The sequence below is a fragment of the Methylobacterium sp. A54F genome (assembly GCF_053346035.1).
On the sequence record NZ_JBKFBF010000001.1, the window covers coordinates 272,371 to 381,672 of the forward strand.

The following is a 109,302-nucleotide window of genomic DNA, read 5'->3' on the forward strand; positions in this document are numbered from 1 at the left end:
GTGGTCTCGGCCTCCTGGAGGGGGATTTCCTGCACGGCGCGCTTCTCCCGAACGGGGCACCGCGGCAGATATGGAGGTCCGCCGCGGGCAGGTCCAGCACGCGGCCCGTTCAGGCTCGTGGTTCCGGCACCGATGCATCGCCTCCTCCTCGTCCCCCTCGGCCTCCTGTTCGCCATCCCGGCGGGAGCCGGGGTGCTGGGCCTCGCCCTGCTGGTCGATCCGGTGGCGAGCGCCTGGCTGACGGGCGGGGCGCTGGCGGGGCTCGACATGGCCCTGTCCGATCTCTCGGCCGGCCTGCCGCCGGAAGCGCTCGGCCTGCTGGTCGCGGGGCTCGCCCGTGCCCTGTTCGGACTGCTGGTGCTGCCGCCCGTGCTCGTGGCGCTCATCGGCGAGACCCTGCGGCTGCGCGGCGTCGCGTGGTACGGCGGCGCCTGCGGGCTCCTCACCGCGGCGATGCCGTGGCTGGCGCGGGGCGGGCTCCGGCCGGGCACCGAGCGCCTCGCGGCGGAGGGCCATGCCAGCGCGATCCTGTTCCTCGCTGGGGCGGCGGCCGGCCTCGTCTACTGGCTCGTCGCCGGTCGCAGCGCGGATCTGCGACGGAGCCGAATCGCACCCTCGTGACGCGCCGCCGGGGGGAATGCGCGCGGGGCCGCCCTAGCTTGCGAGGCATGACCCGCTCACGCCGCGCCGTCCTCGCCCTGCCGCTGGCCCTCCTCCTCGGGTGCGGAGGGAACGCAGCGGCCCAGGCGCCCGCAGCGGCCCAAGCGCCCGCGGCTGGCCAAGCGCCCGCGGCTGGCCAAGCGCCTGCGGCTCAAGCGCCCGCGGCGGATCCCGACCAGGGGCTCGGCCCCGAGGCGGACGACGGCGCGCGGATCCTGCCGGTGCTCGCCCGCCACGGCATGGTGGCGACGCAGGAGGCGCGGGCGACGCGGATCGGCGTCGACATCCTCAAGCGCGGCGGCAACGCCGTCGACGCCGCCGTCGCGGTGGGCTTCGCGCTGGCCGTGACCCTGCCGAAGGCCGGAAACCTCGGGGGCGGCGGCTTCATGCTGGTGCACCTCGCCCGCACGAACGAGACCGTCGCCATCGACTACCGCGAGACCGCGCCGGGCGCGGCGAGCCCCGACATGTTCCTCGACGCGCAGGGCGAGCCGGATCGTGCGGCCTCGACGCGGGGCGCCAAGGCCGTGGGCGTGCCGGGCAGCGTCCGCGGCCTCGCCGAGGCGCACCGGCGCTACGGCTCCGGCCGGCTCAGCCTCGCGGAGCTGATCGCCCCGGCCGAGCAGCTCGCGCGCGCGGGCATCTCGGTCGACGGCGACCTCGCCGATTCGCTGCCCCGCGCCGCCGGGCTCCTGGGGCGCTGGCCGTCGAGCCGCGCGATCTTCTTCCGCGGCGACCGCCCGCTCCGGCGGGACGAGCGGCTGGTGCAGACGGACCTCGCCGACACGCTCTCGGCCATCGCGGCCGGCGGCCCGGACGCCTTCTACGCGGGGCCGGTGGCGGAGCGGATCGCGCGGGCGGTGCAGGAGGCCGGCGGCATCCTGACGGCGGCGGACCTCGCCGCCTACCGGGTCGAGATCCGCCGGCCGGTGCGGGGCACCTACCGGGGCGCCGAGATCGTCTCGATGCCGCCGCCGAGCTCCGGCGGCGTCCACCTCGTCGAGATCCTCAACGTGCTGGAGGGCTACGACCTCGCCGGACGGGGCGCGCGCAGCGCCGCGTCGCTGCACCTGCTCGCCGAGGCGATGAAGCCGGCCTACGCCGACCGGGCGGCCTGGCTCGGCGACCCGGCCCGGGCGGAGGTGCCGGTCGAGGGTCTGACCGCCAAGCCCTACGCCGAGACCCTGCGGACCCAGATCGACCCCGAGCGCGCGCGGCCCGCCGAGGCGGTCAAGGCCGGCGATCCGCTGCCCTTCGAGCACGAGCAGACCACGCACTTCTCGGTGGTGGATGCCGAGGGCAACGCGGTGGCCAACACCTACACGCTCAACTTCTCCTACGGGATCGGGCTCGTGGCCGAGGGCACCGGCGTGCTCCTCAACAACGAGATGGACGACTTCTCGGCCAAGACCGGCGCCCAGAACGCCTACGGCCTCGTCGGCGGCCGGGCGAACGCGGTGACGCCGGGCGCCCGGCCGCTCTCCTCGATGACGCCGACCCTGGTGTTCCGCGACGGCCGGCTCCTGCTGGTCACGGGCAGCCCCGGCGGCAGCCGCATCATCACGACGGTCCTGCAGGTGATCGTCAACGTCCTCGACTTCCGCATGAACCTCGCCGAGGCGGTGGCGGCCCCGCGCATCCACCACCAGTGGCGTCCGGACGTGCTGGCCGCGGAGACCGGCATCTCGCCCGACTCCGTGGCGCTGCTGCGGGCGAAGGGGCACACGGTGCGGGTCGGCCCGAGCTCCGGCTCGGCGAACTCGGTGATGCGCCTCGGCGATCTCCTCGCGGGTGCGGCCGACCCGCGCCAGCGCGGGACGCTGGCGGAGGGATATTGAGCCGGGACCCCGGCCCGGGGCCGGGCTCCGGCCCCGCTTGCCCCGCGTCGCGCCTTGCGGCACAGGGAGCCCCATAACCCCACCTCACGAGCGAGACTCCCGATGGGAGAGCGTGCCCCGCCGCGCGACGCCGACGCGGATTCCGCGCCGTTCTGGCGCACCAAGTCCCTCGACGCGATGAGCGCGTCCGAGTGGGAGAGCCTGTGCGACGGCTGCGGGCGTTGCTGCCTGATCAAGCTCGAGGACGAGGAGACCGGCGAGGTCCACCACACCGACATCGGCTGCACCCTCCTCGACGGCCTCGGCTGCCGCTGCCGCGACTACGCGCGCCGCCAGAAGCGGGTGCCGGACTGCGTGCGCCTGACGCCGGAGGCGGTGCGCACCATCCCCTGGCTGCCGCCGACCTGTGCCTACCGGCTGATCCGCGACGGCGAGCCCCTCTACGACTGGCATCCCCTGGTCTCGGGCCGGGCCGCGAGCGTGCACGAGGCCGGCATCTCCGTGCGGGGGCGTCTCTCGGGCAACGAGGACGAGTTCGCCGAGGAGGAGTATCCCGACCGCATCGTCGCCTGGCCGGGCCTCAGGCCCGCGGACGGGGCGGCCTGAGCCTCACTCGGCGAGGCTGAAGCGGTCGATCTCCGCGAGCAGGGTCGCGAAGGCGCGGGCGCCGTGGTCGAGGGCCCGCTCGCCGGCCTCCGCGGTGCCGAGGCGGGCGTCGCCGAGGGCGCCCGAGGCGTGCAGGTCCTCGGCCTTCCAGGCGAAGGCGGCGGGCCGCCCGGCCCGCAGGTACGCGTAGTCCCGGGCCATCGCCAGGGTGCGGGGCGGGAAGTCGGCGACGTGCTCCCGCCGCACGAGGTCGGGCCGCAGGGCGAGCATCAGCGCCGTCTCGATGCCGCCCGCGTGGATGCCGTGGCGGATCTCCTCCTCGGGAAACAGACCCTCCGGATAGCCCAGGCGGCTCCACGAGGTCGTCACAGCGACCATGCCGTACCGGCCGCGCAACTCGCCCGCCACGAGGTCGATGAGGGCGCTGTTGCCCCCGTGCGCGGTGACGAGGACGAGCTTGGTGCAGCCTGCCCGATGGAGTCCCGCTCCGATCTCGGTCCAGGCCCGGAGCGCCGTCTCGGGCCCGAGGCTCAGGGTGCCCGGGAAGGTGTCGTGCTCGTCGGACTTGCCGATCGCCTGGATCGGCAGCAGCAGCACGTCGAGCGCCTCCGGCACCAGGGGGCCGAGGCGGGCGAGGTAGCCTTCCATGATGAGGGTGTCGGTGGCGAGCGGCAGGTGCGGCCCGTGCTGCTCCACCGCCGCGACGGGCAGGACCGCGATGGCCCGGCTCATGGTCCGGCCCGCGAAATCCTGCGTGGTGAGGTCTCCCCAGGCGCGGACCGGCATCGGTTCAGGGTCTCCGAGGGATGCCCCCGAGGTCTAGGGGCATCCCCGGCCGCGGCGCAACCCGGGAGCCGCCGCGGGCCTCGCGCCCGCGGCGGTTCGGGGCCTCAGTGGCTGCGGCGGGAGAGCCAGCCGAACGCGAAGGCGGCCACTGCCACCAGGGCGAGGGTCGCGGCCTTGTTCTCCTCCGCCCGCACCGCCACGGCGCGGCCATGGTGACGGGCCCGGTCGCGATAGTGGCGGCCGCGCTCGCCGAGATCGTCCGCGATCGCGTGGCCGCGCTCGCTCGCGGTCTCGATGAAGTCCTCGCCGTCGCGGCGCCATGCGCGGGCGGTCTCGCGCGCCCGGCCGTAGCCGTACTGGGCCGCGCCCGCGGCCTGGTCGATGGCGCCCTCGACCTGGGGCATCGGGCGACCGGCCACCGCGCCGACCGCGGTCTTCGCACGGCCCCGGAGATTGCGGATGCCGCCCTCGATCCGGTCCCTGTTCATGATGACGTCCTTTCGAGAATTGCGTTCGGGGCCCGGCGGCACCGGGCCGCCGGGATGGGCGCGGCACCCCGTGGGGCCGCGCCCGCGTGCTCTAGAGCGGGCCGCTCAGATCTTCTTGACCGCGTCGGCCGCGCCCTGGGCCGCGTTCTTCACGCCGTCCTTGGCGTCGCCGACCGTCTTCTGGGCCTCGCCCTTCAGCTCCTGGGCCTTGCCCTCGGCCTGAAGCTTCTCGTTGCCGGTGGCGCTGCCCACGCCCTGCTTGACGTTGCCGACGGCCTCGTTGGCGAGACCCTTGATCTTGTCGGTGGTGCTGCTCATCGGAACATCCTTCCTGACATGGTTTTGTCGGGCCCCGATCCGCTGCGCCGGATGCGCAAAGCGTGACCGCGACCTCTCGGCAGTCCTGAACGAGGAGAAGCGGTCCGATGTTCCCGCGGAGCCGACCCGCGAAATCGGATCACCGAGCGGTCGACGGCAAATTTTTCCTTCGATCGGGCCAAAAATTTTGCGGACGACTTGGGCGTTGACTTCCGGCAAGCCGGCCTGAATTCAAAATATGGCCTGTGCGTCGTCGGCGGGCTCGCCAAGTTGTGACGGGGGAAGTTCACCGGGGAAGTTCACCAGGGCCGGGCATCTCTCCGGAGAGACTCCGGGGCGGGCATGAGAACGCCGGGGACCGTTGAGGAGACCACCAAAGGCGGATTGCCTCGCCAACCATTCTTGTATGTAGAATACCAGAGAGCGGCCGAAGCGCCGGGCTCCAACCAACGGGACGGACGGCGCGGCGCGGCGTCCGCCGAGCAGCAGGGACGGGAACCATGAGCATCGCGATCGTCGGCGCCGGCGCCATCGGCGGACAACTGGGCGTGAAGCTCGCCCACGCGGGCGAGAAGGTCACCTTCATCGCCCGCGGCGCCAACCTCAAGGCCATCCAGGCGAACGGCATGCGCCTGATCGACGAGGACGGCAGCGAGATCCACGCCCGGGACGTGCGCGCCACCCAGTCGATGGAGGAGGCGGGCCCGCATGACTACGTGCTGCTCACCGTGAAGGCGCACCAGGTCGGCCCGATCGCGGCCGACCTCAAGCACCTGATCGGCCCCAACACCGCGATCGTCACCCTGCAGAACGGCATCCCGTGGTGGTACTTCCTGCACGGCTACGACGGCCCGCACGCGGGCGCGCAGCTCGAGAACTCCGACCCCGGCGGCGAGATCGCCCGCCACATCGATCCCGCCCGGGTGATCGGCTCCGTCGTCTACCCGGCCGCGATCCTCACCGAGCCCGGCGTGGTCAAGGTGGTGGAGGGCAACCGCTACACCCTGGGCGAGCCGGACGGCTCCACGAGCGCCCGCGTCCAGGGCCTCTCGGACCGGCTCGTCGCGGCGGGCTTCAAGTCGCCGGTGATCGGTGACATCCGGGCGGAGATCTGGCTCAAGCTCTGGGGCAACCTCAGCTTCAACCCGATCTCGGCGCTCACCCACGCGACGCTCGTCGACATCTGCCAGTTCCCCGACACGCGGGCGCTGGCGCGCTCCATGATGGAGGAGGCGCAGACGATCGCGAACTCCCTCGGCATCACCTTCCGGGTGGACATCGACCGGCGGATCGCCGGCGCCGAGAAGGTCGGCGCGCACAAGACCTCGATGCTGCAGGACGTGGAGGCCGGCCGCCCCATCGAGCTCGAGGCGCTGGTCGGCTCGGTGATCGAGCTCGGCCGCCTCACCGGCACGGCGACCCCCCACATCGACACGGTCTACGCCCTGATGCGCCTCCTCGCCCAGAGCCTCGGCAAGGCCAACGGCCGGCTCTCGATCCAGGGCGCCTGAGGCGGGGGCCGGAGGATCGGCCCGGTCGGGAGAGGGGCGCCGCCTCAGATCTCGATCTCGGTGCCGACCTCCACGAGCTGGCGGGTCGGGACGCAGAAGAAGGCGCCGGTACGGGCGCCGTTGCGCTGCATGAAGGCGAACAGCTTCTCGCGCCAGTTCGACATCCCGCGGTGGTTGCTCTTCGGGATGATCGTCTCGTGGCCGATGAACACGGTGAGGTCGTCGATGAAGTGGGCGGGCAGCTTGCCGGCGCCCACCGCGCAGGCGAGGCCCTCGGGGATCGAGGCGTCCTGCATGAAGCCGTAGCGCAGGGTGATGCGGTAGATCCCGGCCGCGATCCGCGTCACCTCCGCCCGCTCCGACTGGGGCACCGTCGGGCTCTCCTCGTAGAGGGCGGTGACGATGAGGATGCGCTCGTGCAGGGCGTGGCTGCGCTCCAGGAAGCGGGAGAGGTGGAGCGGCATGCCGTGGGTGGCCGAGGACAGGAAGGCGGCGGCCCCCGGCAGCCGCAGGGGCCGCTCGCGCCGGATCCGCTCCAGGAAGTCCGCCTCGGACTGCCGGTGCGCCGTGCGGGCCTCCTCCACCAGGGCGGTGCCCTTGCGCCAGGTCAGCATCATGGTGGCGACCGCGGCGGCGAGCACCAGCGGGAACCAGCCGCCCTCGACGAGCTTCACGCTGTTCGCCCCGAGGAAGACGAGGTCGATCGCGAAGAAGAAGCCGTTGAGCAGGACGACCGCCACGGGGTTGTAGCCCCACTTGAGGGCGATCAGCGCGGCGAGCAGGGTGGTGATCGCCATCAGGAGCGAGACCGCGATGCCGTAGGCGCCGGCGAGCGCGTCGGACGAGCCGAACACCACGACCGCCGTCAGGGTGGCGATCGCCAGCAGCCAGTTCACGGCGGGCACGTAGATCTGCCCGCGCTCGTCCTTGGCGGTCTGCACGATGTGCATGATCGGCAGGAAGCCGAGCTGGATCGCCTGCTGGGTGAGGGAGAACACGCCCGAGATGATCGCCTGCGAGGCGATGACGGTGGCGAGGGTCGCCAGCCCGATCAGCGGATAGTGCGCCCAGTCCGGCGCGAGGCGGTAGAACGGGTTCTCGATGGCGTCGGGCTCGGCGAGCAGCACCGCGCCCTGGCCGAAGTAGTTGATCACCAGCGCCGGCAGCACCAGGGCGAACCAGGCCGCGCGGATCGGCTTGACGCCGAAATGCCCGAGGTCGGCGTACATGGCCTCGCCCCCCGTCACCGCCAGGAAGGCGGCGCCGAGCATCGCGAAGCTGACGTGGAAGCCCGCGTGGAGCAGGAAGTCCACGGCCCGCAGCGGGTTGGCGGCGGCGAGGATCTCGGGGTGGTGGAGGATGCCGCCGATGCCGAGCAGCGTCAGCACCGCGAACCAGAGCAGCATCACGGGCCCGAAGATGCGGCCGATGAAGGCGACGCCCTTGCTCTGCACGAGGAACAGCCCGACCAGGATCACCAGGGTGATCGGCACCACGAAGCGCCCGAGCGCCGGCGCGTCGACCTTCAGGCCCTCGACCGCCGACAGCACCGAGATCGCGGGCGTGATCGCCCCGTCGCCGTAGAGGAGCGCGGCGCCGACGAGGCCGACCACGAGGAGCAGCGCCTGCGGCGTGTGGGGCTTGGCGTGGCGGGCGCCGAGCAGCGCCAGCATCGCGACGATGCCGCCCTCGCCGCGGTTGTCGGCCCGCAGGATCAGCACCGCGTACTTCAGGGACACGATGAGGATGAGCGCCCACAGGATCAGCGAGACCGCGCCCACCACCGCGATCGGCGCGGCCCCGCCGCCCGGGCTCGCCGCCCGCACCGCCTCCTTGAAGGCGTAGAGCGGGCTCGTGCCGATGTCGCCGTAGACGACGCCGAGCGCCCCGAGGAGCAGGGTCGGCTTGAGGGCGCCCCGCCCGTGCGCGCTCCCCGTCTCCGGGGGTGCCTGCGGGGGGGCTTGCATCGACTGGACCTCGGCCACGGCACGGCTCCCCGCACCGGGACGCGGGCCCGGCTTGGCGGGTAGGTATCGGCGGCCGCGGGGGCGTCCAGGGCGGGCGCATGGAATTCGCGGGGATTTGTTCGGCGCAGGGCCCTCAGACCACCGCGAAGCCTTCCGGCCAGCCGGCGCCCCGGGCGATCACCGCCACCGGCGACCCCGCGTGGCGGCCGATCGCCTCCGCCACCGTCCCGGGCGGGGTCGGCGCGCCGGGGCTCTCGCTCACCACGAGGCCGGCGAGGGCGATGCGGTGGGCCCGCAGGGTCTCGACGGCGGTCAGCGCGTGGCTGATCGCCCCGAGGTAGCTGCCGGAGACGAGGAGGGCCGGCAGGCCGAGGGCCGCGAGCCAGTCGAGGCCGGTAGCCTCGGGGGTGACCGGGCTCATCAGGCCGCCGACGCCCTCGATGAGGAGCGGCGTGCCGGGCCGCGCCGCCGCGGCGTGGGCGGCGCACCAGGCGACGAGCTCGGGCAGCGCGAGGCTCCGGCCCTCGCGGGCGGCGGCGAGATCGGGGGCGAGCGGCGCCGCGAAGCGCCAGGGCGAGCAGGCCGCCACCGTCTCGGGCGTGACCGCGAGCCCCTGGGCGGCGAGGAGGCGGGCGGTGTCGCTCTCCGCGAAGGCGGAGTCGGTGAGCGGCGGCACGCCGCTCGCGAGGGGCTTCAGCACCCGCGGCGGGCGCCCCAGCGCCCGCAGGTGCCGGGCGAGCGCCGCGGTGACGTAGGTCTTGCCGATCTCCGTGCCGGCCCCCGCGACGAAGAGCGCCGGCGCGGGGCTCACTTCTCGACGAAGGCCTTCTCGATGACGAAGTGGCCGGCCTCGCCGTGGTTGCCCTCCTCGTACCCGCCCTCCGTCAGGAGCTCGCGGGTGTCGCGGATCATCTCGGGGCTGCCGCACAGCATGAAGCGGTCGTTCTCGATGGCCATCGGGGGCAGGCCGATATCCTCGAACAGCTTGCCGGAGGTCATCAGGTCGGTGATGCGGCCGCGGTTGCGGAACGGCTCGCGGGTGACCGTCGGGTAGTAGATGAGCTGCTGCGAGATCATCTCGCCGAGGAACTCGTGCTTCGGGAGCGTCTCCGTGATGGTCTCGCCGTAAGCGAGCTCCTGCACCTGCCGGCAGCCGTGCACCAGCACCACCTTCTCGAAGCGGTCGTAGGTCTCAGGGTCCTTGATGATCGACAGGAAGGGCGCGAGCCCGGTGCCGGTGCCGAGGAGGTAGAGGTGGCGGCCGGGCATGAGGTTGTCGAGCACCAGCGTGCCGGTGGGCTTCTTGCCGACGATGATCGGGTCGCCGACCTTGAGGTGCTGCAGCTTGCTCGTGAGGGGGCCGTTCGCCACCTTGATCGAGAAGAACTCCAGCTCCTCCTCGTAGTTGGCAGAGACCACCGAGTAGGCGCGCAGCAGCGGCCGCCCCTCGACCTCGAGGCCGATCATCGTGAATTCGCCGTTGCGGAAACGGAACGAGGGATCGCGGGTCGTGCGGAAGGAGAAGAGCGTGTCGGTCCAGTGGTGCACCGCCAGGACCCGCTCCTCGTTGTACTTGCTCATCGGTTCTTCCGTCCCCGAATGCGTCCGAATCTGTTCCCGCTCGCGCCCGCGTTGTTTCGCACCTGCGGCAGGCGCGTCAAGGCATGGCAGGCATTCGGGGAAAGCGTCGCAGGCAACCTCCCAAACCGACTCCTAAGTCCCGCTGCGTCCCGCCGCCGCGAAGGCGAGGGTGAGGTCGAACGCCTCGGCGATGCTCTCGTGCCACAGGGAGACGGGCGTCGGCCGGTCGAGGTGGAGCGCCCCGTCCGTCTCGGGGCCGGCGGCCATCAGCGTCGCCCCGTGCTTGGCCGCGAGGCCCCGCATCGGCCCGTTGCGGGCGAGGCAGCGCACGTGCAGGTCGCCGACGCCGCGGTTGCGGGCGGCCGCCTCGATGCGGGCGAACAGCGCGGAGCCGAGGCCGCGGCGGCGAAACCCCCGCTCCACCGCAAAGGCCGCCTCCGCCTCCCCGCCGAGGGGCCGGCCGAGGCGCCGCGGGCCACCCGGCCGCAATTCGCCGAGGCCCCGCAGGGTGCCGTCCACGAAGGCGCCGAAGGCGAGGCCCTCGGCGGTCGCGGCCTGCTCCGCGTAGGCGCGCACGCCCCGCTCGCTCACCGCCCCCATGAAGCGGTTGGCGCGCGTCTCGGGGTCGAGGCGCAGGAAGTAGGCGAGGATGGCCGCGCGGTCGCTCGGCCAGAGGCGCCGCACCGTGATCGGGTCGGTCGCGTATCGGGGCATTGCCATGCCGGTCTCCGGTGTGGTGCTGCGAGCCTGCGCATCGCTGCGCGGGGCTCGGGCACGGGATCCGGACGTTTCTTCCCGAGGCCACGGGGGCCGAGGGCCCGACCCGCTAGGTCAAGGTTGGCCCGGCGCTGATGTGCCATCGCGCTTCCGGTTGTGCAATGCAGCAAAACGACCTAGGCAATCTGCGGAACCATCCGGTACCGGGGTGACGCAGCCGGGTCCCGTTCATCCTGGGTTGCGCATGCTCGGAGCCGGCGCGGAGCGCGCGTTCCGTCGCGAACCTGGGAAGAGCCGTGAGCCAGACCTCGAGACCGCTCCCCTCCGCGGAGGCCCGCGCCAGCGCCGTCTCGCCCGGGCCCGTCCACGAGCGCTACGAGGCGCTGATCGGGGCGGGCACCATCGAGCGCGATCCCGCGCAGGTGAAGCTGGTGCGCGCCCTCGACCGGCTGGTCGGCGACCTCGAGCGCCGGCGCCGCGCCCGCAAGGGCAGCGCCCTGGGCTGGCTGTTCGGCCGCCGGGATGCCGAGGCCGGGCCCCCGAAGGGGCTCTACATCTGGGGATCCGTCGGCCGCGGCAAGACCATGCTGATGGACCTGTTCCACGAGGCGGCGCCCGGCCCGAAGCGGCGGGTCCACTTCCACGGCTTCCTGGCCGACGCGCACGAGCGCATCCACGCCCACCGGCAGGCGCTCAAGCGCGGTGAGGCCAAGGGCGACGACCCGATCCCGCCGGTGGCCGACGCGCTGGCCGACGAGGCGACGCTCCTCTGCTTCGACGAGTTCACGGTGACCGACATCGCCGACGCGATGATCCTGGGGCGCCTGTTCGATGCCCTGTTCCGCCGCGGCGTCACGGTGGTGGCGACCTCGAACGTCGAGCCCGACCGGCTCTACGAGGGCGGCCTCAACCGGGCCCTGTTCCTGCCCTTCGTCGCGGAGCTGAAGGAGCGCGTCGAGGTGCTGCGCCTCGATGCGCGCACCGATTTCCGCCTGGAGAAGCTCGGCGGCGCCTCGGTCTACCACGTGCCCGCCGACGCGGCCGCGCGGGCGGCCCTCGACGGCGCGTTCCGGGCCCTCACCGGCCGGGCGACGGGCCGGCCCGCCACGCTCAGCGTGAAGGGCCACGCCGTGGCGGTGCCCGAGGAGGCGGCGGGCGTCGCCCGCTTCGGCTTCGCGGACCTCTGCGCGCAGCCCCTCGGCGCCGCCGACTACATGGCGCTCGCCCGCAGCTTCCACACGCTGATCGTCTCGGACATCCCCGTGATGGGCGAGGCGAACCGCAACGAGGCCAAGCGCTTCATCACCCTCGTCGACACCCTCTACGACGCCCACGTGAAGCTCGTCGCCTCGGCGGCGGCCGAGGCCCAGGACCTCTACACCGCGACGGACGGGCGCGAGGCCTTCGAGTTCGACCGCACCGTGTCCCGCCTCATCGAGATGCGGTCCTCCGAGTACCTCGCCCTGCCGCACGGCCGGGGCGACTCGGAGGCGAGCGGCGCCAGCACGGGCCTGGTGGAGACCTGAGGCGACGGCCGGCCGCACCGGCCGCCGGTGCGCGCGGGCAGGACGGTTGACCCGCCCGCATCGAGCGGGCGTGATCGGGCGGCACATCCCCACGCCGCCGCTCCGGCCTATCTCCCGGGTTGGAGGCGGTCCAGGAGAAGCAGTGACCGCTTCTCCGTCCGGACCGACGACATCATAAGGGCTTAGGGTCCGTCCGCCGGTTCCATAACCGGCGGACAGGCCCCAGGTCACACCCCGCAAGGCCCCGCATGCCCGCCTCCTCCTCCGCCCTGCGCCGCCCGATCGGGCTCGCCGGGCGGCCCTTCGCCGCCCTCACCGGCTCGCCGGCGGCCTTCGGCCTCCTCGCGCTGGCCCTGGTCTCGGGCGGCTGGAACTATGCGGCGGGCGAGGCGGCCCGGGCCGCGATCGAGCGGGGCAACGGCACCGTCGCGGGCGTGGAGCGGCTGCTCTCCGCCGTGAAGGACCTGGAGACCACGGAGCGCGGCTACGTCATCGTCGGCAGCGACACCTACCTGGCCGCCTACGAGGCCGCGGGGGGGACCATCGCGGCGGACCTCGCGGCGCTGGGGCCGGTGGCGCGCACGGCCGAGGGGGGCAGCCCGCTCGCGGACCTCGTGGCCGAGAAGCAGGCCTTCGCGACGCGGGCCGTGGCGCTGCGGCGCGAGCAGGGCTTCGAGGCGGCCACCGCCCTGGTTCGGACCGGCGAGGGCAAGCGCCTGATGGATGCGGTCCGGGCCCGCAGCGCCGCGATCCAGGCCGCCACCACGGCGCGCCTCGCGGCTTTGCGCACGCGCGACCGGACCCGGTCGCTCGCTCTCTCGCTCCTGGCCGGCGCCGCGGCGCTCGCCGCCATCGCGCTCCTCGCCCGCCTCGCCCTGGTGCGCCGGCGGGAATCCCTGCGCATGTCCGCCCTCCTCGACGGGGTGCTGGCCAACGCCCCCGTGGGCCTCGGCTTCCTCGACCGCGAGCTGAAGATCCGCCACATGAACCGGGCGCTCGCCACCATGAGCGAGCGCGGCTTCGGGGCCGACCTCGGGGCGCCGATCTGGGCCATGCTGCCGACCCTGCGAGAGACGCTGGCCCCTAAGCTCGCCGCCGCCCTGGAATCGGGCCTCGTCACCCCGGACGTGCCCGTGGCGGTGCCGGCCCCGAGCGCCCCGGGCGGGGTGCGCCACTTCTCGATGAGCTTCTACCCCCTGCGCGGCGGCGACGCGGACCCGGCGGTGGAGGGCGTCGGCCTCGTCGTGTCGGACGAGACCATCCGGCGCCTCGCCGAGGAGCGGACCTCCCGCAGCGAGGAGCGCTTCCGCTCCCTCATCGAGGCGAGCGCGGCGATCGTCTGGACGGCGTCGGCCGCGGGCGAGCTGCATCCGCGCCAGACCGGCTGGACCCGGTTCACCGGCCAGGACGAGGCGGCCTATGCGGGGCTCGGCTTCCTCGACGCCGTGCTGCCCGAGGACCGGCCCCACACCCAGGCCGCCTGGCGCCACGCCGTCGCGACCCTCAGCCCCTACGAGACCGAGCACCGGCTGCGCCGCAGCGACGGCGTCCTGCGCCACATGGCCGTGCGCGCCGTGCCGATCCTCAACCCGGACGGCTCCTTGCGCGAGTGGGTCGGCACCCACACCGACATCACCGCCCGCAAGGAGGCCGAGGCCGCCACCGCCGCCGCCAAGGAGGCCGCCGAGGAGGCGAACCGCGCCAAGAGCCAGTTCATCGCCAACATGAGCCACGAACTGCGCACGCCGCTCTCCGCCGTCATCGGCTACGCCGAGATGCTGCAGGAGGAACTGGAGGACTTGGGCGAGCCGGCGCTCATCGCCGACATGGGCAAGATCGAGGCGAATGCCCGCCACCTCCTCGGGCTGATCAACGACGTGCTCGACCTCTCGAAGATCGAGGCGGAGCGCGTCGAGATCTTCGCCGAGGACTTCTCGGTCGCCGAGATGGCCGCGGAGGTCGCCTCCACCGTCGAGGGGCTCGTGGCCAAGAAGGGCAACGTCCTCGAACTCACCGTCGCGGCGGATGCGGGCCTTGCCCACACCGACGTGACGAAGCTCCGCCAGTGCCTGATCAACCTCCTGAGCAACGCCGCGAAGTTCACCGAGAACGGCCGCATCGGGCTCGCCGTCGACCGCGCGGGCGAGAGCCTGCGCTTCGCCGTCTCCGACACCGGCATCGGCATGAACCCGGAGCAGGTCGGGCGCCTGTTCGAGCGCTTCATCCAGGCCGACGCCTCGACCACCCGCCGCTTCGGGGGCACCGGCCTCGGCCTCGCCATCACCCGCGCCTTCGCGCACATGCTCGGCGGCGAGGTGACGGTGGAGAGCCGCGAGGGGGCGGGCACCACCTTCACCCTGACCCTGCCGGCCCGCTACGCGCCCCCGCCCGAGGCCGAGGCGCCGGAGGCGGGCGCCCCGGCGGATCCGGCCGCGCCGGCGGACGGGGCCGCCATCCTCGTGATCGACGACGACGCGGCGACCCGCGAGCTCCTCGCGCGCTTCCTCGAGCGCGACGGCTTCCGCGTGGCCACCGCGAGCGACGGCCGCGCCGGGCTGGAGCAGGCGCGGCGCCTGCGGCCGCGGGCGATCCTCCTCGACGTGACCATGCCCCACCTCGACGGCTGGTCGGTGCTGCGGGCGCTGCGCGCCGACCCCGACCTCGCCCAGACGCCCGTCGTGATGGTGACGGTCCTCGACGAGGAGACGCTGGCCTTCTCGCTCGGCGCCACCGACTACCTGCACAAGCCGATCGAGTGGGCCCACCTCAAGGCCGTGATGGACCGCTTCCGGCCCGCCGCGGGCGGCCCCGTGCTGGTGGTGGAGGACGACGCGGACGCCCGCGCCCGCCTCGTCGTCACCCTGGAGCGGGAGGGCGTGCCGGTGCGCGCCGCCGAGCACGGGGCCCGGGCGCTCGAGGCGGTGGAGGCCGAGCGGCCGGGCCTGATCCTCCTCGACCTGATGATGCCCGAGATGGACGGCTTCACCTTCCTGCGCCACCTGCGGATGCAGGCCGCCTGGCGCGACATTCCCGTGGTGGTGCTGACCGCCAAGGACATCACCCCCGAGGACCGCCGCCGCCTCGCCGGCCAGGCCGACCGCGTCATCTCCAAGGGCTCCCTCAGCCTCGCGGACCTGGCGCGGGAGGTGCGGGGCTTGGTGGGGGGCGAGCCGGGGTGAGCGGTCGCTTGCCCGTGCCCCGCGAGCATCCTACCTTCATCGGATGTCGGTCGAAGTCGTCTACCTGCTGCGCAAGGACGTCGCGCGCCCGGATCTGGATGATCTGGACGACGTGCGGCTGACGGCTGCCGCGCGGACCGACGAGGGTGCCGACCTGCCGGCCGGGTCCGAGGGCACGGTCGTCGGCGTCTGGCGCGACGAGGGGCTCTTCATCGTCGAGTTCGCCGAGCCGGTCGCCGGTCTCGCCACGGTGCCGGGCAGCATCCTGACCCGCGTCGGACCGAGCCGCGGCCCAAGCGCCGGGCCTTGACCCTCCCGGGCGCTCCGACGCGGTTCCTGATCGCGGCGGAGAAGCTGACCGCCTACCTCCTCAATCCCGCGCACCCCCGGGGCGGCGCCAAGGCGAGATTCTTCCTGGCCTTCGGCTTCGTGCCCGACGCGCCCGAGGTCCTGGCCCGCAGTCTTCTTGCTCACGCGGATCCGGTGCGCTTCGCCGCCTCCAGCGTCACGCCGCGGGGCCATGTCGCCCTCGTCTTCGAAGGCGTCCTGGTGGTTCCGGACGGACGGGACCCGCGGATCCGCTCCGTCTGGCAGGTCGACGAGGCGGGCATCGCGCGCCTCGTCACGGCCGTGCCGCTGACCTGACGCGCCCTCAGGCCGAGTAGCTGCCGTGGCAGTGCTTGAACTTCTTGCCCGAGCCGCAGGGGCAGGGCTCGTTGCGGCCGACGCGCCCCCAGGTGGTGGTGTCGGTGGGGTCGCGCTCCAGCACCGCGGCGTCGGCCGAGAGGCCCTGCGCGGCGTAGCCGTAGGCGCCGCCCCCGCCGCCGTCGCTGCCGGAGCCCTGCGGGGCCATCTCGTTCTCGCCCGTGACCGGGTCGAGGTGCTGGGCGAACATCGGGGGCAGGGCGGGGGCCGGCTCCGGCTCCTGGTACATGATCTCGATGCGCGAGAGCTGGCCGGTCACCTGCTCGCGCAGGTTCGCCACGAGGCCGTTGAAGAGGTCGAACGCCTCCGACTTGTACTCGTTGAGCGGGTCGCGCTGGGCGAAGCCGCGCCAGCCGATCACCTGGCGCAGGTGGTCGAGGGTGACGAGGTGCTCGCGCCAGAGGTGGTCGAGGGTCTGCAGCAGCACCTGCTTCTCGATGTAGGTCATCACCTCCGGCGAGTTCTTCTCGGTGCGGGTCACGTAGGCCTCGTCGGCGGCCTTGCGCAGGCGCTCGCGCATCTCCTCGTCGGCGATGCCCTCCTCCTTGGCCCAGTCCTCCACGGGCACGTCGAGGTTGAGCACGTGCGTGACCTGCTCGCGCAGGCCCGCCACGTCCCACTGCTCCGCGTAGGCGTTCTCGGGGATGTGGCGCGCCACGAGGTCCTCGATGACGCCGTGGCGCATGTCGTCGACGGTGTCGCGCACGCTCTCCTGGCCCATGAAGTCGCGGCGCTGCTCGAACACGACCTTGCGCTGGTCGTTCATGACGTTGTCGTACTTGAGCACGTTCTTGCGCATGTCGAAGTTGCGCGCCTCGACCTTCTGCTGCGCCTTCTCGATGGCCTTGTTGATCCAGGGGTGGATGATCGCCTCGCCCTGCTCCAGGCCGAGCTTCTGCAGCATGCCGTCCATGCGGTCCGAGCCGAAGATCCGCATGAGATCGTCCTGCAGGGACAGGTAGAACTTCGAGCGGCCGGGATCGCCCTGGCGGCCGGAGCGGCCGCGCAGCTGGTTGTCGATGCGGCGTGATTCGTGGCGCTCGGTGCCGATGATGTAGAGGCCGCCGGGCAGGTCCCGCTTGCGGCCGGCCGCCGGGTCGGCGGGCTCGCCCGAGCCCAGCACCTTGGTGCGGTTCTCCGCGATCTCGGCCTTGATCGCCTCGATCCGCGCCTCGCGCTCGGGACCCTCGGGCACGTCCGCGAGCTCCTTCTCGACGCGCATCTCGATGTTGCCGCCGAGCTTGATGTCGGTGCCGCGCCCGGCCATGTTCGTGGCGATCGTGATGGCGCCCGGCACGCCGGCCTCCGCCACGATGTAGGCCTCCTGCTCGTGGAAGCGGGCGTTCAGCACCGCGAAGCGCTTCGTCACCCGGCCCTCGCGGGCGGCGGCGTAGACGTCCGTCAGCGCGTTCGGGTCGGAATAGTCGAGGAGCTTGTAGCCGGCCTTCTTGAGGAGCTCGGCGAGGTACTCGGACTTCTCGATCGAGCCGGTGCCGACCAGGATCGGCTGGTGGCGGGCATGCGCCTTGTCGATCTCGGCGATGATGCCCTGGTACTTCTCCTCGACGGTGCGGTAGACCTCGTCGTCCTCGTCGACGCGCTCGACTTCCTTGTTGGTCGGGATGTCGACCACCTCGAGCTTGTAGATCTCGGCGAACTCGTCGGCCTCGGTCGAGGCGGTGCCGGTCATGCCGGCGAGCTTCCTGTAGAGGCGGAAGTAGTTCTGGAAGGTGATCGAGGCGAGCGTCTGGTTCTCGGGCTGGATGGTGACCCGCTCCTTGGCTTCCAGCGCCTGGTGGAGGCCCTCCGAGTAGCGCCGGCCCTGCATCATGCGGCCGGTGAACTCGTCGATGATCACCACCTCGTCGTTCTTGACGATGTAGTCCTTGTCGCGCGTGAACAGGGTGTTGGCCCGCAGCGCCTGGTTGACGTGGTGGACGAGGCTGACGTTGTGCGCGTCGTAGAGGTCGCCTTCCTTGAGGAGCCCGGCCTCGCGCAGGGCCTCCTCGATGAACTCGTTGCCCTCCTCGGTCAGCGACACGGTGCGCTGCTTCTCGTCGAGGTCGTAGTGCTCGCGCACGAGCCGGGGCATCAGCGCGTCGACGGAGACGTAGAGCTCCGAGCGGTCGTCCACGGGCCCTGAGATGATCAGCGGCGTGCGCGCCTCGTCGATCAGGATCGAGTCCACCTCGTCGACGATGGCGAAGTTGTGCCCCCGCTGGCTCAGCTGGGACATCTCGTACTTCATGTTGTCGCGCAGGTAGTCGAAGCCGAACTCGTTGTTGGTGCCGTAGGTGATGTCGCAGGCATAGCTCGCCTTGCGCTGCTCGTCGTCGAGCCCGTGCACGATGATGCCGACGCTGAGCCCCAGGAACTTGTAGACCCGGCCCATCCACTCGGCGTCGCGGGAGGCGAGGTAGTCGTTCACGGTGACGACGTGGACGCCCTTGCCCTCCAGCGCGTTGAGGTAGACCGGCAGGGTCGCGACGAGCGTCTTGCCCTCGCCGGTCTTCATCTCGGAGATGCCGCCCTCGTGCAGCACCATGCCGCCGATGAGCTGCACGTCGAAGTGGCGCTGGCCGAGCACGCGCTTGGCGGCCTCGCGCACCGTGGCGAAGGCGGGGACCAGGATGTCGTCGAGGCTCTTGCCGCCCGCGAGGTCCGCCTTCAGGGCGTCGGTGCGGGCGCGCAGCTGGTCGTCGGTGAGCGCCGCGATCTCGGCCTCCAGCGCGTTGATCGCCGCGACGCGGGGACGGTAGCCCTTGACGCGCCGGTCGTTGGACGAGCCGAAAATCTTCTTGGCGAGGGCACCGAGCATCGTGAACCTGCGGACGAGCCGGCCCTCCGGGGCCGACGTGGGAGACGTTTGGGCGGGCTTATAGAGGTAATCCTCGGGGGGCGCATCTAAAAGAGGCCGCCCGTCAAGCCGTCCCGCCCGGGCCGTGATCGGGGCTCGGGCAGGGCCCGCCGGCACCCGCCCCCGCAATCGGAGGATGCGCGCGGCGCGGGCCGTGCCACACTGCGCCCGCGGCTTTGCGGGAGCGTGATCCATGGCCCAGCGCAGGACGAACGAGCGCGTGCCCGACTTCTCGGGCCATCCGGACCTCGTCGTGATCTATCTCGGGATGCGGGTCGGCGCGCTGCGCGGCCTCCGGACGCTCCTGGGCTTCGGCCCGCGCATCGACCGGGCCGGGGCCGGGCGGCCCGAGGGCCTCCTGCACTACGAGAACAACATCATCTTCAGCCTGTTTCCCCTGCACGTCGGCATGCGCTGGTACTGGCGGGACCTCGACAGCCTCACGGCCTGGGCCAAGTCCGAGCCCCACCGGAACTGGTGGCGGGACTACCTGAAGGACAGCGGCGGCACCGAGATCTGGCACGAGACCTATCACATGCGCGGCGGCATGGAGGCGATCTACCTCGACGTGGGCCGGCCGGTCGGCTTCGCGGGATTCCTGCCGATGCAGCCGGCGCGCGGCTCGATGGCGACGCGCCACCGGGCACACGCGACGGCCGATCTCGGCGGCCTCGCCCCCGAGAACCCGCCGGATGCGGGACCCGCGCAGACGCCCGCTCCCTGAACGACGGCCCGCTCACGATGCGGTGGCCGGGATCCCGGCCACGCTTGCGTTCGGGGCACGGGGGCGCCACCTGTGCGGCCGCGCAGGACGAATCGCGCGAGACACGAGACCCCGGCCGCCCGGCCGCAAGGGGCGCAGCCTTTCCCCCAAGGACGGACCCTCCATGCCGATGCCCATCCTCCTCCGGCGCGCCAGCGCCAGTGCCCTGGCTCTCGCCCTCGCGCTTCCGGGCGCGGCGCTCGCGCAAACCCCGGCAGGACAAGCGACAGCCGGACAGGGGCAGTCCGCACCCGCGGCCCAGGCCGCCGCACCCGTCGCGCCCGAGACGGTGATCGCGACCGTGAACGGCACGCCGGTCACGCAAGGAGACCTCGCGGTGGCGGCCGACGATCCGGCCCTGTCCCTCCCGGGGGTGGACGAGGAGCAGAAGAAGAAGCTCCTCGTGGACTACATGATCGACCTGAAGGTCGGCGCCCAGGCGGCCGAGGCCGCCAAGGTCGGCGATACCCCGGACTTCAAGCGCAAGCTCGCCTACTTCCGCGACAAGCTGCTTCTCGACGAGTACCTGGAGCGCGAGGCCAAGAAGGCGGTGACGCCGCAGGCCGCGCAGTCGCTCTACGACCAGACCGTCAAGCTGATGAAGCCCGAGGAGGAGGTGCATGCCCGCCACATCCTCGTCGACAACGAGGCCGAGGCGAAGAAGATCGCCGCCCGCATCAAGGGCGGCGAGGACTTCGCCAAGGTCGCCGCGGAGGCCTCGAAGGATCCGGGCTCGAAGGCGGAGGGCGGCGATCTCGGCTGGTTCACGAAGGAGCGCATGGTGGCGCCCTTCGCGGAGGCCGCCTTCAAGCTCCCCGTGGGCCAGGTCTCCGACCCGGTGAAGACCCAGTTCGGCTGGCACGTCATCAAGGTCGAGGAGAAGCGCACGAAGCCGGTGCCGACCTTCGACGCCCTCAAGGAGCAGATCGACCAGCACCTGGTGCGCACCGCCCAGCAGGACCTGATCCTGAAGCTGCGCGGCGACGCCAAGGTCGAGCGGACCGACGCGGCCCCCGCCGAGGCGGCGCCCGCCGGCGAGACCAAGAAGCCCTGAAAGGGCAGGCCCCGAGGAGCCGTGCTGCGGGCGGGGGGCGCGTCGTGACGTCCCGGCCCTCCTCGCCGCCGCCGGCCGGGATGCTTAGATAGGGGGCTCGACGACAGGGAGCGGACGACCCATGACCGATACCGCAGGCTCGCCGCGTGCGGGCAAGGGCAAGCAGGCCCCCGGCAGCGAGGCGACCGGCAAAGGTGCGCCCAAGGACGCGCCGATCAAGGCTGCGCCGAACAAGGGTACGGCGAAGCCGGCCGCCGGAGCCTCGCCGGAGACGGCTTCCGGCGCTTCTCCCAAGGCCCCTCCGAAGACCTCGCCGCGCGAGGCGGCCGTCGAGGCGCTGATGCGGCTCGCCGCCGAGCAGCCCTGGAACGACATCGAGATCGGCGACATTGCCCGCGAGGCCGACCTCAGCCTCGCGGAGCTGCGCGACCTGTTCCCCTCGAAGGGCGCCGTCCTCGGCGGCCTGTCGCGGATCATCGACCGGAAGGTCCTCGAGGGCGACGGCTCGGACCTCGCCGAGGAGCCGACCCGCGAGCGCCTGTTCGACGTGCTGATGCGCCGCCTCGACGCGATGACGCCCTACAAGCCGGCCCTGCGCCGGATCTCGTTCGCGCTGCGCGGGGACCCGCTCTCGGTCCTGGCGCTCAACGGCGTCGCCCTCAACTCCCACCGCTACATGCTGGCCGCGGCCGGCATCGACACGGAGGGGCCCCTCGGGCGCCTGAAGCTGCAGGGCGTGGTGATCGCCTTCGCGCGGGTGGTGGATACCTGGCTCGAGGACGACGACCCGTCGCTTGCCCGCACCATGGCGCGCCTCGACAAGGAGATCCGCAAGGGCGAGCGCTTCATGGAGCGCGCCGAGGACGCCCGGCGCCTCACCGCCCCGTTCCGGGCGCTGGGCCGCTCCGTCCTGGAGCGCCGCCCCCGCCGCAGCCGCCCGGACAACGAGGACGACGGCAACCCGCTGGGCGGCGACCCGGCCGCGGCGATCTGAGGGGGCCGGGAGGCACGCGCATCCCGGTTACCCGCGCTGGCGCCTGGGCTGCCGACGAGTTCAGGCGACCGGCCCCTCGCCGGAGCCAGCGACCTGGCAGCTCGCAGGTGTCGTCGAGCCGCTGTCAGGCCGACCGCTTGCCGACGCCGGAGCCCTTGGTCGCCCGGGTCGTGCGCTCGCGCGTTGCCCCTTTCGCTGCGCCGCCCGGCGTCCGCGCCGGCTTCTCGGTCAGCTTGCGCCGGATGCGGGCGATCCGATCTTCAAGGACATCCTCGGATGCCTGCACCTCGGTGGCCTGAACCTGCAGGGCCGCCTCTCGCAGGATCCTGTTGATCCGCGTCTGCCATCCTCGCCCGGTCAGTTTGAACACCGAGACCACGTCGGGATCGAGCTGCATCGTGACCGGGGCCGCAGCTTTCGGGCTGGCTGGGCGGTCGCGTCGCGTCAAGGCCTCGAACAGGGAGGGCGGCAGAACCTCGCCTGCCGGCCGTAAGGCCGCCAGTTGGGCATCCGACAGCTCTGCCGCATCGGGATCGTTGGCGATGGCCTCCTGCAGGCGCGCCTCCTCGCTGTCGGACAATGGCTCGATCGCAGCCGGTTCAGATCTGCGCGGCATAGGCCTTCCTCTCGCGGTTGCTGGCTCGGCGCAGGCTGATCGCCAGGATCGTACCGTCGGGATCGACACCGAAGATCAAGGTCACGAGCGTTCCGTCAAGGCGCCCGATCGCCATGAACCGCTTGTCGCCGCGCTTCCCGTCGTAGCTCGACGAGACACGGGACGTGGCCCACTCGAAGCGGTCACGGGCATCGGCGAAATCGAGGCCGTGGCCCTCCGGTTCGGGCTTCAGGTTGCGAGCCCGCTTCGGCTCGTGCCAGCGCATGGTCTTGCGCAAGGGACATCCACATGTTCGGGCATCGCCGTCCTGCCCAGATCCAGGTGCCCGAATCCGAGGGGAACGCGCGTGAAGGGATACCGGGGCTGAGCCGCGCCGGCTTTCAGCGCGACCTAGTCCGGTTTTGCCGGTCGGCAGCCGAGGGCTTCGCGCACCGTGTCGGCGACGGCGCCGTCACGCAGGTCCTGCGGGATGAGGTGCGCGTCGGGCTCCAGGCCGGATGCCGCCCGGGGGTCCTCCGCGGGGTCGCTCGCCAGCACGATGCGCAGGGCCGGGCGGAGGGCGCGAGCCTCGACGGCGAGCTGGGAGCAGCACAGCTCGCCCTGCAGGGAGACGTCGGCCACCAGCACGTCGACCGGCAGGCCGAGGACGAGCACCGCGAGGGCATCCACGCCGCAATCGCAGGCCGTGGCCTGGTAGCCGGCCCGGCGAACCTGCGCGGCCACCTCGTCGCGCCAGCGCTTCTGCCGGCCCGCGACGAGAACCTGCACCCTGTAGGCGCCGCCCTGGTGGGGCACGGATCTCATGAAAGCGGGGGCGACATCAGGGCTGGGCATCCCGGGCTCGAAGGCACGTTCGCTTTGCATCGCAACATGCTAGGCCGGGTTGGACGCATCGCACAAGCCCCCGTCGCAAAACTGCCGCAAAGCGGGCGGCGACGACGGGGGGCAGCGGCGAAAATTGCAGAGCCGGCATACGGTTGACGCGGGTGCGGAGCCCGGGGCAACAGGGCGGCGCCGCGCGCCCGCGGCGCAAGCCGGAGCCGTGGAAACGATGTCCTCGTCCAAGTCGTCGTCCAAGTCGCCCCCCGTCTCGCCGCTCGCACCCGAATCATATCCCGCCCTGCCGCCTGTCCCGGGCGTCGCGCTCGCCACCGCGCAGGCCGGCATCCGCTATTCCGGGCGCACCGACGTGCTCTACGTCGCCCTCGCGGAGGGCACCCGGGCGGCCGGCGTCTTCACCCGCTCGAAGTGCCCCTCGGCGCCCGTCGACTGGTGCCGCGCCGTGCTCGCGCGGGATTCTAATGGCCGGGATTCCGGTGGCTCGGCCCGCGCCCTCGTCGTCAATTCGGGCAACGCCAACGCGTTCACGGGCGCCAGGGGGCGGGACGCGGTGGCGCGCACCGCCGAGATCGCGGGCCGCGCGGCCGGCTGCGATCCGGAGGCGGTCCTCATCGCCTCGACCGGCGTGATCGGCGAGCCCCTCGACGCGGGCAGGTTCGAGGGCGTGCTCGACGCCTGCGCGGCCCGCGCGGGCACCCCCGAGGCGGCGGGTTCGGAGGCCTGGGCGGCGGCCGCGCAGGCGATCATGACCACCGACACCTTCCCGAAGCTCGCCACCCGCCGGGCCGCGATCGACGGCGTGCCGGTGACGCTCAACGGCATCGCCAAGGGCGCCGGCATGATCGCGCCCGACATGGCGACGATGCTGGCCTTCGTGTTCACCGACGCCGCCCTGCCGCAGCCGGTCCTGCAGGCGCTCCTCGGCGCGGGCGCGGACCGGAGCTTCAACTGCGTCACCGTCGACGGCGACACCTCGACCTCCGACACCCTGCTCCTGTTCGCCACGGGGGCGGCGGGCAACGAAGGGGTGAGGGAGGCGGCCGACCCGCGCCTCGCGGGCTTCCGGGCGGCCCTCGACGACCTCCTCGTGGAACTCGCCCAGCTCGTCGCCCGCGACGGCGAGGGCGCGCGCAAGTTCGTGACGGTCGAGGTCGAGGGTGCCGAGAGCGACGCCTCCGCGCGCCGCATCGCGCTGTCGATCGCCAACTCGCCCCTCGTGAAGACCGCGGTGGCGGGGGAGGATGCGAACTGGGGCCGCGTCGTGATGGCGGTCGGCAAGGCCGGCGAGCCCGCCGACCGCGACCGCCTCGCGATCTGGTTCGGCGACGTCCGCGTCGCCGTCGCGGGCGCCCGGGACCCGGATTACAGCGAGGCGGCGGCGAGCGCGATGATGCGCGCGCCGAACGTCACCGTGCGGGTCGACCTCGGCCTCGGGGAGGGCCGGGCCCGCGTCTGGACCTGCGATCTCACCAAGGGGTACATCGAGATCAACGGGGACTACCGGTCGTGAGGGCCGCGCTCGCCGGCCTCCTCCTGCTCGCCGCGGTTCCGGCCGCGGCCGCGGAGGGGGCGCCCACGGACGGCCTGATCCGGGTCGTCGGCCGGGCCCGCGCCGAATCGGCGCCGGACTTCGCCAGCGTCGAGATCGCCGTGGACACCCGCGGGACAACGCCGGCCGCGGCGCTGGACGGCACCAGCGCGGCCGCCGGACGGATCATCGCCCTCGCGTCGGAATTCGGCGCCGGCGCGGCCGATATCGGCACCACGGCGGTGACCCTCCAGCCCGTGACCCGCAGCGTCCGCGCCCCCGACGGCACGGTCACCGAGCGGCCCGACGGCTACCGCGCCGCCAATCAGGTTCGGGTGCGGCTCGCCGACATGGCCCGCCTCGGGGAGCTGATGCGCCGCGCCCTCGATGCCGGCGCGAACCGCATCGACGGCGTCACCTTCGGCCTCACCGACCCGGAGGCGGCCGAATCCGCCGTGCGGGTCGCGGCCATGAAGGATGCGCTGGCCCAGGCCGCCCGCCTCGCGGAGGCCGCCGGGGTGAAGCTCGGCCGCGTCGTCTCGATCCAGTCGCCGCCCCTCGCCGAGCGCGCGCCGCCGATGCCCTTCGCGGCCGCGCCGATGCGGGCCAAGGGCCGCGGCGCCGCCGTGCCCCTCGTGGCCGGGACCCTCGAGGCGAGCGCGGAGGTCGCCGCCGCCTTCGCGATCGCGCCGTGATGCGCCTCCTCCTCGTCGTCGCCGTCGCGCTCGTCGACGCGGACGGGCGCGTGCTCGTCTCCGAGCGCCCGCCCGGCAAGCAGCTCGCCGGCCTGTGGGAATTCCCCGGCGGCAAGATCGAGCCCGGGGAGCGCCCCGAGGAGACGCTGATCCGCGAGCTCGGCGAGGAGCTCGGCATCCGGGTCGAGGAGCCGTGCCTGGCGCCCCTCACCTTCGCGAGCCACGCCTACCCGGACTTCCACCTCCTGATGCCCCTCTACGTCTGCCGCCGCTGGACGGGCACGCCCCACTCCGCCGAGGGGCAGGCGCTGCGCTGGGTGCGCCCGCGCGACCTGCGCGATCTGGCCATGCCGCCGGCCGACGCGCCGCTGATCCCGTATCTGATCGACCTGCTGGGGCCGTGAGCGGCTCGGCGGCCTGAAGACGACCGGCTCGTCGGCCCGAGCGTAGAGGGGGGACGGCACGGACCGGCGAGCCGGAAGGCCGGTGATCAGGAAAGCCGGCGCTCCTCCGTTAGCCCGAGCCGGCGCGATCGACCTCACACGATCGCGTGTAGAGGTGGGAGGTTGCCCGCGGGGATTGTGGCGTCCCGGGTCACTCCGCGGCTTCCATCTGCGGCGCGTTGGGATCGACGTGCGGGAAGGTGCAGGTCACGCAGGTGCCGCGGTTGGGCGCCGTCTGCAGCGTGACGCGGCCCCCGTGCAACTCGACGAACGAGCGCACGATCGACAGCCCGAGGCCGACGCCGCGGTGGCGCGTGCCCAAGGTGTGGCTCTCGAAGCGGTCGAACACCCGCGCGGCGACCTCGGGCGGCATGCCGCGGCCCTCGTCGCGCACGGTGAGCACGAGGTCCGTGGCGGTGCGGCGGGCCTGCACCTCGACGCGCTGGCCCGGCGCCGAGAAGCCGACGGCGTTCGAGAGCAGATTGAACAGGACCTGCCGGACGCGCTTGCCGTCCGCCACCACGCTGCCGACGTCGTCGGGCACGTCCAGGGCGAGGGTGACGCCGGATTCGGCGAGACGATCCTCGATGCCGCGCACCGCTGCCTCGATGGTCAGCTGCACGTCGATGGTCTCGCGCTGCAGCTCGAGCGAGCCCGCGTCGATCGAGGCGAGATCGAGGATGTCGTTGATGATGACGAGGAGCGCGCCCGACGAGCGCATGATGTGATCGGAGTACTCGCGCTGGCGCGCGTTGAGGGCGCCGACCGTCTCGTCCCCGAGGAGCTGCGTGAAGCCGATGATGTTGGTGAGCGGCGAGCGCAGCTCGTAGGAGACGTGGTGCACGAAGGTGTCGCGCAGCTGCGCCGCCTTCTCGAGGGCGTCGTTCTTCTCGGTGAGCGCCCGCTCGACGTTGACGCTCGCGGTGACGTCGATGAGGGTCAGCAGGGTGGCGCCCTCGGGCAGGGGCTGGGCCGCGCAGTCGAGCACGGTGCCGTCCACCACTTCGAGGCGGCAGGCGAGCCCGGCGCGGGACTCGAGCCCGACCACCGCCTCGCGGATGTCCTCCCAGGGTTCCTCGGCGGGGGCGAGAGCGCGGCAGGCGGCGACCACGGCCTCGATGCGGGGGCGCGATTCGAGCGTCTCGGGGCCGAGGCGCCACACGGTCGCGAAGGCGCGGTTGGCGAAGGTGAGGCGCCCGTCCGCCCCGAACACCGCCACCGGCTCCTTCAGGGTGTCGAGGGTCTCGGCCTGCACCCGCATCAGGGCGTTGACCCGGGATTCGAGCTTCATCCGGTCCGAGACGTCGTCGAACAGGTAGGTCAGCCCGCCCTGCGGGTTCGGGTCGGCGACGACCCGCAGCGTCCGGCCGTCCGGCAGGTACCACCAGGTCTCCTGCGCCTCCGCGGCGCGGTAGGCGGCGAGCACGCCCTGCTTCCAGGACCTGAAATCGGCCTGCTCGGGCAGCTTGCGCTGGGCCCGCAGGGATTCGAGGATCTCGCCGTCGAGGGGGCGACCGTCCAGGAAGCCGGGATCGAGGTCCCAGAGCTGCCGGTAGGCGGCGTTGTGGAAGATCAGGCGCTGGCGCGCGTCGAACATCGCCACCGCCGTGGGCAGCTGGTCCAGCGTGCGGACGTTCGCGTCCATCTGGCGCTGCAGGTCGGCCCGCACGCTCTCCAGCTCGGACACGTCCACCGCGATGCCGACCCGGCCGTTCTCCTGTGCGGCCTCGGTGACGTCGAGGATGCGGCGCCCGCCCGCGACCACGGCCGAGAGGCGCAGGGTCGCCCGGCTGCCCGCCGCGCGCGGGCCGTCCTCGCGGGCGATCAGGTCCCGGGCCTGCCGGTCGAGGAGCTCGGTACCGGACTGGAGGGCGACCTCGCGGCTCGGCGCCTCGACGGCGGCGACGTAGGCGGTGTTGACCCAGGCAAGGCCGCCATCCCGGTTGCGCCGCCAGACCGGCTGGGGAATCGCGTCGAGGAGGCTCGACAGGGCGGTGAGCCCGCGGCGCGCCTCCTCCAGGGTCTCGCGAAGCTCCGCGATCTCCTGGCGCTCCTCCGTGGTCTCGCGCAGGCGCAGGAGGGCGCGCCCGGCCACCGCCTGTCCCTGCGCCTCGATGCTGCGGCCGGCCTGGCTGCGCAGCGTCAGGCGGAAGCTCGTGCCCCGCGCCCGCAGCGTCTCCACGGCGGTGTCGAGGGCCGCGGCATCCGCCGCAGCGAGCCACGTCCCGAAGGCGAGGACGCGGCGCGCCGCGCCGGCGACGGGCCGCGAGCCCTCCGCCGCGAGGCTCGGGTCGCCCTCGACCACGGGCTCGGTGCGGCCGTCCCAGGTCACGATGACCTGGCGCTCGGCGGCGAGCAGCATCTCGGCGCGGTCGTGCGCTCCGCGTAGCGCACCGAGGGCCGCGGCCTGCTCGCGCTCGCGGCGCGTCCAGCGGGCGCGCTCGTGCAGGTGCAGCAGCGACAGGATGGTGGCGAAGACCGTCAGGCCGATCAGGATCGCGAGGCCCGCGAGGTTGTGCGTCTGCAGCCCGAGGCCCAATGCCCCGGCATCCCCGACCGGGGCCGCCCAGGCCCCGGATGGCCCGGCCGTAGCGACGACGAGAGCGAAGGCGCTGCCCGAAAGGCGCGCCGTCCGTTCGACCCTCATGATCCGTACCGCCTCCACGAATCGTCGATGAGACCAGCGGCTCCGCGAACGCGCCGCGCCACCTCCGCGTCCGCCCGTTCAGGCAGGCCGCGAAGCACCTCATCTGAGGAATCGCCCTACTCTACCGCGGGCCGGAATCGTGTCGGAAGGGGGTTGAGCTTAACAATGGGCATGCACGCGCACGTGGTCGCGTCGCGACACACGGAAGACACAGTTTCGCCCCGTCTGCGGCTGTCCACATGGCAAAAGGCCCGGCACGGGGCCGGGCCTTCGCGGAGTTCGCCGAGCGCCGGGGGGCGGCTCAGTAGCGGTAGTGGTCCGGCTTGAACGGGCCGGCCTCCGGCACGCCGATGTAGGCGGCCTGGTCCGGGCGGAGCTTGGAGAGCTTGGCGCCGATCTTCTCCAGGTGCAGGGCCGCGACCTTCTCGTCGAGGCTCTTGGGCAGGGTGTAGACCTGCCGCTCGTACTTGCCCGGGTTCGTCCAGAGCTCGATCTGGGCCAGCGTCTGGTTGGTGAACGAGGCCGACATCACGAAGGACGGGTGACCCGTGGCGTTGCCGAGGTTCACGAGCCGCCCCTCCGAGAGGAGGATGATGCGGTGGCCGTCGGCGAACTCGATCTCGTCCACCTGCGGCTTGACGTTGGTCCACTTGAGGTTCTTGAGGCCCGCAACCTGGATCTCGTTGTCGAAGTGGCCGATGTTGCAGACGATCGCCCGGTCCTTCATCGCCCGCATGTGATCGAGGGTGATGATGTCCTTGTTGCCGGTCGCGGTCACGAAGATGTCGGCGCGCGGCGCGGCCTCTTCCATGGTGACGACCTCGTAGCCCTCCATGGCGGCCTGGAGCGCGCAGATCGGATCGATCTCGGAGACGAGCACCCGGCAGCCGGCGTGGCGGAGCGAGGAGGCCGAGCCCTTGCCGACGTCGCCGAAGCCCGCGACCATGGCGACCTTGCCGGCCATCATCACGTCGGTGCCGCGACGGATGCCGTCGACGAGCGATTCGCGGCAGCCGTAGAGGTTGTCGAACTTCGACTTCGTCACCGAGTCGTTCACGTTGATCGCCGGGAAGAGCAGCTTGCCCTCCTTGGCGAGGATGTAGAGGCGGTGCACGCCGGTGGTGGTCTCCTCGGAGACGCCCTTGATGGCCTCGGCGAGGCCCGCGAACCAGCCCTTCGGCTTCTCGGTCAGCTTCTTCTTGAGGAGCGCGAAGAAGATCTCCTCCTCTTCCGATCCCGGCTGGTCGAGGAAGGCGGTGTCGCCCTGCTCGGCGCGGAGGCCGAGGTGCACGAACATCGTGGCGTCGCCGCCGTCGTCGAGGATCATGTTCGGCATGCCGCCATCGTGCCAGTCGAACAGGCGCGAGGTGTAGTCCCAGTACTCTTCGAGGGACTCGCCCTTCACGGCGAAGACCGGGATGCCGGCGGCGGCGATGGCCGCGGCGGCGTGGTCCTGCGTCGAGTAGATGTTGCAGGAGACCCAGCGGATGTCGGCCCCGAGGCTCTTCAGGGTCTCGATCAGCACCGCCGTCTGGATCGTCATGTGCAGCGAGCCGGCGATCTTGGCGCCCTTGAGAGGCTGGCGCGCCGCGTATTCCTCGCGCACGGCCATGAGGCCCGGCATCTCGCTCTCGGCGATCGAGATCTCCTTGCGGCCGTAATCGGCCAGCCCGATGTCCCTGACGATGTAGTCCTTAGCCATAACCCGACGCTCCGTCCGTGGAATCCGGGGGAGCCTATAGCAGGCCGGCGAGCCAGGAGCAATCAAGACATAAAGATGTCTTTATGCGTCTTGCTCAGCCCGTCCCGTCCCGGAGAGCCCGGCGGATGATCTTGCCCGTCGTCGTCATCGGCAGGGCATCGCGGAATTCGAGGGAGCGCGGGTATTCGTGGGCGGAGAGATGCGTGCGCCCGAAGGCCAGGATCTCGTCCCGCAGGGCGTCGGACGCCGCGAAGCCCTGCCGCAGCACCACGAAGGCCTTCACGACCTCGGTGCGGAGCGCGTCGGGCTGGCCGACCGCGGCCGCGAGCGCCACCGCGGGGTGGCGCAGCAGGCAATCCTCGATCTCGGTGGGGCCGATGCGGTAGGCCGCGGAGGTGATGAGGTCGTCCTCGCGCCCGACGAAGTGGATGTAGCCGTCGGCATCCCGCCGGGCCTGGTCGCCCGTGAGCATCCAGGCGCCGCGGAACTTCGCCTCCGTGGCCTCGGGCTGGTTCCAGTAGCGCAGGAACATCACGGGGTCGGGACGGGCGACGCAGATCTCGCCCGCCTCGTCCACCGCCGCCTCGCTCCCGTCCGCGCGCAGGATCGCGACGCGATGGCCGGGCACCGGCCGGCCGGTCGAGCCCGCCCGGGCGATCCCGGCGGCCCGGCAGGCGGCGAGCACCAGGTTGCACTCGGTCTGCCCGTAGGCTTCGCCGATGGTGAGGCCGAGGGCGCCCTCGGCCCAGGCGAAGGTCTCGGGGCCGAGGGCCTCGCCGGCCGAGGCGATGTTGCGCAGGGCTGAGAGGTCGAAGCGGGCGCGCGGATCCTGCACCGCGCGCAGCATGCGCAGCGCGGTCGGCGGCAGGAAGGCGTTGGTGACCCTGAGCCGGGCCATCATCGCGAAGGCGTCCTCGGCCTCGAAGCGGGCGGTGCCGCGGGCCACCACCGGCACGCCGAGGAGGAGGCTCGGCATCACCACGTTGAGGAGCCCTCCGGCCCAGGCCCAGTCCGAGGGCGTCCACATCAGGTCGCCGCCCTTCGGCGGGAAGTCGTGCATCATCAGGAAGCCGGGCATGTGGCCGAGGAGGACCCGGTGCCCGTGCAGGGCTCCCTTGGCCTGCCCGGTGGTGCCCGAGGTGTAGATCATCAGGGCCGGGTCGTCGGGGCCGGTCCGCGCGGCCGCGAAGCCGTCCGGGGCCGCGGCGAGGAGGTCGGCGTAGCCGAGGGCACCGTCCGCCGGTCCGCCCTGCGACACGACGAGGCTCAGGTCCAGCAGCCGCGGCCGCAGGGGCGCGAGCTTGGCAAGGCCCGCCGCGTCCGTGACGATGGCCCGCGCACCCGCGTCGGCGAGGCGGTAGGCCAGGGCCTCGGGGCCGAACAGGCCGGCGAGCGGCAGCGCGATCGCCCCGAGCTTGTAGGCGGCGGCATGCGCGACGACGACGGCCGCCGATTGCGGAAGCAGCACCGCCACCCGGTCACCGGGCCGGATGCCCTGCGCGTGGAGCGCGGCCGCCAGCCGATCCGCTTCGGACCGAAGCCGGCCGAAGGTGATGGTCGTGACCGTCCCGTCCGGCCCTTCCTCGAGGATCGCCGGGCGGTCCGGCTCGCGGGCGGCCCAGGCGTCGCAGACCGCGACGCCCATGTTGAACCGGTCCGGGATCTCCCAGGCGAAGCCGCGCCGCAGCGCGTCGTAGTCGCCGGCGGGCCTCAGCACGGGAGGCTCAGGCCGCACGCGGCGGAAACCCGCCCGCATGGACGAAGTCCGTGAGCGGACGGCGGCCGTTCGGAGCCTCGCGGGTGCGCTGCTCCTCCGTCAGGCTCTCGGGCGGGATCGCGCGGCCGACCGCGTAGGCGGCCTCGACCCGGTGGTCCGGCGGCACGTTGAGGACGCCCACCGCCCGCTCGCGGTCGAAGCCCGTCATGCCGTGGGCGTGCCAGCCCTGGCGGATCGCCTGGAGCTGGAAGGCCAGGGAGGCCGCACCCGCATCGAGGGAGTGGCTCCACGAGGGCTTCAGCTCGTCGCCCGCCTTCATCAGGGCGCTCGACACCAGGATGACGATCGCGCCGGTCTCCTTCACCCATTTCTGGTTGCCGGGCACGATGAGGTCGAAGAAGGCGTCCCAGTGGGCATCGCCCCGGAGCGCGTAGAGGAAGCGCCAGGGCTGCGAGTTGTAGGAGGAGGGCGCCCAGCGCGCCGCCTCGAACATCCGCAGCAGTTCCGCCTCAGGCACCGCCTCCCCCGTGAAGGCGCGGGGCGAGCGGCGCTCCAGGAAGAGCGGGTCGATGTCGTGGTCGGGCCGGCGTGGGGTGGGGGCGGTCATCGGAGCCTCCGCGAAGATGTGCAGGATGCCGTTGGGCAAAGCGTCACTGGAAAGGGCGTCATGCGCAATGCACGAGAAGCGCGGCCATTGGCAATTCGGCCGGCGGGACCCTGCTCGGCGCGTCGCGGCAACGGGGCCGATGACGACGGCCGGCCGTCACCGGGGGATCCGTGCCGGCGGCAGCAGCGCGGCATCGGGATCGCGCGGGGGCATCCTGCGGGCGCGCGGTCGTCGCTCCTCGACGACCACGGGCGGCGGGGCGGAGGGCAGGTTCGACGCGAACGGGTTCGGGGGCGTCTCGCGGGGCACGTAGGTCGACGGCAGGCCGACGCTCGCGCCCGGAAAACCCTGGGCCGCGGCCGAATGGGCCGACAGGGCGAGGCCGGCGAGCGCGGCGGCGAGGAGGCGGAGGCGCATGGATGCCCTTCCTTGACGGGTGCGGTCGCGGAGGCAGATAGGGCGCGGGCCGGGATGCGTTGAGGGCGCGAGATGGAACCCCACACCTTCGAGACCGCGGGCGAGCGCTACCGGGTCACCTTCGCGCGGACGGACGAGGGCTGGGTCGCACGGATCGACCGCGCCAGCGACGGCGCCGTGCATCACCTCGCCTTCCCGGACGGCGTCGGCTACGCGGCCGACGACCCGCGTGGATCCATGATCGCGGGCTGCGAGGCCGCCGCGGCCCGCCTGCCCGCGCCGAACCCGACCCGGCACTGAGGGGCCCCGCTGAGGAACCGCCTCGTCCCCCGCGTGTTCGGGCTGGGCAAGAGATCGACGATTGCCGAGATCGAGACAGCGAGGAACGACCATGGCCGAGGTGACCTACAAGATCGTGGAGCACGACGGCGGCTTCGCCTACAAGGTCGGCGACGTGTTCTCCGAGACCTTCCCGAGCCACGACGAGGCGCTCCAGGCCGCGCAGGCGGCGGCCGCCGAGCAGCAGGTACCGGGATCGACCGAGGGCATCCGCTACCAGGACAAGTCCGGCGCCTGGCACGACGAGACCGCGCGCGGCGACGACCGGCCGACCGCCCGGGTCGAGGACTGACGGCGGCCGCTCGGGTCGTCGCGCGAGCGCGGGAGGCGAGGCGATGGCGAGGCGGGCTCCCAGGGCGTCGAGCGAGCCCGCCGCCGCGAAGCCCGCGTCGCCCCGGTCCGAGCTGCCGAAGGGTGCGCGCCGCACCACGCCCTCGCCCGAGACGCTCCAGGCCCTGGGACCGGACCGGCTGATCGGCCTGATTCTCGGCGAGACGGCGCGCAACCCGGCCTTCAAGAAGCTCGTCAGCGCGGCGCTCGCCGCCCTGCAGGGACCGGACGCGGTCGCGGCGATCGTCGACCGGCGCCTCGCCGCGCTCGAAGGGGCGCGGGGCTTCATCGACTGGCAGAAGCGGCGCGCCTTCGCGGCGGATCTCGACGCCACGGTCTCGGTCATCCTGCGGGAGCTGCGCCCGCTCGATCCGGGCGCGGCCTTGGAGCGCCTCCTGCGCTTCCTGCGCGGCTCCGAGGCGGTCCTTGCCCGCGTGGACGACCCGTCCGGCGCCACGCAGGGCCTCTACGAGCGGGCCGCCGACGCCGCCATCGAGATCGCCGCGGCGCTGCCGCCGGAGGAGGCGGAGCGCTTCGCCCTCGGCCTCGTGGCGCCCTTCGCGGCGGATCCGTTCGGGACCTTCGGCCCGCTCCTGCGCGACCTCGTCGGCCGCCTACCCGTCGCGGCGCTGCCCGCGCTCGCCGACGCTCTGGAGCAGGCGGAGCACGTCGCCCCGAAACCGGGCCGCCGCGGGTCCGGGGACTGGCCGGCCGCGGTGCGGCGCCTCGCCTTCCTGCGCGTGCGCCAGGACGTCGCCCGGCGCCGCGGCGACATCGACGCGGTGATCGCCCTCGAACGCTCCCTCCCGCCCGAGCAGCAGGACCGGGCCGGCATGGCCGAGACGCTTCTGGAGGTGGGCCGCGCGGAGGAGGCCCTGGACTGGCTCCGCATGGACGGTCCGCGCGTGGGCACCCGCGCCGACCTGATCGCCGGCGCCTACGACGCCCGACCGCTGGACGGCGGATGGACGGCGCTGGAGGTTCGCGCCCTCGACGCGCTCGACCGTCGGGACGAGGCGCAGACCCTGCGCTGGACGCGCTTTACCGAGACCCTCGATGCGGAGATGCTGCGGGCCTACCTCGCCAAGCTGCCCGACTTCGAGGACGAGGAGGCCCTGTCGCGCGCCCTCGACCACGCCGCGGCCTTCCCCAACCCCCACCGGGCCCTCGCCTTCCTGATCGCCTGGCCGGATCCGGAACGGGCCGCGCAACTCGTGCGGGCGCAGCCCAAGGTCTGGGACGGCGAGCGCTACGCGATCCTCGCCCCGGCCGCGGAGGCCCTGGAGGCCGACCACCCGGACGCGGCCGCGATTCTCTACCGCCGCCTCATCGACGACGTGCTCGGCAAGGGGCGCAGCCAGGCCTACACGCACGCGGCCCGCTACCTGCTGCAGCTCGAACTGCTGGCGCCCGAGCTTCCCCCGGCGGTCCATGATCAGGCCGCCTACCGGGCCGCCCTCCGCAAGGCGCACGGGCGCAAGTACGGCTTCTGGAGCCTCCTGCCGGACGGCTAATCGGTCGTGATCGCATCCACCCGGTCGGGGTAGAAGGCGAGGTGCCCGGCGATCGCTGCGACGGCCGGATAGGGCTCCGTGTAGCTCCAGACCGCATCCGGCCGGCGGACGTCGCCGACCACGAGGTCGAAGTAGGAGGCCTCGCCCTTGTAGGGGCAGTGACTGCTGCGGCGGCTCGGGACGAAGTGCTCCGCCAACCGGGCGTCCGCGCGCGGCACGTAGAGCACGGGCGGATACTGCGCCTCGCGCAGGCTCAGGGCAGCCTCGGTCTCGGCCACCACCGTGCCGGCGAGGATCACCCGCACGCGGCCGCGATGGGGCGTGATGGTGATGGGATGGTCGGGGCCGGGTTCCTTCATGGCGGGGGCTCCTGGGTTGGCCTGATCTCGGTGGTCCCGAGCGCGTCGGCGAGGCGTGCCTGCGCGCTGCCGGGGCGCAGCGGCTTCTGCTGGCTCTCGTGGGGCGCCCAGCCCGAGATCCAGACGATCTCGAAGCTCGCCCGCACGCGTCCGTCCGGGTCCGAGAAGCGCGCGGCGTAGATCTCGGCGGCCCGCAGCAGGGTGGCGCGGCGCAGCGGCGTGCGGCGGCGCTCGGTGAGCGCGTTGGTGAGGCCCATGGCCCGCAGGTCGCGCATCAGCCCGAACGGGTCGGCGTAGCGGACCGTGAGGGTATCGGTGTCCGTCACGGGCAGAGCGAAGCCCGCGCGCTGCAGCAGGGCGCCGATCTCGCGCACCTCCGCGAACGGCGCGACGCGGGGGCTGACCCCGTCCTCCACCTCGGCCTCGGCCTCGGCGAAGCTGCGGCGCAGCTCTGCCAGCGTCCGGCCGCCGAGCAGGCAGCCGATGAACAATCCATCCGGCCGCAGGGTCCGGCGGAGCTGGACGAGGGCGCCGGGGAGGTCGTTGACGCTCTGGAGCGCCAGGAGCGAGACCGCGAGGTCGAAGCTTGCCGGGGCGAAGGGCAGGGCCTCAGGATCGCCCACGACGGTGGCGCCGCCCTCCGCCGTCTCCGGCACGGGCGAGAGCCGCAGCATCGCGCCGATCCGGTCCCCGCTTGCGAGGCGGCGGGCGGCGACAGGGGTCGGCGTCGCGAGGTCGAGGGCGCGCTCGAACCGCCGCAGCACCGCGCCGAGGCGATCCTCGAGGTCGTCGAGGAGCCGGCTGAGGAGGAAGTCGGGGTAGCGGCCGGCCCGCGCCCGGGCGAGGCGGCGCCGGACGAGGGCGGTGTCGAACAGCGGCGTGTCCATGGGTGTGAGATGGCGTGTCCGGCGGGAGTTGCCAGCGCGGCCGCGGCCGCGGCCGATCATCCGCGCCGCGCGATCAAGCTTTCGAGATCGCGGAACGGGACGAGGCCCGCGCCGTTCCTGGTCCACCCTAACAGGAGTGCCAAGCCATGAAGCGCCTCGTCCTCGGTTCCGTCCTGGCCCTCGCGGTCGCCGGCCTCGCCACGGGCGCGGAGGCGAAGGGCTGCATCAAGGGCGCGGTCGTCGGCGGCGTCGCCGGGCACGTCGCCGGGCACCACGGCCTGATCGGCGCCGCGGCCGGCTGCATGATCGGCCGCCACCGCGCCAACAAGCAGGCGGCGCGCGACGCGCAGCCGGCGAGCCGCTGATGCGCTAGACTGCACTCCGCGGGTCGCTTCGCCCGCGGAGGACGATCGTGGGATGCTTCCGGCTCTAGGCTCCGCGCTGCGCGACCTCGGCCGGGCCGTCCTCGGGCTCGTCTATCCCCCGACCTGCTCGGGGTGTGGCGGCGCCACCGCGGATCCCGGCGCGCTCTGCGCCGCCTGCTGGTCCGGCCTGCGCCTGATCGAGGCGCCGCTCTGCCCCCGCTACGGCACGCCCTTCCCGGTCGACCTCGGCCTCGGGCCGCTGCTCTCGCCCCGCGCCATCGCGGAGCCGCCGGTCTTCGGGCGGGCCCGCGCGGTCGCGCTCTACGACGATGTGGGCCGCCGTCTCGTCCATCGCCTGAAGTACGAGGACCGCCTCGACCTCGCGGGCGTGATGGCGCGGATGATGGCGGCGCGCGGGGCGGAGCTGATCGGCGAGGCCGATTGCGTGGTCCCGGTGCCGCTGCACCGCTGGCGCCTGTGGCGGCGCCGCTTCAACCAGGCGGCGCTCCTCGCCCGGCCCATCGCTGCGGGGGCCGGCCTGCCCTTCGAGCCGCGGGCGCTCGCCCGCATCCGCGCGACCCGTTCGCAGGTGGGCCTGAGCCGGCCCGCGCGGGCCGAGAACCTGCAGGGTGCCTTCCGGGTGCCGGAGGCGGCCCGGGCGCGCCTCCAGGGCCGGCGCGTGCTGCTCGTGGACGACGTCACCACCACGGGCGCCACCGGGAACGCCGCCGCGCGCGCGCTCTTGCGCGGGGGCGCGGCCTCGGTCGATCTCCTGACCTTCGCGCTGGTGGCGTCGGATGGCTCGTAGGGAGTTACCCCGTCAGAAGTCCGTCGGCCGGCCCGCGGCCACCACCAGCATGCGGCCGTCCGCGAAGGTGCGGCCGGCGGCCCGGCGGATGTCCGCCTGCGTCACCGCCGAGACCATCGCGTTGCGCCGGGCGATGTAGTCCATGCCGAGGCCCTCGAAGGCGATCTGCACGAGCTGGTGGGCGATCTTCGTCGAGGTGTCGAAGCCGAGCGCGTAGGAGCCGGTGAGGTAGTCCTTGGCCTTCTGCAGCTCGTCGTCGGAGGGCCCTTCGGTGATCAGGCGGCCGATCTCGTCGCCGATCACCGAGAGCGCCTCGGCGACGCGCTCGTTCTTGGTGGCCGTGTAGCCCCAGGTCATCGCGGCGGCCCGGTGGCTCACCAGCGAAGTGCCGACCGAGTAGGCGAGGCCGCGCTTCTCGCGCACCTCCTGGAACAGGCGGGACGTGAAGGCGCCGCCGCCCAGGATGTGGTTCAGCACGTAGGCCGGGATGAAGTCCGGGTCGCGCCAGGGGACGCCGGCCATGCCGAAGCGGATCACCGATTGCGGCACGTCGAGGTCGACCACGACGCGCCGGCCGAGGTCCTGCACCGTGGTCTGCGGCACGGCCTTCAGGGGGCCCGCCTCCGGCAGGGTCCCGAAGGCGCGGTTGAGGCTCTCGGCGAGGCGGTCCGCCTCGATGGCACCCACCGCGGCGATCTTCACGCCGCCGCGGCCGATCACCCGGGCGTGCATCGCCAGCAGGTCGTCGCGGGTGATCGCCGCGACGCTCTCCAGGGTGCCCGACGAGGGACGGCCGTAGGGGTGGCTCGGGAAGGCTTCCCGGAAGAAGCGGCGCGAGGCCATCACGCCGGGGTCGTTCTGCTGGTAGCGCAGGCCCGCGATCACCTGGGCGCGCACGCGCTCGATGGCGTCGGGGTCGAAGCGGGGCTTGGCGAGCGCCAGGGCCAGGAGTTCGATCGCCTCGTCGGTGTGCTTCACCAGGGTCTTGAGCGAGCCCCCGACGGCGTCCGGGCCGGCATGGAACGACAGCTCGATGGCCCGCGCGGCGAGCCGCTCCTGGAAGGCGTCCGAGCCGAGATCCCCGGCGCCCTCGTCGAGGAGGCGCGCCAGCATCTGGGCGCAGCCCGCCTTGCCCTCGGGGTCCTGGGCCGCGCCGCCCTCGAAGGTGAAGGCAAAGGCCACCATCGGCACCACGGGCGAGGCGACGTGCCACGCCTCGACGCCGGCCGCCGTCGCGACGGGCTCCGCCTGGGCCGGGGTGGTGGAGCGGCTGGCCGTGTCAGCCAGGTTCAGGGCCGCGTTCATGGGAACCTCGTTGTTCTTGGTGTCGGCGCGCCCGCGCGGGTGGCGGCGCGCCGGGACGGGCGGCAGGCGGCGCCTTACTCGGCGGCCACCGCCACGGCGGCGTCGGGGTCGCGGGCCTTGAGGAGGTAGCCGGTCACCGAGCGGGCCGGCGTCAGCCAGCGCTCGGCCGACTGCGCGAGCCGGTCACGGGTCACGCCCTCGATGTCGGCGGGCCAGCGGCGGACCTCCTCGATCGTCTCGCCGATGGCGAGCGCCGAGCCGTAGATGCGCGCGAGCGAGGACTGGCTGTCGGAGGAGTAGACGGTCTCGGCCACGAGCCGGGTCTTGGCCCGCTCGATCGCCTCGGCGTCGAGGGCCTCGGCGGGGGCGCGGCGCAGCACGCGGTCGACCTCGTCCTCCAGGCGCTCCAGGCTGACGCCCTCGGCCGGCACCGCGTAGACGGAGAAGCGGGTGTCGTCGATCGCCGAGCCCATGTACCAGGCGCCCGCGTTCACGGCGAGGCCGCTCTCCAGGACGAGCTTGCGGTACAGGTAGGAGGTGGCGCCGCCGCCGAGCACCTCGGCGAGCAGCTCCAGCGCGTGGCAGCCGCCGTCGCGGGCGGTGATGCAGGAGGGCGTCAGGTAGAGGCGCTGCAGCGTCGGCTGCTCGACCTTGGGGTCGGCCACGGCGAGGCGGCGCAGCGCCTTCGGCTCGGGCTCTCGGGCCCGCACCCGGACGGGCCGGGCGCCCTGGGGCGTGACGCGGCCGTAGGTGGCCTCGGCGAGGCGGCGCACCTCGTCCGGCGTCACGTCGCCGGCCACCACGAGGATCGCGTTCTCGGGCGTGTAGAAGCGCTTGTAGTAGTCGAGGGCGTGGGTGCGGTTCAGCTCCTCGATCTCGTGCATCCAGCCGATGATCGGGATGCCGTAGGGGTGATGGACGAAGAGGGACGCCGCCATCGCCTCGGAAAGCTGCGCGGACGGGTCGGTCTCGACCCGCATGCGGCGCTCCTCCAGCACCACGTCGCGCTCGGGATGCACCACGGCGTCGTCGAGGACGAGGCCGGTCATGCGGTCGGCCTCGAACTCCATCATGGTCTTCAGATGGTCGCGGGCCACGCGCTGGAAGTAGGCGGTGTAGTCGTAGCTCGTGAAGGCGTTCTCCTGGCCGCCGAGGCCCGAGACCGCCTTCGAGAAGGCGCCGACCGGATGGCTCTCCGTGCCCTTGAACATCAGGTGCTCGAGGAAGTGGGCGATGCCCGACTGGCCGAGCGGATCGTCGGCCGAGCCGTTGCGGTACCAGATCATGTGGGTCACGACCGGCGCCCGGTGGTCGGGCACGACGACGACGTCGAGGCCGTTGTCGAGGGTGAAGGCCGTGACCTCCGGGCCCCCCGCCTCGGAGCGCCCGAACGGCGCCGCCTCCGCGCGGCCGGCGGCCGCGAGCCGAGGGCTCGGGAAGAGGGCGGGCGTGGCCTTCCTGAACAGGTGCATTCCGACTTCCTTCGTGCGGTCCCTACGGACCGTGCGGCCCTGAGGACCGTGCGGTCCTCGGGGACCGGGCGGCCCTGGCGGACCGCCGTTTCGGGTTCGTCCGGCGCCCGGGACTCATGGAGAACCCATGAGCCGGGAGCCGCGCGGCAAATCTCGTACCGGCGGCCGCGCCGCCGCGATCAGGAGCGGCGCGTCAGCGGTACTGGCCCCGCATGTAGGCACCCGGATCGGATTCTTCCCGCTCGCGGCTCGCATTGTTGATCGGGTCGCTGTTCGTCGTGACCACCTTGCGGGGGGCCTTGCGGTAGCCGGTGGGCGGATCGGTCAGGGTGTCGCGGGACGGCTCGGCGAGGGTCGGCTCGGCCTTCTCCTGGCCGACGCCGCGCATCAGTTCGAGCGGGTTCACCCAGAAGGAATCCCGGTTGTTGTCGCCGGGCTTGCGCTCGACCTCGGTGGGAACCTGCGCGTCGGCGCGGCGGCCCGCGCGCATCTCGTCGATCGAGGCGGTGGCGTTGTTGTCGTTGTAGCGGCCCTGCATCTGGTTGCCGCGGGGCTTGCGGCGCTCCTCCTCGTCCCGCTGGCGCTGGACCACCTCGGGCTCCTTCGGCCAGGACGGGTTGGCGTTGGAGGCGCGCGGGGCCGGCAGGTGCCGGCCGTCGAGCTTCGGCGGCATCACGAGCGGCGGGCGCTCGCGGTAGTCGATCGGCGCCTTCTCCTTCTCGATCAGGCCGAGGGTGCCGAGCGTGTCCCGCATCAGCTCGCCGCGCTGCTGCGCCGAGGCGCCGCCCGCGACGGAAAGGCCTGCGACGACGGAGAGGAGGATCCCGCGATACCCGATCATGCTGCCCCACAGGTTGGCCGGCTGCCCCGAACCCGCCCGTGCGGGTTCCGGAGCGGTCGCACGGCAGGCGACCTGATCCGACCCCTTCGGCCTGATCCCGGTTTCCGGCGATCGTATGGCGCCTTGGCCACACCATGCCAGACGCTCCGGACGACCGGGCGCCGATGTGGTTTACGGATCACATGCGGTCCACTCAAGCCGGGGGGCTCGCGCCGTCCATCTCCGCCCGGCTCCGCTCGGGCAGGATGCTGTCGAGGATCAGGCCGACCACGCCCGCGACGATCGCCGCGTCCGCCACGTTGAAGACGTACCAGGACCACGTCCCGGCATGGAGGTGGACGAAGTCGAACACCGCCCCGTACGCCGCCCGGTCGACGGCGTTGCCGAGCGCCCCCCCGACGATGAGGCCGAGGGCGAGGCCGAGGAGCCGCGTGCGGGCGCGCCGCATCCACAGCCAGAGCCCGAGGCTCGCGGCAAGCGACAGGGCGACCAGCAGCCAGCGGCCGAGCCCGCCCTCCTGCTGGAACAGGCCGTAGGAGACGCCCCGGTTCCAGACCACGACGATGTCGAGGAAGGGACCGATCCGCCAGGGCTGCGTCAGCACCAGGTCGGTGCCGAAGTAGAGCCAGAGCTTCGACGCCTGGTCGAGGACGAGGGTGGCGAGGAGGCCGGCGAGGCCGAGGCGGGCGGGGCTCATGCGGCAGCGCTCCCGCCCGCGGCGCTCGGCAGGCTCACGCCGCGCTCGCCCGGCCCTGCGCGGCATCCCATTCCCGCAGGGCCCGGGCGTCGCGGGGCGTCACCTCCGGGTACTCGGGATCGGAGCCGACCTCCGGCGAGACGCGCCAGGAGCGGGCGCACTTGTGCCCCTCGGCGAGCGCCGGCACCACGGCGACGCCGCGCACCTCGTCGAGCCGGAAGGCCTCGGCCGGACCCTCGCCGGAGACGATCCGGATGCCCGAGGTGATGCAGACCTCCGCGAAATCGACGCCGTCGAGGGCGCCGAGCAGCTCCGGGTCGGCCACGTGGACCACCGGTGCCGCCTCCAGGCTCGCGCCGATCCGCTTCTGCGCCCGCTCGATCTCCAGGGCGCCTGTCACCACCCGGCGTACCCGACGGATCCGCTGCCAGCGCGCCGCCAGGGCGTCGTCCTGCCACGCGGCGGGGGTGTCCGGCAGGGTCTGGAGGTGCACCGAGCCGTCCTCGGACGGGTAGCGGTCGAGCCAGGCCTCCTCGGCCGTGAAGGCCAGCACCGGCGCGAGCCAGATCGTGCAGCGCCGGAAGGTCTCGTCGATGACCTGGAGCGCGGCGCGGCGGGTCCGCGACGAGATGGGATCGCAGTAGAGCGCGTCCTTGCGGACGTCGAAGTAGAAGGCGGAGAGGTCGCCCGTCATGAAGCCGTTGAGGAGCGCCACCACGCGCTTGGTGTCGAAGGTCCGGTAGGCCTCGCGGATCTCGCCGTCGAGCTCGGCGAGGCGGTGCAGGATCAGCCGCTCCAACTCGGGCATCTCCCCGAACGGCACGTCGTCCCCGGCCTCGCGGTGGGCGAGCGACCCGAGCATCCAGCGGAGCGAGTTGCGCAGCTTGCGGTAGGTCTCCGCGAAGGTCTTGATGATCTCCGGGCCGATGCGCAGGTCGTCGGTGTAGTCCGAGGCCGCCACCCACAGGCGCAGGATGTCGGCGCCCGAATCCTTGATGACGTTCTGGGGCGCGACGACGTTGCCGCGCGACTTCGACATCTTCAGGCCCTTCGGGTCGAGGACGAAGCCGTGCGTCAGCACGATGTCGTAGGGCGCGCGGCCGCGGGTGCCGGCGGATTCGAGGAGCGAGGACTGGAACCAGCCGCGGTGCTGGTCGGAGCCTTCGAGGTACATCACCGTGTCGGTGCCGCCGTCCCGCCGGCGCCGCACGCCGGCGAGCCCCGGGAAGGCCTCGGGATCGTCGAGCACGAAGGCGTGGGTCGAGCCGGAATCGAACCAGACGTCGAGGACGTCCGTCACCTTCTCGTAATCGGCCGGATCGTGCTCGGGGGCGAGGAAGCGGGCGCCGTCCGCGTCCGTGAACCAGGCATCCGCTCCCTCCGCCTCGAAGGCTGCGGATATGCGGGCGTTCACGGCCTCGTCGCGCAGCACCTCGCCGGTGGCGCGGTTCACGAACACGGTGATGGGCACGCCCCAGGCGCGCTGGCGCGAGACCACCCAGTCGGGCCGGTTCTCGACCATGCCGTTGATGCGGTTGCGGCCCTGCGGCGGCACCCACTGGGTGTCGGCGATGGCCCGCAGGGCGACCTCGCGGAGCGTCTCGTTTCCGAGCGCGGCCACCGGCCTATCGAGGGCGATGAACCACTGGGGCGTGTTGCGGAAGATCACCGGCTTCTTGGAACGCCAGGAATGCGGGTAGCTGTGGCGCAGCACGCCCCGCGCGATGAGCGCGCCGGCCTCGGTGAGCGCGGCGATCACCGCCTTGTTGGCGTCGCCCTTCTCGCCCTTGTGGTTAAGAACCCGTTTTCCCGTGAAACCGGGGGCTTCCTCGGTCAGGACCGAATCGGCATCGACCGTGTAGGGGATGCGGGTCTCGATGCCGCGGCCGGCGAGCAGGCGGCCGTTGGCCATCCACAGCTCGAAATCCTCGCGCCCATGGCTCGGCGCCGTGTGCACGAAGCCGGTGCCGGCCTCCTCGGTGACGTGCTCGCCGTCAAGGAGCGGAACCAGGAATTCGTAGCCGGCAACATGGCCTGCCAGCGGGTGCGACAGCGTGAGGCCCGCGAGCTCGGCCGGCGCCACGTCGCGCACGCGCTCGTAGGCCTCGACGCGCGCGGCCGAGAACACGCCGGCGGCCAGCGTGTCCGCCAGGATGTAGAGCTCGCCGGGCTTCGCCCAGTTCTCTTCGGGCGCCGCAGTGATCCGGTAGAGGCCGTAGGCGACGCGTTTGCCGTAGGCCACCGCCCGGTTGCCGGGGATCGTCCAGGGCGTGGTGGTCCAGATCACCACCCGCGCGCCATCGAGGTCCCCGGTCGCCCCCTCGCGGATCGGGAAGGCCGCGAAGATCGTGTCGCTGACGTGCTCCTCGTACTCGACCTCGGCCTCGGCGAGGGCCGTCTTCTCGACGACCGACCACATCACCGGCTTCGAGCCGCGGTAGAGCTGCCCCGTCTCTGCGAAGCGCATCAGCTCGCGGGCGATGGCCGCCTCGGCGCGGTAGGCCATGGTCGCGTAGGGATGGTCCCAATCGCCCGTGACGCCGAGCCGCTTGAACTCCTCGCGCTGCACCTCGAGCCACCCGGCCGCGAAGCTCCGGCACTCCTGCCGGAACTCGATGACGGGCACGTCGTCCTTGTTGCGGCCCTTGGCGCGGTACTGCTCCTCGATCTTCCACTCGATCGGCAGGCCGTGGCAGTCCCAGCCCGGCACGTAGTTGGCGTCCTGGCCGAGCGCGCCCTGGCAGCGGACGATCACGTCCTTGAGGATCTTGTTCAGCGCGGTGCCGATGTGGATGTTGCCGTTCGCGTAGGGCGGCCCGTCATGCAGGACGAATTTCGGCCGGCCGGCGGCCGCGGCGCGGATGCGGCCGTAGAGGTCGGTGCGGGCCCAGCGCTCCAGGAGCAGCGGCTCCCGCACGGGCAGGCCGGCGCGCATCGGGAACTCGGTGCGGGGCAGGAACAGGGTCTGCGAGTAGTCGCGGGGCGCCGGGGCCTCGGTCGCAGCAGGGGCGTCGCTCATCGGGAACGTCTCGGAATCGGGCAGGACGGGCCGGGCCCGGATCAGGGCCGGCGGATTCGGGGCTTAAGCGCACCCGGCCCCTGCGCGGCCGCGCGCGGGCGCGGCGCTCACGCGGAGGCCGGGCTCGTAATTCGGCGGGCGCGGCCGGGGCCGCGCGGATCGCAGGACGCGCGCATGGGGGCGCTTCTAAGCCGGATTCCCGAAGCTGTCACACGATTTGCGCGCGGCGCGGGCCCGGGGCGGCGCTGCGCGATTACCACGGGCGGCGAAAGGTTCGTTGCCGATGACACCTTTTCCAAGCTCGGCCGTTGTGGGCAGTGAACCCCCGCCCTTCCGCGGGGGACGCAACGAGACCGAGGATCCCGCCCGATGAAACGCGTTCTCTTCGCCGCCGCCCTGGCGCTGTCCGCCCTCACCCTCACCGGCGCCGCCCAGGCGCAGGGCCTCGTGCGCGGCGCCGAGCGCGGCGCCAACGAGGGCAACCGCGTCGGCGGCCCGGTGGGCGGCATCGTGGGCGGGGCGGTGGGCGGCGCCGTCGGCACCGTCAACGGCGCCCTCGGGATCGATCCGGGCCGCCGCGCCTACCGCACCGACCTGCGCTCGCGCCGGGCCTACCGCCACCACCGCCGGCATCACCGCCGCTGAGGCGGGGCCGGGCGCGGCCCTCCCGGCGGGGGCCGCGTCCGGCGCAGGGCATCGAGGGCGAGGAGGTAAAGGCCGGAGGCCACGATGATCGCCGCGCCGACCAGGGTCCAGCGGCTCGGCACGTCCCCGAACAGCCCGTAGCCGAGCAGCACCGACCACAGCAGCTGCGTGTAGATGAAGGGCGCCAGGGTGCTGGCCGGCGCCCGCGCGTGGGCCAGCGTCAGCAGCCAGTGGCCGACCGTGCCGAACAGGCCGACGCCGACGAGGAGCGCCCAGGCGAGCGCCCCCGGCGGGCTCGTCCAGATCCAGGGCAGGAGCGGCGCCATCAGGGCGAGGCCCGAGAGGCCCGAGTAGAACATCGTCGTCGCCGTCGAGTCGTAGGCGGCGAGCTTGCGCGTCGCGAGGATGTAGAGGGCGTAGCAGAGCATGTTGGCGAGGCTGAACAGCACCGCCGGATGCACGGTGCCGAGGCCCGGCCGCACGATCACCAGCACGCCGAGGAAGCCGACGCCGATCACCGCGAGGCGGTGGCGCGAGGACCACTCGCCGAGGAAGGGCCCGGCGAGGAGCGCCACGGTGAGCGGCGCGGCGAACTGGATCGAGAGCGTCTCGGCGAGCTGCAGGTGGCGCAACGCCAGGAAGTTGAAGGCGGTGGAGCCGAACAGGAGGAGCGAGCGCACCACCTGCAGGAGGGGGCGGCGGGTCCGCGAGACGCCGGGCGTCGTCACCGGGTTCACGAAGACCGAGATCGCCGCGACGCTCACCGCGTAGCGCATGAACGTCGTCAGCAGCGGGTCGACGCCGGCCCGCGCCAGGGTTTTTCCCGAGGCGTCGAGGCAGGCGAAGAACGCCACCGCCCCGCACATCAGGGCCGTGCCGATGAGCCGCTGCCGGCCGCGCGCGGCGGTCGCGGCCTCCGTCTCCGCCGGGCCAGGCGTCGTCGCGGCCTGTGGCTTGGTCACCGTTCCGAATCGTTTCCTGCGCGCCGGGTTGCGTGCGCGTCCTAGCCCCTTTGGCACCCGCGCAGCTAGCGCGCGGGCACGGGGCCAGGGCTGCAAACCGGGCGGGCCGTGCGCGGTCTAGATCGGCCGAGCAGCGGCGTCCCCGAGGCGGGGCGGCACCAGGAGCGCCTCGGCCTCGTCCTCGTCGGCCTCGATCTCCGCGTCGGCCTCGGGCTCGTGGCCGGCGGCGTCGGCGAGACTGCGGGCGGCGCGGCGCAGGAGCTTGCGCAGGCGGCGGCGCTCCTTGCCGTCGAAGCCGTCGAGGAGCTCGGCCTCGACGTCGTCCCAGATCCGCTCGATCGCCTCGGCCTTGGCGAGGCCGGTCTCGGTGAGGCGCACCCGCACGATGCGGCCGTCCCCCGCCTCGGCGCGGCGCTCCACGAAGCCGAGCGCGGCGAGGCGCGAGATGGTCTTCGAGGCGGTGGGCGGGCGCACGCGCAGGGTCGCGGCGAGGTCCCCCATCGTCATCGTGCCGGCCACCGCCAGCGCCTGCACCACCTGCTCCTGGCCGGCGAAGAGGTTGAGGCTGGCGAGCCGGTCGCCGACGCGGGCGCGGTGGAGGCGGGCGGCCTGCACGAGGGCCCAGCCGACGCTCTTCGCGCCCGGCGGGCGGATGCGCTTGCCCGTCCGGGCCTCGCCGTCCCGCGCCTGCTTCGCCTTGCCGTTCGCCGCCATGCTCAGACTGTCGTCGCTCGAGGAGGGCGATTCGTCCGCCGCAGACATCTGTGCACCCCTCAAACGCCGCCACCAAGGCCGGACTCCGCGGGGACACCCGCGAGCCGGAACACCCGGCGCCGGGTGTCCCGGCGCGCAGGCTCCCTGGCATGTGAAGCGAACGTGTGAAGCTGCGATGACAACCGGTGCGGGCGTGGGCGCACCGGACCTTCGAGGCGGCGCCCGCGCCGCGCAGCCCTTAGCAGGGCATCAGGCGGCGGAGCTGGTCGAGGATCTCCTCGCCGCTGCAGGGGCGGGCGATGAAGTGGGCGCCCGCCGGCATCCGGTCGGGATCGGGCGAGGCGCGGCCGGAGACGATGACGATGGGCAATTGCGGGCGCGCCTCCGCGACGGAGTTCGCGAGATCGAAGCCGTTGGTCTTGCCCGAGAGCTCGACGTCGGTGACGAGGCCGCAGATGTCGGGTCGGGCCTGGAGGATGCTGAGCGCCCGCTCGGCCGAGGCGCACTGCACGGTCTCGTAGCCGCCGTCCTCGAGCACGTCGCCGAGGTCCATGATGGTCAGCGCCTCGTCCTCGACGAGGAGGATCACCGGGCGGTCGTCCGCGGGGCTGGTCTGCTCGCTCGTCACGCTGTGCGTCCTCCAGTGGGTGTCGGCCGGCCGGATCGGGCGGTCACGATCCTGGCATGAAAGGCCGCCGGAACCCAACCCGGGAGAGCGCACGGAGTTGCACGCGTCCCACCGGGCGTCTCACCATGTCGCGGCGCCGCGCGCGACCTCCACCACGGCCTCGATCAGCCGGTCGAGGTCGCCTGCCGCGATGGTGAGGGCGGGCGTGAGGTAGAGCACGTCCCCGAAGGGACGCACCCAGACGCCGCGGGCCAGCAGCGCCCGCTTCAGCCCCGGCAGGTCCGGGGCCCGGGCGAACTGCACGGCGCCGATCGCGCCCAGCACCCGCACGTCCGCGATGCCGGGGTGCCCACGCAACGGGCCGAGCCCCTCGGCGAGGCGGCCGCCGATGGCGCGGGCCTGCGCGAGGCGGGGCTCGGCCTCGAACAGGTCGAGGCTCGCGTTGGCGGCCGCGCAGGCGAGGGGGTTCGCCATGAAGGTCGGCCCGTGCATCAGCGCCGCGGCCGGATCCTCGGACAGGAAGCCCTCGAAGACCGCACGGCTCGCCACCGTGGCGGCGAGCGCCATCGTGCCGCCGGTGAGCGCCTTCGACAGGCAGAGGATGTCCGGCACGATGCCGGCCTGCTCGCAGGCGAACAGGGTGCCGGTGCGGCCGAACCCGGTGAAGATCTCGTCGCAGATCAGCGGCAGGCCGTGCCGGCGGGCGAGGCGGGCGACGGCGGCCAGCACCTCCGGCGCGTGCATCCGCATCCCCCCCGCCCCCTGCACCAGGGGCTCCACGATCACCGCCGCGAGGGTCTCGCGGTGGGCGGCGAGCGCCGCGTCGAGCGCGGCCTCCTGCGCGGGCGTCCGGGGCAGGTCGCAGAAGACCTGGGCCGGCAGGTAGGCGCCGAAGCGGCGGTGCATGCCCTCCTCGGGGTCGCAGACCGACATCGCCCCCATCGTGTCGCCATGGTAGCCGTCCCGGAACGCGAGGATCCGGGTCCGGCCCGGCACCCCCCGGTTCAGCCAGAGTTGCGCGGCCATCTTCAGCGCGACCTCGACGGCGACCGAGCCGGAATCGGTGAGGAAGACGTGGTCGAGATCGCCCGGCAGCGCCGCGGCGAGGCGCGCCGCGAGGCGCTCGGCCGGCGCATGGGTCAGGCCGCCGAACATCACGTGGGGCATGCGCCCGAGCTGGTCGGCGACCGCTCCGGCGATGTGGGGATGGTTGTAGCCGTGCACCGCCGTCCACCACGAGGCGATGCCGTCGATCAGTTCCCGCCCGTCGGCGAGCACGATGCGGCTGCCGCGCGTGGCCACGGCCTCCAGGGGCGGCTCGGCCGTGCGCATCTGCGTGTAGGGCCGCCAGAGGGTCTGCGGGGGCGCGGACATGCGGAGGGAATGAGCGGCCGGGCGATGGCGGTCAAGGAGGGCGCGGCTCCCCGGGTGGTCTCGTGCCCGCGGCCGCGCTTCCTGCCGGCCCCGAGTTGTGACCGGCCCCGCCCGCGGGCTAAAGGAGCCCCGCGCGCCGAACCTTGCGCGCGGGACCCGGGACCCGATGCTCGCCCTCCGCTCCGCCGCCTTCAACGTCTGCTTCTACCTCGCCACCACCCTGATCGCCGCCGGCGGCCTGCCCTGGCTGGTCACCGAGCGGGGCGTGCTGCGGGTCGCCCGGGTCTGGGGGCGCGCCTCGCTCTGGCTGCTGCGGGTCGTCGGCGGCCTGCGGGTGGAGTTCCGGGGGCTCGAGAACGTGCCGCCCGGGCCGCTCCTCGTCGCGGCCAAGCATCAATCCGCCCTGGAGACCCTGGCGCTCTGCACGGTCTTCCCGGATTTCGCCTACATCCTGAAGCGCGAACTGCTCTTCATCCCGCTCATCGGCTGGTACTTCTCCCGCGGCGGCATGGTGGCGATCGACCGGACCAAGGGCACCCGCGCCATGGCGGTGATGAACCAGGCCGCGAAGGCCGCCACCGCGGACGGGCGCCAGCTGATCATCTTCCCCGAGGGCACCCGGCGCCCGGCGGGGGCGCCCCCCGCCTACAAGCAGGGCCTGTCACACCTCTACGTCGCCCTCGGCGTTCCCTGCCTGCCGGTCGCCCTGAACACCGGCCTCTACTGGCCGCGCCGCAGCCTGATGCGCCGGCCGGGCACCGCGGTCATCGAGTTCCTGCCGGCCATCGCGCCGGGCCTCGACCGCACCGCCTTCCTGAGGCTCGTGGAGGCGCGCATCGAAGCCGCGTCCGACGCGCTCCTGGCCAGCGGCCGGGCCGACCTCGCGGCCCACGGACAGGCGCAGCCGGCGCCGGAGGCGGCTCCGACCCCCGACCCCGAGCGACTCCTGTAGGAGCCTGTTTCCGCAAGCGATTCCCGCGGCGGACCGCCGCTGCGGGCTTGTGGATAACCGCACGGATACCCATCTCCGGAGACATGGACGCGTCGTTCTTGACGCCCGCGAAATCGTCGGGGTAATACAGAACAAATGGCGAACAAGAGAGCCCTGTCCTGGTCGGCCGCGCTACGCGACCTGAAGGACGATCGCACCCGGAGAGAGGATGTGCGGGAAGAACGCCTCAGGACGGCCGCGAGCCTGCGCGGCACCCCGGCCCTGGCGCTCAGCGCGTGGCGCGGCCGCTCGGGCCGGCGCTACGTGGTCGGCGTGCACGAGCTCACCGAGCCCGAGTTCGACGGAATGGGCCAGGCGGTGGTCATCGCGGTGCGCCGCAACGCGGCGGGCATCGCCGAGATGGTGGAGGTGGCCGCGGCCGGCGAGAGCCCCCGCGAGCGCCTGACCCGCACCTGGCTCAGCCGCGTCCGCCGCGACGGCGCCACCGAGATGCACGTCCACCGCCTCGCCGCGGGCGAGGCCGAGCGCAGCGCCGTGGTGGACGACCTCGCGGTCGAGCGGGCGGACCCGGCCCGCGCCTGAACCGGTGCCGGGGCGTGGGCTGCCATGCTTTCGCCCCGCCCGCAGCCTCATGCCTTGCGCCGCGCCGCCGCCCTCTCCAAGAGGGTCCCCCGGCCCGCATGAGGAGCGAGACGCGTGGTGCAGCAGTCGATCCCGGCAGACCCGACCCCGCCCGCGCCGGACCCGGTCGTCCGGCGGCGATCGCGGGTCGGGCTGTTCCTTCCCTACATCCTGCTGCTCGCCGTCGCGGTGCTTTGGACCGCGGGCTGGTTCTACGTCCGCGCCCGCGCCGTCTCCGAGATCGACGGCTGGATGGCGCGGGAAGCCGCGGCCGGCCGCACCTGGACCTGCGCCGACCGCAGCGTCGGGGGTTACCCGTTCCGGATCGAGCTGCGCTGCGGGACCCTGCGCCTCGCCCGCTCGGACGGCGGCTTCAGCCTCGGCCCGACGACGGCGGTGGTGCAGGTCTACCAGCCGCGCCACGGGCTCATCGAGGCCGAGGGGCCGTTTCGCGTGGAGCAGGGCGGCCTCAACGCGGACGTGACCTGGCGCAAGCTGCAGGGCAGCTTCCACGGCGCCTCGGACGGCTTCGTGCGCGCCTCGCTGGTGGTCGACGGGCCGAAGGGCGCGGTCACCGGCGCGCAGCCGGCGCCGATCACCTTCGAGGCGAAGCACCTCGAGCTGCATGCCCGCCCGACGCCGGGCCGGTTCGAATCCGAGGGCGCCGTGGACCTGTCGCTGCGGGCCGAGCAGGTCCTCCTGCCCCTCATCGACCCCGTGATCGGCAACGCCGCGCCGGCCGACCTCGCCCTCGACGCGACGCTGGAGCAGGCCGCGGGCCTGCGCACCCGTCCGCTGCCTCAGGAGCTCGAAGCCTGGCGCCGGGCCGGCGGCAGCCTCGACATCGCCCTCCTGTCCCTCGCCAAGGGCGACCGGCGCCTGCAGGCCCGCGGCGCCCTCTCCCTCGACGAGGCGCACCGGCCGGCCGGCCAGCTCGACCTGCGGGCCTCGGGCCTCGAATCGCTGATCGGCGGCCTCGTCGGCCAGCGCTTCGGCGCCGAGAAGGGGGCGATGATCGGCAATCTCGTGGGCCAGCTCCTCGGCGGGGGCCGCCGCGGCGCCGGTGGCGAGGGGAGCGCCCAGGCCGCGACCGGCGAGGCCGCCCTGAAGCCGCTGCCACCCCTGCGCCTCGCCGACGGCCGCCTGACCCTCGGCCCCTTCCCGGTTCCGAACGTGGTGCTGGCGCCCCTCTACTGAGAGGGCGCCTTCGGCTCCGCCGCCGGGCGGGCGCGCCCGAAATCGGGCTCGGCGGTCTCCTGGCCCAGGGCGACGATGCCCCGGCGGATCGCCCGCGTGCGGGTGAAGAGGTCGTGCAGCGCCTCGCCGTCGCCCCAGCGGATGGCGCGGGCCAGCGCCGACAGGTCCTCGTTGAAGCGCCCGAGCATCTCCAGCACCGCGTCCTTGTTGGTGAGGAAGATGTCCCGCCACATGGTGGGATCGGAGGCGGCGATGCGGGTGAAGTCGCGGAAGCCGCCGGCCGAGAACTTGATCACCTCGGACTGCGTCACCGCCTCAAGGTCCGCGGCCGTGCCGACGATGTTGTAGGCGATCAGGTGCGGCACGTGGCTGGTGATGGCGAGGACGAGGTCGTGGTGCTCGGGGCTCATCGTCTCGACGATGGCCCCGAGGCCCGCCCAGAAGTCGCGGACCTGCTCGACCGCCGCGGCCTCCGTGCCCTCCGGCGGGGTCAGGATGCACCAGCGCCCGGAGAACAGGGTCGAGAAGCCGGAATCCGGCCCCGAATACTCGGTGCCGGCTACCGGATGGGCGGGCACGAAGGCGACGCCCTCGCCGAGATGGGGCGCCACGGCGGCGACAACCGCCGCCTTCACGGAGCCGACGTCGGACAGGATCGCGCCCGGCTTCATCCGGCCGCGGATCTCGGCCGCGACGCCCCCCGCCGCGCCGACCGGCACGCACAGGATGACGAGATCGGCCTCGGCGACCCCCTCGCCCGCCTCGCCGGTGACGTGATCGGCGAGGCGAAGCGCCGCGACGCGCTCGCGCACGCCGGGGTCCCGGTCGATCGCCACGATGGTGTCGCACAGCCCGTACTGCCGGGCCCCCCGGGCGATCGAGGAGCCGATCAGCCCGAGGCCGATGATGGCGAGCCGGCCGATCCGGGCCTCAGGCATCCGGCCCTCGCACGAAGTCGGTGAGCGCGGCCAGGAAGGCGGTGTTGGCCGCCTCGCTGCCGATGGTGACGCGCAGGGCGTCCGGCAGGCCATAGGAGGCGACGCGCCGGGTGATGACGCCCCGGCCCGTCAGGAAGGCGTCGGCCGCCGCCGCGGAGCGCCGCGGCTCGGCGGGGAAGTGGACCAGGATGAAGTTGCCGACGCTCGGCGTCACGCGGAGGCCCAGCGCCCGCACGGCCTCGCTCAGGCGCGGCAGCCAGGCCTCGTTGTGCGCCACCGCCGCGGCGACGTGGGCGTCGTCCGCGATGGCGGCCGCCCCGGCCGCGATGGCCGCCGCCGACAGGTTGAAGGGACCACGCACGCGGTTGATCGCGTCCGCCACCTCCGCGGGGCCGACCATCCAGCCGATCCGCAGCGCCGCGAGGCCGTGGATCTTCGAGAAGGTGCGGGTCATCACGACGTTGTTCGCGCCGAGCACGAGGTCGAGCCCGGCCGAGTAGTCGTTCGCCCGCACGTACTCGGCATAGGCCCCGTCGAGGACGAGGAGCACCTGTGGGGGCAGGCCGGCATGGAGCCGGCGCACCTCCTCGAAGGGCAGGTAGGTCCCGGTCGGGTTGTTGGGGTTCGCGAGGTAGACGATCCGCGTCCGCGGGGTCACCGCGGCGAGCAGCGCGTCGACGTCGGCCGTGAGGTCCCGCTCCGGGGCCACCACCGGGGTGGCGCCGGCCGCCAGGATGGCGATGCGGTAGACCAGGAAGCCGTGCTCGCTGAACACGCCCTCGTCGCCCGGGCCCAGATACGCGTAGGCGAGGAGCGAGAGCAGCTCGTCCGAGCCGGCGCCGCAGACGATGCGGGCCGGGTCGAGGCCGTAGCGGGCGCCGATGGCGGCGCGCAGCGCCGCGGAGCTGCCGTCCGGGTAGAGGGCGAGGCTGCCTGCCGCCTCCCGCACGGCGCCGATCGCCGCCGGGCTCGGGCCGAGCGGCGTCTCGTTCGAGGAGAGCTTGTAGACCGGATGGCCCCCGGAGGCTCCGCTCTTGCCGGGGACGTAGGCCTCGATCGCCATCACGCCGGGGCGCGGCTGGGGGCGCGAAAAGGGACGCGACGAGGGAATCGGATCCGGGGCGGTGGTCATGGCGTCGACGTTCTGAAAGCGTGGGCCGAGGCCGCCCCTCTACAGCATTTCGCGCACCCTCACACCCGGAAGCGCGCCGCGTGGCTCCCGGTCTCGTCGAGGGCTGAGACGCCGGCGCCCGCCCGGTCGAGGGCCTCGCGCAGGGTCTTGGGGCCGGCGCCCCCCGGGACCGCCAGCAGCAGGCGCTCGCCCCCCTGGCTCGCCGCCCGGGCCACCACCTCGCCGTAGAGGTCCTGCAGCGCCCGCTCGGCCTCCGGCGTCCAGGATGCCACCCGGGCGGCGAGGAGCACCCAGTCGCGCTGGGCGGCTGCCGGGTCCTCGAGGGGCTTGGCCACCACGAAGACCGGCGTGCCGGCCGGATGGGTCGGGCGCTCGATGAAGGGGAGCCGGGCGATCACCTTCGGGCGGCCCTCGCCGACGAGGCCCTCCCACCAGGCCTCGCCCCGCGGCGTCCGCCGGGGGCGGGGATCGAACCGGAAGATGCCGAGGTCCCCGCGGGAGGCCGCCACCGCCTCGATCACCGCCGCGCAGGTGGGGTGGGGCCGGTAGGGCACCGTGAAGCCGAAGTGGAAGCGGGCGGAGTCGCGCATCGCCGCGTCGCCCCCCGAGATGTCGGCATGCACCGAGAACGGCGCCTGCACGTAGGTGAAGGTCGCGATGATGACCCGCCAGATGCCCTCCACCGTGTCGAGGGGCAGGAGGCCGCGGTGGCGCTCGGCGACGCGCCGCATCATCGCGGCCTCGCGCCCCGGCCGGAAGGCGGAGCCCGAGGCCGAGGTCCCCTTCACGGCGATCAGCCGGTCGATGATCGAGCCGCGCTGGATCAGCAGGGCGTGCATCTCGGCATCGATCCGGTCGATCTCCGCGCGCAGATCCGCGAGGTTGTCGAGGGGCGGCGCGGCTCTCTTCGAAAAGCGCATGGGGTCCGGCTGACGGGTCGGGAGTCCAGGGCGAGCCCGTGTTTACGACCGGGCGCGCCGAAGGGCCAGGGTCGCGGGGCCCGGCCGCGTGACAGGGGCCCCGCCGCCTCCCTTCGTTGACGCCAGGGGGTGCGCACATTACCTCCGATCGACACGGTGAAGCGCCGGGGCGGACCTCAGGCTCGCGACGCGCGTGGGACGGAAGCCTCCCCAGACGCGGCATGGACACTCTCTCGGACATCGGCCGGACAGCGGGCGTCGCGGCGCCCCAGCCCGGCGCGCGGCCGGCCCCCGAGGCTTCGCAGGCCCTCGACCCGAAGAGCCGGGTCGCGCGCTTCGGGCCGGAGACGCCGCTCGCGATGGATGCGGGCGTGCAGCTCGCGCCCTTCCAGATCGCCTACCAGACCGCCGGCACCCTCAACGCGGCGGGCACCAACGCGGTGCTGATCTGCCACGCGCTCACCGGCGACCAGCACTTCGCGCACCCCCATCCCGTCACCGGCAAGCCGGGCTGGTGGGAGACCCTGGTGGGCCCCGGAAAGCCCGTCGACACCGACCGCTACTTCGTCGTCTGCTCGAACGTCATCGGCTCCTGCATGGGCTCCACCGGCCCGGCCTCGATCGACCCGGCCACCGAGCGGCCCTACGGGCTCGACTTCCCGCTGGTGACGATCCGCGACATGGTCCGCGGCCAGGCGATGCTCCTCGACCACCTCGGCATCCGCGACCTGTTCCTCTGCATCGGCGGCTCGATGGGCGGCATGCAGGTGCTGCAATGGGCCTCGCTCTTCCCCGAGCGGGTCTTCGCCGCGATGCCGATCGCCACGGGCGCCCGCCACTCCGCGCAGAACATCGCCTTCCACGAGGTCGGCCGGCAGGCGATCATGGCCGACCCCGCCTGGGCGGACGGGCGCTACCTCGAGGCCGGCACCCGCCCCTCCAAGGGGCTCGGCGTCGCCCGCATGGGCGCGCACATCACCTACCTGTCGGAGCCGGCCCTGCACCGGAAGTTCGGCCGCCGCTTCCAGGGCGGCTCCGCGCCGACGTTCTCGTTCAACGCCGACTTCCAGATCGAGAGCTACCTGCGCCACCAGGGGCTCAGCTTCGTCGAGCGCTTCGACGCCAACGCCTACCTCTACCTGACCCGGGCGATGGACTACTTCGACCTCGCCGAGGACCACGGCGGCGTGCTCGCCAACGCCTTCCGGGGCACCAAGACCCGCTTCTGCGTGATCTCCTTCACCTCGGACTGGCTGTTCCCGACCGCCGATTCCCGGGTGATCGTGCACGCGCTGAACGCGGCGGCCGCGCCGGTCGCCTTCGTGGAGGTCGAGACCGACAAGGGCCACGACGCCTTCCTGCTCGACGAGCCGGCGATGTTCTCGGCCGCCCGCGGCTTCATCGACGCGGCGGCGCGGGCCCGCGGCCTGTGAACGCCCGGGCCCCCACCACCCTCGGGGACGCCGCCGCACCCTCGCCCTGGGACGCGGCCGAGCGCCTGCCCCGGACCCCGGAGACGGGCTCGACGCGCGTCGACCACCTCGTGGTGCTCGGCCTCGTGCCCCCGGGGGCCCGGGTCCTCGACATCGGCTGCGGCGACGGCACGCTGCTCGCCCTCCTGCGCGACCGGCGCGGGGTGGACGGGCGCGGCATCGAGCTCTCGCGCGACGGCGTCAACGCCTGCCTCGCCCGAGGCCTGCCGGTCATCCAGGGCGACGCCGACACCGACCTCGCCAACTATCCGGACGGCGCCTTCGACGTGGTGGTGCTCTCCCAGACGATCCAGGCGACCCGCAACCCCCGCATCGTGCTGGAGCACCTCCTGCGCATCGGGCGCCAGGTGGTGATCTCCTTCCCGAACTTCGGCCATTGGCGGGTGCGGGCCGAACTCGCCTTCCGGGGCCGGATGCCGGTCACCGAGATCCTGCCGGAAGCCTGGTACGAGACGCCCAACATCCACCACTGCACCATCCGCGACTTCGTGGGCCTGTGCCGCACCGTCGGCGCCGACATCGAGAAGGCCGCCGCCCTCGACGCGCGCGGGCGACCGATGCGCTTCTCGATGCCCTGGTGGTTCTGGAACCTCGTCGGCGCGCAGGGGGTGTTCCTGCTGCGCCGCGGGTCATCCTCCTAGGGTTCGGGGCTGAGCCGAGACCCTCACGCCGCCCGGTCGAGCGAGGCGTCCGCGGCCTCCACCCGGTTTCGGCCGTTGCGCTTGGCCCGGTAGAGGGCGCCGTCCGCGGCCCGCATCAGGGCGTCGAAATCGATCTCGCCGGCGGGCCGGCTCGCGACGCCGACGCTCACGCCGACCCGCAGGCGCGGCAGGTCGGGCAGGCACACGCCCGCGAAGGCGCCCTGCACGCCGGCCGCCGCGCTGAGGGCGGCGCGGGGCGCCCGGTCGGGGAGGGCGCAGGCGAACTCCTCGCCGCCGATCCGGCCGATCAGCGCATCCGCGGGCAGGAGGGCGCGCGCCACCTGGCAGAAGCCGATCAGCACGCCGTCCCCGACCGCGTGCCCGTAGGCGTCGTTGATGCCCTTGAAGTGATCGAGGTCGAACAGGAGCAGGGCGACCGGGCGGTTGGAGGCGGCGAGCAGGGCCTCGGCGCCGGCCACGAAGGCGCGCCGGTTCATCACCCCGGTGAGCGGATCGGTCTCGGCGGCGAGGCGCTGCTCGCGCTCGGCCCGCTCCTTGGTGAGCGCCATGAAGATGAAGGCGAGCGCGATCGTGAACAGCATCGCGGTGAAGCACGTCACCGCGATCCAGGATGAGGTCATCAGGCTCTCGCCGGCCGGCAGGGGCACCACGATCACCGCCGGAATCCGCAGGAGGTAGCAGGCCGCGTAGGCGGCGAGCACCACCATCGCGGGGTAGCGCGAGACCAGGGCTTCGCGCCGGCCGTGCCAGATCTCGAACCCGCCCGCGGCGCAGTAGAGGCCCGCCGCCGCGGAGGCCAGGATCACGCGGGCCGGCAGCGAGGCGTAGAAGTCCGGCACCAGGCAGAGGACGCTCCAGAGGGCGCCGCCCGCGAGCGCGACGTCGAGGCGCCAGCTCCGGCCCTCGAAGGCCCGGACGCCGCTCCAGATCAGCCCGTAGCCGCCGATCATCACCGCGTTCGCGACACCGACCGAGAGCCAGTCCGGAATGCCGCCGCGCAGGCCAAGCAGGGTGGAAGCCGCCGCGCCGACCAGGTGAGCGACGCCCCAGATGGCCAGTGACCAGTCCCGCCGCGACTGTCCCCAGGACAGCAGGAACAGAGTGCCGACCATCGCGGTCACCACGGATGTCGCCAGCAGCAGGGTCGGCGTGTGAAGCTGCATCGATGACTTCCGTCCCCGAGGATCGGGGGCGATCACCTTCCGTTGAAGGCCGGTGGACCGTACCCCGCAAAAGCAAGGAAAGTGTAACCAGCGCGCGAATACAATTGTTGCGACAACAACCAAAAGTACTATTTAGATCCGGACAGCGCGTCATCTGCGCGCGATGCGGCCATCGCCGGCCCTTAGCCCCTCGTTAAGATCATGCTCGAAAACCGCGCGGTTCAGGCCTCCGGCCGCTTCGGCGCGGGCCCCAGCGGCGTGATGCGCAGGGTGGTGATCCGGTTCTTGGCCTTGCGCAGGACCTGGAAGCGGAAGCCGTGGAAGTTGAACGCCGTCCCGGTGTCTGGGATGGCGCGGGCCTCGTGGATGACGAGGCCGGCGATCGTCGTCGCCTCCTCGTCGGGCAGGTTCCAGTCCATGGCCCGGTTGAGGTCGCGGATCGGCACGGAGCCGTCGGCGTTCACGGAGCCGTCGCCCTGCGGCCGCACGCCCGAGACCGTGACGTCGTGCTCGTCGGCGATGTCGCCCACGATCTCCTCGAGGATGTCCTCGAGGGTGACGAGCCCCATCACCTCGCCGTACTCGTCGACGACGAGGGCGAAGTGGGTCTTCTTGGACAGGAACGCCTTGAGCTGGTCGCGCAGCGAGGTCGTGTCCGGCACGAACCAGGTCTCCAGCGCGAGCGCGTCGACCCTGAGGCCCGAGGCGTCGCCCCCCGCCGCGTCGAGGGCGCGCAGCAGGTCCTTGGCGTGGAGCACGCCGACGATGTTCTCCGGCGTGCCCCGCCAGAGCGGCATCCTTGTGTAGGGGGAGGACAGCACCTCGCGCACGATCTCCTCCGACGGCAGGTCGGCGTTGATGATGCGCATCTTGGTCCGGTGCACCATCACCTCGGACACCGACAGGTCGGACAGGTCGAGGAGCCCGCCCAGCATGTCGCGCTCGGCCTTGGCGACGCCGCCCTCCCGGTGCAGCAGCGCCACCTGCCCGCGGATCTCCTCGGTGGCCGAGAGGATCGAGGCGTTCTCGTCGATGGTGATGCCGAAGGGGCGGAGCATGGCGCGCACCACGGTCTCGATGGCGACCGCCAGGGGGCCGAGCAGCGCCACCGTGAAGGCGACCGGCCGGGCCAGCAGCAGGGCGGCCCGGTCGGCCTTGTTGATGGCCAGCGTCTTGGGCAGCACCTCGGCGAAGACGATGACGAGCACCGACATCACGGCCGTGGCGTAGAACACGCCGCTCTTGCCGAACAGGGTGGTGAGGACGCTCGTGGTGAAGGCGGAGGCGCCGATCGCCACGATGTTGTAGCCGATCAGCATGGCGCCGATGAAGCGCTCGCGCACGGCCAGGATGCGGTTGACGATGCTCGCCCGCGCATCACCCGCCGTCTCCAGGGAGTGCATCCGCGCCCGGGAGGCCGCCGTGAAGGCGGTCTCGGCGCCAGCGAAGAAGGCCGAGAGGAGGAGCGACAGCACCACGATCGTCGCGGCGAGCCAGAGGTCGGTGTGGGTTTCCATCGTGCCCGTATCGTCGTCCGTGCGGGTGCCGTCCAGTCGCCTGCCGGCCTCCGGCGATCCCCCAGGCCTCCTCATTAACGTCGTGTTCTGTCCCGGGCACTACGCTCGCGCGCAGATCCGAGGAGTCGTCCCTTGCGCAACGGAACGCGGTCGACCGACGGCTTCTGGCCGCTGATCGCGGCGGTCGCCCTGATGGGTGCGGCCGGGCTCGCCCTGGTCGGGCTGTCCTTCGACGCGCTGAGCGCCGTCCCGGTCGTCCTCACCTGCGGCCTGCTCGCCGCCGGGGCGGCCTTCTACCGGCGCGTCCGGCCCGACGAGCGCATCGCCGCGAGCCTCGCCCACGCGGCCCAGCTCCTCGCCTTCACGGCCGCGGCGGTCCCCCTGTCCTACGCCGTCGCGCGGGCCGGCGGCCCGGCCTGGGACGCGCGCTTCCTCGCCTGGGACCGGGCGCTCGGCTTCGACTGGCAGGCCTGCCTCGCCGCGATCAACGCGCACCCGGGCCTCAGCGCGGTCGCGAGCCTCGCCTACGGCAGCGTCATGGTCCAGATCCTCGTCGCCCTGTTGGGCCTGTGCTTCACGGACCGGCGCGCCGCCTGCCGCGCCTTCGTGCTCTCGATCATCCTCGCGGCGCTCGCGTCGATCCTGATCTCGGGGCTGATGCCCGGCATGACGGTGTTCATGCATCTCGACCTGCCGCAGGCCGCCTTCCCGAACGTGCCGTTCATCGATGACAGCCACTTCCTGAGCGTGCGGGACGGGAGCCTCCGCCGGCTCTCCCTCGACGGCGCGCAGGGGATCATCGCCTTCCCGAGCTTCCACGCCGCGCTCGCCGTCACCCTCGCAGCCGCCCTGTGGCAGCTGCCCGGGCTGCGCTGGCCGGGCCTCGTCCTCAACGCCCTGGTGATCGCCGCCACGCCGACGCATGGCGGGCACTACCTCGTGGACGTCCTGGCAGGGACCGCGGTGGGCCTCGCGGCGGTCGGCCTCGCGCGGCTCGAAGGGCGCGTCCAGCCGCGCCCGGCCCCCCTCCTCAGCCCTGCGGCCGCAGCTCCGCGTTGAGGAAGGCCCGCACCTCGGCGGCGTCGATGCCGGGGGCGATGAAGCTCTGCCCGATGCCGCGGGCGAGGATGAAGGTCAGGCGGCCGTCGCGCACCTTCTTGTCCTGCGCCATGGCGTCGAGGAGGGCATCGGCGTCGCCGCAGCCGCCCGGCACCGCCTGCAGGCGGGTCGGCAGGCCGGCGAGCGCCAGGTGGTTGGCGACGCGGCCCGCATCCTGCCCGGGGCAGAGGCCCAGGCGGGCCGAGAACCGGAAGGCCAGCGCGAGGCCGATCGCGACGCCCTCGCCGTGGACGAGGCGCGCGCCGTCGTAGGCCGTGAGGCGCTCCAGCGCGTGCCCGAAGGTGTGGCCGAGGTTCAGGAGCGCCCGCTCGCCGTCCTCGCGCTCGTCGCGCACCACCACGCCGGCCTTGGCCCGGCAGCAGGCCGCGACCGCCTCGTCGCGCTCGGGGCCGCCCGAGAAGATGCCGCGCCAGTTCGCCTCGCACCAGTCGAAGAAGCCCGCATCCCCGATGAGGCCGTACTTCGCGACCTCCGCGTAGCCCGCCCGCATCTCGCGCTCCGACAGGGTGTCGAGGGTCGCGGTGTCGGCGAGCACCAGGCGGGGCTGGTGGAAGGCGCCGATCAGGTTCTTGCCGTGGGGCGAGTTGATGCCGGTCTTGCCGCCCACCGAGGAATCGACCTGGGCGAGCAGGCTCGTCGGCACCTGCACGAAGCGCACGCCGCGCCGCAGGGTCGCGGCCGCGAAGCCCGCGAGGTCGCCCACCACGCCGCCGCCGAGGGCCACCACGAGGTCGCCGCGCTCGACCCGGTGTCCGAGGAGGCCGTCGCAGACCGCCGCGTAGGTCGCGTAGGATTTCGAGCCCTCGCCGGGCGCCACCGCGACGAGCCCGGTGCGCAGGCCGGCGGCCTCCAGGCCCGCCCGGGCCCGGGCGCCGTAGAGCGCCGCCACGGTCTCGTCGCTGACGATCACGGCCGCCCGGGCGCCGAGCGCCGCCACGCGGGCGCCGGCGGCGTCGATCAGGCCGCGGCCGATCAGGATGTCGTAGTCCCGGCCCCCGTCGAGGGGGACGTGGACGGTCAGGGGCTCGCGGGTCATCGAGGTCTCGTCCTACTGCGCGGCGACGCCCTCGGCGGCGGGTCCGCGGAAATGCGCGTCCAGGGCTTCGAGCACGTCCTGCACCACGCGGTCGTGGGAGACGTCGCGCGACAGCACCATCAGGTCGGCGCCTCCGTAGACGGGGTGGCGCAGGTCCATGAGCCCGCGCATCGTCTCCTCGGGGTCGTCGGTCTGCAGGAGCGGACGGTTGCCCCGCTTGCGCACGCGCCGCATCAGCACGTCGAGCTCGGCCTTGAGCCAGACCGAGACACCGGATTCCGCGATGCGGGCGCGGGTGGAATCGCGCATGAAGGCCCCGCCCCCGGTGGCCAGCACCATGGGGCCCTCCCGCAGCAGGCGCGAGATCACGCGGGCCTCGCCGTCGCGGAAGCTCGGCTCGCCGTAGATCGCGAAGATGTCCGGGATGGTGAGCCCCGCCGCGGACTCGATCTCGATGTCGGCGTCCTTGAAGATCAGGCCGAGCCGGCCGGCGAGGCGCCGCCCCACCGTGCTCTTGCCCGCGCCCATCAGGCCGACGAGCACGATCGAGCGGGCGCCCAGGGCACGCCGCACGCGTGCTTCGACCGGTTCCTGGCTTGCGCCGGCCGGGCTGGGGCCAGCCTGGCTTGGCTCGGGCTCGTTCATGGGGCTCTGTATCGCATCGGTACGTCGGTCTGGAGCCTCGCACGAACTCCCGGCTGGCGGCGGATCTCCCCGGCGGTCCGCGGCGCTGCGGCGGGAGCTTGCTCAGGAGGCTCTTAGCGCGTTTTGCGGGGGACGCGAACCGTGTTCCGGCGATCCCGCGGGGGAGCGCTCACCTGAACCGCCCGCTGTGGCATCGCGGGTCTTGCCATCGCGGCGGACGCATGGTCGAACCCCTCGACCCTGCAGCGCAGCACGGCGCTGACCAGCGCGCCCGGATCGAGATTCGCCCAACGTGCCGACCCTGTTCCGTTTCATCGCCACCCTGGCGATCCTGGCCGGCCTGGCCTTCGCCGGCATGTTCGGGCTCGCGACCTTCGTGGAGCCGACGCCGCGGGAGATGAGCGTGACCATTCCGGCCTCGAAGCTCCAGCCCGGCAACCGGTGACGGGACGCCCGCCGCCCGAGCGCGCGCCGGAGGCCGAGGCCTACCTCGACATGCTGGCGGCCGAGCGCGGCGCGGCCTCCAACACATTGGCGGCCTACCGCCGCGACCTCGACGATTACCTCGCCCACCTCGATGCGGCCGGGATCGACCCAGCGGAGGCCGAGGCCGGGACGCTCCGGAGCTACCTCGCCGCCCTGGAGGGGCGGGGGCTCAAGGCCTCCTCGGCGGCGCGGCGCCTCTCCTGCATCCGCGGCTTCCACCGCTTCCTGTACGCCGAGGGCATGGCCGAGACGGACCCGAGCGCCCCCGTGGCGGGCCCACGCCGGGGCAGGACGCTGCCGAAGGTGCTCTCCGTCGCCGAGGTCGACCGGCTGCTCGCGGTCGCCCGCGAGCGGGTCGGCGCGGCGGAGGCGCCGGGCGAGGCCGCCCGGGCCCGGCGGATGCTCTGCCTGCTCGAACTGCTCTACGCCACGGGCCTGCGCGTCTCCGAGCTGATCGGCCTGCCGCGGGGCGCGGCACGCACGCGCGAGCGCTACCTCGTGGTGCGGGGCAAGGGCGGGCGCGAGCGCCTCGTGCCGCTCACCGACCTCGCCCGGGAGACCATGCGGGCGCACCTCGCGGCCGTCCCGGCCGACAGCCCCTGGCTGTTCCCGGCCGACAGCGAGAGCGGGCACCTCACCCGGCAGGCCTTCGCCCGCGATCTCAAGGCGGCGGCGGGTGCGGCCGGAATCCGGGCCGACCGGATCAGCCCCCACGTCCTGCGCCACGCCTTCGCCAGCCACCTCCTGCAGAACGGCGCGGACCTGCGCATCGTGCAGGAGCTCCTCGGCCACGCCGACATCTCGACGACGCAGATCTACACCCACGTGCTCGACGAGCGCCTCAAGGGGATGGTCCGCGACCTGCACCCCTTGATGGACGATGAGCCGGCTTAAGGAGCAGCCGGCTCACGGTGTTCGCGTTGCCGGCGCCCCCGCGAAAACCCTGCCGGATCGATGCCCGGCAGGGAGGGTGTCTCAGGCCGCCGAGACGTCCACGCGGATGTTGCCGCGGGTGGCGTGCGAGTAGGGGCACACCACGTCGGCCCGCTTCACGAGATCCTCGGCCTGCGCCTTCTCGATGCCCGGCAGGGTGGCCCGGAGGGTCACGGTGAGGCCGAAGCCGGTGCCGTCCTCGCGCTTGCCGATGCCGACCGTCGACTCGACCTTCGCGTCGTCGGGGATCTTCACCTGGTCCTGCGCGGCGACGAACTTGATCGCGCCGAGGAAGCAGGCCGCGTAGCCCGCCGCGAAGAGCTGCTCGGGGTTGGTGCCGCTGCCGCCGGGGCCACCGAGGTCCTTCGGGGTCGACAGGCTGACGGCGAGCTTGCCGTCCTCGGTCGCCGCGGAACCCTCGCGGCCGCCGGTTGCGTGCGCGTGTGCGGTGTAGAGTGCCTGCATGGTTCGCTCCATCGTGTCGGCCATCCGGCGGATCGCCGGAACTAGGTTGTGCGCAACCTATATGGCGCTTGGAACACGAATGACGATCGCCCGCAACCGATACCTGCCCTGCACACAATTCATTGTGAATTTGTCGCGCCTTGGCTAGGTACTTGCTTGACCTATGTGAGCGCACGATGCCCACAAGGTGCGGCAAAGTAGGATAGTGCGTATGTCAACGCGGCAGGACCCGATGGCCCAGCGACCGGACATCTCGGCCGAGGCACGCGTCGTCCAACGCCCGGCGCGCAACCTCGACGATCCGCAGCGCCTCGACAACCAGCTCTGCTTCGCGGTCTACGCGGCCGCACACGCCTTCGGCCGCGCCTATCGCGCGCTGCTCGCCGAGCACGACCTGACCTATCCGCAATACCTCGTCCTCCTCGTGCTGTGGGAGGAGGAGGGACTGACGGTCAAGGAGATCGGCACCCGCCTGTTCCTCGATTCCGGCACGCTGACGCCGCTCCTGAAGCGGCTCGAGGCCTCCGGCCACGTGCGGCGCGCCCGCGACCGGGCCGACGAGCGGCAGGTCAGCATCTTCCTCACCGAGAAGGGCCGGGGCCTGCGCAGCCGCATGGCCTGCATCCCGGACGAGGCCGGGGGCATGACGGGGCTCGACCTCGACTCCCGCCGGGCGCTCCTCGACACCCTCGTGAGCCTGCGCAGCGGCCTGCACGACGGCACCGCCGGCTGACGCGGGACGCAGACCCCGGACGACCCCCGACATCCGCCCAAACGAAAGGCCGCCCCCGGACGGGAGCGGCCCTCCTGCTGCCGTGACCGGCTGCAGCCTTACGGCAGCCTTACGACTGCGTCTTCAGGTAGGCGATCAGGTCGTCGAGCTTCTTGTCGTCCTTGAGGCCCGGATAGACCATCTTGTTGCCCGGCACCTTGGCCTTCGGATCCTTGATCCACTCCTTCAGGTTCGCCTCGTCCCAGGTGAGGCCCGAGCCCTTCAGGGCGGCCGAGTAGTTGTAGCCCTCGTGGGAGCCTGCCTTGCGGCCGACGACGCCCTTCAGGTCCGGACCGACGCCGTTCTTGCCGAAGGCGTGGCAGGCCTTGCAGGGGGCGAACGCCTTCTCGCCGGCGGCCGCGTCCTGCGCCTGGGCGGAGACGGGCAGCAGCAGCGCGAGGGCGGCGCCGAGGATGAGGTGACGCATAGATATTCCTCCAGAGTGACGGCCGAGGCCGCCGGGTTTATAGCCGAGCTTTGCGTTTAGAACAGATCAAGACTGGCCGCGCCAGCCCGGCATTTAGGGCATCCGCGACGAAAGGAAGCCCGGCGGCCACGATTCGGTTCCCCATGCACCTTTTGGTTCCCCGTGCGCCCGCCGCGGCTTTGGGCTAGAACGATTCAAACCCGGTCGCCCATCCAGCTTGCGCGGCCGAAGCTGAGCCGCGCCTGAAGGCCGCATCCGGAGGAACGCCATGTCGATCCGTTTTCCCGAGCCCGACGCGGGCGTCGTCGCCCGGCGCGACGCGATCATCGCGGGCCTGCGCCCGCTGGTGGCGCCCGAGGCGCTCGTCGTCACCGAGGACGAGCGCCGGGCCTTCGAGACCGACGGCCTCACCGCCTACCGCAAGATGCCGCTCGCCGTGGTGCTGCCCTCCACCACCGCGGAGGTCTCGGCGGTGCTGGCCTATTGCCACGCCAACGGCGTCCGGGTGGTGCCGCGTGGCGCCGGCACCTCGCTCGCCGGCGGGGCCATCGCCCAGGAGGACGCCATCATCGTCGGCGTCGGCAAGATGACCCGCGTGCTCGACGTGGACTTCGCCAACCGCACGGCCCGCGTCGAGACGGGCATCACCAACCTCGCGATCTCGGGCGCGGTCTCCCACGAGGGCTTCTTCTACGCCCCCGACCCGTCGAGCCAGCTCGCCTGCACCATCGCGGGCAACATCGCCATGAACTCGGGCGGCGCCCACTGCCTCAAGTACGGGGTGACCACCAACAACCTGATGGGCGTCACCCTCGTGATGAACGACGGCACGGTGGTGGAGCTCGGCGGCGACCACCTCGACAGCGCCGGCTACGACCTGCTCGGCCTGATCTGCGGCTCCGAGGGGCAGCTCGGCATCGTCACCGAGGCCACCGTGCGCATCCTGCGCGCCGCGGAGGGCGCCCGGCCCATGCTGATCGGGTTCTCGGCGGTGGAGGATGCGGGCCGGTGCGTGGCGGCGATCATCGCGGCCGGCATCATCCCGGTGGCGATCGAGTACATGGACCGCGAGGCGATCCTGATCACCGAGGACTTCGCGCAGGCCGGCTACCCGCGGGACGCGGAGGCCATGCTGATCATCGAGGTGGAAGGCTCCGACGCCGAGTGCGACGCCACCCTCGCGCGGATCGTCGAGATCGCGAAGGGGTTCACCGTCACGAGCCTCAAGGTCTCGCAGTCGGAGGCCGAGTCCGCCGCGATCTGGAAGGGGCGCAAGTCCGCCTTCGGGGCGACGGGCCGGATCTCGGACTACATCTGCATGGACGGCACCATCCCGACGGGCCAGCTCGGGCCCGTGCTGGAGCGGATCGGCGCGATCTGCGCCGGCCACGGGCTGCGCGTCGCCAACGTCTTCCACGCGGGCGACGGCAACCTGCACCCGCTGATCCTGTTCGACATCAACAAGCCGGGCGAATTGCAGAAGGCCGAGGCCGCGGGCGACGAGATCCTCAAGCTCTGCGTCGAGGTGGGCGGCTGCCTCACCGGCGAGCACGGCGTCGGCATCGAGAAGCGGGAGCTGATGCGCTTCCAGTACAACCAGGCCGACCTGGAGCAGCAGATGCGGGTCAAGAACGTGTTCGACCCGGCCTGGCTCATGAACCCCGCCAAGGTCTTCCCGCTGGACGGGCGGGTGGCGGCCTGACGGCGGAGAGCCGGCTCGCGGCGGCACTGCCGGACGGGGCCGGCCCCGCGCTCCGGACACCGCCCGGACGGCCGGCCGAAGTCTTCGGCGCCTTCCTGAGGCTCGGGCTGACGGCCTTCGGCGGCCCCGTCGCCCATCTCGGCTACTTCCGCGAGGCGTTCGTGATCCGGCGGCGCTGGTTCGACGAGGCGGCCTACGCCGACATCGTCGCCCTGTGCCAGTTCCTGCCGGGGCCCGCCTCCAGCCAGGTCGGGCTGGCGATCGGGCTGCTGCGGGCGGGCCCGCTCGGGGCGCTCGCCGCCTGGACGGCCTTCACGCTGCCCTCCGCCCTCCTCCTCACCCTGTTCGCCTTCGGCGTCGCGGGGGCAGGGACCGAGCTGGGGGCCGGCTGGCTGCACGGGCTGAAGGCCGTGGCGGCCGCCGTGGTGGCGCAGGCCGTGGTCGGCATGGCCCGCAGCCTCGCCCCGGACTGGCCCCGCCGCGGCCTCGCCCTCGCGGCGGCCGCGGTGGCCCTCGCCGCGCCCGGGCCCGGCGGGCAGGTCGGCGCGCTCCTCCTCGGCGTCGCGGCGGGCCTCGCCCTGTACCGGAACGCCCCGGTGCCCGACGCCGGCGCAACGCCGCCGGCCCCGATCGGCCGGCGCACGGCGCTGGCCTGCCTCGCCCTGTGCGCCGCGCTGCTCGTCGGCCTGCCGCTGCTGGCGGCGCTCCACCCCAGCCCGCCCCTGCGCCTCGCGGAGGCCATGGTCCGGGGCGGCGCGCTGGTGTTCGGGGGCGGCCACGTGGTGCTGCCGCTGCTGCAATCCGCGATGGTGCCGGGCTTCGTCTCGAACGACGTGTTCCTGGCGGGCTACGGGGCCGCGCAGGCGGTGCCGGGCCCGCTCTTCACCCTCGCGGCCTACCTGGGCGCCGCCTCGGGCGCCCTGCCGAGCGGCTGGGCCGGCGCGGCCCTGGCGCTCCTGGCGATCTTCCTGCCCTCGGCGCTGCTGGTGTTCGGCGCCCTGCCGTTCTGGGCCGGCCTCCGGGGGAACCGGCGGGCGCGGGCGGCGCTCACCGGCGTCAACGCGGCGGTGGTGGGCCTCCTGCTGGCCGCCCTCTGGACGCCCGTGCTGACGGCGGGCATCCGCGGGCCGGCCGACGCGCTCCTGGCGGGCCTCGCCTATCTGGCGCTGACGCGCCTGCGGGCGCCGCCCTGGCTGGTGGTCGGCCTCGGGGCGCTCGCGGGGGCCGCCCTCGGCTGAGGTTGCCTCGGCCCGCTACTTCACCTGCACGCTGTCGATCACCTGCCGGAACTTCGCGAGCGTGCCCTCGCGCTGGTCCTCGCGCACCACGCCGACCGCGCGCAGGTAGCCGTCCGGGGCGAAGCGGATCGTCTGCGAGACGACCACGGGCGTGTTCGTCGGCAGGTCGATGGCCCGGGCCACGATCTCGTGCCAGTCGACGCCGTTCTGGCGGTAGCTCTGGGCGCGCTCGATCGCGAAGTCCTTCATGGTCTGGTTCGCGTAGAGGGCGGCGCGCGCGAAGGCGTCCCGCTGCTCGGCGGTCGGCGGCGGCTGCACCGCCTGGGCGAGCACCAGGATCGGCTGCTCCAGGCTCGTCATCTGGTCCTTCGGGCCGTCGGTCAGCAGCACCGAGTTGCCGGCGAGCACCCGCACCGGCCGGAAGCCGGACGGGTCGCCGATGCGGAAGGGCAGGGCCTCCACCTGCTGCTCCAGGCTCAGGGCCGGGCGGATGGTGACCCCCGTGACGAGGGCCCGCATGCTCTTCTCGGTCTCGGCGTCGGGGAGCGCCTGGGCGATGATCAGGCCCGTCACCGTGGGGTCGCCGACGAGGAGGAGCCACTTCTTGATGGCGGGCCCCGGCGTGTCGCCCTGCGGCGGCTGCTCGCCGGTGAAGAGCAGGCCCTCCGCGTCGCCGATCTTCACGGCCTCGCGCGACTCGACCTGCAGGCCCTGGCTGCGCAGGTTGTCGTCGGTGAAGTTTTTGACGAGGTCGGCGAAGGCGGCCGGGGGCAGCTCGACCACCGAGAGCGTGGCCCCGCCCTCCTTGCGCTCGAAGCCGGAGAAGCGCCGCGAGGGCGCCATGTCCGCCGGCGGCTCGAAGCCGAAGCGGGACCCGGCCGGATAGACCGGCTCCGCCGCCGCCGCGCCGCCGGTGAGGAGCGCGAGCCAGACCATCGTGACGTGCCGCAACCGCATCGGACTCGCTTCCCCGTTCTGCCTGGCCGCACCGCCGGAGCGCCCGGCCGGATGCGATGCGTCGGCCCGGGTGGCTCCGCTGTCAAGCGGCCCCGAGAGCGCTCGCCGCCGAAGTGGAGGCCGGTTCGGTGCAAGAGAGCGCGCGAAAACAAGGACTTGGAGCCGCACCCGGTCGCAGCGCGATCGGGTGCTGCCCTAAGGGATCGTGATCCGGCGCAAGGTGAGGTTGCATCGCCAGCCCGGCGCCAGGAAGGCCGGCGCGCCGGTCTCCCCGAAGAGGTCGTCCCCGGGCGCGAGGATGCGGTCGACCCCGTGATGGATCAGCCGGGACGGGCCGCCCATCACCAGCGCGTCGCCGGCCTGCAGGCGCACCGAGCGAGTCGGGTCGCCGCGCCGCAGGCCGCCGTAGCGGAACAGGGCGGAGGCGCCGAGCGACAGGGAGAGCACGGGCGCGTCGAGATCCTGCTCGTCCCGGTCCTGGTGGAGGCCCATCCGGGCCCCTGGGTCGTAGAGGTTGATCAGGCAGGCCTCCGGCGGGGCCGGGTAGGCGGCGAGCCGCGCCCAGGCCGCGCGGGCCGTGGCGGGGATGTCGGGCCAGGGCGCTCCGGTCGCGGGATGGTGCGGCTGGTAGCGGTATCCGCCCTCGTCCGAGACCCAGCCGAGGGGGCCGGCATTCGACATCCGCACGGAGAACGGCCGCCCGGTCCGCGGCATCCGGGGCGTGAATGGGGGGCTTGCGGCGAGCACGGCCTCCACCTCCGCGGCAAGCCGCGCCCGGGCCGCCGCGTCGAGGAAACCCGGATGGTGGATGAGGCCCGGCGCGAGCGCGACGCCCGCCATCCCTGCGGTCTCCCGCCTCAATCCTGGTCGATGTCGCGCTCCAGCACCGCCTTCATGGCCACCGTGGTGTCGGCCTTGAGGCGGTAGACCAGGGGCACGCCGGTGGCGATCTCGAGGCCCGCGATGGTGGTGGTGTTCATCCGGTCGAGCACCATCACGAGGGCGCGCAGCGAGTTGCCGTGGGCCGCCACGAGCACCCGGTCGCCCGCCATCACGCGGGGCAGGATGGTCTCGATGTAGTAGGGCAGGACCCGGGCGGCGGTGTCCTTCAGGCTCTCGCCCCCGGGGGGCGGCACGTCGTAGGAGCGGCGCCAGACGTGGATCTGCTCGGCGCCCCAGCGCTCGCGGGCATCGTCCTTGTTGAGCCCTGAGAGGTCGCCGTAGTCGCGCTCGTTGAGGGCCGCGGAGCGGACCACCTCGATATCCCCGATGTCCATCTCGCCGAGCATCAGCGCGCAGGTGCGCTGGGCGCGCTTCAGGTTCGAGGTGTAGGCAACGTCGAAGCCGTAGCCCTGCTCCTTCAGCCAGCGGCCGGCCTTGCGGGCCTCCTCGACGCCGAGGTCCGTCAGGTCCGGGTCGCGCCAGCCCGTGAACAGCTTCTTGAGGTTCCACTCGCTCTGGCCGTGGCGAGCGAGGACGAGCAGGCGCTCCATCGCGATGCGTTCCTTGGTCTGGCGTGCGCCCGCCCGGGCGGGCGGGGCGGGCAGGTTCGGATGCCTCGTAGCAGAGGCGCCCGGGGCGCTGAAGCTTGGGCGGAGTTACAGCCCGAGCACGTCTGTCATACCGTAGAGGCCGGGGGGCCTGGGATGCGCCCATTGGGCGGCCTTGACGGCACCGCGGGCGAAGATCCCGCGATCCTCGGCGTGGTGCGCGAGGGTGATGCGCTCGCCCGGCCCCGCGAAGACCACGCTGTGGTCGCCGACGACGCTGCCGCCCCGCAGCGTCGCGAAGCCGATGTCGCCGGGCCGGCGCGCCCCGGTATGGCCGTCGCGGGTGGAGACGCGCACCTCGGGCAGGCTTACCCCGCGCCCCTCCGCCGCCGCCTCGCCGAGGAGCAGCGCGGTGCCGGAGGGCGCATCGACCTTCATGCGGTGGTGCATCTCGACGATCTCGATGTCGAACTCCTCGCCGAGCGCCGCGGCCACCTTCTGCACGAGGCTCGCGAGCAGGTTCACGCCCAGCGACATGTTGCCCGAGCGCACGATGCGGGCGTGGAAGGCCGCGGCCCGGAGCCGGGCGAGGTCGTCCTCGGACAGGCCCGTGGTGCCGACGACGTGGACGATGCGGGCCTGCGCGGCGAGCTCGGCGAAGAACACGGTGGCGGCCGGCGTCGTGAAGTCGAGGACGCCCTCGGCCGCGGCGAAGACGGGCAGCGGATCGTCGGTGACGGCAACGCCCAGGGGGGCGATCCCCGCGAGCGTCCCGGCATCCTGCCCGAGGGCGGGCGAGCCCTCGCGCTCGATGGCGCCCGCCAGCGTGCAGCCGTTCTCGACCACCGCGCGGATCAGCATCCGCCCCATGCGCCCGTCGGCGCCGACCACCACGAGCCGCATCGATCGCTCTCCTTCGTGGCGCGGGGTACAGGCTCGGAGGAGGGCTGCCAAGTCGGCAGAAGTCGGCACCGGGGCTCCGGGTTCGGCTCGACGCCGGGCCACCGCCGCCCCGGTCCGCCCCCGCCGTCATTCCGGGACCGCGCAGCGGAGCCCGGAATCCAGACCCGCCGAGGCGGCAGGACGAGGCGGCGTCGGCGGGTCTGGATCCCGGGCTCGCCTGCGGCGCCCCGGGATGACGCCGTGCTGGTCACAAGGCGTCCCGCTGAGCCTCGGGCCTCGTTGACCCGGGTTCGGAGCCCTGAACGCGGCGCTGCCCCGCGGCTCAGAACCGGCCGGCGAGCGTCAGCCGCACGGCGGTCGGCTCGACGGGGTGGAAGTGCCGGTCCGCCACGCCCTCCGCGGGCTCGCCGGGCAGGCGGGACGCGTAGAAGTAGGTGATCTGGTCGGCCTTGGCGTTCGTCAGGTTCAGCACGTCGAGGGACAGGCTGACCCCGTTCTCGAAATTGTAGCCGACGCGCCCGTTCACGAGGGCGGTGGGGCGCGAGCGCACCGTGTTGTCCTCGATCAGGGGGCGCGGCCCGAAGTAGCGGAAGCGCAGGCTGCCGAACCAGCCGAGGCCTTCCCCGAAGGTGACGCCGGCCGAGGCGATGGTGGTCGGCGCATCCGGCACCCGGTTGCCCGCGGGGTCGTAGTCCGAGAAGCGGGCGTTGGTGATCGTCAGGTCGCCTTCGAGCCGCAGCCAGGGCGTCACCGCGTAGCGGTTCGTCCACTCGACGCCGAAGCGGCGGGTCGGGCGGCTCGGCTCGGTGGTGCCGGTGTCGCCCTGGAACAGGTTCTCGGAGGCGAAGTCGAGCCGGAACAGCGCGACGGCGGTCTCGAGCCCCGCGATGCTGCGGTTGCGGATGCCGACCTCGTAGCCCGTCGAGGGCACCAGGAAGGGCGAGCGGGCGATGTTGAAGAGCGGGCTCGCCGGGTCGACGGTGGCCACGACGCCGCGCACGTCGTTCGAGTGGAAGCCGCCGCCGTAGTTCACGTAGAATTCGGTGTCGAACCAGGGCCCCAGGACGAGCCCAAGCTTCGGGTTGACGATGCCGTCGCGGGCCCGGCCCGAATTGGCCGGCGTGTCGGAGCGGACGTCGGCGTAGTAGGCGTCCGCGCGGAAGCCGACGCTGGTGCGCAGCCAGTCGGTCCAGCGCAGCCGGTTCTCGTAGTAGAAGGCCGCGCTCGCCTCGAGCACCCGGTCGTCGAGGACGGTCGAGCGGTACTGACGCGCGGCGGTGTTGAACAGGCCGACGCGGATGTCGTCGGTGCGGGTCTGGAAGCCGATCTCGTTCTCCATGGGCAGGCCGAACAGGCTGCCCAGGACGGTGCGGGAGACCTCGCCCCCGCCGAGCACCCGGTTGTCCCGCTGGCGGAACTGGTCGCCGTTGACGGGGTCGTTCAGGAAATACGTGAAGTTGTTCCAGAGGTTCATGTCGTAGCGGATCACGTAGGCGCTCGCCCGGGTGATCCCGCCCGCATCCGACTGGCTCCAGCGGCCCGAGAGGGAGAAGCGCCCGGTGTTGCCACCATCCGTTGGGTCGAGGGTGCCGTAGCGGCCGAGGATGCCCTCCGCGACCGCGCGCTCGGGGATCTGGTTCGTCGCGTTCCACTTGGCCCAGTAGGCCATACCGGTGAGCGAGAAGCCGTCGGCCGCCGTGCCCTGGCTGTAGCGGACGACGCCGTTGAGCTTGGCCAGGCGATCCGGCACGGCCCAGGGGCCGTCGTAGGTCTGCGCCTCGCCGGCGACCAGCAGGGTGCCGGCGCCGAGCGGCATCGAGGCCATCGAGAGCGCCCGCTTGTAGCCGAAGGAGCCGAGCGTGGTGAGCGCCACGTTCCGGGCCAGCGTGTCGAGGTAGTCGATCCGCACGGAGCCCGCGGAGGCGAAGTCGCCGTCGCGGACGAAGTAGGGCCCCTTGTGGAACTCCACCGCGCCGACGAGCTCGGGGATCAGGAAGTTGATGTCGGCATAGCCCTGGGCATGGGCGTTCGTGCGCATGTTGACGGGCATGCCGTCGACGCTGATCGCGAGGTCGGTGCCGTGGTCGAGGTTGAACCCGCGCAGGAAGAACTGGTTGGCCTTCCCCTCGCCGGAGTGCTGCGTGACGATGAGGCCGGGCACCGCCTCCAGCACCTCGCCGGGGCGCGTCACCGGCCGGCTGTTGACCTCGGCGCCCGTGACGACGCCCGCGCTCGCGGCCTCCACCGTCCGCAGGGCGCCGCCGATCCCGGAGACGCCGCCGACGTAGCCGGCGCTGGCCGCCGGGAGGCCGCCCGCAGGCGCAGTCGCCGGGGCGGCGGTCTCGGTGGTCACCGAGATCTCGGAGAGGGTGGCCTCGGCCGCGGGCTGCGCGGCGGCAGGCGCGGAGAGGCCGGCCGCGCAGGCGAGCAGGGCGAGGCGTCGTCGGGCAGGGGGTGACACGCGGGGGGACCTCGGGCAACGGCTGTGGCACGTCACCGCGAACGAGGCCGGGCTGCCGCGGCGTGCGGACGGCTCGGCACCCGCCAGGACACCCCGCCCGGCGCGCATCGCGTGTGACCACGGCTGACGGCAGGTCTCCTGGCTCGCGGGTCGCGGCCCCTCATCGTCTTCCCAGGCGCAAGCCCAGTGACGTGCTGATGGGGGCTCGCCGCTCACAGTTGCGGGGGCAGCCGCGGAATCGGGGTCGCCCCCTCACCGCATTCCCTATTGATCCCTCACGGGAACCGTCGGGACGGAGGCTAGGCCGCCGGGCGCGGCGCGGTCAACGCGGGGCGCGGCGCCCGGCGCGAATCCCGGGGGAGCGCGGCAGACGGGCCACGGTCGGAGCCGTTCAGCGGCTCCCCACGGGGCGCACGCTCCAGGTCGCCCAGTAGATCGGGCGGCCGTAGAGGTTCGAGATGGTCGTGCCGTCGACGCGGGGCGCCGTGCGGTCGAGCCAGGTCAGGAAGCCGGCCTTCACCGAGTACAGGCCCGGCGTGTCGAGGTTGCCGTAGCGGTCGGTCATCCAGTAATGCGCCGCCCGGCCGTAGCGGCCGCCGCCGTCGCCGCCAGCGCGCAGGCCGAGATAGGTCGGCGAGCGCATCGCCGCCCGGGGCTCGGCGTACCAGGTGAGCCCCGCGATCGCGCCCACCGACAGGTCGGTGGTGTATTGCAGGCAGAGGTCCGAGATGGGGCCGCCCGGCGCGTTGGCGGGGCGGTTGCAGGTGTAGGACACGACCCAGCGGTCCATGCCCTTGGCCTTGCCCACCCGCACGAAGATGCCGGGCGGCAGCGGCTCGGCGATGGTCCGGGGCAGCGACCAGACCCGCTCGGCCGAGAGGTCGCGGCTGGTGCGCAGGTAGAGCGCCGTGCGCTGCTTGAGGGGCGCCTCGTTGCAATCCTCCGGCATCACGTCGGTGTAGAAGTAGTGGTAGGTCTGGTCGACGACGCTGATCGACCCTGAGAGGCCTTGCGTGGCGCCCGCCGCCCCGGGGCAGTTGCCGATGAGGGGGCGCCCGGCCTCGTCGAGCACGGCGGTCGGGCTCGGGTTCTCGGGCGCCTTGCTCTCGCGGCCCTTGCGCCGGCGCCGGTCGTCCTCCGCGTCGGGCGCCTCGCCGAAGGGGGCCCAGGCGATGCCGTAGCCCTCCGCGCCCCGGCTGCGGATCTCGTAATGCTCGAAGTCGTAGGTCCGGGCGAGGATCTGCACGCGCCGGTTGCCGGTGTCGCCCCCCGCCACCGCGAGCAGGAAGACGTAGGTGTAGGGGTCGCCCGCCCAGTCGCGGCCCGCCACCGCGATCGGGTTGCGGGGCGCCACGCCCTCGGCCTGCGGCTCGGGCGGCGCAGGCGGCGGCTCCTTGCGGCCCCGGCGCGTGCGGGCCGCCTGACGGCCGGCGGCCTGGGGCGGGGTGCGCTCCGCCTCCCAGAGCCGGGGCGCGCTCGGCGGCATCGTCACGGAGAGCTGCTCGGGCAGCCGCGCGGTCCGCACGGCGCCGCCGTCGCCGGGGTCGGTCGCCCGGCGCGGGGGGCAATCCTCCGCCTGGCGCCGGCCGCGCGGGGCCGCGATCGGCGCCTCGCCCTGGTAGATCACCTGGATCGGGCCGGGCGGCTGCGCGCTGCCGAGCCGCAGGAGCTGCACGGTGCGGGCGAACTCGCAGGGGCGGGGCGTGAAGAACACGCCCTCGGCCTCGGTCCCGTCGCGGCAGATCTCGAGGGCGCCGCCGCCCGTCAGGTAGCAGGCCGGCGTCGTGCCCTCGCCCGATTGCGCCCGGGCCGAGACCGGCAGGTCCGGCGTCAGCAGCGCCGCGGCGAGGAGCGCCGGCCCGCCGAGGCGCAGGGCCAGGGTGCCGGGGCGGGCGGGACGGGCGGGGGGAGGGGGGAACGGACGGACACGCCGTGGCAGTTAGCGCCCGCGCACCGATCCGCAAAGGTGTCGGGCTCTGCGCGCCTGCGCGGGGGCCGGCTGCCCACCGAACCGTCCGGCCCCTCGGGTGTTGTCGGTGCTCAAGCACCGTATCAGGAGCCGTTCATGGACATCGCCGTCGACAAGGTCACCGAGATCATCCTCCGCGTGCGGGCGATCGACGTGAAGGAGGGCCCGACGGACCCGGATTCCGGCTCGAACCCCATCGACGACGGCGCCACCGACGTCCTCGTCGGCGGCACCGACGACGCGACCGAGAGCGAGCTGCGCAGCATGATCGGCGGCCTCAACGACGACGAGCGCGCCAGCCTGCTGGCGCTCCTCTACGTCGGCCGCGGCGACATGGAGCCGGAGGAATGGTCGGATGCGGTGCGCTTCGCCCGCGAGCGCGAGGCGGCCGGCGAGGGCGCGATGCGCGAGATCCTCGGCACCCCGGATGCCGGCGACCTCCTCGACGAGGGCCTCGCCGCGCTGGGCATCACGCCGGACCTGCCGCAGGCCTGAGGCCGCGGGGCGCCCCCCTACAGCATCGCCCCGGCGTTCATCACGCCGTCGGGGTCGATGCCGCGCTTGACCGCGCCCATCAGCGCGCGCCGAGCCTCGTCGGTGTAGCGCACGAGCAGGTCGCGCTTGAAGCGGCCGATGCCGTACTCGGCGCTGAAGCTGCCGCCCAGCGCGATCGCCGCCCCGTAGAGCTCGTGGGCGAGGCCGGCCTCGATGCGGCGGGTGAAGGCGAGCCGGTCCTCCCCGGGCGGCACCACGAGGTTGTAGTGGATGTTGCCGTCGCCGACGTGCCCGTAGAACGACAGGCGCAGCCCGGGCTCCGCGCGCGCTAGGATCTCGGCGCCGCGCGCCAGGTAGGCCGACACGGCCGAGACCGGCACCGCGATGTCGTGCTTCACCGAGCCGCCGGCATGCTTCTCGCCCTCGGGAATGGTCTCGCGGATCGTCCACATCTCCCGGCGCTGGCGCTCGGACTGGGCCAGCACCGCATCCTCGACGTGGCCCGCCTCCATCAGGGCCTCCAGGGTCCCGGTCAGGAGGTCGTCGAGGGGGATGCGCGCCGAGGAGGCGGACAGCTCCAGGAGCACCGCGCCGCCGGGGCCGGCCGTGAGGCCGATCGCGCTGCCGCGCATCTCCGCCACGAGGGCGAGGGAGGAGGCGGAGATCAGCTCGAAGGTGGAGGCGAGGTCCGAGGTCTCCCGGCGCACGATCGCGGCGACCTCCGGGATCGGCGCGCCGGCGGCGAGCTGCATCCAGGCGGTGGCCCGGTGGCCTTGCGCCGGCCACAGCTTCAGCACCACGCCGGTGACGATGCCGAGGGTCCCCTCGGCGCCGACGAAGAGCTGCTTCGGGTCGGTGCCGACGTTGTTCTTGCGCAGGGCGCCCATGTCCGAGAACAGGCTGCCGTCCGGCAGCACCACCTCGAGGCCGAGCACGAGGTCGCGGGTCATGCCGTAGCGCAGGACCTGAAGGCCGCCCGCGTTGGTCCCGACATTGCCGCCGAGGCGGCAGCTCCCCTCCGCGCCGAGGCTGAGGGGCAGGAGGCAGCCCTGCGCGGCCGCCGCGCCCTGCGCCTCGGCGAGGATGACGCCCGCGTCGCACGAGAGGGTGAAGCCGAGGGGATCGACGGCGCGGATGCGCGTCATCCGCTCCAGGCTCACCACGAGCTGCCGGCGCCCGGGCTCGGGCGTCGCCCCGCCGACGTAGCCGGTGTTGCCCCCCTGCGGCACGAGGCCGAAGCCGTGGGCGCGGGCGAGCCGCACCAGCCCCTGCACGGCCTCCACCGAGCGGGGCCGCAGGACCGCCGGGGTCTCGCCCACCATGAGCGCGCGCTGGTCGTGGATGTAGGGCGCGACCTCCCCGGGCGCGGTCAGCACGCCGCCGGCGCCCAGGAGATCGCGGAAGGCATCGAGGGCATCGGTCATGGGCGGTCCCTCCGGGGGCGCGGATCGGCTTTTCCGATCCTTTAGCGCATTCCGAACGCCCGGCGCCCCTCCGTCAGTCGGAGACGAGGCCCGGCGGCAGCGCGATCGCGTGGTCGGCGATGGCGCCGGCCGTGGTGAGCCAGACCGCCTCGCGCCGGGCCGCGACGTGCGCGAGCGCCCGGCGCAGGGGACGCAGGCGGTGGGGCTGGCCGACGATGTAGGGGTGCAGCGCGATGCCCATCACCAGGGGGGCCGCCTGCGCCTGCGCCAGCATCTCGTCGAAGGCGTCGACGATCATGTCCGCGAAGTCGGTGGCGGAATCCTTGCGGGCGACGATGGCCGGGATGTCGTTCAGCTCCTGCGGGTAGGGCACCGAGAGGATGCGCCCGCCGCCGCGGGTGGCGAACCAGACCGGCTGGTCGTCGTGGGCCCAGTCGAGGAGGTAGCGGTAGCCGGCCTCGGCCAGCAGGTCCGGCGTCACCCGCGACTGGGAGATCCAGGGGCCGAGCCAGCCCGCGGGCGCGCGGCCCTCCGCGCGGGCGATGACCTCCGTCGCCTCCGCGATGAGCGCCCGCTCCTCGGCCTCCGGGAGGGTGCCCTGGCGCTCGGCGTTGCTGCGGCCGTGGCCCACCACCTCGTGGCCGCGGGCCCGCACCCGTTCCATCAGGCCGGGGCAGTCCGCGTAGAGCCGGCTGTTGGCCAGCACCGAGGCCGGCAGGCCGAGCTCCGCGAACAGGTCGAGCAGGCGGTCCGCCCCGACCCGGTTGCCCCAGTCGCGCCAGGCGTAGTTCAGCACGTCGGGCTGCGGGCCCCCGGGGGCGAGCTCCGCCCCGAGACCCTCGCCGAACGCGAAGGTCTCCAGGTTGAGGCCGACATAGACCGCGAGGCGCCGGCCCCCCGGCCAGTCGTAGACCGGGCGTTGGCTGAGCGCGCTGTAGCGGTAGCGGCCGTGGCCCGTCACCGCGCTACTGCGCCTTCGGGGCGGGTGCCGGGGCGGGTGCCTCGCCCGCCGGGGGCGGGATCTCGCCGGAGCGCTTCGGGCCGTCCGCCCCGGGGGCGTCGGCGACCGGCATGAGCACGTTCTTGGCGATGTTGCCCTCGGGCCCGTACTCGCCCGCGACCGCGAGGCAGGACTGCTCGCGGTGGAGGGCCATGTTGTTCGACATCAGCGCGAACATGGTCTGGACCCGGTTGCCGAAGGGACCGCGGGGGGCGACGTCCTCGGCGCGGGTGTTCTGCTTGGCGAGCAGCGCCTCGAACTGCTCGGTGCCGATGCGATAGCCGCAGACGTTCGAGGCCGCGAAGATGTAGGCGGCGAATTCGAGGGCCCGGGGGGCCGGGGCGTTGCGGATCTGGGCGGCGGCCGGGCCGGCTGCGAGCAGGGCCGCGGCGGCGAGGGCGGTGAGGAGACGCATCCTGAGGATTCCTTCCGTGGGCCGGCCTCTCGGGGCGCGGCGCCCGGCTCGGGCCGTTGACGCGCCGAGATAGCTCACCCGCGCCGGGACGCCAGGGGCGACCGGCGCGCGGCGGCGTCGCAGGCGGATTGTTGCGTCGCGCGGGGGCGGACGCAACACAAGCGCCAGGATCACCGGATCCCGGGATCTGCGACGCAAAACGCCGGACATGCGCACCCCCTAGGGGATGCACCGGGGACGGCCGGGGCGATGAGCCGGGCGGCCGCGAGGGAATGTCATGGGACTGTTCGTCAAGATCGGCGCCGCGAGCGCCGTCATCGCCGCCGGCCTGTCGGGGGCCCTGATCTCGACGGGCTCGGAGCCCGCCTCCGCCGCCGCCGCGCCCGCTCCCGCGGTGGCTGCGCCGATGCCGGCGGCCTGCGCGCCCGCGGCGTGGCCCTACGGCGGAGCCGGCTGCGCGCCCCGCCCCGTCCGGGTGATCGCCCTCACCGAGACGGCCCCCGCGGTGGCGCAGGCTGCGCGCCCGGCGCTCCGCCCCGTTTCCAGCCCTGCCCCGAAGGCCGCGCGCTGATCCGCCCCGACCGGGAGCCGAACCATGTCCCACTTCTCAGCCGAGGCCCTCGCGGGCGACCCCGAGACCCTGAAGGCCCTGCGCAGGCATCTGCAGGGTGATGCGGCGCCACGCCTGCTGCCGAGCCTCGCCGAGCGGTTCGGCACGGCGAAGAAGCCCGAGCCGCGCCCGGCGGCCGCTCCCCCGGGCCTGCCGTTCGTTCGGGCCGCGTAAGCCGGCGGATGCGCCGAAGCGGCTCGCAGGCCGGGAGCGCTTGCCCACTCCGCGCGAGCCACTATCCTGCCGCGACAGATCCGGCCTGACCTCTCGGCGGGGTTGTGGGGCGGAGCGCAGATGCGGGTCGGCCGAAAGATAGTTCTCGTCGGCGGCGTCCCGATCCTGATCGCGGCCGCCATCGCGCTGGCGGGCGGGCTCCTCCTCGCGCAGGCGGAGCGCGCCCGCGGCGGTGCCGTGACCGCGGGGCGGGTCGACCGGGTGCTGGCCCTGGCCCGCCTCGTGCGCGACGACTACGTCGCCGCCCGCGCCCCGGACCGGGCGGCCCATGCGGACCGGTTCCGGGCCCTCACCGCGGAGGCGGCCGCCGGGCTCGACGCGCTCCGGGGCTATGCCCGCACCGCCGAGCAGGCCGCCCGCATCGAGGCCGCCCGAAGCGCCCTCGTCCGCACCATCGCCCGGATGACCGACTTCATCCGGCTCGCCCGCGAGAACGACGGCCTCGTGTCCGAGATGGCCACCCGCGCCGAGACCCTGATCACCCTCGCCGACCGGGCCCGCACCCGCCAGCAGGCCTCCAACGCCGACCTCGTGCGGGCGCTGAGCGCCAAGGTGGAACGCCTGAGCGCCATCCGGGGAGTCATCGCGGGCATCAACAGCCTGCGGGCCACCTCCGCCGAGATCGCCCTCGGCCGGGCCAGGACCGCCGCGACCGCCGATGCGACCGCCCCGGCCGCGGCGGCGCTCGCCGCCCAGCTCGCCGCCACCGGCCGCGGCCTCGCGGCGGCGCTGCGCGAGCAGGGCCGCCCCCGCGAGGCCGCCGAACTCGACGCCCTGGCAGCCGGGGGCGCGACGGACGCCCTCGACGCCTGGGGGGAGCGCCTCCTGAAGATCGACGCCTCGGGCCAGCGCACCCTTCACGACGAGGTGGCCCAGCTCCTCACCTACGCGGTGGAGGCGAACGAGACCGAGCAGGCCACGCAGAACATCGCGGTGACGACGCTCCGCCTCGGCCAGACCACCGCGGACGCGCTGGCCCGGCGCGACCCGACCCGGGCCGAGGCGATGCTGCGCGAGGGCGAGCGCCTCTCCGAGAAGGCCGCCGCGCTGCCGATCTCGCCCCTGATCCAGGCCGAGATGGTCGATGCCATCGACGGCTGGCGCAAGCGCCTGACGACCACCATCGCGGGGCTCAAGCGCCAGAACGAGATGATCGCCGACATGGACGGCCTCGCGGGCGCCATGAGCGCCAGCGCGCAGGCCCTGAACGAGGCCTTCGTGGGCGATGCCGAGCGCTTCGGCGCCTCCGTGCGCCAGATCCTGCTCGCCGGCGCGGCGGCGGGCCTGCTCATCGGCAGCCTCGTGGCCCTCGCGGTCGCCCGGTCGATCACCCGGCCCCTGCGCCAGCTCCAGGGGGACATGGTGGCGCTCGCCGCGAACCCCGCCCGCGGCCGGGTGAGCGGCCTGCGCCGCGCGGACGAGCTCGGCGACATCGCCCGCGCCACCGACTTCTTCGTCACCGAGATCGCCCGGCGCGAGAAGGCCCTGCGGCGCGCCAAGGACCAGGCCGACGCCGCGCTCCTCGACCTGCGCCAGGCCCAGGCCGACCTGATCCGGGCCGAGAAGCTCGCCTCCCTGGGCCAGCTCGTCGCCGGGGTGGCGCACGAGATCAACACCCCCCTCGGCCTCGCGCTCACCACCGCGACCGTGGTGCGCGACGAGACCGAGGGGTTTCGCGCGGTGCTCGCCGGGGGGCAGCTCGGCCGGACGCGGCTCACCCACTTCGTGGACCGGGTGGAGGAGGGAGCGGCGCTGCTCTGCGCCAACCTCGGCCGCGCGGCGGACCTCGTCCACGGCTTCAAGCAGGTGGCGGTGGACAGGGCGAGCGACGAGACCCGCACCTTCCGCCTGGACGCCTGGCTGGACGCGCTCATCGCGAGCCTGAAGCCGCTGCTGCGGCCGGGCGGCCACGCGCTGACCCGCACCTGCCCGGCGCTCGGCGTCGAGACCAATCCGGGGGCGCTCGCGCAGGTGCTCACGAACCTCGTCACCAACGCCGTGGTGCACGGCTTCGAGGCGGGCCGCCCCGGCCACATCCTGATCGCCGCCGAGGCGGAGGCGGACGGCTGGCTGCGCATCACGGTCACGGATGACGGCCGCGGCATCCCGGAGGAGGATCTCGAGCGGATCTTCGATCCCTTCTTCACCACCGCGCGCGCCCGCGGCAGCACGGGGCTCGGCATGCACATCGTCCACAACCTCGTCACGGCCAAGCTCGGCGGACGCATCGCCCTGGAGAGCCGCCCGGGTGCGGGCACCTGCGTGCGCATCGCCTTCCCGGCGGCCTGCACCGTGGAGGCGGCCCCCGGCGAGCGCTCGGCCATGGCGGGAGCGGCCGAATGAGCGCGGCCATGCCGGGGGCGCGGCGCCCCGCACCGTCCCGGCGGCGGGCGGGCTGCGCCCTCGCCGTCGCGGCGCTCCTCGCGCTCCTGCCCGCGGCCGCCTCCGCGAAGACCCTGGTCTTCTGCTCGGAGGGCAACCCCGAGACCCTCGACCCGGCGCTCGCCACGACGACGACGGGGATGAACGTCGCCTGGCAGATGTTCAACACGCTGGTGGAGTTCGCCCCCGGCACCACGGAGATCCGCCCGGCGCTCGCCGAGTCCTGGGCCGTCTCGGCGGATGGCCGCACCTACGATTTCCGCCTGCGGGAGGGCGTGAGCTTCCACGCCAACGCCCGCTTCACACCGAGCCGGACGCTGACCTCGGAGGACGTGCTGTTCTCCTTCCTGCGCCAGTGGAAGCCCGACCATCCGTTCCACGCGGTGCGGGGGGCGAGCTTCGCCTACTTCCACGACCTCGGCCTCGCCGACCTCATCGCCGGGATCGAGGCGCCGGACCCGCGCACCATCCGCTTCCAGCTGCGCGAGCCCGACGCCACGTTCCTGGCCAATCTCGCCCAGGCCTTCGCGGCGATCCATTCGGCCGAGTATGCGGCGACGCTGACGGCGGCGGGGGCGCCGGAGGAACTCGTCACCGCGCCCATCGGGACGGGTCCCTACGCCTTCGCGGCCTACCGGCCGGACGTCACCGTGCGCTATCGGGCCTTCGAGGGCTACTGGCGCCGACCGCAGGCGGCGGAGCCCGGCCTCGCGGCGCTCGATGGCCTCGTCTTCTCGATCACCCCCAACCCGGCGGTGCGGCTCGCCAAGCTCAGGGCGGGCGAGTGCCAGGTCATGGCTTTCCCGGGGCCGGCCGACCGCGCCGCGATCGGCGCGGACCCGGAGCTGCGCCTCGCCGCGATGGCGGAGCTCAACGTCTCCTACCTCGCCTTCAACACGAGCCGCCCGCCCTTCGACGACGCCCGCCTGCGCCGCGCCGTCGGCTTCGCGGTCGACCGGCAGGCGATCGTCGAGGCGGCCTACGGGGCGGCGGCCCTCGTCGCGCGGGGTCCCCTGCCGCCGGGGCTCTGGGCGGCGGATGCCGGCCTGCCCGAGCCCAGCTTCGACCGGGCCGAGGCCCTGCGGCTGCTCGCCGAGGCCGGCCGCGCGGACGGGTTCGCGTTCGACCTGTGGTACCCGCCGGTCAGCCGCCCCTACAACCCGGACGGCCGGCGCGTCGCCGACATGATCCAGGCCGACCTCGCCCGCGTCGGCATCCGCGTCCGGCTCGTCACCGAGCCCTGGAACGCCTTCCGGACGGCGCTGTACGGCGGCGAGCCCACCGCCATGCTGTTCGGGTGGACCGGCGACAACGGCGACCCCGACAACTTCCTCAACGTGCTCCTCGGCTGCAAGGCCGCGGCCCCGGGCGGCGCCAACGTCGCCCGCTGGTGCGACCCCGCCTTCGACGGGCCCGTCCAGGCCGCCCGCCGCACCGGCGACATCGCGGAGCGCACCCGCCTCTACGCGCAGGCGCAGGCCGTCTTCCGGCGCGAGGGCCCCTGGGTGCCGCTCGCCCACACCCTGGTGCACATGGCGCTGCGCCGCTCGGTCGTCGGCTTCCGCATGGATCCGCTGGGCCGCCACCTCTTCGAGGGCGTGACGCTGCGGGAGTAGGCGAAAAGCTCCGTTCACGTTTGGCCGCTACCGTGACGGTCCGGGTCCATCGATGCCCGGACGGCATCGGTTTCGATCGCGGACGGGTGCCGGACAAGGCCGGGATCCGCCGGACACGGGGCCCATCCTGACGGAAGCGCGCATGTCGACCGAGCCCAATCCCTCCGCCGATCCGGCCCGCACCGCCGCGCAGGCCCTCGTGGCGCAGCTCGTCGCGAACGGGGTGCGCCACGCCTTCACGGTGCCGGGCGAGAGCTTCCTCCCGGTGCTCGACGCGCTCTACGAATCCGGGATCACCGTCACGGTCTGCCGGCAGGAGGGGGGCGCCGCCATGATGGCGGAAGCCCACGGCAAGGCGACGGGCGAGCCCGGCATCTGCTTCGTCACCCGCGGGCCCGGCGCCGCGAACGCCGCGGCCGGCATCCACATCGCCCAGCAGGATTCCTCGCCGATGATCCTGTTCGTCGGCCAGATCGAGCGCGGCTACCGCGACCGCGAGGCCTGGCAGGAGGTGGATTACCGCGCGGCCTTCGGACCGATCGCCAAGTGGGCCACCGAGATCGAGCAGGGCGCGCGCGTGCCCGAATACGTCGCCCGCGCCTTCCACACGGCGACGGCGGGCCGCCCCGGCCCGGTGGTGGTGGCCCTGCCGAAGGACATGCTGCGGGACGCCTGCCCCGGACCGCTCGCCCCCGCCTGGACCCCGCTGGAGGTCGCGCCGGGCGCGGAGGAGATGGAGCGCCTGGCCGGGCTGCTGGCCGAGGCCGAGCGCCCGTTCCTCGTCCTCGGCGGCAGCCGCTGGAGCCCGCGGGGCTACGCGGACGTGCGGGCCTTCGCGGAGCGCTTCGACATCCCGGTCGCCACGAGCTACCGGCGCCTGCCGCTGTTCGACCCCCTGCACCCGGCCTATGCGGGCGATCTCGGGCTCGCCGCGAACCCGCGCCTCGTCGCCCGCGCGAAGGAGGCCGACCTCCTGATCGTGCTGGGCGGCCGCCTCGGCGAGGTGCCGAGCCAGGGCTACACGCTCCTCGACATACCGAGCCCGGCGACCCGCCTCGTCCACGTCCACCCGGGCGCTGAGGAGCTCGGCCGGGTCTACGTGCCGCACCTCGCCATCAACGCCGGGCCCAACCGGATGGCGGCGGCGCTGGCCGTCCTGGAGCCGCCGGCGCGCATCCCCTGGGAGGCCGGCACGCGCGCCGCGCACGCCGATTACCTGGCCTGGAGCGAGGCCGCGACGCCTCAACCCGGCCCGGTGAACCTCGGCGCCGTGATGGTGCACCTGCGCGAGGCGCTGCCCGAGGACGCGATTCTCTGCAACGGCGCCGGCAACTATGCGGCCTGGATTCACCGGTTCTTCCGCTTCCGGCGCCTCGGCTCGCACCTCGCGCCGACCTCCGGCTCGATGGGCTACGGCCTGCCCGCCGCCATCGGCGCCCAGCGCCTCCACCCCGACCGCACGGTGGTGTGCCTCGCCGGGGACGGCGACTTCCTGATGAGCGGCCAGGAGTTCGCGACCGCCGTCCAGCACGACCTGCCGATCCTCTGCATCGTCTGCGACAACGCCAGCTACGGCACGATCCGGATGCATCAGGAGCGCGACTTCCCGGGCCGCGTCTCCGCGACCGACCTGAGAAATCCCGACTTCGCTGCCTATGCGCGCGCCTTCGGCGGGTACGGCGCCACCGTGGAGACCACGGAGGCGTTCCCGGAGGCCCTCGCGGCGGCCCGCGCCTCCGGCCTTCCGGCGGTTCTGCACCTCAAGATCTCGACCGACGCCATCGCGCCCGGCACGACGCTGACGGCGATCCGGGAGGCCGCCCTCAGGAGCGGCTGAGCAGGGTCGAGGCCCAGCGCGAGGGGCGCTCGCACGGCGCCCGCTCGAACGCATCGGCGCCGTCCTCGGCCGTCCCGGCGCGCAGCAGGTCGTCGAGCGCCGCGCGGACGCGCTCCTCCGCGTAGGGCTTGGCGAAGAAGTAGTAGCGCCCCCCCTCCGGCAGGTCGCCGAGGTCCGGCCGCACCTTGCCGGAGATCATGATCACCCCGAGCGTCGGCCAGCGCACGTGGATGCAGGCCAGGAGGTGAATGCCGTCGAGGCCGCCCGGCATCTCGATGTCCGTGATGACGGCCCGGATCTCGGGGACCGACTCGAGCAGCATTATGGCCTCGGAGCCGTTCCGGGCCTCGAGCACGTTGCAGCCCGCCTCCATCGCGAGTTCGGCGGCGGCCTGACGGGTGACGGGCTCGTCGTCAGCGACGAGCACGATCGCGCGGTTGCCCGGCTTCGGCATGGTCAGTGTCCGTTCTATGCCGTCGCGTCGCGCCCGCACGAGACCTGAGTTCGAGACCCACTGCCTGAGGCCGGACGAAGATGCAACCTGAAGTCAGATCACCAAGATTGTTCAACCTTGCCTGATCGACCGCCTTAGTGACTGTAAATTTAGTATGTCTCTGCGTAAAGGCAGATTCACTTGACGCTCATGTGAGCGGCTAGGCCTTTGAGTGCAGTTGCCGACCGGATCCTCCGGCTCGCCGCATCATCCGTGCGCGAAGTCCCAGTAGAGCTGGCGCGCGCGGCGATACAGCGGGCCCGGCTCGAACCGTCGCTCGTCGAGCCCGGTGATCGGGGCGACCTTCGCGAAGTTGCCGGCCGTGAACACCTCGTCGGCCGCGAGGAAGTCGTCGTAGGAGAGGGTGGCCTCGACCACCGTGATTCCGGCCCCGCGCAGGAGCGCGATGACGCGGGCCCGGGTGATGCCGGCCAGGAAGGTGCCGTTCGCGACCGGCGTGTGGACCACGCCGTCGCGCCCCAGGAAGGCGTTGGCGTTCGCGAACTCCGCGATGTTGCCCAGCGCGTCGCGCATCAGGCAATTGCCGAAGCCACGCCCATGCGCCTCGATGAGCGCGCGGGTCCCGTTCGGGTAGAGGCAGCCGGCCTTGGCCTCCACGAGGGCGGTTTCGGCGGTGGGACGGCGGAAGGGCGAGAGCGTCGCGCGCACGCCGGAGGGCAGCGGCATCGGCGCGTCGTAGAGGCTGAGGCACCAGTTCGTGCTCGCGGGATCGAAGCGCACGCCGCCGCCGAACCCGTCCTCCGCCCAGTACATCGGGCGGATGTAGAGCTCGGCGTCGCGGGGGAACCGGGCGAGGCCGTCGCACACCAGCTCGGCCCAGCGGCCCTCGGAGACCTTCGGCTCCAGGCCCATGGCGCGCGCCGAGCGGTTGACCCGGGCGAGGTGCCGGTCGAGGTCGGGCGTCACCCCCTCGAAGGCCCGGGCCCCGTCGAACACGGTGGAGCCGAGCCAGGCGCCGTGGGTGCGCGGACCCATCATCCGCACGTTGCCCGGATGCCAGGCGCCCTCGAAGAAGGTCCAGGTCTGCTCGGTCTGCGCCTGCGCGGACATCGGGGCGCCCCTTTGCCTCAGGCGGCTTCGAGGAAGCCGCCGACCGGGCGCGGCGAACGACGCAGCAGGGTCCGTTGCAGCCGGCCGAAGGCCCGGAGCGCGAAGCCGAAGCTCCACGGCAGGGTGCGGCGGCAGAAGGCGACCTTTCGGACGTAGGTCTCGACGTGCCAGTGGCAGACGGCCCCGCGGGGCAGGAACAGCACGTCGCCGGCCCGGAAGGTCCTGGCCGGGCCGTGCCCGTCCGAGATCGTCGCCTCGCCCTCGAGGAAGTAGATCGTCTCGTCGATCTCGTAGTGCCAGTCGAACCGGCCAGCCGTGCAGTCCCAGACCAGGGTGCTGGCGGTGCCGTCGGCGCTGCGGGACAGCGTGGCGTTGCGCGCCTGCGGGCTGCCCTCGCGGATCCAGCTCGGCTCGATCGGCGCGGACCTCAGCTCCACGTTGGTGACGGACGGGATCATCGGCATCGTCGGCATGGTGGTCGGTCGTCCCTCTCGGCAATCTGAGCGGCCGGCATCGTCCGGCGCCTCACGCCTCGTCGTCCTACGCATAGCCGAGAGAGAAATAACTCCGCAACGAATCCCGATAAGCATGCTTAACTGTCGATCTTCGATCAAGAATTGAGAACTAGATAGCTCTAACCGGCAGTTGTTGCCAAATCAGGACGGCGTGGAGCGTTTGCCGTCTCATGCGGGGACGCTCGGGTTTGGGATGTGCCTGTGGCCCCGCCATAAGACTTCAAGAAGAGTCGCCGGAGAGCCGATGTTCAGCGCGGGTTTACTGTGAGAAGGTCCGCAACAACCGTTTACCAACAATCTTCAGCGCTTCTGCTGCCGGGGCGGCGGACATGTTGGCTCAGGCTTTGCCCCGGATGCGGGGCGCGGCGCCGCAAGCGGCCGCGACGGCCCGTTTCGAGACTCTGGCCAACGGAAACACCCCCATGCGCAGCGAGACCATCGCGGTTCACGCCGGCTACCAGGACGACCCGACCACCCACGCGGTGGCCGTGCCGATCTACCAGACGGTGGCCTACGCGTTCGACAGCGCGGACCACGGCGCTGCCCTCTTCAACCTGGAAGAGGAGGGCTACCGCTACAGCCGCATCGCCAACCCGACGACGGCAGTCCTGGAGCGGCGGGTCGCCGACCTCGAGGGCGGTCATTCCGCGCTGGCGGTGGCCACGGGCCAGGCAGCGCTGCACTACGCCATCGCGACGCTCGCCGACCACGGCGGCAACATCGTCTGCGTGCCCCAGCTCTACGGCACCACCCACACGCTGCTCGCCCACGTGCTTCCGCGCCAGGGCATCCACACCCGGTTCGCGGCGAGCGACCGCCCCGAGGACATCGCGGCGCTGATCGATGCCGACACCCGCGCGGTCTACTGCGAGTCGATCGGCAACCCGGCCGGCAACATCTGCGACATCGCCGCGCTCGCCGCGGTCGCCCACGAGCACGGTGTGCCCCTCGTGGTCGACAACACGGTGGCGACGCCGATCCTGCTGCGGCCGATCGAGCACGGGGCCGACATCGTCATCGCCTCCCTGACGAAGTTCATGGGCGGCCACGGCACCACCCTCGGCGGCATCATCGTCGATTCGGGGCGCTTTCCGTGGAAGCGCCACGCCGCCCGTTTCCCGCAGTTCAGCGAGCCGGACGTGTCCTATCACGGCCTCGTCTACGCCGATCATTTCGGGCCCGGCGCCTTCGTGGCCCGCGCCCGCAGCGTCTATCAGCGCACCACCGGGGCGGTGCTGCCGGCGCTCTCTGCCTTCCTGCTGCTCCAGGGCATCGAGACAGTGGCGCTGCGCGTCGAGCGGCACGTGGAGAACGGCCGCCGGGTCGCCGAATTCCTCAGGGCCCATCCGGGCGTCGCCTGGGTGAACCACGCGAGCTTTCCCGACAGCCCGCACCACGCCATGGCCCGCAAGTACCTCGGCGGGCAGGGCTCCTCGCTCCTGACCTTCGGCATCCGGGGCGGTTTCGAAGCCGGCAAATCCTTCTACGACGCGCTGCGCCTCGTGAAGCGGCTCGTGAACATCGGCGATGCCAAGTCGCTCGCCTGCCACCCCGCCTCCACGACGCACCGGCAGATGACGCCGGACGAGCAGCGCGCAGCCGGCGTCCACCCGGAGATGATCCGCCTCAGCGTCGGCATCGAGCACATCGCGGACATCACCGCGGACCTCGACCAGGCGCTCGCCGCCGCGATGCCCGCCACCCGCGCCGCGGCCTAACCAGGTAGGAGGAACCGGTCCGATGTTCGACCTGCGCCGAGACGCACCTGCGGAGGCCGTTTCCTACGGCGGCCTGCCCGCCTCCCTCGTGGAGGGGGCCGGCGCAGCGCCCCTGCGCATCGGCCTCCTCAACAACATGCCGGACGCGGCGCTCGCGGCGACGGAGCGGCAATTCCGAAATCTCCTCCAGCCCCCGGGCGGTCCCGCGGTCGAGCTTCTGCTGTTCTCGCTCGACGGTTTGGAGCGCGGCGCGCTCGGCGCCGAGATGGCGTCGCGCTACCTCTCCCATCGGTTCCTGGCCTCGGCGAACCTCGACGCCCTCATCGTGACGGGCTGCGAGCCGCGCCCCGGCCCCCTGCAGGCCGAGCCCTGGTTCCCGGCCTTCGGGGAGGTGGTGGACTGGGCGCGGGGGGCGACGGCCTCGACGCTGTTCTCCTGCCTCGCCGCCCACGGGGCCGTCCTGCACCTCAGCGGGCTCGCCCGAACGCGGCTGCCGGTAAAGCGCTGGGGCGTGTTCGCCTGCGCGGCGGCGGGCACGCATCCGCTCCTCGCGGGCGCCCCGGCGATCGTCCCGGTGCCGCATTCGCGCTGGAACGACCTGCCCGCGGCCGAGCTCGCCGCGGCCGGCTACCGGGTGCTGCGCGCCTCGGCGCAGGCCGGCGCCGACCTCTTCGTGCGCGAGGAGGGATCGCTCCTCGTGTTCTTGCAGGGGCACCCGGAATACGACCGCGACAGCCTCGCCCGGGAGCACCGGCGCGATGTCGGCCGCTACTGCGCGGGCGAGCGGCCGGACTACCCGCCGCTCCCGGAGAACTATTTCGGCCCGCAGGCCGCCGCGGCGCTCGACGCCTTCTCGGGCCGGGCGCGAGCCCGTCCCGATGCGCGCACCTTCGCGGGCTTCCCGAGCCTCGATCCCGCGCCACCCCTGGCGGCGGCCTGGCAGGCCGAGGCGCACCGCCTCATGGGCGCCTGGCTCGCCGAGGTCGCCCGCCGCCGCGCCACTGCATCCCGCGTCCCCATTCCCTCCCCGTGCTTTGCATGACGACCACCCTCGACACCGCGCCGCAGCCGAAGGCCTCCTCCACCGCCGGGTGGATCGGGGCCCTCGCGCGCACCGCGCGCATCGATGCGAACCCGCACCACACGCTGCCGCGGGTGATCGATGCGCTGGCCGCCGCCCACGGGCCGGCGCCGGCGCTGATCGGCGAGGACGAGACCCTGAGCCACGCCGACCTCGCCGGCCGGCAGAACCGCTACGCCCGCTGGGCGCTGGCCCAGGGACTCGCGAAGGGGGACACGGTCGCGCTGCTGATGCGCAACCGGCCGGACTACCTGGCGGTCTGGCTCGGCCTGACCCGGGTCGGCCTGCGCGTCGCGCTCCTCAACACCAACCTGAGGGGGCGCGGCCTCGCCCATTGCATCGCGGTGGCCGAGCCGCGCCTCCTCATCGCCGGCACGGATTTCGCCGAAGCCCTGGCTGGCGCACGCCCGCACCTTCCCGCGGAGCCCGCGCTCTGGTGGCACGGCGACGGGCCGGGCGCGGCCCTCGCCGAGGCGGTCGCGGGCCAGGACGGATCGCCGCTTGGAACCGACGAAGCGCCCCCCGTCGCCCTCTCGGACGGCGCGCTTCTGATCTACACCTCGGGCACCACCGGCCTGCCGAAGGCGGCCCATGTCAGCCACCACCGCATCATGATGTGGACGCACTGGTTCGCCGGCCTGGTCGAGCCGGGCCCGGGCGACCGCATGTACAATTGCCTGCCGCTATACCACAGCGTCGGCGGGGTGGTGGCGGCCGTCAGCCCGCTGCTCGGCGGCGGCTCGGTGGTGATCCGCGAGCGGTTCTCGGCGCGACGCTTCTGGGAGGACGTCGTCGCCTACGAGTGCACGCTGTTCCAGTACATAGGCGAGTTGTGCCGTTACCTGACGCTCGCACCGCCGCACCCGATGGAGCGGGCGCATGCGCTGCGCCTCTGCGCCGGCAACGGCCTGCGTCCGGATGTCTGGGAGCGGTTCCGCGACCGGTTCGGGATCCCGCGCATCCTGGAATTCTACGCAGCCACCGAGGGCACGGTCTCGCTCTACAACGTCGAGGGCCGCGTCGGCGCCGTCGGGCGCGTCCCGAGCTTCATGGCGCACCGCTCCCCGGCGCTCCTCGTGCGCCACGACGTCGAGACCGGGCTCCCCGTGCGCGACGCGGACGGCCTCTGCGTCCCGGCCGTGCGCGGCGAGGCGGGCGAACTCGTCGGGCGCCTGTCCGACAAGGCCGAGCACCGCTTCGAGGGCTACACCAGCATCACCGAGAGCGACCGCAAGGTGCTGCGCGACGTGCGCAGACCCGGCGACGCCTACCTGCGCACCGGCGACCTGATGCGCCAGGATGCGGCGGGCTTCTTCTACTTCGTGGACCGGATCGGCGACACCTTCCGCTGGAAGGGCGAGAACGTGGCCACGACCGAGGTCGCCGAGGTGCTGGGGCGCTGCCCCGGCGTCGAGGAGGCGAGCGTCTACGGCGTCGCGGTGCCGGGCTGCGACGGCCGGGCCGGCATGGCTGCCCTGACGGTCGGAGCGGGCTTCGACCTCGCCGTCCTGCACGGCGTGCTCCGCGAGGCGCTGCCCCCCTACGCGCGGCCCCTGTTCCTGCGCCTCTGCGCGGACCTCGCGCGCACCGAGACCTTCAAGCAGCGGAAGGCCGATCTCGTGGCCGAGGGCTTCGACCCCGGCCGCATCGCCGATCCGCTCTACCTCGACGACCCGTCTGCCGGCGCCTATCGGCCGCTCGAAGCGGTGCTTCACGGCGCGATCGTCGCTGGGGCGCTGCGCCTGTGAGGTCCCGAGACGGGCTCGTGAGCCCGCGTCGCTGAGGCGATGGCCGCGTTCGGGCGGGCCCGAAACGCATCGGGGCCGCCCCCGGGCGGAGGCGGCCCCGATGCGGGAAGGCGCGAAGTCCGTGGCCGCTACTGCAGGGTCCCGGCCCGCACCGCCTCCACCATGCGGGCGATCGCCTCGATGGAGTGGAAGTTCTTCGGGTTGAGGCAGCTCGGCGGGATCATGATGTCGAACTCGGCCTCCACCGCCAGCATCAGGCTCACGAGGTCGAGGGAGGTGAGGCCGACATCGACCAGGGCGTCCTGCGGCCGAAAATCGGCGCTGATCGCGTGGCGCGCGGCGATCTCCTGCGCGAGCGACAGGGTTCGGTCGGTGACGGGGCTGGCAGCCGTATCGAGCATGGATCTCTCGTTAAGTCGTTAACCCAAGCAGGAGTTGTAACGAGCTCCTAAGCTGGGGTTTGTTGCTTCGGGTCGATGATTATTACCGCGCGGCTTTGCGATCAAGAACCGCTAAAATTTAACGATGAACCTCGTTAATGCGGGCCCAAGACCACCGATCCCCTTGCGACTCGTCGAAGTAACGCGCTTTTAGGTCCGGAAGACTAATCACCAAGCGAAGTCCTGCATGATCATCGCGCTTGGAGTGATGACGACAACGGGCTTGCGGGGAACATCCATGACGATGCAGCACAATCCCGGAGTAACGGCCGCGTTCGACCTCGGCCAGGGCCTGGCGGCCCGCGCCGCCGCGGTCGCCTCCGTCGCCGCGCTCCACGCCGAGGCGGTGGACCGCGAGGCGCGCTTTCCCGCCGAGGCGCTGGACGCCCTGCGCACGCAGCGCCTGCTCGGCGCCGGCGTGCCGATCCCGCTCGGGGGCGAGGGCGCCTCGCTCTCGGCGCTGGCCGAGGTCGCCTATGCGCTGGGCCGTGCCTGCGCCTCCACGGCGATGATCTTCGCGATGCATCAGACCAAGGTCGCCTGCCTCGTGCGCCACGGCGGCGGCGCGCCCGCCATTGAGGGGGTGCTGCGCCGGATCGCCGGCGAGCAGCTCCTGATGGCCTCCTCGACCACCGAGGGGCAGGGGGGCGGCAACGTCCGCGCCTCGTCCGCCGCGATCGAGCCGGACGGGGCGTTCGTGACGCTGGAGCGGGCCGCGACCGTGATCTCCTATGGGGCCGAGGCCGACGGCGTCGTCACGATCGCCCGCCGCTCTCCCGAGGCCGCCGCCTCCGACCAGGTGCTCTGCGTGTTCCTGCGCGAGGACTACACGCTGGAGCGCTTGAGCGGCTGGGAGACCCTCGGCATGCGCGGGACCTGCAGCAGCGGTTTCCGCCTCCTCGCCCGCGGGCGGGCCGAGCAGGTGCTGGCCGCCCGCTACGGCGAGATCCACGGCCGCACCATGACGCCGGTCTCGCACATCCTGTGGTCGAGCGCCTGGGCCGGGATCGCGGCCGCGGCGGTGGAGAAGGCACAGGCCTTCACCCGCACCGCCGCCCGCGGGGCCGGCGGGCAGACGCCGCCGGGGGCCCTGCACTACGCCCGCGCCGTGTCGAGCCTGAAGCAGGCCCGGGCGCTGATCGCGGCGGCCCTCGACCGCTACGAGGCCGCGACGGACCCGGCCGATCTCGATGCCCTCGACGCCCAGACCGCGCTGACCCTCCTCAAGGTCGAGGTCTCCGACCTCGCGGTCGCCGCGGTGTCGAGCGCCCTGCGGGCCAACGGCCTCTCGGGCTACCGGCAGGACGGCGCCTTCTCGGTCGGCCGGCACCTGCGCGACATCCTCTCCGCCCCGATCATGATCCACAACGACCGCATCCTCCAGAACCTCGCCACCGCCACCATGATGGCCCCCGTCGCCGCGACGCTCCGCGCCTGATCGCGCCCGAACCGAAGGATCCGCCCCGTGAACATGAAGGTCATGAACGTGCCGGCCTCGCCCCCGGCCGCCGATCCCCTGGACCGCCTCTTCGACGACCTGTTCCGGCCCATGAACGCGCTCGGCGTCTACGGTCGCACCGGCACCTACGAGTCGGTGGTGGAGGCGCTGGCCGCCCTCATCTCGTCGAAGCGCGAGGCGGGGACCGAGGTGTTCCGCTTCCCGCCCGTGATGAGCCGCGCGCACCTCGAGCGCCACGGCTACCTCAAGAGCTTCCCGAACCTCCTCGGCTGCGTCTCCTGCCTGGAGGGCAGCGAGGCCGAGATCCGTGCCTCTGCCGACCGGCACGCGGCGGGGGGGGATTGGACCACGGGCCTCGAGACCGCCGACCTCGTGCTGACCCCGGCCGCCTGCTACCCGGTCTACCCGATCGCCGCCGCCCGCGGCCCCGTGCCGTCCGGCGGCTACCGCTTCGACGTCGCCTGCGACTGCTTCCGCCGGGAGCCCTCGCGCAACCTCGACCGGCTGCAATCCTTCCGCATGCGGGAATACGTCTGCATCGGCACGCCGGAGGAGGTCCGCGCTTTCCGGGAACGCTGGATTCCCCGCGCCACGGCCATCGCGGACGAACTCGGCCTGTCCTACACGGTCGAGACGGCGAGCGATCCGTTCTTCGGGCGGGTCGGCCAGATCATGGCCTTCAGCCAGCTCGAGCAGTCCCTCAAGTTCGAGTTGCTGGTGCCGCTGCGCGGCGCGGCCGCCCCCACCGCCTGCATGAGCTTCAACTACCACCGAGAGCATTTCGGGACGACCTGGGACCTGCGCCACGCGGACGGCGAGCCGGCCCATACGGGCTGCGTCGCCTTCGGCATGGACCGCCTCGCGGTCGCCCTCTTCGCCACCCACGGCACCGACGTCGCGGCCTGGCCCGCCGGCGTGCGTGCGGCCCTGCGGCTCTGATCCGCGCCGCGTCCCCTCCCGCATGGAGGGGACGGACCTGGCGGCCGCCGCAGGACACCCGAGAGCGACATGCCCCTCGATCCGCACGCGCAGCGCTTCCTCGCCATGCTCGCCCTCGGCGGGCCGCCCGCGCCGACGGTCGCCGGGCGGCGGGCGGCGTTGCGCGACCTCGCGCGGCTGGCGGGCGGCCCGCTGGCCGCGGGCGTCTCCGCTGAGGACCTCGTCCTGCCGGGGCCGGGCGGCCCCCTGCCGGCGCGGCTCTACGCGCCGGAGGGCGCGGCAGGCCCCGGGCCGGGCCTCGTCTACTTCCATGGCGGCGGCTTCGTCGCGGGCGGCCTCGACACGCATGACGGGCTCTGCCGCGGGCTCGTCGCGTCCGCGGGCTGCCGCCTCCTCGCGGTCGATTACCGGCTCGCGCCCGAGCATCCGTTTCCGGCGGCCTTCGAGGACGGGGCGGCGGCGGTCGCCTGGGCCGCCGCGCAGGCGGGCCGCCTCGGCATCGATCCCGGGCGCCTCGGGGTCGGCGGCGATTCCGCGGGCGCGGCCATCGCCGCCCATGCGGCGCGGGTGTCGGCTCACGGGAAGGGTCCGACCCTGGCCTTTCAGGTCCTGCTCTGCCCGGTCCTCGATGCGGAGGGCGCCGGCCCCTCGCGCGCGGCGTTCGCCAGCGGCTACCTCCTCGATGCGGAGACGATCCGGCGCGACGCGGACAGCCTCGGCATCGGGCCGGCCGAGCGGGAGGATCCACGCCTGTCGCCGCTCAGGGCCGCGGACCTCGCCGGCCTGCCGCCGGCCCTGATCCACACCGCCGAGTACGACATCGTGCGCGACGACGGCACCGCCTACGCGGCCCGGCTGGCGGAGGCCGGGGTGCCCGTGCGCCACACCTGCCACGCCGGCATGATCCACGACTTCTACGGCCTCGTCGGGCTGATTCCGGCGGCGCGGGCCGCCCGCGCGCGGATCGGGGCGGACCTCGCCGCGATCCTCGCGGCGGGCACCGCGGAAGAGACCCCCGCGGCGGCCTGACACAGGATCCGCTTGGTCAGAGCGGGGCCTGCATCGGCAAGCCCGCGCGGTGCCTGAGAAGGCGGCCCTACTCGAATCCGACGACCGCCGGGACCGGCTTGCGGGCCGGGACGAGGCGGCTTTCGGCCACGGTCGAGCGGGCCGCGTCGATGGCCAGCGTCACGGCGTTCAGGGTGCGGGCGTCCACCTCGCGCATGCGGGTGTCGTGCACGAACTCGGCGGCGAGCGCGTCGATCTCCGCGCTGAAGGCCGCGAGCGCGCCCGGATCCCGGGCCTCGCGCGCCTGCCCGACGATCTCCAGGAGCCGGTCGAGCACCACGTCGCTGCGCTCGCGGCGCAGGCGCGCGAGGCGCTGGCGCAGCCAGGCCAGCGCCGAGCCGAGGCCGCCTGCCAGGAAGGCGAGGAGGTAGACGAGGTCGCCGTAGCGCTCCACCAGCCCGCGCTGCTCGCGCTCGTAGTAGTCGATCGCGCCCGGATGGTTCGGGAGCCGGGCCGAGGTCGCCGCCACCGTCGTCTCGTAGTCGGGCGCCTTCATGTAGTCGGCGGCCGGCGTGGTCTCCTGGAAGGCCGTGCGCAGCTCGAACAGGTGCTGCGTCACGTCCGCCGCCACCGTCCGGCTGAGGCCGGCCGTGGCCATCAGCCGGTAGGAGGCGCCGACCGTCTTGATGTCCTCGGCCGGCACCTTGGGACGGCCGCCGAACAGGCCCGCCGGCACGGTCACGGCCTGCAGCCGCGGAAAGCGCTCGATGATCGCGCCATCGTCCTCCGCCTCCACGAAGCCGACCTTGCCGTCCCGGCTCGCGGACTGCACGGCGGCCACGAGGGCGAGCGCCTTCGGAGCGGAGGGAGCAATGATCGCCACGACGGCGTCGATCCGCTTCTCGGCGAACGCGGCCGCGACCCCGTCCTCCGCCACGGGCACGAGGCGTACGGCGCCAGGCGGGGGCGTTCCATCGGCCGGCTCCGTCAGGAGGGTCAGGCCGTAATAGCCGAGCAGGGTGCGCAGGAGCCAGGTGTCGGCCTCCCGGTGGGCGGCGATGCCGAGGCGCTTGCGGGCGAGCTCGGGGAAGCTGCGGATGTTGAAGGAGGCCGGCGAGGCGATCAGCATGGCCTGGTCGCGCAGGATCGCGAGGGTGAGGCCGTTGCCGGGCAGCGACACGTCGGGCCGCACCACCGCGAGGTCGGCCTAGCCGTCGCGCAGCGCCTCGGCGCTCTCCCGCACGTCGTCGAACAGCCGGACCCGCAGGCGGATACCTTCGCGACGCTGCGCGAGGGCATCGGCGTAGGCTCGGATCAGCTCGGGCTCGGTGCCGTCGCGCGGGGCGACCGCGATGGTCAGCGTCGTCGCCTGAAGGAGGTAGAAGGCGACGGCGGCCCCGATGCCCAGGAGGAGAGCCGTGGCCAGGAGGAGCGTCTCCCGCCGGATCAGCCATGCGGGGACCCAGGGCGGCATCGCGAGGTTCCGGTTCGGCCCCGGACGGACCCGCGGGCGGGCCAGCATGCCTCGGTTGCCTCCGCAAGTCAGGCCCCTCGGGCACCGGCGCGCCGCGAAGCTGGGGATCCGGCGCCGGGGCGGCGCCCATCTGGCGATCCGGCGGCGCAGGGCCTACGAACGTCGGGGCGCGCTTCCCCCGAAGCGGATGCCGGCTCGGCGGCGAGGGCGCGCGACAGGACGGGCCGATCCCCGGCCCCACGCCCCCGGTCCGGAGCCCGCCATGCACGCCACCCTTCCGCAGCCGCAGGCCAGCCCACCGCTCCTCCTGCGCGAGGACCGGGACGGCATCGCCACGCTGACCCTCAACCGCGGCCCGCAACGGAACGCTCTCTCGCTGGCGCTGATGGACGCCCTGCAGGAGAGGCTCGACGCCATCGCGGCGGACCGCGCGGTGCGGGTGGTGATCCTGCGCGGCGCCGGACCCGCCTTCTGCGCCGGCCACGACCTGAAGGAGATGCGCGCGCATCCCGACCCCGCCTTCGCGCAGGTCCTGTTCGAGACCTGCGCGCGCCTGATGCTGACGATCGCGCGCCTGCCGCAGGCCGTGATCGCGGCGGTGCACGGCATCGCCACGGCGGCCGGCTGCCAGCTCGTGGCCACCTGCGACCTCGCTGTGGCCACCGAGGAGGCCCGCTTCGCGACGCCGGGCGTGCAGATCGGCCTGTTCTGCTCGACCCCGATGGTCGCCCTCTCGCGGGCCGTCCCGCGCAAGGCCGCGATGGAGATGCTGCTGCTCGGCGAGCCCGTCGACGCGGCCGAGGCGCACCGCATCGGCCTCGTCAACCGCGTGGTCCCGGCGGCGGAACTCGACGCGGCCGCCCGCGCCATGGCCGCGCGCATCGCCGCGAAGGCGCCCCGCGTGCTGAGCCTCGGCAAGGCGGCGTTCGGGCGCCAGGCGGAGCTCGACCTCGCCGAGGCCTACACCTACGCGGCCCGCGTGATGGTGGAGAACATGGCGATGCCGGACGCCCGGGAAGGCATCGACGCCTTCCTGGAGAAGCGGCAGCCGCGCTGGTGCGACTGAGGCGCCGCGGGCACGCAACCCTCCGATAACCCTAAGGAAGCCTTTACCATTCCGGAACAGGATCGCGCCCGGCCGTGGGCCGCCCCCGGGGCGGCCCGTGAACCCCCCGGAGCGCCCCTGCCCATGATGTCCCGCGCGGAACGCACGCCCCTCACGGACTGGTGGTGGACCGTGGACCGGGGCCTGCTGGCGGCCCTCGGGGCCCTGATGGTGGCGGGCCTCGTGTTCCTCATGGGCGGCGGCCCGCCGGTCGCGGAGCGGATCGGCCTGCCGACGTTCTACTTCCTGAACCGCCAGGCGCTTTACCTCGCGCCCACGATCCTGCTCATCGTCGCGGTCTCCTTCCTGTCGCTGCGCCACATCCGGCGCCTCGCCCTCGGCACCTGGATCGTCGGGGTGGTGCTCTGCCTCGTGGCGAGCAAGTTCGGCCCGGAGATCAAGGGCGCCCACCGCTGGATCCAGTTCGGCTCCGTGGGCCTGCAGCCCTCGGAGTTCGTGAAGCCCTCCTTCGTCGTGGTCGCCGCCTGGGCCTTCTCGGAGGGCGCGCAGCGGCGCGACATGCCCGGCGGCTTCCTGGCGATCCTGCTCCTTCCCATCACGCTCGTGCCGCTGCTGCTGCAGCCCGATTTCGGGCAGACGATGCTGATCACCCTCGTCTGGTCGACGCTTTTCTTCGTCGCCGGGCTCCACCTCATCTGGGTCGCGGCGCTCGGCGTGCTCGGAATGTGCGGGGTGTTTGCCGCCTACACGTTCTTCCACCACGTCCGCGAGCGCATCACCCGCTTCCTCGACAAGGATTCGGGCGACAGCTTCCAGGTGTTCTGGTCGCAGCAATCCTTCCGCTCGGGCAGCTGGTTCGGCACCGGTCCGGGCGAGGGGGTGGCCAAGCGCCACCTGCCCGACGCACATACCGACTTCATCTTCTCGGTCACCGGCGAGGAGTTCGGCGTGATCGTCTGCCTCGGCCTCGTGGCCCTGTTCGTCTACATCGTGATGCGCGGCCTCAAGCTGGCGCGGCGCACCGACGACACCTTCTCGCGGCTCGCCATCACCGGGCTCACCACCCTGTTCGGGCTGCAGGCCTGCATCAACATGGCGGTGAACACCCAGCTGATGCCCGCCAAGGGCATGACGCTGCCCTTCGTCTCCTACGGCGGCTCGTCCCTGATCTCGCTGGCCCTCGGCATGGGCTTCCTCATCGCGCTGACCCGCAAGCGCCCGCGGGTGACGCAGCTCAGCCAGAAGCCCCCCGGCACCGCGCCCGCCACCGTCGCGGGGGTGATGCGGTGACGGTGCGCACCCCGACGATCCTGCTCTGCGCGGGCGGCACCGGCGGCCACCTCTTCCCGGCTGAGAGCCTCGCCCACGCGCTGCGCGCCCGCGGCATCCGAGTCGTGCTCGCGACGGATGCGCGGGTGGATTCCATCGCCGCCGAGTTTCCTGCCGCCGAGATCGTCACGATCCCCTCCGCCACGCCGTCCGGCCGCTCGGCGCTGCGGCGCGCCTCCGCGGTCGTCACCCTGGGGCGCGGCTTCGGCGTCGCCGCCAGCGCGATCCGGCGGATCGACCCCGCGGCGGTGGTGGGCTTCGGCGGCTACCCCACCGTACCGCCGGTGCTCGCCGCGCAGATGCTGCGGGTGCCGACCGTGCTGCACGAGCAGAACGCGGTGATGGGGCGGGCCAACGCCTTCCTGGCGCGGGGCGCGCGCACCATCGCCACGGGCTTCCGCGACGTCCGCGGCGTGCCCCCGCGGGCGACGGCCCCGCGCATCCACACCGGCAACCCGCTGCGCCCCGCGGTGATCGAGGCCGCGCGGACCCCCTATCCGGCCCTCGGGTCCGAGGGCCCCATCCGCATGCTCGTCTTCGGCGGTAGCCAGGGCGCCCGGGTGATGGGCGAGGTGGTGCCCCGCGCCATCGCGCAGCTTCCCGACGACCTGCGGGCGCGCCTCCACCTCGTGCAGCAGGCCCGGCCCGAGGACCTGACTGCGGTGCAGAACGAATACCTGAGCCTCGGCCTCGCCGGCATCGAGGCGGCGCCCTTCTTCAAGGACCTGCCGGGCAAGATGGCGGCGGCCCACCTCGTGGTCGGCCGCTCCGGCGCCTCGACGGTCTCGGAGCTCGCCGCCATCGGCCGCCCGTCGGTGCTGGTGCCGCTCCCTGGCGCCCTCGACCAGGACCAGGCCGCCAACGCCGCGACGCTGGCGGCCATCGGCGCGGCGCTCGCGATCCCGCAGACCGCCTTCACGCCCGACCGCCTCGCGGCGGAGCTCCTCGACCTCTTCGAGAATCCCGCAAAATTGACCGCGGCGGCCGGGGCCGCCAAAAGCGCGGGCATCCACGACGCCGCCGAGCGGCTCGCCACCGTGGTCGCCGAGACGGCGGCCCGCACCTGATTTCCAGGGATCGCGCCCCGCGCGATCCCGCGACGGAACGGCTCGACCCATGAAGCTGCCCGACAAGCTCGGACCCATCCATTTCATCGGCATCGGCGGCATCGGCATGTCCGGCATTGCCGAGGTGATGCACAACCTCGGCTACACGGTGCAGGGGTCGGACGCGAACGACAACGCCAACGTCCGCCGGCTCAGCGAGAAGGGCCTGCGCACCTTCGTCGGACACGCGGCCGAGAACGTCGAGGAGGCCGCGCTGGTCGTGGTCTCCACGGCGATCCAGCGGGACAACCCCGAGCTCGCCGCCGCCCGCGAGCGCCGCCTGCCCGTGGTGCGCCGCGCCGAGATGCTGGCCGAGCTGATGCGCTTCAAGTCCTGCGTGGCCATCGCCGGCACCCACGGCAAGACCACCACGACCTCCCTCGTCGCGACGCTCCTCGACGCCGGCAACCTCGACCCCACGGTGATCAACGGCGGCATCATCAACGCCTACGGCACCAACGCCCGCATGGGCGAGGGCGAGTGGATGGTGGTGGAGGCCGACGAATCCGACGGCACCTTCCTGAAGCTGCCCGCCGACGTCGCCATCGTCACTAACATCGACCCCGAGCACCTCGACCATTTCGGCTCGTTCGACGCCGTGAAGGACGCCTTCCGGCGCTTCATCGACAACATCCCGTTCTACGGCTTCGCGGTGATGTGCATCGACCATCCCGTGGTGCAGGACCTCGTCGGCCACATCGAGGACCGGCGCATCATCACCTACGGCGAGAACCCGCAGGCGGATGTCCGCCTCCTCGACGTGGACCTGCGCGGCGGCCAGAGCCGCTTCCGGGTGATGATCCGCGACCGCCGTCCCGGCTTCCGGCTGGAGATGGAGGACCTCGTCCTGCCGATGCCGGGCAAGCACAACGCCCTCAACGCCACCGCGGCGCTGGCCGTCGCCCACGAGCTCGGCGTCGCGCCCGAGGCGATCCGGCGGGCGCTCGGCGGCTTCGGCGGCGTCAAGCGCCGCTTCACCCGCACCGGCGAGTGGAACGGCGCCCAGATCTTCGACGATTACGGGCACCATCCGGTGGAGATCAAGGCGGTGCTGCGGGCCGCCCGCGCCTCGACCGAGGGGGGCGTGATCGCGGTGGTGCAGCCCCACCGCTACACCCGCCTGCAGTCGCTGTTCGACGATTTCTGCACCTGCTTCAACGACGCCGACACGGTGATCGTCGCCCCCGTCTACGCAGCGGGCGAGGCACCGATCGAGGGCATTGACCGCGACGGCCTCGTCTCCGGCCTGAAGTCCCGCGGGCACCGGGACGCGCAGGCGCTCGAGCGTCCCGAGGACCTGGCCGGGCTGATCGCCGGCCTCGCCCGGCCCGGCGACTACGTGGTCTGCCTCGGCGCCGGCAACATCACCCAGTGGGCCTACGCCCTGCCGGGCGAGCTCGCGGCGCGGAAGGGGTAGGGATGCACGGGTCTCAGGCGGCCTCCGGGCGGATGTCCTCGACGTCGACGTCGAGGGTCCGCGCCAGCCGCGCGTAGAGGGTTAGGATCGCCGGTGCGCCCACTCTCTTCCATCACCGCCAAGTCCGCCGCCTCGACCGCGCAGTCCCGCGCCAGCGCCTCGGTGCCCTACGGCATCCGGGCGAGCACCCGCGCCGCCGCGCGTGAAGGCCAGGGGCCGGCCCGTCGGTGCCTCCCTTCTCCGACCGGCCTGCTCGGACCGATGCACCGGGATGGAAGCGTAGCATGACCTACCCCGATCTCATCCCCGCGATCCGCGCCTCTGCGCCGGGTCTTCGGGGGCGCCTCCTCGCCAACCCGTCGCTTGCCGACCTGACCTGGTTCCGGGTCGGAGGCCCCGCGCAGGTACTGTTCACGCCTGCGGACGAGGAGGACCTCGCGCTCCTCCTCGGAGCCCTCGATCCGGCCGTGCCGGTGACCGTGATCGGCCTCGGCTCGAACCTGATCGTGCGCGACGGCGGGGTGCCGGGCGTGGTGGTGCGCCTTGGCGGCCGCGCCTTCGGCGAGGTCGCGGTCGACGGCGACGCCCTCCGGGTCGGAGCCGCGGTGCCGGACGTGCGCCTCGCCAAGGCCGCGGCCGAGGCCGGGCTCGACGGGCTGGCTTTCTTCCGCGGGATCCCGGGCTCGGTCGGGGGGGCGCTGCGCATGAACGCGGGCGCGCATGGTGGCGAGACCACCGACGTGCTCGTTGAAGCCCGCGGTGTCGACCGGGCCGGGCGCCTGCGCCACTTCGGCCACGCCGAGATGGGCTTCTCCTATCGCCACACTGCCGTGCCCGAGGACCTGATCCTCACGAGCGCCCTCTTCCGGGGCCGCCCCGGCGACCGGGCCGCGATCGAGGCCGAGATGGACCGGGTCACCGCCGCCCGCGAGGCGGCTCAGCCGATCCGCGAACGCACCGGGGGCTCGACCTTCGCCAACCCGCAGGGCGGCAAGGCGTGGCAGCTCATCGACGCTGCGGGCTGCCGCGGCCTCGTCCGGGGTGGCGCGCAGGTCTCGGAGATGCACTGCAACTTCCTGATCAACCGCGGCGGCGCAACCGCGGCCGACATCGAGGGCCTCGGCGAGGAGGTGCGTCGCCGGGTGCAGGAGCAGTCGGGCGTCGCGCTGCGCTGGGAGATCAAGCGGATCGGCGTCGGCGGTCATGAAGGTCCGTGACGTCATCCGGCTGATCGAGGCGGACGGCTGGTCGCTCGTCGCGACGCGGGGCAGCCACAGGCAGTACAAGCATCCGGACAAGCGAGGACGCGTCACGGTCGCGGGCTCGCCCTCCGACGAGGTTGCGCCCGGCACGCTCGGGAGCATCCTGAAGCAGGCCGGATTGAAGGGGTGATCGGATCCATGCGCTACGCCATCGTGATCGAGCGGGCCGGCGGCAACGTCTCGGCCTACGTTCCAGACCTTCCGGGCTGCATCGCGACTGCCGACAGCGTCGAGGCAGTGGAGCGCGAGATCCGCGAGGCGATCCGCTTCCACATCGAGGGACTGCGCGCCGACGGCGAGGCGGTTCCGGAGCCGTCGAGCCTCGCGGAGTACGTCGACGCGTGAGCGTGACGACGCCCCTGCGCACGACCGCCGCGCCGGACCCCGCCGACGCACCGGCCGACGGAGACCCGCTCGTCGCCCTCGGTGAGGGGGTCGGTCCGATCGACCGGGACGACGCCGTACTCTGAAGCCGCCCATATCCACGCCGCCCGACCGGAGTCCCCCATGTCCAAGCACGTCGCCGTCCTGATGGGCGGGTGGTCCTCCGAGCGGGAGGTGTCCCTCAACTCGGGCGCCGCCTGCGCGGCCGCCCTCGAAGGGGAGGGGTTCCGGGTCACCCGGGTCGATGTCGGGCCCGACGTCGCGGCCGTGCTCACCGAGCTCCGTCCCGACGTCGCCCTGAACGCCCTGCACGGGCCCGCCGGCGAGGACGGCACCATTCAGGGGCTCCTGGAGATCCTGAGGATCCCCTACACCCATTCGGGCGTGCTGGCCTCGGCGCTCGCCATGCACAAGGTGCGGGCCAAGACCGTGATGGCGGCGGCCGGCGTGCCGGTGCCGGAGGGCCGCGTCGTTAACCGTGCTGATGCGGCGCGGTCACACCCGTTAACCCCGCCCTACGTCCTGAAACCGATCGCCGAGGGATCCTCGATGGGCGTCATCATCGTGCGCGACGGGCGCTCGCACCCGCCCCAGATCCTCGCCTCCGACGACTGGGCCTTCGGGGAAGAAGTCCTTGCGGAGCCGTACGTTGCAGGCCGCGAGCTGACCTGCGCGGTGCTGGGCGACCGGGCGCTCGGGGTGATCGAGATCAAGGCCGCGAGCGGGGGCTGGTACGACTACGACGCCAAGTACGCGCCGGGGGGGTCGATACACGTCCTCCCGGCCGATCTTAAACCAAATGTTTACCAGCGTGTCCAAGAGTTGTCGTTAACGGCGCATCAAGCACTGGGCTGCCGGGGCGTCAGCCGTGCCGACCTTCGCTACGACGACACACCGGGGGGAACCGGTGCGCTCGTCGTCCTCGAGGTCAACACGCAACCCGGCATGACCCAGACGAGCCTTGTGCCGGAGATGGCGGCCCACGCGGGCCTGGGTTTCGGTGAGCTCGTCCGATGGATGGTGGAGGACGCAACTCTGGGTCGCTAGGCCCCGCCGGTCATCCCGGCGGCGAGGGCAGCCTCGCGCGGCTCGCGACCCGGCTGCCGCGCTTCCTCCGTCGCGGCGGACCCCGCCGGATCCGCCCGGCCGTGCCGCTCGCCGAGCGCCTGCCGAACGGCCTCGGCACCGCCGCCCTCGCCACGAGCTTCGCGGCGCTCGCCCTCGCGGGCTTCGTGGCGAGCGGCCGCTACGAGACGTTCGTCGCCCTGAACGGCCGGCCCCTCGACATCGCCGCGCGCCTCGCCGGCTTCGGCGTCGAGCGGGTGACGATCTCGGGCATCTCCCGCATGTACGAGCGCGAGGTGCTCGCCGCCGCCGGGATCGACGGGCGTTCCTCCGTGCCATTCCTCGACGTCGCGGACGTGCGCGAGCGCCTGCTGCGGGTGCCCCTGATCGCCTCGGCCTCGGTGCGCAAGCTCTACCCGAACGAGATCGTCATCAGCCAGGTGGAGCGCGAGCCCGCCGCCCTCTGGCAGAAGAACGGCGAGATCAGCGTCATCGCGGCCGACGGCACCGTGATCGACACCATGCGGGACGACCGCTACGCCAGTCTGCCCCTCGTCGTCGGCGAGGACGCGAACCTGAAGCTCGGCGAGTATCTCGGCCTCGTGGCCGCCGCCGGCGGCCTCGGCGAGCGCATCCGGGCCGGCACCTACGTGTCGGGCCGGCGCTGGACGCTGAAGCTGGACGGCGTGGACATCCGCCTGCCCGAGAACGACCCGGCCGCCGCCCTGGCCCGCCTCGTCGCGATCGAGCGCCACGACCGCATCCTGGAGAAGGACATCATCGCGGTGGACCTGCGCATGCCCGACCGCGTGGTCGTGCGCCTGACCGAGGAGGCCGCCGCCGCCCGCGCCGAGAGCCAGAAGAAGACGAAGAAGGGGACCGCGACATGAGCCGCCCCGCGAGACGCCTGCCCCGCCCCTCGGTCCCCTTCGTCCGGTAGCGTTCGATGCACAGCCAACACGGCCTCACGCCGCGCCTGAAGCCGCTCTCCGCCCGCCGGAGCACGACGCTGTCGGTGCTCGACATCGGCACCAGCAAGGTCGTCTGCCTCATCGCCGAGCTGCAGCCGGCCGAGGCGCTGTCGACGCTCAAGGGCCGCACCCACCTCGCCCGCATCATCGGCATCGGCCACCAGCGCTCGCTCGGCCTGAAGGGCGGCGCCATCGTCGATCTCGAGGCCGCCGAGGGCGCGATCCGGCAGGCGGTCCATGCTGCCGAGCGGATGGCCAAGGTCGAGGTGCAGTCCGTCATCGTCAACCTGTCGGGCGGCCGCCTCGCCTCCCAGCACTTCGAGGCGCGGGTGAACGTCCGCTCCGGCACCGTCACGGGCTCGGACGTCGAGCGCGTCCTGGAGACCGCAAGCGCCCACGGGGTCAGCCCGGGCCGCGCCGTGCTCCACGCCCTGCCGACCGGCTACGCCCTCGACGGGCAGGGCGCGGTGATCGACCCGTCCGGCATGATCGGCAGCGCGCTCGGCGTCGACCTCCACGTCGTCACCGGCGAGATGGCGGCCGCCCGCAACCTGATGCTGGCGGTGGAGCATTGCCACCTCGGCGTCGAGGCGGTGATCGCCACCCCCTACGCCGCCGGCCTCTCGGCCCTCGTGGACGACGAGGCCGAGATGGGCGTCGCGGTCGTGGACATGGGCGGCGGCACCACGAGCGTCGGCGTCTTCGCGGGCGGCCACCTCGTGCACGTCGACGCGGTGGCGGTGGGCGGACACCACGTCACCATGGACATCGCGCGCGGGCTCTCGACCCGGGTCGCGGCGGCCGAGCGCCTCAAGACCCTCTACGGCTCGGCCATCGCCACCGCCTCCGACGACCGGGACATGATCGCCGTCCACGGCGTCGGGGAGGACGAGGGGGACGCGCCGACGCACGTGCCGCGCTCGCAGCTCGTGCGCATCATCCGCCCGCGGGTCGAGGAGGTGGTGGAGCTGGTGCGCGACCGGCTGCGGTCCGCGGGCTTCGGCGCGCAGGCCGGCCGCCGGGTGGTGCTGACGGGCGGGGCCAGCCAGCTCGTCGGCCTGCCCGAGGTGACGCGCCGGGTGATGCAGGGGCAGGTGCGGATCGGCCGCCCGCTCGGCATCCGCGGCCTGCCGGAGGCCGCCAAGGGACCGGCCTTCTCGGCCGCGGTCGGCCTGCTGGTCTACCCCCAGGTGGCCCACGCGGAGCACTTCGAGCCGCGCGGGCACGGCGCCTTCGCGGGCACCGGAACGGACGGGTACTTCTCGCGGGTCGGTCGCTGGATCCGGGAGAGCTTCTAGGAATTCGGGCCGCGGCGCACCAGCCGCGAACCGTCGAGAGATCGGTGCCCGCGGGCGCCACACGCAACTGAAGGTCGGGACAAGGGGCACCACATGGCCATTTCTCTGCAGGCGCCGGACATCCGGGAACTCAAGCCCCGCATCACCGTCTTCGGTGTCGGCGGAGCCGGCGGAAACGCCGTCAACAACATGATCGAGTCGGGCCTTCTCGGCTGCGAGTTCGTCGTGGCGAACACCGACGCCCAGGCGCTCACCTCCTCGAAGGCCGAGCGGGTGATCCAGATGGGCATCGGCGTGACGCAGGGCCTCGGCGCCGGCTCGCACCCCGAGGTGGGCTCGGCGGCGGCCGACGAGGTGATCGACGAGATCCGCGACCAGCTCTCGGGCGCCCACATGTGCTTCATCACCGCCGGCATGGGCGGCGGCACCGGCACCGGCGCCGCCCCCGTCATCGCCCGAGCGGCCCGCGACATGGGCATCCTCACGGTCGGCGTCGTCACGAAGCCGTTCCAGTTCGAGGGCATGCGCCGGATGCGCACGGCCGAGGCCGGCATCCAGGAGCTCCAGGCCGCCGTCGACACCCTCATCGTCATCCCGAACCAGAACCTGTTCCGGGTGGCCAACGAGAAGACGACCTTCGCGGACGCCTTCGCGATGGCCGACCAGGTGCTCTACTCGGGCGTCGCCTGCATCACCGACCTGATGGTGAAGGAAGGCCTGATCAACCTCGACTTCGCCGACGTGCGGGCGATCATGCGCGGCATGGGCAAGGCCATGATGGGCACCGGCGAGGCCTCCGGCGAGAAGCGCGCCAGCCGCGCCGCGGAGGCCGCCATCGCGAACCCGCTCCTCGACGACGTCTCGATGAAGGGCGCGCGCGGCCTGCTGATCTCGATCACGGGCGGCAACGACCTCACCCTGTACGAGCTCGACGAGGCCGCGACCCGCATCCGCGAGGAGGTCGACCAGGAGGCCAACATCATCCTGGGCGCCACCTTCGACGAGAGCCTCGACGGCATCATCCGGGTCTCGGTGGTCGCCACCGGCATCGAGCCGGCCCTGATCTCCGCGAACTCGCCGAACAACCCCGCCATCGCCGAGACCGAGCAGCGCATCGCCGAGGTCGCCGAGCGCCTGCGCGCCGAGGCCCGCGCCCGCGCGACCCAGGCTCCGCTGGGCTTCCGGGCCGCCGACGGCGCCCCGGCGCCGGTCGCGGCGGCGCCCGT

Annotated in this window: 107 protein-coding genes and 1 riboswitch (2 of these 108 cut by a window edge); of the genes, 55 read left to right on the plus strand and 52 right to left on the minus strand. The window is 73.1% G+C overall.

What is annotated here, in order from left to right; all coding sequences use genetic code 11:
* On the minus strand, window positions 1–35 hold the 5' end (the start) of the coding sequence (locus ACLBXP_RS01345) for a type II toxin-antitoxin system Phd/YefM family antitoxin (RefSeq protein ID WP_447665720.1). Its footprint begins 208 nt before the window's first position; only the first 35 of its 243 coding nucleotides appear in the window; the start codon lies at window positions 33–35; the stop codon falls past the left edge of the window.
* Between the two features lie 97 nt (window positions 36–132).
* On the opposite strand from ACLBXP_RS01345, the gene ACLBXP_RS01350 reads away from it, so the two are divergent.
* The 3 genes from ACLBXP_RS01350 to ACLBXP_RS01360 all read left to right on the plus strand — a co-directional run bounded on the left by ACLBXP_RS01350 (window position 133) and on the right by ACLBXP_RS01360 (window position 3,104).
* Window positions 133–621, plus strand: a complete 489-nt coding sequence (locus ACLBXP_RS01350) for a hypothetical protein (RefSeq protein WP_447665721.1) — start codon at window positions 133–135, stop codon at window positions 619–621.
* 47 nt (window positions 622–668) lie between these two features.
* Window positions 669–2,498, plus strand: a complete 1,830-nt coding sequence (gene ggt / locus ACLBXP_RS01355) for a gamma-glutamyltransferase (RefSeq protein WP_447665722.1) — start codon at window positions 669–671, stop codon at window positions 2,496–2,498.
* 102 nt (window positions 2,499–2,600) lie between these two features.
* On the plus strand, window positions 2,601–3,104 hold the full coding sequence (locus tag ACLBXP_RS01360) for a YcgN family cysteine cluster protein (protein WP_447665723.1): 504 nt from the start codon (window positions 2,601–2,603) through the stop codon (window positions 3,102–3,104).
* Window positions 3,105–3,107: 3 nt separating this feature from the next.
* Here the strand turns inward: ACLBXP_RS01360 and ACLBXP_RS01365 are convergent, their stop codons facing one another.
* From ACLBXP_RS01365 to ACLBXP_RS01375, 3 genes are all read right to left on the minus strand, one after another.
* Window positions 3,108–3,890 (minus strand): creatininase family protein, encoded by a 783-nt coding sequence (locus ACLBXP_RS01365; RefSeq protein ID WP_447665724.1) that lies wholly within the window; start codon window positions 3,888–3,890, stop codon window positions 3,108–3,110.
* A gap of 104 nt (window positions 3,891–3,994) precedes the next feature.
* Window positions 3,995–4,378, minus strand: a complete 384-nt coding sequence (locus tag ACLBXP_RS01370) for a CsbD family protein (protein ID WP_447665725.1) — start codon at window positions 4,376–4,378, stop codon at window positions 3,995–3,997.
* Between the two features lie 105 nt (window positions 4,379–4,483).
* Complete coding sequence (locus ACLBXP_RS01375; protein WP_447665726.1) at window positions 4,484–4,696, minus strand: CsbD family protein; 213 nt, start codon at window positions 4,694–4,696, stop codon at window positions 4,484–4,486.
* Window positions 4,697–5,196: 500 nt separating this feature from the next.
* On the opposite strand from ACLBXP_RS01375, the gene ACLBXP_RS01380 reads away from it, so the two are divergent.
* The gene (locus tag ACLBXP_RS01380) at window positions 5,197–6,207 is read left to right on the plus strand and encodes a 2-dehydropantoate 2-reductase (RefSeq protein WP_447665727.1); all 1,011 of its coding nucleotides are present in this window, start codon (window positions 5,197–5,199) and stop codon (window positions 6,205–6,207) included.
* Window positions 6,208–6,251: 44 nt separating this feature from the next.
* Here the strand turns inward: ACLBXP_RS01380 and ACLBXP_RS01385 are convergent, their stop codons facing one another.
* The 4 genes from ACLBXP_RS01385 to ACLBXP_RS01400 all read right to left on the minus strand — a co-directional run bounded on the left by ACLBXP_RS01385 (window position 6,252) and on the right by ACLBXP_RS01400 (window position 10,475).
* Window positions 6,252–8,174 carry a potassium transporter Kup gene (locus tag ACLBXP_RS01385; protein ID WP_447665728.1) on the minus strand — a complete coding sequence of 641 codons (1,923 nt, stop codon included), beginning with the start codon at window positions 8,172–8,174 and terminating at the stop codon, window positions 6,252–6,254.
* 133 nt (window positions 8,175–8,307) lie between these two features.
* Complete coding sequence (gene bioD, locus ACLBXP_RS01390; protein ID WP_447665729.1) at window positions 8,308–8,985, minus strand: dethiobiotin synthase; 678 nt, start codon at window positions 8,983–8,985, stop codon at window positions 8,308–8,310.
* A complete protein-coding gene (locus ACLBXP_RS01395; protein WP_447665730.1) occupies window positions 8,982–9,755 on the minus strand; it encodes a ferredoxin--NADP reductase in 774 nt (257 codons plus the stop codon). Before ACLBXP_RS01395 ends, bioD begins: the two co-directional genes overlap by 4 nt.
* Before the next feature lie 132 nt (window positions 9,756–9,887).
* Entirely contained in the window at window positions 9,888–10,475 is a 588-nt protein-coding gene (locus ACLBXP_RS01400) for an N-acetyltransferase family protein (protein WP_447665731.1), read from the minus strand.
* Between the two features lie 293 nt (window positions 10,476–10,768).
* On the opposite strand from ACLBXP_RS01400, the gene zapE reads away from it, so the two are divergent.
* The 4 genes from zapE (at window position 10,769) to ACLBXP_RS01420 (ending at window position 15,822) form a co-directional block, all read left to right on the plus strand.
* Window positions 10,769–11,998: a cell division protein ZapE gene (gene zapE / locus ACLBXP_RS01405; RefSeq protein WP_447665732.1), complete on the plus strand. Its 1,230-nt coding sequence runs from the start codon at window positions 10,769–10,771 to the stop codon at window positions 11,996–11,998.
* Window positions 11,999–12,246: 248 nt separating this feature from the next.
* Window positions 12,247–15,177 carry a response regulator gene (locus ACLBXP_RS01410; protein ID WP_447665733.1) on the plus strand — a complete coding sequence of 977 codons (2,931 nt, stop codon included), beginning with the start codon at window positions 12,247–12,249 and terminating at the stop codon, window positions 15,175–15,177.
* A gap of 43 nt (window positions 15,178–15,220) precedes the next feature.
* Window positions 15,221–15,487 (plus strand): DUF4926 domain-containing protein, encoded by a 267-nt coding sequence (locus tag ACLBXP_RS01415; RefSeq protein WP_447665734.1) that lies wholly within the window; start codon window positions 15,221–15,223, stop codon window positions 15,485–15,487.
* Complete coding sequence (locus tag ACLBXP_RS01420; RefSeq protein WP_447665735.1) at window positions 15,484–15,822, plus strand: DUF6883 domain-containing protein; 339 nt, start codon at window positions 15,484–15,486, stop codon at window positions 15,820–15,822. The genes ACLBXP_RS01415 and ACLBXP_RS01420 overlap by 4 nt, the downstream gene beginning before the upstream one ends.
* A 7-nt stretch (window positions 15,823–15,829) precedes the next feature.
* On the opposite strand, the gene secA is transcribed toward ACLBXP_RS01420, so the two are convergent.
* Window positions 15,830–18,700, minus strand: coding sequence for a preprotein translocase subunit SecA (gene secA, locus ACLBXP_RS01425; RefSeq protein WP_447665736.1), 2,871 nt, complete (start codon window positions 18,698–18,700; stop codon window positions 15,830–15,832).
* A 232-nt stretch (window positions 18,701–18,932) separates the two neighbouring features.
* On the opposite strand from secA, the gene ACLBXP_RS01430 reads away from it, so the two are divergent.
* The 3 genes from ACLBXP_RS01430 (at window position 18,933) to ACLBXP_RS01440 (ending at window position 21,550) form a co-directional block, all read left to right on the plus strand.
* The gene (locus ACLBXP_RS01430; protein WP_447665737.1) at window positions 18,933–19,463 is read left to right on the plus strand and encodes a DUF4188 domain-containing protein; all 531 of its coding nucleotides are present in this window, start codon (window positions 18,933–18,935) and stop codon (window positions 19,461–19,463) included.
* 163 nt (window positions 19,464–19,626) lie between these two features.
* Entirely contained in the window at window positions 19,627–20,556 is a 930-nt protein-coding gene (locus ACLBXP_RS01435; protein WP_447665738.1) for a peptidylprolyl isomerase, read from the plus strand.
* 121 nt (window positions 20,557–20,677) lie between these two features.
* The gene (locus ACLBXP_RS01440) at window positions 20,678–21,550 is read left to right on the plus strand and encodes a TetR/AcrR family transcriptional regulator (protein ID WP_447665739.1); all 873 of its coding nucleotides are present in this window, start codon (window positions 20,678–20,680) and stop codon (window positions 21,548–21,550) included.
* Window positions 21,551–21,674: 124 nt separating this feature from the next.
* Here the strand turns inward: ACLBXP_RS01440 and ACLBXP_RS01445 are convergent, their stop codons facing one another.
* The 3 genes from ACLBXP_RS01445 to ACLBXP_RS01455 form a co-directional block, all read right to left on the minus strand.
* Complete coding sequence (locus ACLBXP_RS01445; protein ID WP_447665740.1) at window positions 21,675–22,130, minus strand: BrnA antitoxin family protein; 456 nt, start codon at window positions 22,128–22,130, stop codon at window positions 21,675–21,677.
* Between the two features lie 19 nt (window positions 22,131–22,149).
* Window positions 22,150–22,443: a BrnT family toxin gene (locus ACLBXP_RS01450; RefSeq protein WP_447665741.1), complete on the minus strand. Its 294-nt coding sequence runs from the start codon at window positions 22,441–22,443 to the stop codon at window positions 22,150–22,152.
* 113 nt (window positions 22,444–22,556) lie between these two features.
* The gene (locus ACLBXP_RS01455) at window positions 22,557–22,970 is read right to left on the minus strand and encodes a histidine kinase (RefSeq protein WP_447665742.1); all 414 of its coding nucleotides are present in this window, start codon (window positions 22,968–22,970) and stop codon (window positions 22,557–22,559) included.
* A 247-nt stretch (window positions 22,971–23,217) separates the two neighbouring features.
* On the opposite strand from ACLBXP_RS01455, the gene argJ reads away from it, so the two are divergent.
* From argJ to ACLBXP_RS01470, 3 genes are read left to right on the plus strand one after another with little or no spacing between them, the layout of a single operon-like run.
* Window positions 23,218–24,516: a bifunctional glutamate N-acetyltransferase/amino-acid acetyltransferase ArgJ gene (gene argJ, locus ACLBXP_RS01460; RefSeq protein WP_447665743.1), complete on the plus strand. Its 1,299-nt coding sequence runs from the start codon at window positions 23,218–23,220 to the stop codon at window positions 24,514–24,516.
* Complete coding sequence (locus ACLBXP_RS01465; RefSeq protein ID WP_447665744.1) at window positions 24,513–25,229, plus strand: SIMPL domain-containing protein; 717 nt, start codon at window positions 24,513–24,515, stop codon at window positions 25,227–25,229. Before argJ ends, ACLBXP_RS01465 begins: the two co-directional genes overlap by 4 nt.
* Window positions 25,229–25,633, plus strand: coding sequence for a (deoxy)nucleoside triphosphate pyrophosphohydrolase (locus ACLBXP_RS01470; RefSeq protein WP_447666201.1), 405 nt, complete (start codon window positions 25,229–25,231; stop codon window positions 25,631–25,633). The genes ACLBXP_RS01465 and ACLBXP_RS01470 overlap by 1 nt, the downstream gene beginning before the upstream one ends.
* 190 nt (window positions 25,634–25,823) lie before the next feature.
* Here ACLBXP_RS01470 and ACLBXP_RS01475 read toward each other — a convergent pair whose 3' ends face one another.
* From ACLBXP_RS01475 to ACLBXP_RS01495, 5 genes are all read right to left on the minus strand, one after another.
* Entirely contained in the window at window positions 25,824–28,319 is a 2,496-nt protein-coding gene (locus ACLBXP_RS01475; RefSeq protein WP_447665745.1) for an ATP-binding protein, read from the minus strand.
* 301 nt (window positions 28,320–28,620) lie between these two features.
* A complete protein-coding gene (gene ahcY / locus ACLBXP_RS01480) occupies window positions 28,621–30,021 on the minus strand; it encodes an adenosylhomocysteinase (RefSeq protein WP_447665746.1) in 1,401 nt (466 codons plus the stop codon).
* A 94-nt stretch (window positions 30,022–30,115) separates the two neighbouring features.
* Window positions 30,116–31,738 (minus strand): AMP-binding protein, encoded by a 1,623-nt coding sequence (locus ACLBXP_RS01485; RefSeq protein ID WP_447665747.1) that lies wholly within the window; start codon window positions 31,736–31,738, stop codon window positions 30,116–30,118.
* Between the two features lie 7 nt (window positions 31,739–31,745).
* The gene (locus ACLBXP_RS01490; RefSeq protein WP_447665748.1) at window positions 31,746–32,345 is read right to left on the minus strand and encodes a nitroreductase family protein; all 600 of its coding nucleotides are present in this window, start codon (window positions 32,343–32,345) and stop codon (window positions 31,746–31,748) included.
* A 156-nt stretch (window positions 32,346–32,501) separates the two neighbouring features.
* Complete coding sequence (locus ACLBXP_RS01495) at window positions 32,502–32,762, minus strand: hypothetical protein (RefSeq protein WP_447665749.1); 261 nt, start codon at window positions 32,760–32,762, stop codon at window positions 32,502–32,504.
* A 72-nt stretch (window positions 32,763–32,834) separates the two neighbouring features.
* On the opposite strand from ACLBXP_RS01495, the gene ACLBXP_RS01500 reads away from it, so the two are divergent.
* From ACLBXP_RS01500 to ACLBXP_RS01510, 3 genes are all read left to right on the plus strand, one after another.
* Window positions 32,835–33,062: a hypothetical protein gene (locus tag ACLBXP_RS01500; protein WP_447665750.1), complete on the plus strand. Its 228-nt coding sequence runs from the start codon at window positions 32,835–32,837 to the stop codon at window positions 33,060–33,062.
* A 91-nt stretch (window positions 33,063–33,153) separates the two neighbouring features.
* Complete coding sequence (locus ACLBXP_RS01505) at window positions 33,154–33,393, plus strand: hypothetical protein (protein WP_447665751.1); 240 nt, start codon at window positions 33,154–33,156, stop codon at window positions 33,391–33,393.
* A 43-nt stretch (window positions 33,394–33,436) separates the two neighbouring features.
* Window positions 33,437–34,945: a DUF6880 family protein gene (locus ACLBXP_RS01510; protein WP_447665752.1), complete on the plus strand. Its 1,509-nt coding sequence runs from the start codon at window positions 33,437–33,439 to the stop codon at window positions 34,943–34,945.
* Here ACLBXP_RS01510 and ACLBXP_RS01515 read toward each other — a convergent pair.
* Both ACLBXP_RS01515 and ACLBXP_RS01520 read right to left on the minus strand, forming a co-directional pair.
* A complete protein-coding gene (locus ACLBXP_RS01515) occupies window positions 34,942–35,304 on the minus strand; it encodes a DUF427 domain-containing protein (protein WP_447665753.1) in 363 nt (120 codons plus the stop codon). The genes ACLBXP_RS01510 and ACLBXP_RS01515 overlap by 4 nt on opposite strands.
* The gene (locus tag ACLBXP_RS01520) at window positions 35,301–36,191 is read right to left on the minus strand and encodes a methyltransferase domain-containing protein (protein ID WP_447665754.1); all 891 of its coding nucleotides are present in this window, start codon (window positions 36,189–36,191) and stop codon (window positions 35,301–35,303) included. Before ACLBXP_RS01520 ends, ACLBXP_RS01515 begins: the two co-directional genes overlap by 4 nt.
* 146 nt (window positions 36,192–36,337) lie before the next feature.
* Here ACLBXP_RS01520 and ACLBXP_RS01525 point away from each other — a divergent pair, with 146 nt between their 5' ends.
* Both ACLBXP_RS01525 and ACLBXP_RS01530 read left to right on the plus strand, forming a co-directional pair.
* On the plus strand, window positions 36,338–36,556 hold the full coding sequence (locus tag ACLBXP_RS01525) for a hypothetical protein (RefSeq protein WP_447665755.1): 219 nt from the start codon (window positions 36,338–36,340) through the stop codon (window positions 36,554–36,556).
* A gap of 52 nt (window positions 36,557–36,608) precedes the next feature.
* Window positions 36,609–37,364 carry a ComF family protein gene (locus ACLBXP_RS01530; RefSeq protein ID WP_447665756.1) on the plus strand — a complete coding sequence of 252 codons (756 nt, stop codon included), beginning with the start codon at window positions 36,609–36,611 and terminating at the stop codon, window positions 37,362–37,364.
* A gap of 12 nt (window positions 37,365–37,376) precedes the next feature.
* Here ACLBXP_RS01530 and ACLBXP_RS01535 read toward each other — a convergent pair whose 3' ends face one another.
* The 5 genes from ACLBXP_RS01535 to ileS form a co-directional block, all read right to left on the minus strand.
* Window positions 37,377–38,669: a M16 family metallopeptidase gene (locus ACLBXP_RS01535; RefSeq protein WP_447665757.1), complete on the minus strand. Its 1,293-nt coding sequence runs from the start codon at window positions 38,667–38,669 to the stop codon at window positions 37,377–37,379.
* A gap of 74 nt (window positions 38,670–38,743) precedes the next feature.
* Window positions 38,744–40,141 carry a M16 family metallopeptidase gene (locus ACLBXP_RS01540; protein ID WP_447665758.1) on the minus strand — a complete coding sequence of 466 codons (1,398 nt, stop codon included), beginning with the start codon at window positions 40,139–40,141 and terminating at the stop codon, window positions 38,744–38,746.
* A gap of 193 nt (window positions 40,142–40,334) precedes the next feature.
* Complete coding sequence (locus ACLBXP_RS01545; RefSeq protein ID WP_447665759.1) at window positions 40,335–40,982, minus strand: hypothetical protein; 648 nt, start codon at window positions 40,980–40,982, stop codon at window positions 40,335–40,337.
* Between the two features lie 193 nt (window positions 40,983–41,175).
* Entirely contained in the window at window positions 41,176–41,679 is a 504-nt protein-coding gene (lspA, locus tag ACLBXP_RS01550; RefSeq protein ID WP_447665760.1) for a signal peptidase II, read from the minus strand.
* A 34-nt stretch (window positions 41,680–41,713) separates the two neighbouring features.
* Window positions 41,714–44,698 (minus strand): isoleucine--tRNA ligase, encoded by a 2,985-nt coding sequence (ileS, locus tag ACLBXP_RS01555; RefSeq protein ID WP_447665761.1) that lies wholly within the window; start codon window positions 44,696–44,698, stop codon window positions 41,714–41,716.
* A gap of 369 nt (window positions 44,699–45,067) precedes the next feature.
* Here ileS and ACLBXP_RS01560 point away from each other — a divergent pair, with 369 nt between their 5' ends.
* A complete protein-coding gene (locus ACLBXP_RS01560; RefSeq protein WP_447665762.1) occupies window positions 45,068–45,343 on the plus strand; it encodes a hypothetical protein in 276 nt (91 codons plus the stop codon).
* Here ACLBXP_RS01560 and ACLBXP_RS01565 read toward each other — a convergent pair.
* The 4 genes from ACLBXP_RS01565 to ACLBXP_RS01580 form a co-directional block, all read right to left on the minus strand.
* Entirely contained in the window at window positions 45,331–46,305 is a 975-nt protein-coding gene (locus ACLBXP_RS01565) for a DMT family transporter (protein ID WP_447665763.1), read from the minus strand. The two genes, ACLBXP_RS01560 and ACLBXP_RS01565, sit on opposite strands and share 13 nt — an antisense overlap.
* 117 nt (window positions 46,306–46,422) lie before the next feature.
* On the minus strand, window positions 46,423–47,019 hold the full coding sequence (locus ACLBXP_RS01570; protein WP_447665764.1) for a MarR family winged helix-turn-helix transcriptional regulator: 597 nt from the start codon (window positions 47,017–47,019) through the stop codon (window positions 46,423–46,425).
* A gap of 238 nt (window positions 47,020–47,257) precedes the next feature.
* Window positions 47,258–47,647, minus strand: coding sequence for a response regulator (locus ACLBXP_RS01575; protein ID WP_447665765.1), 390 nt, complete (start codon window positions 47,645–47,647; stop codon window positions 47,258–47,260).
* 120 nt (window positions 47,648–47,767) lie between these two features.
* The gene (locus ACLBXP_RS01580; RefSeq protein WP_447665766.1) at window positions 47,768–49,021 is read right to left on the minus strand and encodes an adenosylmethionine--8-amino-7-oxononanoate transaminase; all 1,254 of its coding nucleotides are present in this window, start codon (window positions 49,019–49,021) and stop codon (window positions 47,768–47,770) included.
* A gap of 166 nt (window positions 49,022–49,187) precedes the next feature.
* Between ACLBXP_RS01580 and ACLBXP_RS01585 the strand changes: the two genes are divergently transcribed.
* The 3 genes from ACLBXP_RS01585 to ACLBXP_RS01595 all read left to right on the plus strand — a co-directional run bounded on the left by ACLBXP_RS01585 (window position 49,188) and on the right by ACLBXP_RS01595 (window position 51,791).
* Window positions 49,188–49,973 (plus strand): lysophospholipid acyltransferase family protein, encoded by a 786-nt coding sequence (locus ACLBXP_RS01585; RefSeq protein ID WP_447665767.1) that lies wholly within the window; start codon window positions 49,188–49,190, stop codon window positions 49,971–49,973.
* 135 nt (window positions 49,974–50,108) lie between these two features.
* A complete protein-coding gene (locus ACLBXP_RS01590) occupies window positions 50,109–50,555 on the plus strand; it encodes a hypothetical protein (protein WP_447665768.1) in 447 nt (148 codons plus the stop codon).
* A gap of 114 nt (window positions 50,556–50,669) precedes the next feature.
* The gene (locus ACLBXP_RS01595) at window positions 50,670–51,791 is read left to right on the plus strand and encodes a DUF2125 domain-containing protein (RefSeq protein ID WP_447665769.1); all 1,122 of its coding nucleotides are present in this window, start codon (window positions 50,670–50,672) and stop codon (window positions 51,789–51,791) included.
* Here ACLBXP_RS01595 and ACLBXP_RS01600 read toward each other — a convergent pair.
* From ACLBXP_RS01600 to ACLBXP_RS01610, 3 genes are read right to left on the minus strand one after another with little or no spacing between them, the layout of a single operon-like run.
* Window positions 51,785–52,729, minus strand: a complete 945-nt coding sequence (locus ACLBXP_RS01600; protein WP_447665770.1) for a prephenate/arogenate dehydrogenase family protein — start codon at window positions 52,727–52,729, stop codon at window positions 51,785–51,787. The two genes, ACLBXP_RS01595 and ACLBXP_RS01600, sit on opposite strands and share 7 nt — an antisense overlap.
* Window positions 52,722–53,861: a pyridoxal phosphate-dependent aminotransferase gene (locus ACLBXP_RS01605; protein WP_447665771.1), complete on the minus strand. Its 1,140-nt coding sequence runs from the start codon at window positions 53,859–53,861 to the stop codon at window positions 52,722–52,724. The genes ACLBXP_RS01600 and ACLBXP_RS01605 overlap by 8 nt, the downstream gene beginning before the upstream one ends.
* A gap of 59 nt (window positions 53,862–53,920) precedes the next feature.
* A complete protein-coding gene (locus ACLBXP_RS01610; RefSeq protein WP_447665772.1) occupies window positions 53,921–54,781 on the minus strand; it encodes a chorismate mutase in 861 nt (286 codons plus the stop codon).
* Between the two features lie 221 nt (window positions 54,782–55,002).
* Between ACLBXP_RS01610 and metX the strand changes: the two genes are divergently transcribed.
* Window positions 55,003–56,214, plus strand: coding sequence for a homoserine O-acetyltransferase MetX (gene metX, locus ACLBXP_RS01615; RefSeq protein WP_447665773.1), 1,212 nt, complete (start codon window positions 55,003–55,005; stop codon window positions 56,212–56,214).
* Window positions 56,211–56,915: a methionine biosynthesis protein MetW gene (gene metW / locus ACLBXP_RS01620; protein WP_447665774.1), complete on the plus strand. Its 705-nt coding sequence runs from the start codon at window positions 56,211–56,213 to the stop codon at window positions 56,913–56,915. The genes metX and metW overlap by 4 nt, the downstream gene beginning before the upstream one ends.
* Before the next feature lie 23 nt (window positions 56,916–56,938).
* On the opposite strand, the gene ACLBXP_RS01625 is transcribed toward metW, so the two are convergent.
* Both ACLBXP_RS01625 and ACLBXP_RS01630 read right to left on the minus strand, forming a co-directional pair.
* Window positions 56,939–58,099 (minus strand): diguanylate cyclase, encoded by a 1,161-nt coding sequence (locus ACLBXP_RS01625; RefSeq protein ID WP_447665775.1) that lies wholly within the window; start codon window positions 58,097–58,099, stop codon window positions 56,939–56,941.
* Between the two features lie 221 nt (window positions 58,100–58,320).
* The gene (locus ACLBXP_RS01630; RefSeq protein WP_447665776.1) at window positions 58,321–59,616 is read right to left on the minus strand and encodes an HlyC/CorC family transporter; all 1,296 of its coding nucleotides are present in this window, start codon (window positions 59,614–59,616) and stop codon (window positions 58,321–58,323) included.
* Between the two features lie 132 nt (window positions 59,617–59,748).
* Between ACLBXP_RS01630 and ACLBXP_RS01635 the strand changes: the two genes are divergently transcribed.
* Window positions 59,749–60,675, plus strand: a complete 927-nt coding sequence (locus ACLBXP_RS01635; RefSeq protein ID WP_447665777.1) for a phosphatase PAP2 family protein — start codon at window positions 59,749–59,751, stop codon at window positions 60,673–60,675.
* Here ACLBXP_RS01635 and aroB read toward each other — a convergent pair.
* Both aroB and ACLBXP_RS01645 read right to left on the minus strand, forming a co-directional pair.
* Window positions 60,647–61,771: a 3-dehydroquinate synthase gene (gene aroB, locus ACLBXP_RS01640; protein ID WP_447665778.1), complete on the minus strand. Its 1,125-nt coding sequence runs from the start codon at window positions 61,769–61,771 to the stop codon at window positions 60,647–60,649. The two genes, ACLBXP_RS01635 and aroB, sit on opposite strands and share 29 nt — an antisense overlap.
* A 12-nt stretch (window positions 61,772–61,783) precedes the next feature.
* Window positions 61,784–62,416 (minus strand): shikimate kinase, encoded by a 633-nt coding sequence (locus tag ACLBXP_RS01645; protein ID WP_447665779.1) that lies wholly within the window; start codon window positions 62,414–62,416, stop codon window positions 61,784–61,786.
* 292 nt (window positions 62,417–62,708) lie between these two features.
* Between ACLBXP_RS01645 and ACLBXP_RS01650 the strand changes: the two genes are divergently transcribed.
* Both ACLBXP_RS01650 and ACLBXP_RS01655 read left to right on the plus strand, forming a co-directional pair.
* Window positions 62,709–62,861 carry a histidine kinase gene (locus tag ACLBXP_RS01650; RefSeq protein ID WP_447665780.1) on the plus strand — a complete coding sequence of 51 codons (153 nt, stop codon included), beginning with the start codon at window positions 62,709–62,711 and terminating at the stop codon, window positions 62,859–62,861.
* Window positions 62,858–63,796, plus strand: a complete 939-nt coding sequence (locus tag ACLBXP_RS01655) for a site-specific tyrosine recombinase XerD (protein ID WP_447665781.1) — start codon at window positions 62,858–62,860, stop codon at window positions 63,794–63,796. Before ACLBXP_RS01650 ends, ACLBXP_RS01655 begins: the two co-directional genes overlap by 4 nt.
* A gap of 81 nt (window positions 63,797–63,877) precedes the next feature.
* On the opposite strand, the gene ACLBXP_RS01660 is transcribed toward ACLBXP_RS01655, so the two are convergent.
* A complete protein-coding gene (locus tag ACLBXP_RS01660) occupies window positions 63,878–64,300 on the minus strand; it encodes an organic hydroperoxide resistance protein (RefSeq protein WP_447666202.1) in 423 nt (140 codons plus the stop codon).
* 211 nt (window positions 64,301–64,511) lie between these two features.
* Here ACLBXP_RS01660 and ACLBXP_RS01665 point away from each other — a divergent pair, with 211 nt between their 5' ends.
* Entirely contained in the window at window positions 64,512–65,033 is a 522-nt protein-coding gene (locus tag ACLBXP_RS01665) for a MarR family winged helix-turn-helix transcriptional regulator (RefSeq protein ID WP_447665782.1), read from the plus strand.
* Between the two features lie 109 nt (window positions 65,034–65,142).
* On the opposite strand, the gene ACLBXP_RS01670 is transcribed toward ACLBXP_RS01665, so the two are convergent.
* Complete coding sequence (locus ACLBXP_RS01670) at window positions 65,143–65,499, minus strand: c-type cytochrome (RefSeq protein ID WP_447665783.1); 357 nt, start codon at window positions 65,497–65,499, stop codon at window positions 65,143–65,145.
* Between the two features lie 268 nt (window positions 65,500–65,767).
* On the opposite strand from ACLBXP_RS01670, the gene ACLBXP_RS01675 reads away from it, so the two are divergent.
* Complete coding sequence (locus ACLBXP_RS01675) at window positions 65,768–67,201, plus strand: FAD-linked oxidase C-terminal domain-containing protein (protein ID WP_447665784.1); 1,434 nt, start codon at window positions 65,768–65,770, stop codon at window positions 67,199–67,201.
* 26 nt (window positions 67,202–67,227) lie between these two features.
* Window positions 67,228–68,439 (plus strand): chromate efflux transporter, encoded by a 1,212-nt coding sequence (gene chrA / locus ACLBXP_RS01680; RefSeq protein ID WP_447666203.1) that lies wholly within the window; start codon window positions 67,228–67,230, stop codon window positions 68,437–68,439.
* A gap of 15 nt (window positions 68,440–68,454) precedes the next feature.
* Here the strand turns inward: chrA and ACLBXP_RS01685 are convergent, their stop codons facing one another.
* The 6 genes from ACLBXP_RS01685 to ACLBXP_RS01710 form a co-directional block, all read right to left on the minus strand.
* On the minus strand, window positions 68,455–69,396 hold the full coding sequence (locus tag ACLBXP_RS01685; RefSeq protein ID WP_447665785.1) for a hypothetical protein: 942 nt from the start codon (window positions 69,394–69,396) through the stop codon (window positions 68,455–68,457).
* 195 nt (window positions 69,397–69,591) lie between these two features.
* On the minus strand, window positions 69,592–70,236 hold the full coding sequence (locus ACLBXP_RS01690) for an alpha-ketoglutarate-dependent dioxygenase AlkB (protein ID WP_447665786.1): 645 nt from the start codon (window positions 70,234–70,236) through the stop codon (window positions 69,592–69,594).
* Between the two features lie 17 nt (window positions 70,237–70,253).
* Window positions 70,254–70,889: a 2,3-bisphosphoglycerate-dependent phosphoglycerate mutase gene (locus tag ACLBXP_RS01695; RefSeq protein ID WP_447665787.1), complete on the minus strand. Its 636-nt coding sequence runs from the start codon at window positions 70,887–70,889 to the stop codon at window positions 70,254–70,256.
* Window positions 70,890–70,994: 105 nt separating this feature from the next.
* Entirely contained in the window at window positions 70,995–71,789 is a 795-nt protein-coding gene (dapB, locus tag ACLBXP_RS01700) for a 4-hydroxy-tetrahydrodipicolinate reductase (RefSeq protein WP_447665788.1), read from the minus strand.
* 322 nt (window positions 71,790–72,111) lie between these two features.
* The gene (locus ACLBXP_RS01705) at window positions 72,112–74,250 is read right to left on the minus strand and encodes a TonB-dependent receptor (protein WP_447665789.1); all 2,139 of its coding nucleotides are present in this window, start codon (window positions 74,248–74,250) and stop codon (window positions 72,112–72,114) included.
* Between the two features lie 111 nt (window positions 74,251–74,361).
* A riboswitch (cobalamin riboswitch) is annotated at window positions 74,362–74,554 on the minus strand.
* 87 nt (window positions 74,555–74,641) lie between these two features.
* Window positions 74,642–75,964 (minus strand): hypothetical protein, encoded by a 1,323-nt coding sequence (locus ACLBXP_RS01710; protein ID WP_447665790.1) that lies wholly within the window; start codon window positions 75,962–75,964, stop codon window positions 74,642–74,644.
* Window positions 75,965–76,315: 351 nt separating this feature from the next.
* On the opposite strand from ACLBXP_RS01710, the gene ACLBXP_RS01715 reads away from it, so the two are divergent.
* A complete protein-coding gene (locus ACLBXP_RS01715; protein WP_447665791.1) occupies window positions 76,316–76,714 on the plus strand; it encodes a DUF3775 domain-containing protein in 399 nt (132 codons plus the stop codon).
* 17 nt (window positions 76,715–76,731) lie between these two features.
* Here ACLBXP_RS01715 and ACLBXP_RS01720 read toward each other — a convergent pair whose 3' ends face one another.
* From ACLBXP_RS01720 to ACLBXP_RS01730, 3 genes are all read right to left on the minus strand, one after another.
* The gene (locus ACLBXP_RS01720; RefSeq protein WP_447665792.1) at window positions 76,732–78,138 is read right to left on the minus strand and encodes an FAD-binding oxidoreductase; all 1,407 of its coding nucleotides are present in this window, start codon (window positions 78,136–78,138) and stop codon (window positions 76,732–76,734) included.
* 73 nt (window positions 78,139–78,211) lie between these two features.
* Window positions 78,212–79,099, minus strand: coding sequence for a polysaccharide deacetylase family protein (locus tag ACLBXP_RS01725; protein ID WP_447665793.1), 888 nt, complete (start codon window positions 79,097–79,099; stop codon window positions 78,212–78,214).
* 4 nt (window positions 79,100–79,103) lie between these two features.
* Window positions 79,104–79,553 (minus strand): hypothetical protein, encoded by a 450-nt coding sequence (locus ACLBXP_RS01730; protein WP_447665794.1) that lies wholly within the window; start codon window positions 79,551–79,553, stop codon window positions 79,104–79,106.
* 277 nt (window positions 79,554–79,830) lie between these two features.
* Between ACLBXP_RS01730 and ACLBXP_RS01735 the strand changes: the two genes are divergently transcribed.
* The 5 genes from ACLBXP_RS01735 (at window position 79,831) to ACLBXP_RS01755 (ending at window position 86,232) form a co-directional block, all read left to right on the plus strand.
* The gene (locus ACLBXP_RS01735) at window positions 79,831–80,124 is read left to right on the plus strand and encodes a hypothetical protein (protein WP_447665795.1); all 294 of its coding nucleotides are present in this window, start codon (window positions 79,831–79,833) and stop codon (window positions 80,122–80,124) included.
* 24 nt (window positions 80,125–80,148) lie between these two features.
* Window positions 80,149–80,337 (plus strand): hypothetical protein, encoded by a 189-nt coding sequence (locus ACLBXP_RS01740; protein WP_447665796.1) that lies wholly within the window; start codon window positions 80,149–80,151, stop codon window positions 80,335–80,337.
* A gap of 120 nt (window positions 80,338–80,457) precedes the next feature.
* Window positions 80,458–82,740 carry a sensor histidine kinase gene (locus ACLBXP_RS01745; RefSeq protein ID WP_447665797.1) on the plus strand — a complete coding sequence of 761 codons (2,283 nt, stop codon included), beginning with the start codon at window positions 80,458–80,460 and terminating at the stop codon, window positions 82,738–82,740.
* Entirely contained in the window at window positions 82,737–84,395 is a 1,659-nt protein-coding gene (locus tag ACLBXP_RS01750; protein ID WP_447665798.1) for an ABC transporter substrate-binding protein, read from the plus strand. The genes ACLBXP_RS01745 and ACLBXP_RS01750 overlap by 4 nt, the downstream gene beginning before the upstream one ends.
* Before the next feature lie 142 nt (window positions 84,396–84,537).
* A complete protein-coding gene (locus ACLBXP_RS01755; protein WP_447665799.1) occupies window positions 84,538–86,232 on the plus strand; it encodes a thiamine pyrophosphate-binding protein in 1,695 nt (564 codons plus the stop codon).
* Here ACLBXP_RS01755 and ACLBXP_RS01760 read toward each other — a convergent pair.
* The 3 genes from ACLBXP_RS01760 to ACLBXP_RS01770 all read right to left on the minus strand — a co-directional run bounded on the left by ACLBXP_RS01760 (window position 86,219) and on the right by ACLBXP_RS01770 (window position 88,269).
* Window positions 86,219–86,686, minus strand: coding sequence for a response regulator (locus tag ACLBXP_RS01760; RefSeq protein ID WP_447665800.1), 468 nt, complete (start codon window positions 86,684–86,686; stop codon window positions 86,219–86,221). The two genes, ACLBXP_RS01755 and ACLBXP_RS01760, sit on opposite strands and share 14 nt — an antisense overlap.
* Before the next feature lie 246 nt (window positions 86,687–86,932).
* Window positions 86,933–87,796, minus strand: coding sequence for a branched-chain amino acid aminotransferase (locus ACLBXP_RS01765; RefSeq protein ID WP_447665801.1), 864 nt, complete (start codon window positions 87,794–87,796; stop codon window positions 86,933–86,935).
* 17 nt (window positions 87,797–87,813) lie between these two features.
* Complete coding sequence (locus ACLBXP_RS01770; RefSeq protein ID WP_447665802.1) at window positions 87,814–88,269, minus strand: cupin domain-containing protein; 456 nt, start codon at window positions 88,267–88,269, stop codon at window positions 87,814–87,816.
* 464 nt (window positions 88,270–88,733) lie between these two features.
* Between ACLBXP_RS01770 and ACLBXP_RS01775 the strand changes: the two genes are divergently transcribed.
* Genes ACLBXP_RS01775 through ACLBXP_RS01785 form a run of 3 tightly spaced genes read left to right on the plus strand, consistent with a single transcriptional unit; the run spans window position 88,734 to window position 92,858 of the window.
* Window positions 88,734–90,029, plus strand: coding sequence for an O-acetylhomoserine aminocarboxypropyltransferase/cysteine synthase family protein (locus ACLBXP_RS01775; RefSeq protein ID WP_447665803.1), 1,296 nt, complete (start codon window positions 88,734–88,736; stop codon window positions 90,027–90,029).
* Between the two features lie 22 nt (window positions 90,030–90,051).
* On the plus strand, window positions 90,052–91,071 hold the full coding sequence (gene metA / locus ACLBXP_RS01780; protein WP_447665804.1) for a homoserine O-succinyltransferase MetA: 1,020 nt from the start codon (window positions 90,052–90,054) through the stop codon (window positions 91,069–91,071).
* Window positions 91,068–92,858, plus strand: a complete 1,791-nt coding sequence (locus ACLBXP_RS01785; RefSeq protein ID WP_447665805.1) for a long-chain-acyl-CoA synthetase — start codon at window positions 91,068–91,070, stop codon at window positions 92,856–92,858. The genes metA and ACLBXP_RS01785 overlap by 4 nt, the downstream gene beginning before the upstream one ends.
* A 128-nt stretch (window positions 92,859–92,986) precedes the next feature.
* Here ACLBXP_RS01785 and ACLBXP_RS01790 read toward each other — a convergent pair whose 3' ends face one another.
* The gene (locus tag ACLBXP_RS01790) at window positions 92,987–93,259 is read right to left on the minus strand and encodes a phosphopantetheine-binding protein (protein ID WP_447665806.1); all 273 of its coding nucleotides are present in this window, start codon (window positions 93,257–93,259) and stop codon (window positions 92,987–92,989) included.
* Between the two features lie 283 nt (window positions 93,260–93,542).
* On the opposite strand from ACLBXP_RS01790, the gene ACLBXP_RS01795 reads away from it, so the two are divergent.
* The 3 genes from ACLBXP_RS01795 (at window position 93,543) to ACLBXP_RS01805 (ending at window position 96,725) form a co-directional block, all read left to right on the plus strand.
* Entirely contained in the window at window positions 93,543–94,736 is a 1,194-nt protein-coding gene (locus tag ACLBXP_RS01795) for an acyl-CoA dehydrogenase family protein (protein ID WP_447666204.1), read from the plus strand.
* A gap of 33 nt (window positions 94,737–94,769) precedes the next feature.
* On the plus strand, window positions 94,770–95,696 hold the full coding sequence (locus ACLBXP_RS01800) for an amino acid--[acyl-carrier-protein] ligase (RefSeq protein ID WP_447666205.1): 927 nt from the start codon (window positions 94,770–94,772) through the stop codon (window positions 95,694–95,696).
* 69 nt (window positions 95,697–95,765) lie between these two features.
* On the plus strand, window positions 95,766–96,725 hold the full coding sequence (locus ACLBXP_RS01805; RefSeq protein WP_447665807.1) for an alpha/beta hydrolase: 960 nt from the start codon (window positions 95,766–95,768) through the stop codon (window positions 96,723–96,725).
* A 67-nt stretch (window positions 96,726–96,792) separates the two neighbouring features.
* On the opposite strand, the gene ACLBXP_RS01810 is transcribed toward ACLBXP_RS01805, so the two are convergent.
* Entirely contained in the window at window positions 96,793–97,899 is a 1,107-nt protein-coding gene (locus ACLBXP_RS01810) for a TAXI family TRAP transporter solute-binding subunit (RefSeq protein ID WP_447665808.1), read from the minus strand.
* Window positions 97,900–97,911: 12 nt separating this feature from the next.
* Window positions 97,912–98,226 carry a hypothetical protein gene (locus ACLBXP_RS01815; RefSeq protein ID WP_447665809.1) on the minus strand — a complete coding sequence of 105 codons (315 nt, stop codon included), beginning with the start codon at window positions 98,224–98,226 and terminating at the stop codon, window positions 97,912–97,914.
* A gap of 214 nt (window positions 98,227–98,440) precedes the next feature.
* Here ACLBXP_RS01815 and ACLBXP_RS01820 point away from each other — a divergent pair, with 214 nt between their 5' ends.
* The 12 genes from ACLBXP_RS01820 to ftsZ form a co-directional block, all read left to right on the plus strand.
* A complete protein-coding gene (locus ACLBXP_RS01820) occupies window positions 98,441–99,244 on the plus strand; it encodes an enoyl-CoA hydratase (RefSeq protein ID WP_447665810.1) in 804 nt (267 codons plus the stop codon).
* Window positions 99,245–99,367: 123 nt separating this feature from the next.
* Entirely contained in the window at window positions 99,368–100,534 is a 1,167-nt protein-coding gene (locus tag ACLBXP_RS01825) for an FtsW/RodA/SpoVE family cell cycle protein (RefSeq protein ID WP_447665811.1), read from the plus strand.
* Window positions 100,531–101,640: an undecaprenyldiphospho-muramoylpentapeptide beta-N-acetylglucosaminyltransferase gene (gene murG / locus ACLBXP_RS01830; RefSeq protein ID WP_447665812.1), complete on the plus strand. Its 1,110-nt coding sequence runs from the start codon at window positions 100,531–100,533 to the stop codon at window positions 101,638–101,640. The genes ACLBXP_RS01825 and murG overlap by 4 nt, the downstream gene beginning before the upstream one ends.
* A gap of 49 nt (window positions 101,641–101,689) precedes the next feature.
* Window positions 101,690–103,096, plus strand: a complete 1,407-nt coding sequence (murC, locus tag ACLBXP_RS01835) for a UDP-N-acetylmuramate--L-alanine ligase (protein WP_447665813.1) — start codon at window positions 101,690–101,692, stop codon at window positions 103,094–103,096.
* Between the two features lie 284 nt (window positions 103,097–103,380).
* Window positions 103,381–104,313: a UDP-N-acetylmuramate dehydrogenase gene (gene murB / locus ACLBXP_RS01840; RefSeq protein WP_447665814.1), complete on the plus strand. Its 933-nt coding sequence runs from the start codon at window positions 103,381–103,383 to the stop codon at window positions 104,311–104,313.
* A complete protein-coding gene (locus tag ACLBXP_RS01845; RefSeq protein ID WP_447665815.1) occupies window positions 104,300–104,488 on the plus strand; it encodes a type II toxin-antitoxin system HicA family toxin in 189 nt (62 codons plus the stop codon). The genes murB and ACLBXP_RS01845 overlap by 14 nt, the downstream gene beginning before the upstream one ends.
* A gap of 8 nt (window positions 104,489–104,496) precedes the next feature.
* The gene (locus ACLBXP_RS01850) at window positions 104,497–104,703 is read left to right on the plus strand and encodes a type II toxin-antitoxin system HicB family antitoxin (protein ID WP_447666206.1); all 207 of its coding nucleotides are present in this window, start codon (window positions 104,497–104,499) and stop codon (window positions 104,701–104,703) included.
* Window positions 104,700–104,828, plus strand: coding sequence for a hypothetical protein (locus tag ACLBXP_RS01855; RefSeq protein WP_447665816.1), 129 nt, complete (start codon window positions 104,700–104,702; stop codon window positions 104,826–104,828). The genes ACLBXP_RS01850 and ACLBXP_RS01855 overlap by 4 nt, the downstream gene beginning before the upstream one ends.
* 37 nt (window positions 104,829–104,865) lie before the next feature.
* The gene (locus ACLBXP_RS01860; protein ID WP_447665817.1) at window positions 104,866–105,789 is read left to right on the plus strand and encodes a D-alanine--D-alanine ligase; all 924 of its coding nucleotides are present in this window, start codon (window positions 104,866–104,868) and stop codon (window positions 105,787–105,789) included.
* Window positions 105,756–106,697, plus strand: a complete 942-nt coding sequence (locus ACLBXP_RS01865; protein WP_447665818.1) for a cell division protein FtsQ/DivIB — start codon at window positions 105,756–105,758, stop codon at window positions 106,695–106,697. Before ACLBXP_RS01860 ends, ACLBXP_RS01865 begins: the two co-directional genes overlap by 34 nt.
* A gap of 56 nt (window positions 106,698–106,753) precedes the next feature.
* On the plus strand, window positions 106,754–108,076 hold the full coding sequence (gene ftsA, locus ACLBXP_RS01870) for a cell division protein FtsA (RefSeq protein WP_447665819.1): 1,323 nt from the start codon (window positions 106,754–106,756) through the stop codon (window positions 108,074–108,076).
* A 93-nt stretch (window positions 108,077–108,169) separates the two neighbouring features.
* A protein-coding gene (ftsZ, locus tag ACLBXP_RS01875; protein WP_447665820.1) for a cell division protein FtsZ crosses the window boundary here: on the plus strand, window positions 108,170–109,302 show its 5' portion. Its footprint extends 640 nt past the window's final position; the window shows 1,133 of its 1,773 coding nt (coding positions 1–1,133); it begins with the start codon at window positions 108,170–108,172; its stop codon lies off the right edge, out of view.

What these genes read in the sequence shown, in the direction of transcription:
- ACLBXP_RS01745 (WP_447665797.1), top strand. Translation starts at nt 80,458, where the DNA reads ATGCGGGTCGGCCGAAAGATAGTTCTCGTCGGCGGCGTCCCGATCCTG.
- aroB (WP_447665778.1), bottom strand. Translation starts at nt 61,771, where the DNA reads ATGACCCGCGAGCCCCTGACCGTCCACGTCCCCCTCGACGGGGGCCGG.
- murB (WP_447665814.1), top strand. Translation starts at nt 103,381, where the DNA reads ATGACCTACCCCGATCTCATCCCCGCGATCCGCGCCTCTGCGCCGGGT.
- ggt (WP_447665722.1), top strand. Translation starts at nt 669, where the DNA reads ATGACCCGCTCACGCCGCGCCGTCCTCGCCCTGCCGCTGGCCCTCCTC.
- lspA (WP_447665760.1), bottom strand. Translation starts at nt 41,679, where the DNA reads ATGAGCCCCGCCCGCCTCGGCCTCGCCGGCCTCCTCGCCACCCTCGTC.
- ACLBXP_RS01365 (WP_447665724.1), bottom strand. Translation starts at nt 3,890, where the DNA reads ATGCCGGTCCGCGCCTGGGGAGACCTCACCACGCAGGATTTCGCGGGC.
- ACLBXP_RS01845 (WP_447665815.1), top strand. Translation starts at nt 104,300, where the DNA reads ATGAAGGTCCGTGACGTCATCCGGCTGATCGAGGCGGACGGCTGGTCG.
- ACLBXP_RS01435 (WP_447665738.1), top strand. Translation starts at nt 19,627, where the DNA reads ATGCCGATGCCCATCCTCCTCCGGCGCGCCAGCGCCAGTGCCCTGGCT.
- ACLBXP_RS01850 (WP_447666206.1), top strand. Translation starts at nt 104,497, where the DNA reads ATGCGCTACGCCATCGTGATCGAGCGGGCCGGCGGCAACGTCTCGGCC.
- ACLBXP_RS01540 (WP_447665758.1), bottom strand. Translation starts at nt 40,141, where the DNA reads ATGCACCTGTTCAGGAAGGCCACGCCCGCCCTCTTCCCGAGCCCTCGG.
- ACLBXP_RS01815 (WP_447665809.1), bottom strand. Translation starts at nt 98,226, where the DNA reads ATGCTGGCCCGCCCGCGGGTCCGTCCGGGGCCGAACCGGAACCTCGCG.
- ACLBXP_RS01625 (WP_447665775.1), bottom strand. Translation starts at nt 58,099, where the DNA reads ATGCAGCTTCACACGCCGACCCTGCTGCTGGCGACATCCGTGGTGACC.
- metX (WP_447665773.1), top strand. Translation starts at nt 55,003, where the DNA reads ATGGACACTCTCTCGGACATCGGCCGGACAGCGGGCGTCGCGGCGCCC.
- ACLBXP_RS01785 (WP_447665805.1), top strand. Translation starts at nt 91,068, where the DNA reads ATGACGACCACCCTCGACACCGCGCCGCAGCCGAAGGCCTCCTCCACC.
- secA (WP_447665736.1), bottom strand. Translation starts at nt 18,700, where the DNA reads ATGCTCGGTGCCCTCGCCAAGAAGATTTTCGGCTCGTCCAACGACCGG.
- ACLBXP_RS01375 (WP_447665726.1), bottom strand. Translation starts at nt 4,696, where the DNA reads ATGAGCAGCACCACCGACAAGATCAAGGGTCTCGCCAACGAGGCCGTC.
- ileS (WP_447665761.1), bottom strand. Translation starts at nt 44,698, where the DNA reads ATGAGCGACGCCCCTGCTGCGACCGAGGCCCCGGCGCCCCGCGACTAC.
- ACLBXP_RS01475 (WP_447665745.1), bottom strand. Translation starts at nt 28,319, where the DNA reads ATGAGGGTCGAACGGACGGCGCGCCTTTCGGGCAGCGCCTTCGCTCTC.
- argJ (WP_447665743.1), top strand. Translation starts at nt 23,218, where the DNA reads ATGTCCTCGTCCAAGTCGTCGTCCAAGTCGCCCCCCGTCTCGCCGCTC.
- ACLBXP_RS01385 (WP_447665728.1), bottom strand. Translation starts at nt 8,174, where the DNA reads ATGCAAGCCCCCCCGCAGGCACCCCCGGAGACGGGGAGCGCGCACGGG.
- ACLBXP_RS01805 (WP_447665807.1), top strand. Translation starts at nt 95,766, where the DNA reads ATGCCCCTCGATCCGCACGCGCAGCGCTTCCTCGCCATGCTCGCCCTC.
- ACLBXP_RS01790 (WP_447665806.1), bottom strand. Translation starts at nt 93,259, where the DNA reads ATGCTCGATACGGCTGCCAGCCCCGTCACCGACCGAACCCTGTCGCTC.
- ACLBXP_RS01350 (WP_447665721.1), top strand. Translation starts at nt 133, where the DNA reads ATGCATCGCCTCCTCCTCGTCCCCCTCGGCCTCCTGTTCGCCATCCCG.
- ACLBXP_RS01505 (WP_447665751.1), top strand. Translation starts at nt 33,154, where the DNA reads ATGGCCGAGGTGACCTACAAGATCGTGGAGCACGACGGCGGCTTCGCC.
- ACLBXP_RS01685 (WP_447665785.1), bottom strand. Translation starts at nt 69,396, where the DNA reads ATGCGGTTGCGGCACGTCACGATGGTCTGGCTCGCGCTCCTCACCGGC.
- ACLBXP_RS01760 (WP_447665800.1), bottom strand. Translation starts at nt 86,686, where the DNA reads ATGCCGAAGCCGGGCAACCGCGCGATCGTGCTCGTCGCTGACGACGAG.
- ACLBXP_RS01515 (WP_447665753.1), bottom strand. Translation starts at nt 35,304, where the DNA reads ATGAAGGAACCCGGCCCCGACCATCCCATCACCATCACGCCCCATCGC.
- ACLBXP_RS01430 (WP_447665737.1), top strand. Translation starts at nt 18,933, where the DNA reads ATGGCCCAGCGCAGGACGAACGAGCGCGTGCCCGACTTCTCGGGCCAT.
- ACLBXP_RS01535 (WP_447665757.1), bottom strand. Translation starts at nt 38,669, where the DNA reads ATGAACGCGGCCCTGAACCTGGCTGACACGGCCAGCCGCTCCACCACC.
- ACLBXP_RS01645 (WP_447665779.1), bottom strand. Translation starts at nt 62,416, where the DNA reads ATGAACGAGCCCGAGCCAAGCCAGGCTGGCCCCAGCCCGGCCGGCGCA.
- ACLBXP_RS01585 (WP_447665767.1), top strand. Translation starts at nt 49,188, where the DNA reads ATGCTCGCCCTCCGCTCCGCCGCCTTCAACGTCTGCTTCTACCTCGCC.
- ACLBXP_RS01800 (WP_447666205.1), top strand. Translation starts at nt 94,770, where the DNA reads ATGAAGGTCATGAACGTGCCGGCCTCGCCCCCGGCCGCCGATCCCCTG.
- murC (WP_447665813.1), top strand. Translation starts at nt 101,690, where the DNA reads ATGAAGCTGCCCGACAAGCTCGGACCCATCCATTTCATCGGCATCGGC.
- ACLBXP_RS01580 (WP_447665766.1), bottom strand. Translation starts at nt 49,021, where the DNA reads ATGTCCGCGCCCCCGCAGACCCTCTGGCGGCCCTACACGCAGATGCGC.
- ACLBXP_RS01695 (WP_447665787.1), bottom strand. Translation starts at nt 70,889, where the DNA reads ATGGAGCGCCTGCTCGTCCTCGCTCGCCACGGCCAGAGCGAGTGGAAC.
- ftsA (WP_447665819.1), top strand. Translation starts at nt 106,754, where the DNA reads ATGCACAGCCAACACGGCCTCACGCCGCGCCTGAAGCCGCTCTCCGCC.
- ACLBXP_RS01665 (WP_447665782.1), top strand. Translation starts at nt 64,512, where the DNA reads ATGTCAACGCGGCAGGACCCGATGGCCCAGCGACCGGACATCTCGGCC.
- ACLBXP_RS01455 (WP_447665742.1), bottom strand. Translation starts at nt 22,970, where the DNA reads ATGAGATCCGTGCCCCACCAGGGCGGCGCCTACAGGGTGCAGGTTCTC.
- ACLBXP_RS01520 (WP_447665754.1), bottom strand. Translation starts at nt 36,191, where the DNA reads ATGGACACGCCGCTGTTCGACACCGCCCTCGTCCGGCGCCGCCTCGCC.
- ACLBXP_RS01530 (WP_447665756.1), top strand. Translation starts at nt 36,609, where the DNA reads ATGCTTCCGGCTCTAGGCTCCGCGCTGCGCGACCTCGGCCGGGCCGTC.
- ACLBXP_RS01670 (WP_447665783.1), bottom strand. Translation starts at nt 65,499, where the DNA reads ATGCGTCACCTCATCCTCGGCGCCGCCCTCGCGCTGCTGCTGCCCGTC.
- ACLBXP_RS01560 (WP_447665762.1), top strand. Translation starts at nt 45,068, where the DNA reads ATGAAACGCGTTCTCTTCGCCGCCGCCCTGGCGCTGTCCGCCCTCACC.
- ACLBXP_RS01675 (WP_447665784.1), top strand. Translation starts at nt 65,768, where the DNA reads ATGTCGATCCGTTTTCCCGAGCCCGACGCGGGCGTCGTCGCCCGGCGC.
- ACLBXP_RS01590 (WP_447665768.1), top strand. Translation starts at nt 50,109, where the DNA reads ATGGCGAACAAGAGAGCCCTGTCCTGGTCGGCCGCGCTACGCGACCTG.
- ACLBXP_RS01570 (WP_447665764.1), bottom strand. Translation starts at nt 47,019, where the DNA reads ATGGCGGCGAACGGCAAGGCGAAGCAGGCGCGGGACGGCGAGGCCCGG.
- ACLBXP_RS01500 (WP_447665750.1), top strand. Translation starts at nt 32,835, where the DNA reads ATGGAACCCCACACCTTCGAGACCGCGGGCGAGCGCTACCGGGTCACC.
- ACLBXP_RS01750 (WP_447665798.1), top strand. Translation starts at nt 82,737, where the DNA reads ATGAGCGCGGCCATGCCGGGGGCGCGGCGCCCCGCACCGTCCCGGCGG.
- ACLBXP_RS01600 (WP_447665770.1), bottom strand. Translation starts at nt 52,729, where the DNA reads ATGCCTGAGGCCCGGATCGGCCGGCTCGCCATCATCGGCCTCGGGCTG.
- ACLBXP_RS01630 (WP_447665776.1), bottom strand. Translation starts at nt 59,616, where the DNA reads ATGGAAACCCACACCGACCTCTGGCTCGCCGCGACGATCGTGGTGCTG.
- ACLBXP_RS01775 (WP_447665803.1), top strand. Translation starts at nt 88,734, where the DNA reads ATGCGCAGCGAGACCATCGCGGTTCACGCCGGCTACCAGGACGACCCG.
- ACLBXP_RS01690 (WP_447665786.1), bottom strand. Translation starts at nt 70,236, where the DNA reads ATGGCGGGCGTCGCGCTCGCGCCGGGCCTCATCCACCATCCGGGTTTC.
- ACLBXP_RS01720 (WP_447665792.1), bottom strand. Translation starts at nt 78,138, where the DNA reads ATGACCGATGCCCTCGATGCCTTCCGCGATCTCCTGGGCGCCGGCGGC.
- ACLBXP_RS01470 (WP_447666201.1), top strand. Translation starts at nt 25,229, where the DNA reads ATGCGCCTCCTCCTCGTCGTCGCCGTCGCGCTCGTCGACGCGGACGGG.
- ACLBXP_RS01825 (WP_447665811.1), top strand. Translation starts at nt 99,368, where the DNA reads ATGATGTCCCGCGCGGAACGCACGCCCCTCACGGACTGGTGGTGGACC.
- ACLBXP_RS01795 (WP_447666204.1), top strand. Translation starts at nt 93,543, where the DNA reads ATGCAGCACAATCCCGGAGTAACGGCCGCGTTCGACCTCGGCCAGGGC.
- dapB (WP_447665788.1), bottom strand. Translation starts at nt 71,789, where the DNA reads ATGCGGCTCGTGGTGGTCGGCGCCGACGGGCGCATGGGGCGGATGCTG.
- ACLBXP_RS01740 (WP_447665796.1), top strand. Translation starts at nt 80,149, where the DNA reads ATGTCCCACTTCTCAGCCGAGGCCCTCGCGGGCGACCCCGAGACCCTG.
- ACLBXP_RS01525 (WP_447665755.1), top strand. Translation starts at nt 36,338, where the DNA reads ATGAAGCGCCTCGTCCTCGGTTCCGTCCTGGCCCTCGCGGTCGCCGGC.
- metA (WP_447665804.1), top strand. Translation starts at nt 90,052, where the DNA reads ATGTTCGACCTGCGCCGAGACGCACCTGCGGAGGCCGTTTCCTACGGC.
- ACLBXP_RS01400 (WP_447665731.1), bottom strand. Translation starts at nt 10,475, where the DNA reads ATGGCAATGCCCCGATACGCGACCGACCCGATCACGGTGCGGCGCCTC.
- ACLBXP_RS01495 (WP_447665749.1), bottom strand. Translation starts at nt 32,762, where the DNA reads ATGCGCCTCCGCCTCCTCGCCGCCGCGCTCGCCGGCCTCGCCCTGTCG.
- ACLBXP_RS01370 (WP_447665725.1), bottom strand. Translation starts at nt 4,378, where the DNA reads ATGAACAGGGACCGGATCGAGGGCGGCATCCGCAATCTCCGGGGCCGT.
- ACLBXP_RS01715 (WP_447665791.1), top strand. Translation starts at nt 76,316, where the DNA reads ATGGACATCGCCGTCGACAAGGTCACCGAGATCATCCTCCGCGTGCGG.
- ACLBXP_RS01660 (WP_447666202.1), bottom strand. Translation starts at nt 64,300, where the DNA reads ATGCAGGCACTCTACACCGCACACGCGCACGCAACCGGCGGCCGCGAG.
- ACLBXP_RS01860 (WP_447665817.1), top strand. Translation starts at nt 104,866, where the DNA reads ATGTCCAAGCACGTCGCCGTCCTGATGGGCGGGTGGTCCTCCGAGCGG.
- ACLBXP_RS01605 (WP_447665771.1), bottom strand. Translation starts at nt 53,861, where the DNA reads ATGACCACCGCCCCGGATCCGATTCCCTCGTCGCGTCCCTTTTCGCGC.
- ACLBXP_RS01545 (WP_447665759.1), bottom strand. Translation starts at nt 40,982, where the DNA reads ATGATCGGGTATCGCGGGATCCTCCTCTCCGTCGTCGCAGGCCTTTCC.
- ACLBXP_RS01755 (WP_447665799.1), top strand. Translation starts at nt 84,538, where the DNA reads ATGTCGACCGAGCCCAATCCCTCCGCCGATCCGGCCCGCACCGCCGCG.
- ACLBXP_RS01440 (WP_447665739.1), top strand. Translation starts at nt 20,678, where the DNA reads ATGACCGATACCGCAGGCTCGCCGCGTGCGGGCAAGGGCAAGCAGGCC.
- ACLBXP_RS01770 (WP_447665802.1), bottom strand. Translation starts at nt 88,269, where the DNA reads ATGCCGACGATGCCGATGATCCCGTCCGTCACCAACGTGGAGCTGAGG.
- ACLBXP_RS01490 (WP_447665748.1), bottom strand. Translation starts at nt 32,345, where the DNA reads ATGACCGCCCCCACCCCACGCCGGCCCGACCACGACATCGACCCGCTC.
- ACLBXP_RS01360 (WP_447665723.1), top strand. Translation starts at nt 2,601, where the DNA reads ATGGGAGAGCGTGCCCCGCCGCGCGACGCCGACGCGGATTCCGCGCCG.
- ACLBXP_RS01865 (WP_447665818.1), top strand. Translation starts at nt 105,756, where the DNA reads ATGGATGGTGGAGGACGCAACTCTGGGTCGCTAGGCCCCGCCGGTCAT.
- ACLBXP_RS01730 (WP_447665794.1), bottom strand. Translation starts at nt 79,553, where the DNA reads ATGCGTCTCCTCACCGCCCTCGCCGCCGCGGCCCTGCTCGCAGCCGGC.
- ahcY (WP_447665746.1), bottom strand. Translation starts at nt 30,021, where the DNA reads ATGGCTAAGGACTACATCGTCAGGGACATCGGGCTGGCCGATTACGGC.
- ACLBXP_RS01610 (WP_447665772.1), bottom strand. Translation starts at nt 54,781, where the DNA reads ATGCGCTTTTCGAAGAGAGCCGCGCCGCCCCTCGACAACCTCGCGGAT.
- ACLBXP_RS01510 (WP_447665752.1), top strand. Translation starts at nt 33,437, where the DNA reads ATGGCGAGGCGGGCTCCCAGGGCGTCGAGCGAGCCCGCCGCCGCGAAG.
- ACLBXP_RS01395 (WP_447665730.1), bottom strand. Translation starts at nt 9,755, where the DNA reads ATGAGCAAGTACAACGAGGAGCGGGTCCTGGCGGTGCACCACTGGACC.
- ACLBXP_RS01735 (WP_447665795.1), top strand. Translation starts at nt 79,831, where the DNA reads ATGGGACTGTTCGTCAAGATCGGCGCCGCGAGCGCCGTCATCGCCGCC.
- ACLBXP_RS01410 (WP_447665733.1), top strand. Translation starts at nt 12,247, where the DNA reads ATGCCCGCCTCCTCCTCCGCCCTGCGCCGCCCGATCGGGCTCGCCGGG.
- ACLBXP_RS01380 (WP_447665727.1), top strand. Translation starts at nt 5,197, where the DNA reads ATGAGCATCGCGATCGTCGGCGCCGGCGCCATCGGCGGACAACTGGGC.
- ACLBXP_RS01415 (WP_447665734.1), top strand. Translation starts at nt 15,221, where the DNA reads ATGTCGGTCGAAGTCGTCTACCTGCTGCGCAAGGACGTCGCGCGCCCG.
- ACLBXP_RS01820 (WP_447665810.1), top strand. Translation starts at nt 98,441, where the DNA reads ATGCACGCCACCCTTCCGCAGCCGCAGGCCAGCCCACCGCTCCTCCTG.
- ACLBXP_RS01765 (WP_447665801.1), bottom strand. Translation starts at nt 87,796, where the DNA reads ATGTCCGCGCAGGCGCAGACCGAGCAGACCTGGACCTTCTTCGAGGGC.